The following is a 108,549-nucleotide window of genomic DNA, read 5'->3' on the forward strand; positions in this document are numbered from 1 at the left end:
GTCATCAATGCCTTGCTTTAATTGATCAATTTCTTTTTGAATGTTCTTTTTGTCGTTTTCTATTAATGTATCATTTTTTGCTTGAACCGTAAGCTCCCGCATCCGCTGGAGCTGCTCGTGAATTGCAGTCAGTCCGCCTTCTGCGGTTTGAATAAGCGACACTCCATCGAGCACATTTCTTTCTGCTTGAGACAATCCGCGAATTTGAGAACGCATTTTTTCAGAAATAGCTAATCCGGCAGCATCATCTGCTGCACCATTAATTCGCATACCAGAAGCAAGACTTTCTTGAGTCTTGGATAGTTTTGTTTGATTCTGTTGTAGATGCCGATTTGCATTCAGTGCTGGAATATTATGATTTATCTTCATGTGTCTTTACTTCTCCCTTAGCTCCCGATAAATAAGTCTATGATACTAGGCATATTATAACCTAACACTAACCATTGTCTCAACAATTTAGGATATATTTGGAAATATCATTTTAATTATTTCTAGAAAGTTTTGCATAACAATACTCTGCAAAATTATGGTTTAATTTCTTATGTCTGAATGCATGCTCAACTGGCATCTACGGGTCGAAAAATCTTCCTTATTAAACCTCATTTCTTCTAAATAACAGAACCAATGTCCGCAGCGTAAAGACTCACGATTTCAGATAAGTATACTGCTTCCAAGCAGCTGAAAAACTTCAGAAACAAAATTATGTATGCTGTCCTATTAGAGCTCAGATGAATAAAAGCAGACGCCAGCGTGTATCTAACGAACAACATGATTTATCACAAATTTGCGCTATTAAACTCCACATTCATGCCACCGTTGAATTTTCAAAATAGATGCAGATTTGTTCAGTGCTTATGGTGACGGGTATTACTCCTCTCCGTCACTAGTTTTTGTGTCCAAAAATATATTTATCCCCTTTCAAGTGACCTTCCTGACACAAACCTTCTATCATTCCATTTAACCGACAATTCATCGATTTATGTCAAATAAAATGAATTTAATCATATTAACTCATTATTTCTTTTTATAACGTATTGTATCTATCTATTACTCAATGTTACACTTTAAAAATCAAAAATTTCTTTGGGGGTGATGACCATTGTTGGGTTATCGAATCTTCTTATATCTTGCTGGGATGATTATTAACTTTCTCGGTGTCGCATTAATTGTAAAGTCAGATGTAGGAGCTGGCTTTTGGACCGCCTTTTTTGTCAGTATTACGGAACACGCGGGAATGACGGCAGGGTTTTGGTACGGTTTGTTTCAAATGATATTTATTTTCGTCAATGCTAGGCTGTTAGGTTTTCGTCCTGAATGGGCAGCTATTGTTCCCCTTGTACTAGAAGCCATTATTTTAGATTTTTGGCTAGAAGTGGTCTTTCATTCGGTCCATTTGCAAACTGCCCCGATTCTTACAAAATTCACTGTTTTTAGTTGTGGACTCCTGCTCGTAAGTCTTGGTGTGGCGATTTACATTCTGCCTCGTTTTACAAAAGCACCCGTCGATCAATTATTTTTATCGATGAGTGAAAGATTTGATTGGAGTGTGAGAAAATCACAAACAATATTAGCACTGATGGTTACAAGTTTAGCGGTACTGCTTGGCGGCCCTGTTGGCGTCGGCACGATCATTACCACATTTCTTCTAGGACCACTAATACAATTTTGGCAAGTAAAAGTGCAGCATTGGTATACCCCGCCGATCCCAGAAACGTTCATTACAACCGATCCCTCACAATAAACCATTAAAAAAGGTAAGCTTTATTCACGCAATGAATGAAAGGCTTACCTTAATCACTTTCCTTATCTCCACTTATAAAGAAAACTTAGCTTTCCGCCTTTTTGCTTATGCTTATGCCTTTAACAAACCTAATCATTAAGCAGTCCTTATATCCTAATAAAGAAATAGAATAATATTTTCAGCTGTTGACTTACTTATAGGACGTATTGCTTAATATATCTCAAAAAAACTGCCTTCCACTTCGGCAACTCCCATTTTTCTCTATGCAATTTTCCTTAATTATGATTATAACCGGCGGATTCTTTCTGTCGGAAAACGGTCCTCTGAGGTTGAAAAACCGTAGAGAATGGTAGCACGAAGAATAGGTACGTTATATTTTTATTTCCTTGTGAAGGGGGGATTCGGACATTGAAAATAGTGTAAATCCATCGTCGTCGAACGAAATAGAAGAACAGATGTCCGCACAATTTTTCATAATTCCAGGTTTAGGTGATTTGCTGGGGTAAATATGTCCTTGTGCACTCCAAATAGAAAAAGGGACCGGCCTCAAAAGTCAGTAGCTGATCGACCACTGGGACCGTTCCCCATTTTTCAAATATCCCACTCTTTTTTAGAGCCGGTAAACGTTCATGACATTTCTTACTGTTTCTTCTATCAGTCTATCCGTTTCGTTCATGGCTTCCTCTAACGTTTTTGGTTCATCTAATATACTAAAACAAGCTTGAATACCATGTTTCTCTAATTGTTCATACCCGTGAGCTAAACTGCCAGAAATACAAATAACCGGAATCCTTGTACGTTGAGCACGTTGTCCTACACCCATCGGGGCTTTTCCAAAAGTAGTTTGCTTATCGGTCTTCCCCTCTCCCGTGATGACCAAATCAGCTCGTTGCAATTCTTTTTCTATTTCAATAACTTCAAGCACAATATCAATTCCAGGTCTTAATTCTCCGTTCAAAAACGCTAGCAGTCCACCACCAAGGCCCCCTGCTGCCCCTGATCCAGGAACGTCAATGATATTTATTGACAGCTGTTCTTTTATCATATTTGCATAATGCAAGAGAGCCTTATCAAGTGTCTTTATCATATCTGGTGCCGCTCCCTTTTGAGGTCCATAAATCTCTGAAGCACCATTTGGTCCGCATAATGGATTGGTCACATCACAAGCAACCATAATCTCTGTCTGCTGAAGACGAGGGTCCAGATTATCCGTAACAATCTGGTCTAAATACAGCAGGCTTTCCCCTCCCGCAGGAAGTTCCTCTCCATTTTTATCTAAAAATTGAATGCCTAATGCAGAGGCCATACCAGCTCCTCCATCGTTTGTGGCGCTTCCGCCAATGCCTAGAATAACCTTCGTACAGCCATGATCAAGTGCTGTTTCAATGAGCTGTCCTGTTCCGTAAGTACTTGCTTGTAATGGATTTAAACGATTTTTTTCTACTAAAGGTAATCCAGAGGCTTCAGCCATTTCAATGACTGCAGTCTTGCCATCACCAAGGATTCCCCATGTCGCTTCCACCCGTTCACCTAATGGTCCTTGAACGGCTGTTTTAAAAAAGGAACCATTTGTACCCCGTACGAGAGCATCAACGGTACCTTCTCCTCCGTCGGCAAGAGGCATCACCTTCACACTTGCTTCAGGGACAGCTGCTTCGACTCCCTTTTTTATCGCAGCACCCACGTCTGGAGATGACAAGCTGCCTTTGAAAGAATCTGGAGCAAGGATAATTTGCATACTTTTCACCTTCTTTTAAGAAAAATATAATTGACTCAAATAAATCACAGCTGTCATCGTAAACATACTTAAAATGGTAGAAGATAAGACAATTTGTGAGGAAAACTCCGGCTGGTTATCATATTCTATTTCTAACAACACAACATTTAAGGCAGTCGGAACCGCACTAGAAATAATAAAAACTTGCGCCATCACACCAGACATCCCCATCACATAAACAAGCAGAAATGCGAGAACAGGCGATATAATTAACCGAATGGTATTGACACCAAGTACTTGTTTTAGATCAAACTTCCATCGAATCGTTCCCAGCTGTAACCCTAAAGTGATTAAAGCGATAGCAATAAATCCATTTACAATATAATCTAATGGAGTAACAACTGGTTCAGGAAGAGGCACGTCCAAAAGATGAAACACAACACCTAGAATCATCGCATAGATAACTGGCATGTGGGTAAGCTCCATGAACAATTGTTTTTTAGATTTCATACTTGAGTTGATCGTGATCATCCCAAATGTAAATGGCAAGGTAGTCTGAATAACAACCATAATAATCTGAATAGAAAATGCTAGATTATTATTGGGGAACACGAGCATAATCAAGGGCAAACCATAATTTCCAGTATTATAAAACATCACACTATTGATGATGGTCGGAACTTTTGCGGCTTCCGTCTTTCTAAACTTTATATATAAAAGCGTGATGACTATTAAAGAGAAATAAAGCAGAAAAAGAAAGAGAAAAATATCACTTAATACAGATAGCGAAATGTCGATACGATAGAGTTCAATAAAAACAAGAACAGGAATATAAACGGTAAATAAAAGTTTTGAAAAAATCTTTACATCAAAGTGATACTTTTTTGTAGAATCAGTCCGATCGATACGAGAATAAATAAAGGTATAATATTCGAGTATAAAATATGCAAAAAGATAACCAAAAAATCATTCCCTTTTTTATAGAAAAAAGTAAACGGCTTAACACAGTGAATTTCTGCTAAACAGTTGTACTTTCAGCAATAACGGAGGAGAAAAAGACAACTGACTAGTTACAAATCCATTTATATGCCCATGAAAAGAGAATCAAAGAAAATCTTTGATTCTCTTACACTCGTACTTCATTCACCAAATGTGCAGGTACTTCATCGTTGAGCCCTTGAAGTAAATGATCAGCAGCCATTTTTGCCATATTGAGACGAGTATGTTTACTCGCACTGCCGATATGAGGCAAGGCAACGACATTCGGCAAAGTCAAGAGCGGATGGTCCGGAGAAGCTGGTTCTGTTTTAAAGACATCTAACCCTGCAGCCCAAATTTCCCCGTTTTTTAGGGCATCATAAAGAGCATCTTCATTCACAATTCCTCCCCTTGATGTATTCACAAGAACAGCTGAGCTTTTCATCAGCGCCAATTCCGACTCATTTATCAAGTTTACTGTTTCTGGCCGGTAAGGAGTGAGGACGCAAACAAAATCCGATTCTCTTAATAATGTTTCTTTATCAGCAAAGGAAATATCTAACTCTTCTTCTGCACGCATCTTACGACTCCGGCCGTTATAAAGCACGTTCATACCAAAACCATTGGCTCTTCTTGCAACAGCTTCCCCTATTCTTCCCAGACCGATAATACCAAGAGTTGCCCCGTAAATATCCTGCCCGGTCAAAAGCATCGGAGACCATGTTTTCCACTTACCCTCTCTCAAATAGTCGGAGGACTCTATCAAGCGCCGGCTCGCTGCCATGAGAAGGGCAAACGTTAAGTCAGCGGTTGTCTCCGTGAGAATTCCCGGCGTGTTCGTCACCATGATGCCTTTTTCACTTGCCGCTTCTACATCAATGTTGTTATAGCCTACTGCCATATTGCTAATGATTTTAAGATTGTTCGCTTCACTTAATAATTCAGCGTCTATATTTTCTGTTAATAAGCAGTAAATTCCCTCGACGTCTTGTATCTCTTTTTTCAAAATGTCTCTTGGTACAGGAGTATCTTCTTTGTCCCACATTTTCACTTCACATGAAGCCTGGATTATTTCGAGGGCTTCCTCTGGTATTTTCCTTGTTATATAGACTGTTGGCTTCATACGCCTTCACACCCTTTTTTACGAAGCGTTTCATCTACCCAGCTTCGGTCAACCGTTCTATTTTCAATTTGTATCATCGTGTTTTCTTCCATCTTCTGTGTCGCTTCTACTTTTTCTACTAAATCCTCGGCTTGATCTAAAGGCACAACAACTAAGCCATCCATATCTCCGACAATAATATCACCAGGATGAACGACGACACCGCCCAGCTGTATTGGTACATTGATCTCACCTGGACCATCTTTATACGGTCCACGATGGATCACTCCTTTTGCGTACATCGGATAATTCATTTCCCGGATTTCTTTTGAATCACGAATGGCTCCATTAATAACAAAGCCTTCTACTCCATTTCCCTTCGCTATTCGTACCATAATTTCTCCCATGATTGCATTCGTTACGTCTCCACCAGCGTCTACAACAATCACATCTCCTGGAGAAGCTTCATCAATCGCTTTATGAACGAGCAAATTGTCGCCAGGTCTTGTCTTTACGGTATAAGCAGACCCTGCTAATGTCCCGTGTGTATGAATTGGGCGAATGGATGCATCTACACTGTTTAATCGATTCATATTATCGGAAATATGGGGCGTTACAAATGTCTTATATTTATCAATCAGTTCTTGTGGTGCCCGTTTTTCTAAAGGTAAAATACGAAAACCTACATTAACCATATCATGTACACTCCTTTACTTCTAAAACCGGTTTCAGAAACCGGTTTTAGAAGAGCTTAAAAAAATATATTTTTATTGATGCTGTATATACGTCACTTTTAATTCTGTATAGAAATCTTTATTTGTTCCTCCAATAGAATAAGGACCTACTCCTGAATTTTTGACACCGCCAAACGGCATATGTCCTTCACTAATCGTTCCATTGTTAATATGAATCATCCCAGAGTCTACATCTTCCATAAAACGATAGCCAAATTCCATGTTATCCGTAAATACCGATGCAGTTAGTCCATATTCGGTGTTATTGCTTACTTCAATAGCTTCATCGAGGGAAGAAACACGAATGATAATAAGAACGGGTCCGAAAATTTCTTCCTGAGCAACTTTCATATCCGGAGTGACACCTGAAATAACAGTAGGTTCAAAGTAATGTCCTTTGTCATACTCGCCGCCTGTTACGCTGCGGCCGCCGAGAAGAATATGGGCACCTTCATCTTTGGCCGTCTCCATATATTCGAGCAACGTGCTGCGGGCACCTTCATTCACAACGGGGCCAACTTTTGTTTCAGCATCCATTCCTGGGCCAACTTTATATTCTTTTACTTTTTCTACGATATGCTTTTCCAGTTCATCGGCATGTTTATCCAAAACAATGACACGGCCTATCGCTGTACAGCGCTGTCCAGCATTGCTGTAACAACCACCGACAATTTGAGTAGCTGCACTTTCTAAATCATTAAAATCAGCCACAACAGCCGGGTTATTTCCACCGAGTTCTAGTTGAACTTTCGTAAAAGTTTTCGCGGCAGTTTCGTAAATATTACGTCCGACTTGAGTGGAACCCGTAAAGGATACACCTTTGACTAATTCATGTCCGACTAGAGCATCTCCCACTTTTCGGCCTTTTCCAATCACCAGGTTGACGGTTCCTTTTGGCAGTCCTGCTTCCTCTAGTAATTCAGTGATGATAACGGAAGTGAGCGGAGTTTCCGTCGCTGGTTTTAGGACAGCGGTACAGCCGCAAACAAGGGCTGGAATGACTTTACGCAAAGGAGTTAATACTGGGAAATTCCAAGGTGTAATCGCTGCAACAACACCAATAGGAACACGTACAGCCATATTAAGTACCCCTCTTCTGTCACTAGGTAAAGTCGTCCCATCTAGACGCACCGCTTCCCCAGCGACAAATCTCATCTCACTAACACCTCTTGTCACTTCAGTCACCGCTTCTTTTAAAGGTTTTCCTTGCTCCTTACAAAGAACTTCCCCAAGACGTTCTTTGTTTTGGTCCAGCAATTCAATGAAACGATAAATGTAAGCAGCACGTTCAGACGCCGGTACTTTTCTCCATTCTGTAAAGGCTTTGTGGGCACTTTGCACTGCATGGTTCACATCTTCTTCTGTTGATAGAGGAAACTTTCCGACGATTTCATCTTCGTTAGCAGGGTTTGTTACCTCATAAACTTCTTTAGATGTACTTTCCGCCCATTCTCCATTAATGAAATTTTTATAACTTGTCGTTGTGATTGCCATATCGATGCACTCCTTTTTATATAGTAAAATGTTCCGCCTTATATGGACTTTCTAACAATTTCTTTCAAACCTTCGATAGACGGTTTTCGAGGATTAACGGTACAATTATCACTGCCAATCGATCCTTCTGCAATATAATCGAGATCGTCTTCTGTTACACCGTACTCTCGCAAACCTGCAGGAATACCTGTATCCTGATTTAACTTTTTGATGGCCTTCACTGATAGTTCAGCCGCCTCATATAATGGAAGTCCTTCTGTGTTTTCACCAAAAATTTCCGCGATTTCTTTATACTTTTCGGCATTACCAACCAGGTTATATTCCATCACTTGCGGTAGTAAAATGGCATTGGCTGTACCATGAGGAACGTTAAATTTAGCACCAAGCGGCATGCACAATGCATGGGACAAACCTAGTCGAGTAGGGTTGAAGGCAGTTGCTGCAATGGTACTTGCTAATAACATGTTATAACGTGCTTCCACATTATCCCCTTGGTGTACAGCCTGGCGAAGACTTTTTGAAATCAAGCGCATACTCTCTCTCGATAACGTTTCAGAAATCGGCTGAGTTGCTTTGTTAACAAACGATTCGAGCGCGTGCGTCAATGCATCGATCCCAGTTGAAGCTGTCATTGGTGCTGGCAGAGACAATGTAAGCATCGGATCACATAAAGCCATCGTCGGTGCAACCGTTTTTCCGCCAATTCCGAATTTCCCATTATTTTCTTTATCGGAAATTACAGTCCAAATGGTTGCTTCACTGCCTGTACCTGCTGTTGTTGGAATACAAATAGTTGGGATGCTTTCATGAGGAACTTTTTCTAAACCAGCATAGTCTGTAATATCTCCTTCATTATTCATCATCACCCCTACTGCTTTTGCGGCGTCTTGGGCACTTCCACCGCCTACACCAACAACAAGGTCTGCACCAAATTCCCTAGCTTTCTCCGATACTTTTCGTATCGTCTTTACATCAGGCTCTCTTTCAATATCCCAAAATGTATCATAGGAAATGTCTGCTTCCCGAAGCGGAGCTGTTACTTTATCTAAAATCCCAACATCCTTCACGCCGGGATCGGATATCACTAATACGTTAGAACCTTGTAATTTTTTTATCTTCTCTGGCAGCTGTTCAATAGAATGGTTGCCAAAAACAATTTCCGTTGGTAATTCATAACTGAATACTCTACTTAACAAATTCACGAAGATTCCTCCTATAACCAATCGTTATTGATAGTTTTCAATGTCTATTCCGTTTTCTTCGCCCACTGTTTTTAACGTTTTATACACCTCCTCACCCAGGCTGATTCCAGATTCAAGACGTGCTTGTTCTGTATTTCGTTCTATTTCGCCTGGTAGAAAGATTTCTTCGACTCCTTCTCCTTTTGGAGCGCTTTTAATTTCGTCAATCATTTGATCGACTCTTCCTTTGAATTGTTCCGCTGGCATAAACGTATTCACATCAACCAGCTGGAAAAAGTGCCCTACATTTTGAGGTTTATCAAAATCACCATAAATGTTATTGATATGGGGACCAAATCCAGCCCCTGTTAACACACCGCTCATCAAGTCAATCATGAGGGAAATAGCATATCCTTTAGGACCAGCAAACGGAAGAACCGACCCTTCCAACGCTTCTTTGGCATTAGTTGTCGGGCGCCCTTTGCTATCAATCGCCCAGCCTTCTGGAATGTCCTCTCCTCTTTGCTCGGCTGAAATGATTTTCCCTCGTGCCACCACACTTGTCGCCATATCAAAAATGATCGGGTTATTTTTGCCGGCTGGGACCCCAAAGGCATAAGGGTTTGTCCCAAAGTACGGTTTAAGCCCTCCCCACGGAGCCATCGTCGAAGGCGCATTGGACATCGCATAAGCGACGACATCGTGCTTAATGGCTTGTTGAATAAAGAAAGCTCCTGTGCCAAAATGAGTGGAGTTTTTCACCCCGATATAAACCGCTCCATGTTTCTTTGCTTTTTCTACCCCTATTTCAATTGCTCGTTTTCCAACAATCTGCCCCATTCCATCGTTCCCATCAATGAGGAGCGTTGCATCGCTTTCCTGCGCGATTTGAACTTCTGGATTCGGCGTAACGGCCCCTGATTTCAGGCGTTTGACATAAATCGGAAGTCTCGTTGCCCCATGAGAATCGACCCCGCGCAAGTTCGCAGAAACTAAACTGTCACCAACAATCGAAGCATTTTCCTTCGTTAAACCAACGGAATGCAACACATCGGATATAAACTGCTTTAGTTGTTCAGGCTTGATATTCATCTTCTTTGTTCACCTCTACTCCATTAAACTAGGCAAATACATCGATATTTGCGGAACATATGTGACTAATAATAAAACAAAAATCATGGCTGCCAGCAGGGGAAGAACGGCTTTTGACACTCTTCCTATCGTTATTTTGGCGATATTGCAAACGGCAAATAAACAGATCCCAACCGGCGGAGTCACTAAGCCAATAGCCAGATTAACGATCATCATAATGCCAAAGTGCGTCGGATCCATTCCTACCGATAATGCAATCGGAAGCAAGACCGGGGTTAGGATAATTAAAGCTGCAGTAAGATCAAGAAACAGCCCTGTCAGTAATAAAACAATGTTGATAATGATTAAAATAATTAACGGGTTTGTTGATACACTTTGAATCCAATCACCAATCATTAAAGGAATTTGTTCATAGGCTACAATCCAGCCAAATAACGAAGCTGTAGCCACTAAGAGCATGACTGATGCAGATCCAGTGATCGTTTCCATTAAGATCGATTTAAAATGCTTGAATTTTATTTCTTTATAAACCAACCCTCCGACTATTAAGGAATAAGCGACGGCAACTACAGCAGCCTCAGTTGCCGTAAATACACCTCCGATAATTCCTCCCAATACAATAACGGGCATAAATAATGCAAGAAAGGCACTTTTAAAGGCTTTCCAAACTTCTTTTAAAGAAGGAAGTTTTTCCTTTGGAAATTGCTCCGGATATTTCAGGGCCATCAAGTAGGTCATCCCCATTAAACTGAAGCCCACTAACACACCAGGAATAGCTCCAGCCAGAAACAATTGTCCGATAGACTCTCCAGCCATTACTCCATAAATGATAATCGGAATACTTGGAGGAATAATGATACCAATGGTCGAAGATGCTGCGGTTACTGCTGCGGCAAAACCACCGTCATAGCCTCTCGTTTTCATAGCAGGTATAAGAGCAGAACCAATCGCTACCGAATCTGCTACAGATGACCCTGAAATACCTCCAAAGAATTTACTTGCAACAATATTAACCATGGCCAAGCCGCCGCGGATAAAGCCAACCAAACAACTAGCAAAATCGATCAGCCTTCTGGCAATTCCTCCCGTATTCATTAAACTGCCAGCTAGCACAAAGAACGGTATCGCTAATAAAGGAAAGGAATTGACACCATTTCCAAATCTTTGTGCAATAACAAAGAGTGACTGATCCCCCATCACAAATACTGCTGCAATTGACGCTAAACCGATGGCAATGGCGACAGGAACACCTAATATTAAGAAAAGTGCAAAACCGCCTATTAGAACCGGAATAATCATGTGATCCCTCCTCTCATTCTGGCTGTTCGATAGATTTGGTCGATAGTTTTTTAAAAACGGTACGTAACGTATTCATTAAAATCAAAGCCATTGCAATTGGAATAGAAATATAAACCCAGCCCATCGGCAAATTTAAGGAAACAGACGGCCGGTTCATTGTCCCTTGCACAAGCTCGAGCCCGCTTAAAAAGACGATGATGGCAAAAACCATAATAATGACATCGATGAAAAGGCTCAATAGAAGCTGAGGAACTCCTTTTAACATTCGCAAAACCGAGTCAACGGCAATATGAGCTTTCTTTCTTAGACCGATTTCTGAACCGAGGAAAATAATCCAAATAAATAAAAATCTAGCAAGCTCTTCTGACCACCCTAATGAGTTGGAGAGAACAAACCGATAGAATACTTGAGCAGCTACTATCACCACCATTGTAATGACTAAGAGAATGGTGAAATATTCTACAGCTTGATTGATTGTCGTTCTTAGTTTAGCTAGCAGCTGTAACATGTCGTTCACCTCATAAGGAGGGGCTACTTGCATAGCCCCATTTTATTATTTTGTTGCTTCTAGCAATCTCTCATAAAAGTCAGGATCAAAATCTTCTTCAAATTCATCGTATACACTTTCTGTTGCCTCAATGAATGGCTCCAGTTCAGGTTCGCTGATGGTTACGCCTTCTTCTTTTAGACTTTCAATATATTCTGCCTCTTGTTCGGCACTGAGCTCTCTTTCATAGTCTTTCGCTTCATCAGCTGCTGTTTGTACTGCTTCTTGCTGCTCTTTTGACAGGTTCTGCCACTGTTGTTCACTAATTGTAAGAACCATCGGTGAATACATGTGTCCTGTTATCGATACATAATCCTGCACTTCATAAAACTTGGTTGTATAAATAAGAGATACCGGGTTTTCCTGGCCATCTACCGTTCCCTGTTCAAGACCTGTGTACAATTCCCCAAACGACATCGGTGTCGGATTTGCTCCTAATGCTTCAAAAATTGCTAACGATACAGAACTCTCTGGGGTACGAATGTCTAATCCTTCTAGATCTTCTGGTGACTCAATTTCGCCTTTTGAATTCGAAATGTGTCTGAATCCGTTTTCAAAATAACCTAATACACGGATTCCCTGTTCATCCGGAAGATTTTCAACCATCTCTTGTCCAATCTCACCGTCTAGTACCTCGTAAGCGCTTTCGCGATCTGTAAATAAGAATGGTAGATTAACAGCTTTTAACTTCGGTGCCATCGTTGTGATCGGCTCAACACCAATCATCCCCATTTCAATAGATCCCATACTCATGCCTTCTGTTAATTCATTGTCATGTCCTAATTGTCCATCTGGATACAATTCAACGGTAACTTGTCCATCTGTTTTTTCTTCTACTAACTCTTTAAACTTTTCGGAACCTTCATGATATAAAGAATTTGTTGCTGTACCATGACCCAATCTTAAAACGACTTCTTCAGCACTATCACTCTCTCCAGAATTCTCTTCATTATTATTTTCCGTGTTCTCTTGACCACCAGCTTCTTCTTGCGATTCGGAGTCCGAACAGGCAACAATAAATAATAACGCCAATAAACTGAAGATCCATAGAACGATACGTTTTTTTTGCATCATAGTCCCTCCTAGTGTAAAATAAATGTTCAATGTAATTTTTTATTGACTTGTCGTTAGAGTGTGTACGTGCAGTGGATTGCACTCTAACTCAAGTCTTTTTTTCTGCCCTTGTCTTTTTCCCCCGCCATTACAACTTTCATGAAAAAACTCCTTTGCTTTCCCGATTTTATATTTCCTTCACCCCCTTTAAAAGCAAGTAATTATTTTGGCGGTGCACAGGACTCTCTAATGATCAACTCCGGCTCTAACTGTATGATTTTTGGCTTTGGCTGTCTTTTCCGATTCATTCGTTTTACTAATAACAGCGCCGCATTCACACCCAGTTCATATGCAGGCTGTGCTACTGTGCTTAACGGCGGGTCTAATAAGGGGACCCAAGGATAATCATCATAGCCAATCACAGATATGTCTTCCGGGACATGACACCCTTCTTTTTTAGCCCCACTCAGTGCCTCTAAGTTTAAAATAGTATTGGTTGAAAAAATAGCTGTCGCAGGATCAGATAACTCCAACAGTTCCTGCGTTGCTTTAATCCCGCTGTCTTTTGTTGTGTCGCATACTTTTATAAGCTCATCGTCTACAGGAAGACCATTTTCCTGTAACGCTTGTTTGTATCCTTCTAAACGATCAATTCGCGGACTTCGGTTTTCAATAGGATACAATAGAATGCCGATTCGTTTATGCCCTTGATCAATCAAGTATTGAGTGGATCGTTTGGCACCTAAAATATTATTGACGATCACTGTATCCGCTTTCAATTCCTCTGTGAATCGATCAAGAAAGACAAAGGGATACTTCTCTTTCACTAAATGATCAAATAAGCCATTATTCTTTCCAGTTGTATTTACAATAAGACCATCTACTTGTTTATTTTTTAACGTTAGAACGTTTTCTTCTTCTTTTTCCGCTTTTTCTTCGGAACTGCTCACCATTAATGTATATCCACTTCTTGTGCATTCACTTTGTACCCCTTTTAACACTTCAGACCAAAAAGGGTTCGAAATATCAGATATAATAATTCCAATCGTTTCCGTCGATTTCTTCTTGAGGCTTTGCGCCACCGAATTAGGCGTATAATTAAGCTCCTCCATCGCGTGTAGAATCTTCGTTTTCGTGCCTTCTGCCATATATTCAAAGTTTCCATTGAGCACCCGTGAAACAGAGCTTTTCGAAACGCCCGCCTTTTTAGCTACATCATTAATGGTTGCCATATGTCCTCACCTATTTCATCTTCTTCTAAAACCGGTTTCTGAAATCGGTTTCTAAAACCGGTTTAATAGAATAATAACATAAGTCAGAAAATTATCAATAGCATTTGTTAGATTTTTTATAAAAATTTGTCGAAAATGCTTTTATAAAGAGAAACGAATAGTAAAACTGCAGCCATGAATATAAGGCTAGAGGATAGTAGAATGGAAGATAGCAGGAGCTTGTGAAGGAATTTTTAGAACACTCACATCTTCCCTTTCCTTAATCTAATATTTCTTCAACAAAATAGAACCGTTTTGTTTAAATTATTTATATAGCATGTAAAAAGACTCCAGAGTCCTCTAGAGTCTTCATATTGTTACTTATATTACCCTAGCAGCTGCTGTACGGATTGGGGCTGCTGGTTGGCTTGCGCTAGCATGGTTTGAGAGACTTGGGAGAGGATGTTTGCTCGAGTCATCTCCATCATTTCTTTAGCTATATTGGCGTCGCAAATACGAGATTCAGCATGGGTTAAATTTTCAGACATATTTTCTACTACTTGCATTGCTTTTTTCTAATCGATTTTGGGAAGCTATAAGGCTCGATCTAAAATTTGATGTTGTTTTATGGCGTCTATCTTTATCTAGAGTGGCAGCCGAGTTTATTTTATTCCTTGGGAGCGTACCAGTGTGTGTTTCTGTATCTCGTATAATTATTCCAATTTATTCTCTCATTGATCAATGTCGTTTTACATGGATTATAATAAGTATAAGTATGGTTTATAACAAGTAATTTTTGTATTAGAAATCTACTCAAATATTGATTCCACAATGTCCTTTCGAAGTTTATTTTGATAGCTTTTTGGTATTTTATGCATTATTGTATTTAGACTTTTCCAATCTACCTTCCCTAAGCCTTCAATACGATTATAAACAACTCTTTCTTCATAGTATATATCATTTATAACAATGTTGATTTTAACAGGATAAATCGGATCTTCAAATTCATCATTTAATGGTTTAATACCTAAAAGTGTAAACGACACTGATATTCACACCCCTTAATTAATAAAAAGACCCTAGCACAAAAACTAGAGCCTCAATATTGATTAATATTATTATCCAAGCAATTGTAGTACGGATTGTGGTTGTTGGTTTGCTTGTGCGAGCATAGACTGCGAAGCTTGGGAAAGAATGTTTGAACGAGTCATTTCCATCATTTCTGCAGCCATGTCAACATCACGTATACGAGATTCGGCAGCAGATAAGTTTTCAGAAGCATTGTCTAGGTTAGAGATTGTGTGCTCTAAACGGTTTTGGTAAGCACCAAGCTCAGAACGTTGAGCAGAAACAGATTCGATCGCGTCATTAATGTCTGTAATTGCGGAATCAGCTGACGCTTGAGATGAAATGTCAATACCGCCAACTTCGATTTCGTCGCCATCATCAAGTGCTGCAGTAAAGGTTGCGACAACATCCCCATCAGCATTTTCGAATACCTGACCAGCTGTTGTAGCAGTTGCAACAGTTTCACCGTTTCGGTCCAATAATACATCATCTCCTGAGTCATAGGTATATGTCCCAGCCTCTAAACCACCATTATCAACGCTACCTTCTGCTGTCACATCTCCACTACCATCAATTTCTATCGTGCCACTAGTAACAGTATCAGATTTAGAAGAAGCAAATGTTATTTCTTCAGTACCGTCATTTCCTGTATAAACCGTACCTCCATCAGTACTTTCTGCAACTTTATCACCGTTTTGATCGAGCAATTCATAAGTATCACCATCAACATGGCTTACTGTGTACTCTCCTTCTACCAAATCGTTTTGATCAGTAACAGAAGATGCAACTTCAACTGTTGCATCACCAGCCATACCTAGTTCAAACCCACGCATATCATCAACTGCAATATCTAAATTTTGACCTTCATTTGCACCAATGTGGAATGTACCTTCAAAACTTCCGTCTAATAGGTTTTGAGTGTTAAATTCGGTGTTGTCACCAATACGGCTAAGTTCCTGAGACAACTGGTCTACTTCTTTTTGAAGCTCTTCTCGGTCTACTTCAACGTTTGTATCGTTGGCAGATTGTGTAGCTAGCTCACGCATACGTTGAAGAATTGAATGCGATTCATCCAATGCACCTTCTGCAGTTTGTATCATGGAAATTCCATCTTGAGAGTTACGGCTTGCTTGATCAAGACCGTTGATCTGTGCACGCATTTTCTCGGAAATCGCTAGACCTGCTGCATCGTCGCCTGCACGGTTTATACGAAGACCTGAAGACAGCTTCTCCATTGAGTTTTGGTTTGCTTGTTGGTTAATTCCCATTTGACGATGAGTATTCATTGCCGGAATATTGTTATTAATAATCATACTTGAAAATTCCTCCTTGAATGTGTGTTTTACGTTCCGGTCCACGTCCTTGTGGGTGAAACGTTCGTATGTTTTGGGATACACTGTTATCCTGTCGGCCGCCAGGATTGTTTTATCCTTTACACTTCTAATATCGGAGGATGGAAATGATTTGTTAAGTCTTTTTTCGCATTTCTTTTGATAGATTTGTAGAATTTTCATTTTTTCTTTTTTTATTGGCTCTGGAGGAATGTTTTTGGTTCAGGCGCTTTTTTTGGTTTCGGGAATCTTGCTGTTGGTCTGTTCCTTTTTGTCATTTGTTAAAATTGTTTTCTTGCCTTATCAATCTTTTTACATATTTTTACACAACCTTTACTATTCTTTGTTTTGTTTCTGTGTATAATGATGTCGATGAGTCTTTCTTCCTTTTTTCGCGAAAAATAAAAAGGGTTCACGGGTACATTTGCTCAGTTCTTTTGTACTTTTGGGAAGAGAGGCTTTGAGGTAAGTTAATAACCTTAATGAGGGGGATTTTGTGTGAAAAATTTTGCTTATAGCGAGGATTATCTGATTTCACCTAATACGATGGCGGTTTCTCCGTTTTTTGAAGAAGGGGGACAAAGCAGAATTTATGAGCGGAACAGTGACATAATGGTGGTTGGGGAGTCGGCGATGAACATTATATCAGAAGGATGTTTGCTTGGGGGAGCTAGTTATGAAGGGCGAAAAGATGCGGTGAAATATCGAACGGACATAAAATGTAAACTGCCTGTTCCCATGAACGTATTAAAAAGAATAGGGGCGATGCCTACCCATTCCCCGCGGACCGATGAATGCCACTGGCTTTTTCCTTACCACATCAAGTTTATTAACCCTCACCCTGATACAAAATTTCACTCGGAAGTTGTATTTCTGGACGGCCAGACGCTGCGTGTTAACATTTCTCCGTATAGTTTAAAGCTGCAAAAAATGAGAGCGACGGAAGCTTTTTCTATCTTTTTTTATGAAGATGCCCGGTAAAGGTAAAGCTGATCTGTGTTCGTTTTTACAGACCAGCTTCCAGCTTTTTTCTATGAAATTTTGACCCAGCCTTCTTCAATTGCTCGTTTTATCGTGTGGGTGCGGTCGTTTGCTTTCATTTTTTTTGTCAGGTGGCTGACATGGTTGTTGACGGTAGCCACTGCGAGAAAGCATTCTTCTGCGATTTTGCGGTTGCTTTTTCCTTCGAGAATTTTTTCTAATATGCGTACTTCGGCGTCTGATAATGTACTTCTTGCTTTTTCCATATCCAATTCAAGTTGTTTTGCTGGTTCGATTGCTTCCTGTTTATGAAGGGAGCGGTATCTTTGCATTAAATGCGGCTGAAACATTGGGTCAATGTAGACGAGAAAAGATTGCGAGCGCTGAAAATGATCCAGCCATTTTTTCCGCTCGCGGTCAGCCGCTAAAATAATAGATACTTCTTTATGAATGAGCTGATCTAATAGATCCGCTTCCCCGCTTGGCAAATTGATCCCTAAGCGGAAGTAGCAATTGATGTCTTGCAGTTGCTCGACCTTGTCGTACACCGTTTCTTTATCACACTCCGCATAATAAATAGTATCTTTTTTTAAACCATCTTCAAACAGTCTGACAACCTGGGATGGTTCGGCTGCGATGACCGTTTTGCCGATTGCCTCTCCCGCTTCTTCTAATAGTCCATTTCCTTGCATATCCAAAAAAAGCGTGGGAAGTCTGTTCCCTGCATCCTTATGATGAGTGTTTGTCATTATGTATTCCTCCTGAAGTGACCTGAAAGTGTCGTTCTCGTCATAAGCGTTTTTCTCTCTTTACACTTTCACCACGCTACCCCTGTATCTCTTTTTCTCTCTACTTATCTCCATAGGGCTACCCTTTATAATTTTAGTTATCTTTCTAAATCTTACCTGTAACTGAAAAAATAGGCAAGGAACGAGAGTACCTCATGCATATGGCAGATTTCCCGTTCATTTTAATAGACTTAATTCTATAGTCCTACTTACTGAAGTTACGTCGGTCGAAGAATTTATTTATTTAGAATATTTTATATATTATTTAGGGCTTAAGTCCAAAAAATAGGCATTTTGTTTCTTTTTTAATTTTTTTTCATTTGCTGAGATAGTTTTTCTAAAATGTCCAGGCTTCCCGCTTCTGCCGCTGCATTATTTTCCTTTTGGATATCGAGATAGATTTCTTTTCGGTGAATATCAATATGTTTCGGGGCTTCGATGCCTATTTTCACTTGTTCGCCGTCTACTGCGATAATCTTCACTTCGATATCATCGCCAATTTGGATCGATTCATTGGTTTTCCGGGTTAGTACTAACATTAGCGGCCTCCCTTCTCGTTCACAGCTGTGTGGGCTTGCTGCGGGAAAAGAAAGTGTTTCGTTTGATAGTCCGTCTCGGTTAGGACAAACTGCTTGCCCTTTTTCTTGGCCGCATTCAGAACGATCGGTGCCTGCAGATTGGCGGTCGTTTTATTGAACGGCTCTTCTAGGGTTAACACGGAAAAAATCGCCACATCCTCTTCTTTTTCAATGGCCAGCTGTTCCAGTACACTGTCTGATAGTTTAACCTGGTAATCATTGAAAAAATGAAAAGGATTGGCGACCACAAATGCTAATTCCGGGGTATTAACGGACTGAAGAATGAAAAAGATGTTGTCATTGCTAAAAGGAAGCAGCACAAACGCGGTTTCTTCTTCAAAAGCTGGCAGTCCTTGCTCAAATTGATAGATTTCTTCTTGCGGTATGTCTACTTCACCAAGGTGTTTTGTTTGCAGTTTCACGGGTAGTAGGTCCCCCTTTTTCTTATGGTTATAACGTGCGGTTCACTTGTTCTCCGCTCACATGAAATTGAATACTGGGCTTTTGTTTGACGTAATGCTGAATCTCCCAGCGCGGAATATTTATTTCCGGGTCATTTTTTTGTACATTAATTTCTGTTTCTGCTCGTTCTACTTGAAACGAGAGATCGCCTGGTTCTACGTCAAACGTTACTTTGAACGCATTTTCTGGTGTAAAACCGAGTTCGGTTTGTTTTTCTATCAGCTTGCCGTTTTCTTTTGCTATCGCCGCTATCGCTTTTCCGCCTCCGCCATTGTTTTCTATTGCCTTTAGCTGTTCGCCTTCTTGTGCTTTTTTGGCCGTATATTCCGTTGCGGTTTGGTTTGCTTTTTGCGCAAATTGCTTCGTTTTCTGCAGAGGAGAAATTAAGTTCGCATCCGCAAAAGCTTCAGATTGATCAATATTCACTTTTGCCGCTTTCGTAGAAATTTCGACGGTGTCGGTGAGATTTTGGTTTATCTCGACATCTGCCGGGGGCTGGCTGATTTCGAGCGGCGGTTTTGAGGATTTCATTCCAAGTTCTGCGTTGGTCGTTGTAATTTCCACAATTGGCATGTTCATCGAGCAGCCCCCCTTTAGGCAGTTTTGTATAATTGACGTTTTTCCATTTGTTTTTATCGTAAAAAGTCCATTAATGTTGGCTGTATAATACGAGCTCCGGCCCCAAGTGCAGCGCGGTGTACATTTTCCTGGCTCATAAGGTCAATCATAACCTTTTCCATATCCGCGTCTTCATTGTCAGAAAGAATGCGTTCTGCGATGACTTCCTGGTTGCTTAAGCGGTCATCAATCATTTCAACCCGGTTTAAACGCGCTCCTATTTCTGCGCGCTCGTTGACCATGTTGTCAAGGTGAGTGTCAATCGTATCAATAAATTCCGTGAGTGCTTCTCCGTCAGAATCCGGATCTTCTAATGCTTGTTCGAGCCGTTTCATGTCACCAAAAAGCGCACTGTTAAAAACGTTTTGCGGCTTGGAGTTTACCGGAATGTTGACCCCTTTTAACAGCTCAATCTCCACGTTGCCTGTATTGGTGGATACGGCATCATTTCTTGATAGAACGATATCATTTTTTTCCAGGTCATCCTCTACTTCTTCCGTGTTGGAATGAGTAATACTGTCTATTTGACTATCCTCATTCGTTCCATCATAGGTGAGTTCCATTGTATCTCCGTTTTCATTTGCAAATACAGCTGTATTGCCATCTGTTTCGGAAAAATGATAAACGCTGCCGTCATACGCGATTTGATGATTTAACAGCTCTTGTTCGTTTAAAGTTGATAAACCGTCTGGATCAATCTGAAAGGAATCTTCATTTACTGGCTGATTGGTTGTATTCGAACCGTTAAAAATATATTTATTATTTGATTTCGTGTTCGCCATAGACACGAGGTGCTCAAACAGCTGGGACACCTCTTTAGCAATATTGGAACGCTGGCCTTCTTCATACGAATCATTCGCCGCTTGTGTAGTCAATTCGCGCACGCGCTGCAACGCCTGGGTGGACTTATCCAGTGCCTCATCGGTCGACTCCATCCAATTATAGACTTCGTTTGAATTACGCTGAAACTGCTCGACTTCGACCGTTTGCGTGCGGTAGCGCATCCCGTTCATCGCCACCACCGGATCCTCAGAAGCACGTGAAATCTTTTTACCGGTAGAAAGCTGGTCCTGCAGTTTGCCTAATTGATCATAGCCTTTACTTAAGTGGCGGAGCGAGTTGTCAGCCAGCATCGATTGGGTTACCCGCATCAATTTTCACCTTCCCTTACGATATTTTCTACCTATCTTCCGACAACACCCATGTTATTAATAATACGATCCAGCATTTCATCGATCATGGTAATGTTTCGTGCAGAGGCGTTGTACGCATGCTGAAACTGGATCATGTTCGTCATTTCTTCATCGAGGGAAACACTGCTTACTTCTTTACGGCGGTTATCCACGCTCTCACGCAAGCTATCTGTGTTTTGCATTTTCTGCTCGGCTTCAGCGGTGTCTACTGCCATTTCGCCAATGACTCCCTGGTAGTAGCTTTGCACATTGGTCGTACTCTCACCGCCAAAATCAAGGTTCGCATCTTTTACGTTAGCGAGATGCAATGCATTAGATCCATCCCCTGCAAATGCTTTAGGCCCTGTTCCATTCACAATCGGTTCATCATAAGACCAAACCGTTCCGTCTTCAGGTTCGTCCAAACCTTCTACACTGATGGTTAATCCATCCACTTCCACTGTTTCTGATCCATCTTCAAAACCCGTCCATTGTTCTGCTTCGTCTGTCCCCGCTAAAGAATATTGCCAGCCATTCTCATCAGAATATCGGACTTTCAGTTCGTTTGGTCCATCTTCCTCATACTTGCCAGAAAGCGTCGGGCCTGCCTGGTCTTCACTTCCTTCTTCTACAGTCAGCATCGATTCTGTTGGAGAGGAAGCCGCTATGTTGTCTAAGTCCTCTTCTATGTCTTCATGCACTTGAAGAGCGCTGGCATACCCTTTTTGTTCTTCCGTTCCATCGAAAGCGAAAAAAGGAATCGAACTGCCTTTTTCTCCGTTGTTTATGTCACGCAAGTTCCAGCCGCTTTCATGCACCTCATTAAATTCATCTGTAAACGTTTTGACCATATTATCGAGGTCGTCAATTAATTTTGGATAGGTTCCATTCACTGTGTCATCTTCTTCTGTTTGATAGCCAAACGATTCTACGAGTGCTTTTAATTTCCCTGGAGATTGGATGAAAGAAATGTCCGATAAATCGTCTTCTTCCACCAACTCTTCGCCATTGCCTGCCTCCCAGTCAAAGGATGCGGCAGAAATATACGTATGCTGGCCGTCCTCTTCCTCTTCTAAGCTAAGTTCTTTAAAGTCCTTGTTTTCTCCATCTACTAGGGTTGTGAGCTGATTACCTTCTTCATCCGTCATGAATACATTGACAGTGCCTTCTGCTGCATCAAGGGCGTTGCCTTTTGTTTCATTTAGCTGTACGTCAATGTTGACTAAACTTGAAAGTTCATCGAGAAGCCGGTCGCGTTCATCATACAAATCATTTGGCATTTGTTCGTTAGGTACGACACGGGCGATTTGCTGGTTTACGTCATTAATATCGCTGAGAATAGCATTCACTTGGCTTTCAGTGGTATTCAGCTCTTCGCGTACATCTTGTTTATTCGATTGCAGCGAGTCCGACACGTAATTAAATGTTTCCGCAAGTGCCATGCCGCGCTGGCGCACGACAGAGCGGGCCCCGGAATCTTCTGGGTTCACCGATAAATCCTGCAGTGCATTCCAAAACTCATCCATCGTCGTCGCAATACCTTCCTCCGATGGCTCGTTCATCAAGTCTTCTATTCTTTCGAGCGAATCGTAACGCGTTTCCCAATAACTTGCCTGTGCATTTTCGCCGCGGTATTGAATATCAAGATAGTTTTCCCGTACGCGTTGAACAAAGTCCGCTTGTACCCCGGTCCCGATTTGTCCGGGCATACGCGGAGCATTTCGCGCTGCATTCGGATACGGTTCTGTCTGAGCAAAATTCACACGCTGGCGGGTGTACCCTTCTGTATTGGCGTTTGAAATATTGTGACCGGTTGTATGTAGTGCGGCTTGCTGCGTACTCATGCCGCGCCGCGCGGTTTCTAGTCCATGAAAAGTAGAAGACATGGCTTCTCCTCCTGTTTCGTATTTTTAAGCTTTGGAATCAAAAATAGAGTATCTTTGCTGCTGGTCGTTTTCTGCGTTGTCTGGATGGGTATAATGCACGGCTTCTGGATCGGGCTGGATCATATCCATCGTCATTTGCACAAAATGAAGCGAATCTTCGACTAATGTACGGTTGAGTGCTTCTTTTTTACGCAAACTCCCCATCTCTTGCAGCAAGCTTTCCTGCAGTTTGATTAACGGTTCATGATTGCTTTCGGGCAAATGTTTTAACAGAACGCTGACGGTCCCTTCTGCTTTTGTTTCGCCTTTACTGCTTAAATACTGATGCACCGCATCCTGTCTGTCTTTTTCCGTTTTTTCGATCGTTCGTATATGTTTGCTTTCTTTTTTTAAAAGAATGGCCAGTTTTTTTGTATCGTTTGCTTTAATTAACTCTGTTTTTTCAGCAGATATTACATTTAATTCTTTATGCTGCCTAACGAGCAGGGCCATGGCTTCAAAAATCGTTTTGACGGACATAACGTTCCCCGCTTTCTTTTTCCATAGAAGATGGCTGCTCCCCGAAGAATCTCCTTCCTGATTCTTTTTGGAGCAGCCTGCTTCTACCTTTATTTTCCGGACCAAAAATCAATGAATTTTTTCGCCGCTTCTTTTGGATCAACCTGATAGGTGCCTGATTCTACTTTCTGTTTCAAAGCGTCTATTTTCTCCTGACGAGCTGTGTCGATTTCCCCTTGCTGCATTTGTTTTGCCGTGCTGGAAATCTCTACTTTATCACGCCCGTTATTAGGTGAATCCGTTTTATCTGCGCGCTGCGGTGCTGTTTGTTTGTTGTATGGATTGTTCATTGGCCCGAGAGGATTTATTTTCAAAACATTCACCTCCCCAAAATTGTCGCTTTCTTTCTATTATATCGGAAAGATAATGTTCGATTTAACTCGTACGAAGGTCTCATTTTAAACGCTCATTTAAAGAATGATAGGTTGTGTAACGTTTTCGTTCTTCTTCTTTCACACGCTCTTCTCGTTCTTTTTCCCGCTGCTCCGCTTGTATGCCGCCTTCTATGCTGCCTTTACAGCTTTTGCAAAGGCGGCCTTCACGAATGTCTTTTCCGCATGATTCACATGGATATTCTAGATTTGGAAATTGATTCAAATGAAGGCGGCCTTCTTTAATAAACCGGGTAATGTCTTCGCGCTCAACCCCGGTGCCTTCTACTACTTCCATCATAGTAGCGGAACGATTTTCTCGTTTTCGGATAAACGTATATACGGTTTGAAATTTTTCTTCAATCGCACGATGACAATTGTTGCATACCGGTCGGAGTGATTTTACAAACAACGTACCGCAGCGGGGGCAATTTTCTAAGTTCTGCATACCATGTCCCTCCCTTATCCTCTTGCTAGTGTGATAGCGCAAACGCTTTTGGCGCCGTGCTCTTTTAAACGTTTGGCCGCTTTTCGTAACGTAGTTCCTGTAGTATAAATATCGTCCAAAAGAATAAAATTTTTACTGTTTACAGAAAATTTGAAGGCAGAAGATAGTTGAAATGGATTTTCTTTCGCTAAAAGACGTTCACGGCGCGACTTTTTGCTTTGTTTTTCTTCATGGATGGTTCGTTCTAATAGAGGCAAAACGGCAGGAACGGGCGAGGATTTGCGCGTGAGAAGCTGCCATTTTTCATAGAAAGCAAGCGGCTCGTTGGTAAAATCCGCGAGAAGCTGTGATTGATTAAACCCTCGTTCTATGAGACGTTTTGAACTCAGTGGAATAGGAACAGGTATATAACCCGTGTAATGATGAAGATAAAGCTTCCGGATGTTTTCGCGAAAAATAAGAGCCAGAGCCGCATCGCCGCGGTATTTCCACTGTGCAATCATTTCTTGCATGATGTTGTTGTAACGGTAAAGCGAGCGATTATGATCCAGGATACCTTGCAAATCCGGATCGCTTTCCCATCGCTTGCAGTCCTCACAAACTTCATTCACTGGCTGCGGACGGCTGCATATAGCACAGCTCGGTCCAGCTATTGCTTTAAGCTGATTTTCACAGTTATTACACAATAACGATGGTGGAAAAAGCGGTAACAGAGTGCCCCAGCTTGGTAATTCGTTCTTTGGCTCTTGACAGAACATGCAATCCGATCCGCTGTCAGCGATGCTTGCTTTTAACATACGTATTCTCCTCTCCATTAGCTGGCGCTTTATTCATGGTTAAAATATGACGACGGGCGGCCAGCATCGCGTTGGTTTTGCCAACATGAAAAAATACGACATCTCCACCAGGCTGTTCTTTGCTTCGTCCGACCCGTCCTGCGATCTGGACGAGCGCGCTTTCTGTAAAAATATCTTCTTCCGCGCCAAACACCGCGGCTTCTGCACCAGGGACCGTCACTCCGCGCTCTAAAATTGTCGTCGTCACAAGCAGCGGACATGTGCCGTTTCGAAAAGCTGCCACTTTAGACAGCCGGTCTTCATCACCACTATGCACACCTTCTATTGAGGAATAATATTTTTTTAAAATAGTAGTAATAGTTTCTAACACGTTGACAGACGGAACAAATAAAAAAGCGGGCATTTGACTTTGGATATGTTTTTCACACCACGTTTGCACCGGCTTAGGAAGACGGCCTTTTTTGAGTCGCTTTTTCCAGGGACCGCACCACTGAAAACGCGGAACCGGCAGTGGATGACCATGATAACGACGAGGAATTTTCGTTACGGGAAGGGTGTGTTTTTGGACGCGCTTTTGCAGCGTGGTGGTTGGCGTCGCCGTGAGATAAATCGTGGCGGCATCCTTCTTTTTTGCTTTTTGAACAGCTTGAACAAGCGATGTTTCTGCCGTATACGGAAACGCATCCACTTCATCAATAATCACGGTATCAAAAGCGTCTGTAAAACGCATCGTTTGATGAGTAGTCGCAATGACAAGCTGTGCGGGAACCTGTTTTTCTTCGCTTTTGCCGTAAAGCCCAGCAATGATCGCTTCGGGTAAAACACGTCTTAGTCGAGGAAGCAGTTCTAAGACGACATCGGTGCGCGGAGTGGCAAGCAATACACGCGCGCCGCTTTGGAGCGCTGTTTCGATTCCGGGAAATAAAATCTCTGTTTTGCCCGCACCGCACACCGCCCAGACAAGCAGCTCATCTTTTTCCTTTATCGTTTGTATAATCGTCTTCGCGGCCCGTTTTTGCCCTTTTGAAAAGACGCCTTCCCAAAGAAGAGAGATGTGGGGTGAAAAAGAGGGCGGCGCTCCATTCCAGCGAAACAGGGCCGAACATGTACTGATTCTTCCCATCATGATGCAATACCTACAGTAAATGCAGCCTTTCTGGCACCGTGCACAGGAAAACAAACCAAACCGTGCTGGATCGGAGTTGTGACAACGTCGGCATTGATACCCTTTGTTAGTAGGAATCAATCCCGCGCGAACGGTAACTAACCCTGCTCGTAAAAATGGCTTCAGTTCCTCTAACGTGCATTGGGTTTCTTCTAGCAGCAGTTCTTTTCCATATAACACGTTTTGTAAGAATGGGGTATGTTCGGATGCAAGGACGGGCTGCGGCGGAGGAGGTAAGTCAGGAAGGCTGCTGATGACATCTGGGCCGTGTTGAATGACGTCCTTTTCTTCAACAGCTAGCTCCGGAAGGCATACCGGTTCGGTTTTATCCGGTAAAAGAACATGACAAAAATACATAGGCAACGCTCCTGTCTACTGTATCGTTTTAAGTTGTGGGGGAACATGCAGCTGGCCGGGACACAGGAAGGGATAAACCCGGCCTCATTTTTTAGAAGGGAATTACATTTTGCACCAGCCAATGCCAAGACTGCCTTCACCAAGATGTGTACCGATGACGGCTCCAAAATAACTGACGTCGATCTCTGCATGAGGATATTTTTCCGAAAGCTGTTTCTTTATAGCTTCCGCTTTGTCCTGGCGGTTCGCGTGTATTACCGTGGCTCTAATAGATGTTTCCTTTTTAGCATCTTCATCAAAAAGCTCGAACACTCGGTTTAATGCTTTTTTCTCCGTACGAACTTTTTCAAACGGAACGATTTGTTTGTTTTCAAAATGAAGAATGGGTTTAATTTGCAGCAAGCTTCCGACCAGAGCCTGCGCTCCAGTTAAACGGCCGCCGCGATGTAGATGGTTAAGGTTGTCCACCATAAAATACGCACGGGTGCTTTGTTTCATGTCTTCCAGCCGGTCTAAAATCGTATCCACCGTTTCTCCGTCACGTGCCATCCGGGCAGCTTCCATTACATAATACCCCTGCGGCATACAGCTGATTTCTGAATCAAAACCGTACACTTCCACACCTTCAACTTGTTCTCCAGCTGTGAGCGCGGTTTGGTAAGTGCCGCTGATACTGCTTGATAAGTGAATCGTAATAATCGCTTCATGATCTTCTGATAGCTTCTCGAAAGTCTCTACAAACTTCCCTAAAGGCGGCTGTGAAGTCGTCGGCAGTTCTTCTGTCTTTTTTAATTTATCGTAAAAATCCGCCGCCGACAGTTCTGTTTCTTCTTCATAAGCCTCATTACCAAAAACAACGCTGAGCGGTACCAGGGTAATATTTTCTTTTTCTGTTACCTCCGGGGGAAGATAAGCAGTGCTGTCTGTAACAATCGCGATTTTCGCCATAGCTGTATCCTCTCTTCTGTCTCTCTTAATAGATTTTCTCCTTTCATCATAAGTTGTCGAACAAGCTTCTGCAAGAGAATTATGAAAGAAATACAGTGAGATGCGGTGTGTATGAAATGGATTTTTGGTTATGGGCAAAGGTTGGGCAGTGAAGAGTGGTGGTGTAGCAGGTATGCACCGGTTTTGGAGTATAAGAGCCAGTTCCCTGTGTTTATGTGGATAGGAGGGGATTTTGATGGAGTTGTATTCTGATTAGATGAAGATCTAAATCATTTTTTGTTTGGAGTACATACAAAGAACGGATTTATGAGCGGCTTTTTTAAATTTTTGATGCAATTTTCACAGTTAAGATGCTTTATGCTTTTTCCCTTTTTTATGCATACATCTCTTCCTCTTTTAATGTATCCCTCTCCCTTCAGTTGGTTGCAACTCTATGAGATCCTGGACCACATGTATTCGGGAGAAAGTGCCTGCTTTTTAGCTTTTTGCTACACTTTCTTCCCCTGTTTTAACACTATGTTATACTTATGACTACTCACATATCATTATTTAAACTAATCAATCTTTAATACCACTTTTCCAATATTTTTGTTTTCTTCTATAAACTTATGTGCATCTTCTGCATCTCTCCAATTAAAAACCTGATCCACTATAGATAATAGTTGACCGTTTTCAAATTTCTTCATTGCGAAACTTTTAAATTGATTAACAAGTGATGTCTTAAACTCTAAAGTTCTCGGTCTAAGAGTGGTCCCAACGATGGATATTCTCTTTCCTATTATTTTCCCCAGCTCCACATTCGTTTTGGATCCACCAAGTGCACTAATAAGGATCCAACGTCCATCTATAGCTACTGCTTTCATATTCTGCTCCCAGTAAGAAGCACCAATGAAATCCAAGATAATATCGGCACCTTTGTTATTTGTAGTTTCTAATACTATTTTTGAAAAATCTTCATGCTTGTAGTTGATTACGATATCTGCGCCTAGTTTCTCACAATAACGTAATTTCTCATTAGATCCTGCTGTTACAATAACATTTGCTTGTTTTTCTTTCGCTAGTTGTATAGCTGCTGTTCCTACTCCGCTAGCTCCTGCATGAATTAACACATCTTCTCCTTGTTGCAAGTCTGAAATTGTAAATAAATTTAAAAAGGCAGTCAAGTATGCTTCTGGTATAGCAGAAGCTTCTTCAAACGATAAATTTTCAGGAATTTTTATCGCCATGTCACTCGGAATAGAAACTTTCGCGGCATACCCTCCGCCAGGCAAAAGCGCACAAACTCTATCCCCTTTCTTCCAGCCTTCTACTTTCTCTCCCATTCTTTCTATTGTTCCTGCAACCTCAAGTCCTAATATTGGAGAAGCTCCAGGCGGTGGTGGATACTTTCCCTCTCTTTGCATAAGATCAGCCCTGTTAATGGCTGTTGCTTTAGCATTGATTAATATATCATTTTCGCCTACAGCTGGATCTTCGTAGTCACCAATATATAAAGAATGGTCCGCTTCTTTAATTAAAATAGCTTTCATTCGTTCTCTCCTTTCTTTCATTAATCAAAAACATTTGTTAGTCCTACACTAATTTGCGGGAATAGAGCGATCAGGATTACATCTACTATTAGAATAATAATAAAAGGGAGTGCTGGTTTTATTAGTTTTTCATATTTAACATCACCTACTTTAGAAGCTATGAATAGACCTACCCCGAGCGGCGGAGTTAATAAACCAATTCCAAGGTTTACTACCATCATAATCCCAAAATGAATCGGATCCATTCCAATACTTGTGACAATAGGTAATAAAATTGGAGTGGAAATAATTAAGGCAGCGGAGGCATCCATGAAAGTTCCTAGGAATAACAAAAACACATTAATTAAAATAACGGTCACTAATGGAGATAGATTAGCTTCAGATATTGCTGTAGCTATTTCATGCGGGACTCTTTCAATTGTTAACCACATTCCAAAAAAGGATGCAGTCGCGATAATAAGTCCAAGCGCCGATGTAGTTAAAACGGTTGAGAGAAAAATCTTTTTCATTGTACCAAATGTAATTTGCTTATAAACAAACTTTCCAACAATAAAACCATATACTACCGCAATAGCGGAAGCCTCTGTTGGAGTGAAAATCCCTCCGTAAATGCCTCCTAGTATAATTACTGGCATTAACAAAGCCCAAAAAGCCTCTTTGAATGAAACCCACAAACCAGGATTCTGACTTTCCAAATCCGTTTCTACTTGTCTTAAATCATTTTTTCGGGCATACAGAAAAGAAATAAAAATTAATGATCCACCCACCAAAACGCCTGGGATAATTCCAGCTAAAAACAGATCGCCTATCGATACTCCGGCTGCAACACCATAAAGTACTAACGGAATACTAGGTGGTATGATAGCACCAATCGCCCCTCCTGCTGCCTGTAATACGGAGGAGAAATTACGGTCAAATCCTTTCTTAACCATGGCCGGTACCATGATAGAACCTATAGCAACCATAGTTGCTATTGCTGACCCTGAAATCGCAGCGAAAAACATACAAGTGATGATAGTAACGTATGCTAGTCCTCCTCTAAGACTCCCAACCATACTATTGGCAAAGTTAATCAGTTTTTCTGATATTCCCCCGTGCTGCATTAGTTTGCCCGCTAAGATAAAAAATGGGGCAGCAAGCAGAGGAAAGGAATTTAAAGATGAGAACAGCGTTTGAGGCAAACGGATCAACGGAACATCTGAACCAATAACGGCTACTATTACAGTAGAAAGCCCTATAGCTATTGCAACAGGAACATTAATCAAAAAGAGAATTATTAAGATAATTAATAATAAAATGCTCATGATCAGTTCTCCTCTAATGGATTTTTTTCGTTTTCTAAAGAAATTTCTTTATCTACAAATGCTTTTATATTTAAATCTATTAAATTTATAATCATTAAGAAAGCAGCTAATGGCATAATTAAGTAAACGTAGCCCATTGGTAAATTGAGAGCAGGGGAAGTCTGACTCATAGATCCTAAACTTGTCTTAAAACCTTGTACTGATAATACAATTAAAAAAACAATGCTAAGAATGGTGATCAAAGACTGTGCTAGTTTTTTATATTTTCTTGGTAAACGGTCGAATAATATTTCTATCGTAATGTGAGAGCCATGTTGAAACCCAATTCCAGCCCCTACAAAAATGATAAAAAACATTAAAAACCTAGCTAATTCATCTGTCCATGAAAAAGAAGACCCTATCAAAGCCCGAGAAATCACTTGAATAAACACTATGATAACCATAATGGCTAAAGCTAGTATGGTTACAGCCTCTGTACTTCGATTGATCGTTTTCACAATAGATTTCCACATGTTCTTCCTCCTATAAAGTGAGATGAAAAGAAGTAAGAGAATTAATCTCTTACTTCTCTATATTATTGCTATTATTCAGCATTTTCTACCATTTCAATAATATCTTCAAATTCTGTATATTCATCATAAATAGGCTGTACCGCTTCTCTAAATGATTCAAGGTCTATTTCTTCTTCTGGAATAATAGTAACTCCTGCCTCTTCCGTTGTTTCTTTATACTCTTCATTTTTTTCTACTGAAATTTCTCTTTCCATAGACTCGTATTTTTCTGAAAGTTCCATTATTATATCTTGGATCTCTGTATCGAGCTCATCAAAAAGGTCTTTATTCATGACAAAAATAGAATTTCCCATTACAATTGGAATTTCGTTAAAATATTTTAATTGTTCATACAAATTAATGTCTGCATAGGACATGTATGGACCTTCGTAAGCTTCAATGACTCCTTGTTGGGCAGAAGTGTACACTTCTGGGAATGGAACAGGAGTTGGATCTGCCCCTAAAGCATTGTAGGTATCGATCGTTAAATCATTTTCTTGTGTTCTTATTTGCAGCCCGTCTAAATCATCGGGGGAAGTAATCTCGCGATCGACAGTGCTAATGTTTTTCATTCCATATTCCCAAAAACCAAGATTCTTGAATCCTTCTTCTTCTAATCGTTCTGTTAATGCATCTCCGGCTTCCCCATCATAAGCTGCATAAGCATGCTCACGATCTCTAAAAATAAATGGCATTTCTAACACTTGTAATTCCGGCACGAAATTAGTAGCAGGCGCCACAGCAGTTATTGCCATATCTAAAGAGCCCGATTGTACCTGTTCTAACATGGACCTTTCATCACCTAATTGATTAGATTCAAATACATCTAACGTAACTTGTCCATCGGTCTTTTCCTCAAGTTCTTCAGCAAACTGTCGTGCGGCTATATCATAAGATGTATCTTGTGCAGCAGGATGGCCTACTTGTAATGTGACCGCTTCCCCTGTACTATCATTTCCATTTGCTTCTTCACTAGAGTTACTTTCTTCAGACGAATCATCTCCACACCCTGTTGCTATAAAGAGAAATGCAGCTAATGAAATGACACTTTTCCATTTAAAATGTTTCATTTTGACGCCCCCTTTGGTCTTTTTTAAAATTTTTATAATAAAATTGATTAAACACAACGTCCGCCATCTACTTCAATATCAATCCCTGTGATCATAGAAGCCTCGTTAGAAACTAAGAATAAGGCAGTTTCAGCAATATCTCCAGGATCTGCAATTTTTCCTAGCGGAATGTTTTTAATAAATTCTTTACGCTGAGTAGGTGTTAGCATTTTTGTATCGGTAGCGGATGGGTTCACACAGTTGACGCGAATACCATAAGAAGCTAATTCTAAGGAGATTGTTTTCGAAAAAGCTATTAATCCGCCTTTTGAAGCGTTGTAAATACTCAACCCATCCCGTGGCCTTATCGCCCCTGTAGAGCCTGTAAAAAGGATAACCCCGTCTCTGGCTTTTTTCATAATTGGAACTATAGCTTTCGTACAAAGAAACGATCCTTTTAGATTAACATTAATGATATTATCAAAGAGAGCAGTATCCATTTCTTCTATATTAGTATGTTCCATCCCAATTCCAGCATTATTATGAAGAATATCAATTTTTTCAAAGTCTTTCGTAACTTGTACAACCAGCTTTTCAACTTCATTTTCTTTTGTGATATCTACCGGATAAAACTTTGCTGTCTGAGGATTTTTTTCGTTCAATAACTTAACTACTTCCTGTCCTTCGCTATTAGGAAGGTCTACTATCATTACTTTGGCTCCTTCTCGGTTGTAGGTTTCTGCCAGAGCCCTTCCTATCCCTGAAGCTCCTCCTGTTACAATGGCAACTTTATTTTTTAGTTTCACGATCTCACCACCATCATAGTAAATACTGCTATTTTAGCTAAATCCAACAAATCCTCCAGTTACTTCAATGACAGCCCCGGTTACGTAATCGGATAAATTAGTGGTCAAAAATTCTATAACGCCTGCGCATTCTTCTGGTTTCCCTAACCGTCCTAAAGCAATTGGTTCAATTAAGTTATTATCCACTTTATTTTCCATTAATTCTAAACTTCTTCCTGTAGCGATACGACCTACGGCCATACAATTAGCATTGATATTATAAGGTCCTAACTCTTGAGCAAGATATTTAGTATACGTCATTATGGCTCCTTTAGCCGTTCCATAATGAGCATAAGTTCCCTCAGCAAAGGGAAAAAGAGCTGCGATAGAAGAAATTGTAACGATTTTTCCACAGCGTCTTTTTTTCATCATAGGAGCAACAGCATTAACAGAATAAATAGTCCCATTCAAGTTTCTATTCATAACTTCATTATATTGGTCTACATTTAAATTCGAGGCTTGGTTTTCGTTCATCTTTCCTGCTCCCCCGCCAGCATTAGCCACAAGAATATCAACATTACCTAATTCATCGTGAATAGTAGAGACCGCTTCTTCAACATTTGTCTGTATGCCTATATCGGTTTGCACCCCTGCTGCTTTTGTTCCTTTACTTTCTAGCTCTTTGACTACCGTGTCTTCTTTCAGTAAAGAGGCCTCTCCTTGGTACTTTTTATAAGAATGGAGATCAATATCAATAATTCCTATTTTTGCTCCTAAATCAGCTAAGTGGTGAGCATAAACTCTACCTAATCCCCTTGCTCCACCTGTAATTATAGCGGTTTTCCCTGATAACGCTCCCATAATAACCCCTCTTCACTAAGAAAATTCTAACCCTCCCACGGTGAAGAACGATTACTTCTTCAAATAACTAGGAACCGTATTAGGAAGTTTGTAAATATCTTTATCAATAAATTGCCTGATTGTTTCCATAGGATCCCGAGCTTCTCTGGTGGCAGGAGATTGAGCAACAAATTGATTTGGTGGATATACCTCATCAGTATAGATTTTCTTGTATATTTCATTTCTCAGTAATGTTGGGAAGTTACGGCTTGGATCAACTCGTCTTCTTCTTAATTCTTCCAAGTTAATAACAGAACTGATAATTGCTTCCCCAGGACTATCAGCATAGGCTGTTACGACGCCATTATAGTTAACAATCATTGATTTCCCAGGCGCAAACGTTTTAGGTCTTAACGCGCCGTTGAGCCCTCCCCACGAGGCACCTACTACATAGCTAACGTTTTCCCAAGCTCTCATTTTATTCATAGATTGCCAAATTTCCATCGGCTGGGTCATTGAAGGTTCGGTTAACAATGGATGGAGGATAACTTCAGCTCCCTGCATACCAAGCGCTCTTGCTGTCTCTGGAAAATGCCCATCCATGCAAGTAATAGTACCTATCTTTCCTATTTCTGTGTCCGTAACCGGGAAGAAACTGGAAAGGTCATCTCCATACATTTCCACGTATTTATCGTAAACATCATGAGGACTCACAGCTAATTCATAATGAGTAGCTACTGTAAGTTTTCGATATTTGTGAACAACATCCCCATTTGGGCCAATAACAAAATGCGTATTAAAGAAATACCCATCGTCAATCCAATCTTCATCTCTCTCCAGGATACATCCTGCGATGTAAACCTTATGCTCTTTAGCTTTGTTTGCTAGTAAGGTCATTTCTTCCCCTTTGAAATCTACCAATACTTCGTTTATATAATGCTCATATGGCCAGTGGCCTTCGTGACCTTGTATGAAAAATTCAGGGAACGAAATTAATTTGATAGGCGCCCAGTTATTTTCAAATCCCTCTTTCGCACTAGGTTGTACTTGAGGAGCTGCATCAATTAGCTCCAGACACCTTTTTAAATTGTCCATAATATCTGAACGTTTTTTAACAATTTTCACCTCTGGTTGTATAGCTACTGCAGTATAAATATCATATGCCATACTATCCCTTCCTTTCCGATTATAGAAATTCATTTTCGATAAATGTTACAATTTTTATATTAAACGCTTTCATTTTTAGTGTCAATAATTTTTTAAAAATTTGAATTCTTATTGCTTTTTATATTTTTATCTAGTATTTTAAATTTGACTTTATGTGTGAAATGCTATATTAATAGAGCATATATCTTACTAATGAGAGCGAGGGGAATTAAATGAGTGCAAAAGAATCAGGTTCTTTGATAGCTCAAAGAACCCTGCAAGTCTTATTGATTCTACAAGAAAATCAACCATTGTCTCTTTCACAAATTGCTGAAGAAATAAATATTAGTCGAACAGCAGCGTATCGAATTGTTTCGACACTTACAGATATGAAATTTTTAGTGAAGGACAATGATACAAAAAAATACAAATTAGGATCAATGATTCTTAGCTTAGCCAACAGTATCGATTTAAACATAAGAAGTACCGCTCTTCCGTTCATGGAAAAATTATCAAAAGATACCCAAGAATCGGTGTATTTAAGTATGTCTCTTGATTCAAGTCATTACATTTTCATTGAGGGAAAAGAAAGTCCCCTTCCTTTAAGATGGTCAGCCCAGATCGGTGAATCTCTCCCAACAGATGCTGGTTCAGTAGGAAAAGCGCACCTTTCTTTTAGTAAACCTGCCGTAATCGAGGAAATTGTAAACGAACTCAAATTAAGGCCATATACTTCTAATACAATTACTGATAGAGAAGCCCTTTTAGCGGAATTGCAAGAGATAAGAAAAAAGGAAATAGCAATTAGCAAAGGTGAACGATTTGAGGGAGTAATTGGCATTTCAGCTCCCATCTTTGAAAATACAAAAACTGACACTGCTTTTGTATTGAGTATGTTTATACCTGATAACAGGATAAAGGATGAAGATATACCAAGTTACGCTAATAAACTATTAGAAACTACTCGAGCTATTTCTGCCAATTTACAAATGTAACCATCTAAAAATACTTATAGATGGTTAAAGAAGTTTCTGAATCAATGTAGACAAAACATCTATAACAGGAGAATAAGATATACACACTCAGAAAGGACATGTTGATTGAATATCGCTTAGTTTGTTAATCTACTTGTCTTTGTCACTTTATTTACTTCAACGATGCATTTGGAATAAATAACATTAAGTTCCCTTCAGCCGTGTACATATTTTGAGAACTTTGCCGCATTCATCTACATTATGATCAAGAATGGAAGTATCTGTTCAATTCAAAGATCAAATTTGGTAATGAAAAATGCTTGCAACTCAAGAAATGTCGAACCTTTTTCACCAGCATTTTATACATTACAAAAATGTCAATTGCAGATAAAACCTTCAAAAAAACAGGAGCCGGGTTCCCCTCCGACTCCTTACTTGTATCTCCAGTATTTGATTTTCTTCATTGCTTTTTTCTTTTACCTTTAACCCATCGAAGAAAGTAACCATTTTTCTACAGTAATCTATTACTTGGAAAAAATAATTACCAAAATAAGAAAAGCGCAAGCACCTTGCTCACGAGCGACAAGTCCTGGAGGGTCGGCATATGGAAAGCTGATATTTGCTTTCCATTGACGAACCGAAGGAAGCTCGAGCGAGTAGGCGCTGAAGCTAGACATGTAAAACGCCAACTATTTATAATTTCTTACCTTTTTAAAGAAAACTTGACTAGCGCCACGCCTTTAGGTGAAGGCAATTGCCTAAATGTACTTCCTAAAAAATTTTGACGACATCGATAATTCATCCATGTTAAAATATTATACTTTCCTATGCATAAAAAAGCGGCCGCCATTGAGTTTGGCGTGCCGCTTTTTGTTACCTTACTTTGACCCAGCCTTTTTTAATGGATTCTACGACGGCTTGGGTTCGGTCGTTGACATTCATTTTTTGCAATATGTTGCTTACATGGTTTTTAACGGTTTTTTCACTGATATATAACGTTTCGCCAATCATGCGGTTGCTGTAGCCGTCAGTCATCAGCTGGAGCACTTCGCATTCGCGCCGGGTCAGAATATGGAGAGGCTTCCGATATTCGACTTCTTTAAATCCAATTTCGGCTGCATCTTCTCCTCCTTCATCACCAGAGGCAAGGCGGCGGTATTCGTTAATTAAGTTATGCGTCACTTTTGGATGAATGTACGCTCCGCCTCGTCCGACCACTTTTACTGCTTCAATTAAAGCGTCGGCATCCATCTCTTTTAGCAGATAACCGGATGCTCCGGTTTTCAGTACGTGTGTGACGTATGATTCATCATCGTGAATAGACAGGATTAACACTTTGGTTTCTGGGAATGTTTCAATTAAGTTTCGGGTTGCTTCTACGCCATTTGTGCCTGGCATATTAATATCCATGAGAACCACATCAGGGTCATTTTCTTCTACAAGCTTAATGGCTTCATCTCCGTCATCGCCTTCTGCAACTACTTCAAAGTTGGGTTCCATATCTAAAATACGTTTAACCCCTTCTCTGAAAAGCTGATGATCATCTATGAGGATTAGTCTAATGTTATTATCTATTGATTCCTGCATGCTTCCCACCCTTTCGAATACATTGAACTGCATATTGTTATAATCAATCATTTGTGTTGTTTCCGCTTTTGTAAAGTGTGTTTTTTATAAAATTAACGGCTATTCCCTGTTTTTCCACAAACCAAACAATTGTAAGCCCCTTTTTTATTTTTCATCAGATTTTTATAGCGAAATTTACATTTTCGCTCCCTCTGCCGGAACTTGTATCATGACGACTGTTCCTTTATTCAGAGCGGAATCAATCGTCAGCTCCCCTTTTAAGGCATTAATTCGTTCTCTCATGCCCATCAGTCCAAATGACTTTTCCTTGCTGGTTTTGGCTGTGTCAAAACCTTTACCGTCATCCTTTATGACGATAACAACGCGTGTAGGTTTCAACTCAACTTTCACCTGGACTTCATGAGGGTCTGCATGTTTGTACGCATTTTGGACGGCTTCCTGTACCAGTCGAAAAAGTCCTACCTCTAAATTGGGCGAGAGCCGGAGTTCCCGTCCCATATGAGTGAAGCGGATGTTTAATCCGGTATGCTCTTCGACGTTTTTCAAGTACTTGTTTAATGTAGGAATGAGTCCTAGATCATCAAGAGCCATTGGACGGAGGTCGTAAATGATACGCCTTACTTCGGCTAAACTTGAGCGGATCAAAACACGTAAGTCACGGATTTCCTCTACGGCAGCATCCATTCCTTTTTCATTTCGTACTCGTTCTACCAGCTCAGAGCGAAGAAGTACATTGGCAAGCATCTGAGCGGGACCATCGTGAATTTCCCGGGCCACGCGTTTTCTTTCTTCTTCTTGCACTTCAATAATTTTTAAACCAAATTGCTGTTTTTCTTTGGCATCCTCAACCATTTCACCGACTTCTTTTAAATCTCCGGCTAAAAAGTTATATACAACAGAAACTTGACTGACGAGCGTTTCTGCTCTATCAATGGTTCCTTCTAATTGAATAAGACGCCGTTCGACTTGATCCCGCCGTTCGCGAAGCTGTTTTTCTTCCTGCTGCAATATCGCAAGCTCCACTTGCAGTTCATTTGCCTGTTCATAGGCCTTCTTTACTTCTTCGTTGCTAAAACTTTTAAAATGTCGGCTAACTTGGGCAAGGCGGTTTCTTGCAAAACGAGCGTGCATATCTGTTTTCTCAGATTTATCAATAACAGCGGCAACTTTCTCCCGTATTTCTTTTAGTTCCTGCTTAAGTGATTCATATTCTTCCCGGGAGTTTTCGCTGATTTCAAAGATTTGTTCTTTGCTGTATTCTACTGTATTCAGCATTTTGTCGATGATTTCATCAAGTGTCGGCTTCATTGACAAAAAAGTCACCACGCTTTGTCGTTCATTGGTTTGACAGACAGCAACGATCCGTTATGATTATTTTAGCACATTCTTAATGACCCACACCGCAGAACCAATAAAAAATCAAGAAATTACATAGTTATGTGCTATTATGTCATTCGCAAGCCGTCTCTTATAGAATACCATGACTTTCTGTTTTCAAGTTTTACAATATTATTATAGTATAATTACACCGTAAGGAGGAGTTATTCTGTCATGCTTGCATCATACTATACTGTTAAAACCAGTGAAACAAACGAAATTGTCATAAATAAGTCCCGATTTATTGCACATGTCAAACGTGTTACAAATGAAGCAGAGGCACAAGAATTTATCCAATCGATAAAAAAAGAACATTGGAATGCCACACATAACTGTTCTGCTTATATTATTGGCGAAAAAGATGAAATACAAAAAGCAAATGATGACGGAGAACCAAGCGGAACGGCTGGAGTCCCAATGCTTGAAGTGTTAAAAAAACGACACCTTAAAGACACTTGTGTAGTTGTTACACGTTACTTTGGCGGTATAAAACTTGGAGCCGGCGGGCTGATTAGAGCCTATGGATCTGCGGTAACAGAAGGTATTAATGCTGCAGGCGTCGTCGAAAGAACACTCATGAAAGTCATGGCAATCCGTGTTGACTACACGTGGCTGGGAAAAGTAGAAAACGAACTCAGGCAGTCCTCTTATATAATGAAAAATATTGAATATGAAGATAATGTTTCACTTTTTGCTTATGTTCCTGTTGAATCGGTCCAGCCCTTTCATGATTGGATAACGAACATAACGAACGGCCAGGGTCAGATTGAGGAACAAGAAGAAACTTATCTTGAAAGAGAACTGCCTCTTTAAGCATGGTATAATATTCCTGTAGTTATATACTTTAATTAGTGTTTCGACTTTTCTTTTCGTAATCCTTTTTTTTTATTAATTTCTTCTTTTTTTCTGTAATATTTCCGAGGAAATAAAACTTTTCCCGGTGAATTTGTCTATACGTGTAACGAAAAATAATTATTAAACGTCTCATTAGTAAGCGTCATATGCCAGTCTGTCTTTTTTAAATTGTCATTTACGAACACGTGTATTTTATGTAAAATAATTTAGTACAAAAAAGCAGGAAAACTGAAAACAAGGAGAAATTTTTTATGGGGAAAGAAGTACCTAATACAAGGCTGCGGCGTCATAGACGGAGAAAACGACGTTTGTTAAAAACATTTATGCTGATCGGCCTTGTTTCGTTTTTAATACTAGGAGGCGGTCTTGGCTACTTTGCCTGGAAGCTTAGTGATGTAGCCGCTGACACCCAGGAGACCCTTGACCGCGGTGAAAAATCAGAGAAAAGAGAAGCAGCGGTTGACCCTAAACAGGACAACATTTCTGTTTTGTTCCTCGGAGTGGATGATAGAAGCGGTGAATTGAAAGGGCGAACCGATGCAATGGTTTTGGCCACGTTTAACAAAGACGAAGAATCGGTTAAAATGACCAGCATTCCACGTGACTCGCTTGTAACTATCCCGCAGCACGGGGAAGATAAAATTACTCATGCTCATGCTTTTGGAGGAACGGACCTGGCCATTCAGACTGTCGAAGAATTATTAGATATTCCTGTCGATTACTATGTAAAATTAAATTTTGATGCTTTTATTGAAATTATTAACGCTTTAGATGGTGTAGAAGTGGACGTACCTTTTTCGTTTACAGAGCAAGATAGCGAAGGCAATCATGATGCCATTTCTATTCAAGAAGGAAGACAGCTTCTTGACGGAGAAGAAGCATTAGCTTATGCAAGAATGAGAAAACAAGATCCTCGCGGGGACCTTGGCCGCGGTGAGCGTCAACAAGAAATTATTGCAGCGTTAATTCGTCGAAGCGCTTCTATTTCTTCTATTCGAAATTATGACGACGTACTCACCAGCCTTGAAAAGCATATGAAAATGAATTTTTCGTTTGGCAATTTGATCTCTTTACATCGCTATGCTGATTCCATCAGTGACATTGAACGCCTTCAATTACAAGGGCAAGATCTCAATTTAGAAGCAGGATATTATTATCAGCTAAACGAACAATCGACACAAGAAATTTCCCAGGAATTAAAAGCTCATTTAGAAATCGACGTTCCTGAAAATCAAGATAATTTCCAATCAAATGAAGAAGAAAGTTCAAACCAGCAAGCCCAATCAAATGAATGGTAAATCAACAGCCTGCTCCTTAATGAAGGGCAGGCTTTTTTTAATGCAGAAAACTTTACCAATGTTATTTTTGACGAAAGGGCTAGCGTTTAAATGTGAACTGGCTTGCACAGGAGGTGTTGACTTTTTGCGTTGCGACAGGACGTCGCGGTTTTAGCAAAAGTTCCTCTTTATCGTGTGCGCCTGAGCGGTTGGGCGCTGGAGCGTAAAACGCCAATATTTATCATTTCTTACCTTTTAAATAAAGACACGTTCGGCTAAGTTTAATGAACTTCTACTTAATACACGCCCTGTGTGCAACGTAGAAATCACAACATTCGGTGGAAATACGTCCTTTGACAACACTGAATTGACTTGGAAAAGAGGTGCTGACCAGAACAGGCGTTAGTATTTCCTCCGTCCGAGAACAGAAAAAGCGCAACCCTTAACCAGGATTGCGCATGTCATTTGAAATAGACAGAGGTTGTTTTCATTCTAGATACTTCTCCAACATTTCAGATGGCTCACATATTGAATCCAAAAATTATTGATAGTCAACCCATACAGCGCCGTTGTCAGCAGAGCGTACACAGTTTTCGACCCATCTTACTCCTTCTACACCGGCTTCAATTCCTGGATACCACAAATGGCTGGATTCTCCGCCATAATCGGCAGCGTCCATTGCTGCGGCAAAACGAGTATACAAATTGGACCAGGCTTCAAATAATCCTTCCGGATGGCCGCCGCCAATACGGTCATCAGCCAATGCTTCTGGATAAAGATAATCCATACCGCGCTCTAAAATCTGTACTGGTTTCCCTTGTATCTCATAACGAAGCTGATTCGGCTGTTCATCCCACCATTCAATACTAGCCTTCGATCCGATCACACGGATTTTCTGTCCGTGCATGGAACCAGCGTTTACTGCACAAGACCATACCGTCCCCACTGCACCGTTATCGTATTCCATAATCGTATATGCGTTGTCTTCCAAAGGTGCCCGGCTTTTGACAAAGCTTTGGCGTGTGCACATTAGTTTTTCTATTTTCATGTCTGGCAGCATAACCTCTGATAAATAAAGAGGATGTGTTCCTAAATCACCTAATACATAACTCGGGCCAACAATTTTTGGATCGACCCGCCATTTCGTACTTGCATTTTGTTCCTCAACTGCTTCAGAATGAAATCCATGCGCAAACTGCATGTTAACGATGCGAATGTCACCTAAATCCGTGTTTGCAATCATCTGCCGTGCCTGTTCAATCGCCTGATGGCCTGAATACCCGTATGTAACGCCAACAACACGGTTTTTGTCTTTTGCAAGCATCTCTAATTCTTTCGCTTCTTCTGTCGTAAAACAGAGCGGTTTTTCACAGACAACGTGTAAATCAGCATGTAAGGCTGCTTTACATATCTCATAATGTGTGCCATTTGGCGTAGCAATGGAAACAGCTTGGATACCGTCTTCCCGCTTTGCCTCTTCTTCAAATAATTTTTTATAATCAGGGTAGCACCGTTCTGGTTCAACGTGCAAATGAATACCAAAATCCTTGCCGCGTTCTGGATCAATATCAAATGCCCCAGCAACCAATTGGAAATTATGATCCCGCAAAGCGGCGGAACGGTGAATATAACCGATCTGGCTGCCGCGTCCACCGCCTACCATCGCCCAGCGGATTGGTTTCTCTATGTTCTTTTCCCCATTAATCATATCGTTCTCCTCCTTTTAATACCCTACACTCTTTAAGTAAGCAACACTCTGACTGACATCTTGCAAGCTAGTATCAGCGTTTCTAGGGTCCCGCTCTTGTTCTATCGTAATATAGCCGTGATAGTTGATTTCCTTTAGCAGCTGGTGTATGGAATCATAGTCAATAATTCCTTGACCAATTGGGCACATGACCCCTTTTCCACAAGCATCGAAAAAGCGGATATGCTCCTCCATCACTTCTTCATACATCTTTTCATCAATATCTTTAAAATGAATATAGTCGACTCGATCGGCATAGTCTCGAAGCCACTGAACGGGATCCATTTTTGAGTAATATAAGTGTCCGGTATCAAGACATAGCCCCGCTGTTTCATAGGGGATGTCTTCTAACAGTTTTTTAATTTCATCTTCAAACTCTATATAACTTCCTGCATGGGGATGAATGACAGGACGAACGCCATATGTCCAGGCTTTCTTAGAAATCGCTCGGATGTGATCCATCATCTTATTCCATTCCTTAGTTGACAGGCGTTTAGCTGTATCTGGATGTCCTGCTTTGTAATCTCTTTCATCATGTCCCCAATCTATAATTACTAGATAAGGTGTAGGGAAATTCTGCCCTTCTTCCTGCGGTACGGAAGGAAGTTTGGTAATGAGAGAACAGATATCGTCCACCTGTTTAAGTAAATTTTCAAGATTAGATTCAGACACCAAATCATCAAAAATTGTTCCCGCGATGATAGTTAAATTATTTTTTGAAAGTTCTTCCTGCACACGGTTAATGTCCATCGGAATATAGCCATACGGCCCCAGTTCAATACCTTTATAGCCCGCTTGAGAAGCTTCTTTTAGCACCTGCTCCCATGGTGGAAGATATGGATTTGTCGGGTCATCTACTCCCCAGCAGCAGGGAGCGCCTGAAATTTTTATACTCATCTGCATCACCTCTATCTATATAATGAAAGCATGACTTTTTAGATTTGACATTATAAAATTATTGCAGCGCTTCCAATGTCTAAAGAATACAAGACATAACTTGTTATTGTATTTATCTGAAACTGCCTTCTTTTTTATAAATAAAGGACATAAAATCTGAGCTAATATTTAGAAAAACTAACTTGCCGCCAAGTCTTAATGTGGCGGTAATATAAAAAAAAGCTAGAAAACGCACAAGACGTTATCCAGCTCACCTTCACTATGTTTTATCTTTTTGAAGATTACCGGCTAATTTCGCCTTCTTGCTAAGTTTTCTATATTGGCCTGGTGTTATATTTGTTTCTTCTGAGAAAACCCGTGTGAAATGATGGACAGATGAAAAACAGTAAAGATCCGATATGTCTTTGATTGAAAGGCTTGTTTCTCGCAATTTTAGAGCCGCAGCCCTTACTCTTTCTTGACGTAAAAAAGCTGTATACGTGATTTTCAAATGACTGCGGAACAAACGAGAGAGATGCCGTTTCGATACATGTAAGTATTGGGCCACATCTTCTAAAGAAAGAGACATCGTCAAGTTATCTTTAATAAACAATTGGGCTCGGTTGATCAAAAACGGACTGCTTGAATCGTCATTATGTATCTTTTCGCTTTCATCTAGCCCACAAAATAACGTTTGAAGCGAGATCAATAATGAGTGGCCTAGAGAACACAATAACGCTGAAGAATAGGAGCGGCCTGCATGTTCCATTAATACATTCCATAATTGTGCAGTCGGCGAAGCCTCCGCATCATAAATGAGTATTTTTTGTGTGTTCGCTAATTGTTTAAACAGATGAATGCCTTCTTTCGTCGAAGAAGATTGATTCACTTCGAAACCAACCCAGAAAAGAGAAAGGTTTTCCCCATTGTGAATTCTGTGAAGCTTTCCAGGACGTGAACAAAGAAAAGTCCCTTTTTTCAATTCATAATTCTGTTCATCCTCATAGTAAAGCCCAGTACCGCTGTTCACGTAACAAAATTCAAAGAATGAATGTTTATGTAAGGGGTTATCTTGATGGTTTGGCTGCGCACCCCAAAAATAGATACGAAAAGAAACATTTTCTCCAGGCAGGTTGATACAGCGTTTTTGTAAATGGCGGACAGATGCGGCCATGTTCACAGTAATCCCCCCCTTCCTATGTTCGTTCTTAGATAAACAGATCATGGAAGATAGATTAGTTCTAAACTATTGATTTTCAACCTTGTCATTATTTCTTAATATTTTTAAACGCTTCAAGCAGTAATGATAATCCTAAAACGATTACAGAGAAAAATCCTATTAAAGCCAATATAGAAAAAATAAAAGCAAAGCCCTCGAAAAGAGGAGAGTTTAGTGGAATAAACTGAGGCATAACAAGAAAAGAAACACCTATTAAAAAACCTATCAACAAATTTACAGTTCTCTCCATTTTTAAGACACTCCATATTTATCTCTTATTTTAGATTGCGCCCTATTACATATCTCTGAGAATTTGCTTTGCTATAGGTTCATCTTCTATTTTTACTGAAAGCTTGGTTACATTGCGCGTCGAATACGATAAGTCACCAGGACCACCAATATCTTTTTGAAACCAAATATTATTTTCTCTTAACGTTTGTTCAACCTTAAATGCTTCACCTGGATATATTGTATGAATAATAACCACAGTTCTTTTTATCCTTAATATCTTTTTAATCCAGTTAAACAAACATAAAACCTTCCTTTATTCCAAAATCAAAATAACGTAATTATACAAGCTGTCCCTATAACAAGAATAAGTATACCAAGCCGACACTGTTAATTAAATCCACCATTATCCCCGTTAGCTGCTTTATTACATGTAGCAGTTATATTACCAGCTGGATTTTTCTTCATTCCACTTGTCTCATTCTTTCTCTTCACTCACTTTAATAGCGATGTATAAATTGCCGCACCCGCTTCCTCTTAACTCCTAATTATTCTTCATTTCACTCATTTCATGTTCCAATTGAACCATTCGGGCTTCTACATCCTCTACCTTTTTCTTGTTAGGACGTATCCGATTTTTCATGAATGCAATGAGGGCTAAAAACAACACAACATAGAACATGAAACCCGTAACAATTACTTCACTACGGTCACTCCTCATGCTTTTTTCTGTTAAAACGCCATTTTTTTCCCTAAATTGCCCTTAATGAATGTTCTTTAAAAAATCGCAAAACCTTTTCTTAAATGTACTCATTCACTGGACATCTAACTACTACTTTCCCCTTTTAATCTCATCAACAATCACACTTAATTGATCGCTGATACGTACTAATATGCCAGCTGATACCCCAATTAAAGCACCTAGTGGACCATAAGATACAAAACCTATAACGCCGCCAATTATTACCCAAACAAGTAATATTATATTCACAAAGCACCTCCGTACAGAAAGTTCGTCTTCATTTCATCTATTATTCATTCACATATTGGACTTGATAAGAATCCATGTTAACATTCAAGTCTTTTGGAACACGCAAATAAATCAGGGTACTTCCGAGGACAAGGGATGAATTTTCAAATACATTTATTTTTTCCGAACCCTGATTAAACGGAAATTCTTCCTTAAAAGCCGAGTATTCCAGACGATCCTCTTCTGGGTTTCTAATAATAAGAGCTGTTTCTGTTTGTTGAATGGAAGGATTACGTGCTGGTTCTGCCATTTTCCCCTCGATACTCGAAGGAGTTTGATAATAATCCGCTTCGATGACCTGATCATTTTCCTCTTTTCTTTCCATAAGTATATCTGTCCCGTTCACGCTATTATCAGGGGTTTCTATCGAAAGTTGACTCTCTTCGTATTCAAATGTCCATTGTTTTTTTCTGTAATCCTTGTTTATATCCTCGTCCTTTCCTTCACGTGCTGCTGCCTGCAGCTTTTGGGCTTCCTGTTCTGCGATTTCAGCACTTATTTCTTCATCCGTTCCATTATCTTCTCCTGCGATAAGAAAAAACAAAGCACTTGAAAAAAGCAAAACAGCTGCATACCCGCCAAAAAGCCATAAATCTCCTTTTCCATTCAGCGGTCTTTTTTTAACAAGAACCGTAGCAAGAACTAAAACGAAAACAACCGGAAAAAACATGAGGAACATACTCATTTTTTAACCTCCAACTGATTGGACAGAAACATAGCTGCAGCAAAAATAATGCATGCGGATCCTATCATTTTACTGAAAAAGAGAAAAGTCGAAGCTTCCTCAAAAAAGAATCTATAGAACACCTGCAAAATCGTGCCCTCACCAGCCCCTTGGACAATTAAAAGACCCATTAATGCAGCAGGCAGAATAAACGCGAACCATCTATACCATTGCGCCATCATTCCAGCTAAATAACCGAACGAGCTAATAAAGAAAATAATTAAAACAGCGGTCGCCATGCCTCGCGCAAAGGTCAGAGGATCCGCAGCCGCACCGGTACCAAGAATTTCGTCTGCCAAGATGTAATACACCAGTACTTTCAATAAAAATCCAGAAAAAACAGCGGTTATGCCGCCTGCTATGCTGGCCGTAAATAGAAACGCAACCGATGAAAGATTACTGCTTATTCTGTTTGTAACAAAATGAAAGCCATCCTCTCTATAAGCTGTCGTCGTCAAAAGCAGGGCACAAATAAACCCCCAAATCGATGTGAAGACAATCACCATATCTGCTGAATAATACGTTATGTTTATGTTCATTCCGTACGCTGACGTTCCCCTGGATGCCGTTCCGGAAAAAGATAACAAAATGCCAAGCAGCTGTATTATAACGAGTGAGCTGAACACACTAACATAAGCTTTCATTTTAAATAAATACTGCTGCCATATTATTTTTGCAGCATTATTCCCTGTTAAATACATCATCAATGCTCCCTTTCTCCTCAGAGGTCATATATATGCACGCATCGTTTGCAGAAACAGGTGAAATACGAATACCTGAGAGTTTCATTTTTTCTTTTTCATTCCCAGTGAAGTTATTCTCCAACGCAAGAAATACCTCTTCTTGACCTATTTTTCTCGTATGTAATATGTCTCGATTTATAACCCATGGATAAACGATGTCTATTTTTCCAGTCAGCCCGACCAGTCGTTCTTTCAAGTTATCCATTGGCAGGTGAAGGTATTTTTCACCTTCTTTTATGAGCAGTACCTCTTCTAATATGTCTTCGGCTTCCTCTAGATAATGGGTGGATAGAATAATCGTCCGCGGATAAGTAATAGTATCTTTTAATAACGCTCTGTAAAAGTCTTTGCGGACAGATGCATCCATACCTGTCGTCGGTTCATCAAATATAGTAAGTGGACACCTGGCAGCTAAGCCTACAATCATGTTAAATGTACTTTTCTTCCCCTTAGAAAGATTTGTATGCGATTGTTTAGCATCCAAATCAAAATAGGCAATCAAACGATGCGCTAGTTCTTTATCCCAGTTTTCATAAAAGCGTTCCCCTTGCTGTAAAATATCGATTAAGGTAAAACTAGAAGGAAAATTCATTTGATCGTCTATAAAAATGGTGTTAGCAGAAACAACAAGATTATTAAACGGACGCTTCGAAAATACGTTGACCTCACCCGAAGATTCTTTTAAAAAACCTGCCAGTATCTTCAACAATGTCGTTTTCCCTGCTCCGTTTCTTCCGATAAGGCCGACGACTTTATTTTCTTCAATAGAAAACGAAAGAGGATGAATCGCTTTTTTCCGCTTATATTTTTTCGTTACACCCCGGCACTCAATCACATTCATTTCGATTTCCCCTTGCTGTTAAGATTTGAAATAAAGAGAAAAATTTGAGCTGTATAATGTTCAAAAAGACTTATCTCACCTGAATGAATTTCAAATGATTAAATTTCCTCGTTATCATTCGATTTTCGCTTCAGGCGAACGCTTTCCGCTGCAATCGATTTAATATTCGTTTTTGATAATTGAAATAGCACGTATGAAATGGATTCACCTTATAATTTATTTTACGGAGTTACATTTATTTGGTTTCAGATCGTTTAAAGGAACAATAAACCAGAAAGGAATGGTGCAGTTTGTCTTCTCTGAAAAATAAAATCTTAAATAATTTTGGGGTAACGGAAGAAAATTGGAAAAGGTGCGATAAAAGTATCTTGCTGCGTTTTTATAGGTTCTTAAAGATAAGGACGGAACAGAGCCGCACTGGGGCAATTTAAGTATGTAAAAAAGGAAGTGTTGAAAACGTCTTTGTTCAAAGGTAAGAAAGTATAGATTTTTGGCGTTTTACATGTCTAGCGCAAGCGCCTACTAGCTCGGGATTCCTTCGGTTCGTCAATGGAAAGCAAAGATCAGCTTTCCATGTGCCGCCCCTCCAGGACTTGTCGCTCGTGAGCAAGGCGCTTGTACTTTTCTTATGTAAAAGTCAACACGTTGCAGCGGCAGCATTTAGACTTCCTATTTAAAACAGCTCCCCTATGAAAGGAGAGCTGTTTTTATTAAGGCCGTTTTGGCGTATTTGAAAATTTATTTACAAGCTTTAACATCGGGCGGTAACTATGGCTAACCAATCCGATGCGTTCTGCCATCAACTCAATTCCAATTAGGAGCATCATCATAATAACAAGAGATACCCACAAAGTGGAAATGGTGAAAATAACCGCAGATAAACCGAAAAATGCACTTAAAGCGTATATTATCAAAACGGTTTGACGATGAGAATAACCAAGACGCAGCAGACAATGGTGCAAGTGTGACTTATCAGGTGCTGCGAGCGGCTGTTTGTTTACGACACGGCGGATAATCGCAAAAAAAGTGTCGGAAATAGGAACCGCAAGAATAATGACCGGTACAACGAGAGAAAATATGGTTACATTTTTAAAACCTAGCAGGGATATAACCCCGATCATAAACCCTAAAAACAGGGCGCCGGTGTCTCCCATAAATATTTTTGCCGGGTTAAAGTTGTGCACTAAAAATCCTAACGTTCCACCTAAGAGTGCAATTCCAAGAGCAACAATAAAAATGTCTCCTTGGATAATGGCAAGCACAGAAATCGTTGCCAAAACAATCGAAGAAACACCAGCTGCAAGACCGTCTAAACCATCGATAAGGTTGATGGCATTAGTAATTCCAATAATCCATAACAAGGTGATCGGTATGCTGAACCAGCCAAGCTCCAGCCTTCCATCAAACGGAAGGTTTATAAACTGAATCTGCACGCCCCCTGCTACTACAATTACGGCTGCAGCAATCTGGCCGAGAAGCTTCCATTTTGCTGATAACTCGGTAAGATCATCGAGAAAACCTGTCAAAATGATAATGGTCCCCGCCACCAGAATGTATGGCATATACGCATTTTCCGGCTGTAAAATCAACAGCCCGGCCAAAAAAGCAGCGTATACAGAAAGTCCTCCTATTCTGGCCATAGCACCTTTATGCACTTTTCGATGATTTGGCTGATCTGTTGCTCCAATTTTAAATGCTAATTTTTTTACGAGTGGAGTTAAAAACAATGATATTAAAAAACATGAAATAAGTGCTAATGCGGTCGTCATTTTGACCCTCCTTCATTACCGTTGCCTAAACTTTGATCTTTTATAATAATTTTTTTGCATTTTTTTATGGTTTTAAAAAAATAAGTCGATTTGGCTTACAAATTGTCTATGAATCTAGTCGAATTTTCCATATTGATTTTATCCACTTCCGAATTATATCATAAAATGTTCCAACTCGGAGTTATTCACACAAATTTACAAAGATTTTTCAATTCTTTTCACTCTGATTCGTTAGACGATACTTTGCTGGGAAACGTCACAATTAATCTACATATATTTATGAAAATTTATCCTTCCTATACCATTATTTAGTGGTTATGTATCTTTTATACAACCAATAGAGGTGGTATAATGCACTAGAAATAACATTCTATTAATCTTTCATATTCCCTTTCCTATTGTAAAAACAAACACTAATTTTTTCGAAAAAAGGAGGTACGTATATTATGAAAAAATGGTTTTTCGCCGGAGCAGCAAGCTCCATTATTGCACTTGGTCTCGTTGTAAAAACACCAGCTGTTGCTCAATCAGAACCTGTTCTTGCCAGCGTCGATTGGGTGATCTCTCAAATTGAACCGTTAGAAGACCGTATTGCAGACCTTGAAGACCGCATCGACGAGCTTGAAGGTGAAGTTGAAGACCTAAAAAATGAACAGGAAATGGACTAAGTTCCACCCTATACATAGAAGAAAGGATTAATAATAATGTATAAAAAAATGATCGGAGCTCTTCTTTCTGTTCCTCTGCTCGCTTGGAGTACTGGCGGGGCTGATGCAGCAGAGCCACAAGAATTGTACAACGAGCCGATGACGATCAAACTCGTTCCATCTTCTAATTTTAATGTGAATATTCACGGTTCTTATGAATTAATTGACTTAGAGGATGGCGAATCTGTGGAGATCGATAATGACATGCAATTTCGTTACGGAACTGAAAAGGTTACCATTAAACTATCCGATGATGTAAGCGAAACCTCTTCAGAAGGGTATGTACTGCAGGAGGACGGGCCTTCTAGCAGCAATTATGTTTCGATTTCTTCGGTAGAACGGGCTGGGACTTCCTTTCAGGAAACGAATTACCGAGGCTCGTTTATTATAGAACCGGAAGAAAAACGGGATCCGAGCGGAGCAGATGATGCAGAAGAACAAAACAAAGACAATGATGATGAAGAGAAAACAGTTGACCGGCTGCAGCTTTATAACGTACTTGACTTAGAAGATTATTTAAAAGGTGTCGTACCTCATGAAATGTCGGCTTCTTGGCCTAGTGAAGCATTAAAAGCACAAGCTGTTGCTGCTAGAAATTACGGAAAAGTAAATATGGATGCCAATGATTTTCTTTATGACACCGTGACTCATCAGGTTTATCACGGTCTTTCTGGAGAAGCAAGCGCTAGTAATGCTGCCATTAGAGACACTGAAGGTTTGTACGCTGTACATAACGGCTCGTTAATCTACGCTTATTTTCATGCCAGCTCCGGCGGTTATACGGACAACAGCGAAAACGTATGGAGCAGTAAAGTTCCATATATTAGAGCAGTCGATGACCCTTATGACAATCACAGTGCAAACTCTAATACAAACTGGACAGTTGATTTATCAAGAGAAGATGCTGACGAGGCGATTTTTCCAAGCAGCAATTGGGAACTTACCAAGCTAGAAATCATTGAAAAAAGTGATGCTGGCCGTGTGCAAAAAATGAGAGCAACTGGCAGCAACAGAGAGACAGGAGAAGAACAAGTCAAAACTTTGCCAGAGGACTCCTCTCCAGATTCCCTGCGCTGGTCGCTTGGTACTACGCTGAAAAGTACAATGTTCGATGTTAGTGAAGAAGAAAGCAGCGGTGTAAAAGTAAAAACAGCAGATGGAACAGAAGAATCCTATGACAGTGCCATAGGAATGGAAATGCGTCTAGGCGACGGTACGGATGAAGTTGTTTCTTATGAAAATCTAGCTGTCCGTACATCTAACGGGGTGGAATATGTAGGAACCGCTCCTTCTTCTTATACAATAGAAGGAAAAGGATACGGACACGGTCTTGGCATGAGTCAGTGGGGTGCGTATAAAATGGCTCAAGACGGACACAGTTTCCGAGAAATTTTGAAGCATTATTATACAGATATTGATATCGTTGAGAGATAGATTCATAGATAAAGAGCTGGCGCGTATTTATTACGTGTTCAGCTCTTTTTTGTTCGTATTCTGTCCTTTCGTATTTACAGATAACGTTGTCGATTTCACCAGCAGGTCATATGTTTTTGGGTCTGACCCCACATATTTTTTCAGCAGGTGGTGTACTGCTTTATTGAGTTATACACATGTTTATATTTTTTGTTTTACTTTCCTGGAGTTATGCACAACGATGGGTTTGATCTTATGTTGGAATAATTAGGAGCTGGCTGCGTTTATGCACAAATTTTTCCAAGTTATGCACATGGTTTCTTTGTTATATGTTCTGCTTTCTCGGATTTATGCACATTTTTCTTTTTTATGGGCCACCAGCAGCTATGGCCTGGGGGTCTGACCCTCCATACTTATGGGAGTACTGTGGAAGGTTCGTGGCTCTCTTCTTGTTTTTTCCACCGTTTTCTATGACTTATGCACATCCTTCCCTTTTTTATGCGCCACTTTCCAAGACTTACGCATCGTTTTTCTCTTTTTATGCACAAAGACCCTACTTCCAGTATAGGGTCTGGCCCTTCATACATATAGGAAGCACACTAGCAATGGATGTACTCTCTGCTTATATTCCAACCACTTTCTACACTTATGCGCATTCTTCCCCTTTTTCATATGCCACTTCCAAAGTTGTGCAAATACCTAACGGCTAAAAAACCGCCCTTTTGCTAGGACGGTTTTCCCTTTACTCTTTAAAATAATCATCCATTGTTCTAGACATAAACAGCGAGAATTGAGCGCGGGTTGTCGTTTCGTTTGGTCGGAATGCTTCGCCTGCTTCCGATGTAATTTGTTGGTCAGCTATGATGTTGATTTGTTCAAAGTTCGGATAATTTTCATCTATATCTGTGAAACTATGTACGTCTTGGGCGTCTGGCAGGTCATATGCACTTACTAATAGTGCTGCCATTTGCGAACGTTTTAAGCCTTCTCCTGGCATCATCTGGCCGTCGTTTCCTTTCATAATTCCGTGGTACTCCAATGCGGCCAGCTGGTCATAGGCATGGTTTTCTTTGCTTACATCTTCTGCTTGCATTTCATAATCGTCCGGTGCATCTAAATCCAGGGCGGATGTTAGCATTTTGGCTGTTTGGGCACGGGTGATGGTCTCGGATGGACGAAAGTAGCCGTCACTAAATCCGCTTATAATTCCTTCAGATGCTAAAAACTGTATTTCTTCAAAAGCATGAAAATCTCCTGCGACATCTGGGAAAATAGGTTCATCACTAAATGATGGCTCTCCTCCAAGCGACTGTAAATCTTTTTCTAAATCATCTAAGCGCTGTTCGGTGTCGTCTATGTCACCTTCTACTTCTGCTGCTTGTTCTTCCGTCCAATCTGCACTTGCTGCTTCCTCTGACTGATCAGCTTCTGCTTCGGAACATCCGGCAAGAATTACTGCTCCAAGCAGGCTTGCCCCAAGCAGCAAACCTTTCATACGAAAATACATGTCTCCCCGTCCCCTTTCATAATAAATGTATTATCACTTACGGCCAATGCCGTGATAAATAATGCCTTCTGCTTTCAAGCTTTCTTTATCAAGCGCGTTTCTTCCGTCCACTACGACCGGTTGTTTTAATGAGTCTTTCCATTGTTTTGGTGTTAAGGACTTGCATTCGTCCCATTCTGTTACTAAAAAAGCAGCGTCTGCTCCATTGATAGCGGTCAGTGCACTGTCTACGTATTCGACCTCGTCTGGCAGCATTTGTTTTGCATTTTCTTTTGCGACCGGATCAAACGCACGGACAGTTGCTCCTTGTTTGATTAAATCTTGAATAATTTTTACCGAAGGAGCTTCACGCATGTCGTCTGTTTTTGGTTTAAATGAGAGACCTAATACAGCAATAGTTCTTCCGCTGATATCTCCATCAAAAATACGGTCTAAATGCTCTACCATTCTCCGGCTTTGTATTTCGTTCACATCATTTACAGCCTGTAATATATTAGGCTGATATCCTTTCTCTTCGGCTAAGTATTTTAATGCTTTCACGTCTTTTGGAAAACAGGATCCGCCATAGCCGATACCCGCATGCAGAAATTTTGGTCCGATTCGGTGATCAAGGCCCATGCCTTTTGCGACGGCATGAACATCGGCTTCGTATAGATCGCAAATGTTGGCTATTTCATTAATAAATGAAATTTTTGTTGCTAAAAAAGCATTGGATGCGTATTTAATCATTTCTGAACTGCGCGAATCGGTCAGCACAATATTTTCTGTAAGCGGAAGATGCAGCTCTTTTAACATGCTGGCTGCTTTTTCTGAAGACGTACCTATTACAACGCGGTCTGGATGAAACGTATCATGCACCGCGGAGCCTTCACGTAAAAATTCGGGTACAGAACTAACATTAATATTAACTTCCGGTTTTTTCCGCCGTACTATTTTTTCTACTTCCTCCGCTGTTCCAACGGGTACGGTCGATTTATTTACAATCACTTTAAACGTGCCATCCAATGCTTCTCCAATTTCCTCCGCCACTGCGTACACGTAGGATAAGTTCGCTGCGCCTGTTTCTGTTTCCGGTGTTCCGACAGCAATTACTATGATATCTGCTTCTTTCACTGCTTGCGTGAGATTCGTCGTGAAAACGAGCCTTCCTGCGTCTTTATTTTTTCGTACCAGCTCTTCTAATCCTGGTTCGTATATTGGAATTTCGTTTCTGTTCAGTTGATCCACTTTTTCTTCCAGCTTGTCCACACAAATAACATGATTGCCAAGCTCTGCAAAACAAGTACCAGATACAAGTCCAACATATCCGGTCCCCACAACGGCTAAATTCATCTCTTCACAACCTTCTCTTTCACTTTTTCCGTAATATCTTCTATTTCCTGAAATCTAAGTACTTTCATTAATATGATAAGTACTATCGCTGCTGCCGCTGCCCCTGCTAAAAGGGAGATGTAAGAGCCGCCAGCTGTCATAATAGACTTCCAGCCAAATAACACTGCTCCAAATAGTATAAGGAGAGTAAGAAGTTTCCCTGCGTCTTTTCCCCAGTGGACATCGGGTGCCTTCTGCAATTTTAACATAAATTGGGTGCCTATAAGGAGAAGACCAAAGTTGAAAATGGAAGCAATCGATGTTCCCCAGGCTACACCAGCTGCACCGTAGGAATCTATCAAGAGAAAATTGATGCCGACATTAATGCCTAACACCGACACTAAACTCACAACGACCGGGAATATCGATCGTTCATATGCGTAAAAAAACCGGGTAACATATAAATTGGCTGAATGAAAAAACATGCCAATAACAAGGATCTGCAGTAATGGTGCCGCCATATTTGTCGATTGCTCGGTAAAACTTCCGTATTGAAAAATGACACGAATAATTTCTTCTGCGTACAAAATAACAAATATGGCAACAGGTAAAATAGTCAGCCCCATCATCCGCAATCCTTTAAAATAAAGCGTACTGATTCCGGCCTCCTCTTTTGCAGCTACTTTTCTTGAAAGGAGCGGATAAATAACCGTAGTGACCGCCATCATTAATACACTCTGCGGAAGCTGCACAATTTTTGATGTATAGTTTAAGGCTGCAATATAGCCGTCTTCAAGCCATGAAGCAAACATGCGATGAATAAGAAAATACAGCTGCAAGGTTGCCCCGCCAAGGAGGATCGGGCCTGCCATTTTTATCGTCCGCCACGTTTCTGGACTTTTATCAAGACGAAAACGAAACGTGAAGAACTTTTCACGGCGGATCAAATAAATAAGAAACACACACATAAGCGCTGCACTTATTAACGCTCCCCATGCATGTGAAAACGCGCCAATCCATGGATAGAAGACAACAGCAATGCCAAGAAAGGAACCATTTAATAACAGTGTTCCCGCTGCAGCCCACGAAAAACGATTATTCACATTCAAAATGCCAGTAAACCACATAGATAGAATTAAAAAGAACGTCGCAGGCGCCATGACGCGGAACAAATCCGTCGTTAACTGAAACGTTTCTGCTTTCATTCCAGAAAACAACAAGGCAATGACTTGTTCTGAGAAAAGCACAAGGCCGCCGCTGAACAAAATTAATAGAAGAGAAAGCCAGCCAAATATCCGCTCGAGATACTGTTTTTGATCAAGGGGATCGTCTATTTTTGTGTATACCGATATAAATGCTGTCGTAATGGCGCCCCCGACGACAACATAGAAAAGATTTGGCAGCGTATAGGCTGCTACTACACTGTCAGCAGCCTCTTCTGTACCGAATTGATAACCGATAACAACCTCACGGAAAAATCCGATCAACCGTGAGAGTAGATTAATGACAGCTACGGCCCCGATCACTTGTAATAATTTTTTTCCTTTCATTAGAAACACGTTCCTTTCGGAGGACAAGCCCCCGCCCCCTACACTTGGTCGATAAAGTCTTCAAGCATGTGAAGAATTTTTTCTTTTCTGCTTTGAAACGGGATTGGTTCAAATGTTTCCGCTTGTTTCAGGGCCTGTTTTACCTCTGCTGGACTTTCTGTACCGATAATATGACCGGCTGAATCGAATTGCTCTACTATTTCTAGCTGATGATCGTCATTATGCTCTCCATGCTCTGCCAGCCTTGGAACCGCAATGACAGGTTTTCCTTTTTTGACTCCCGTAATAATCGATCCTGTACCGCCATGAGAAATAATCACCCGTGCTTTATCAAACGTTTGGTCCATTTCTTCAAAGCTCATAAAAGGCACCAAGTTCAATGTTTCCGATTCATATTTCGTGTGGCCGTTTTGTACGAGGACGTCTTCTGTAATGGTTCCATCTTTAACGAGATGCTCGATTTCATCTAATAAGCGCGTGAAAGGAAGTTCGTGTGTTCCTAATACTACAAAGATCAATAGATGGACCCCCCATGTACTGCTTTCGGGTAATGTTTTAGCATCGTTTCCCATTGCACAATAAATAAATCGGCAATCGGATAAACTAGCTTACCTGAGAGTGTTGGTGACGATGTTTTAGCAAAACTTTCAATAAAAACAACTTTTTTACGGAAAAACTTCGCAATATAACACATCGGTACCGCCGTATGGACCCCGGTGGTGACTACTACATCCGGCCGCTCTTTCAAAAATATGCCGAGTGATTTTAAGCAGTTAAATGAAAATTTTAAAAGATAGCTGATCGGATAATTGCGAGCTCCATACACAAGAAATGACATCGGATGCTTGTTTTTCATGGCAGCAGTTACTTCTGTTTTTTCTGTCACTAAGTAATAATCATATTTTTCAAACAGAGGCTTAAGCTGCATTAATTGCGTTAAATGGCCGCCAACTGATGAAATAAACAACACTTTTTTACGTTTTTTGCTCATGTTATTCACCCTGCCTCTGTTGTGCATTCTGATAGATGCTTATAACGTTTGCTGTAATATTGTCCGCATCATTTACTTCAGCTTGCTGTTTGCCGTTATGCACGAGTTTTTTTCTATAGCTCTTGTCTTGAAGCACTTGCTGTATGGATTCTGCAAGCGAACGAGGATTTTGCGGCTGTGCCACCGCTCCGACGTCATCAGCCAACAAGTGCGTCAAACCGCCTGTATCTGTTCCAGCTACCGGTGTTTCACAAGCCATGGCTTCCACTGCTACTAATCCAAAGCCTTCCATATGCGAAGGCAGCACAAACACATCGGCCGCGCTCATCCAGTCTGCCACTTCGGTTTGGGCTTTTGAACCGTGAAATTTGACGTATTCTGTCAGGTTTAAAGCTTGAATCCGCTGCTTCAGCTTTTCAAAATATTCTTCTTGTTTCGGCTGTCCAACCACATGCAGGACTGCTTCCGGCATATTTTCCCGCAAAAGAGCAAGTGCTTCGATTAAGTCGCCAATGCCTTTTTCTTCAATTATGTTCCCAACATAAAGAAGATGTTTTTGATCAAAAGAAAGCTTCAGCATTTCCCGCATTTCCTCTTTAGGACGCGGATAAAACACGGTACGGTCGACTCCCATACTAAAAACCGAGACCTTCTCTTCTGGCACGTGAAAATGGTGAAGCACCTGCTCCTCTAAATCACGCCCGACGACAATCACATGCGCAGCGTCACGTAAAATGCGTTCTGTCTGCTTTTGAAAAAATGGTCCTTTTTTTGCCATCTTATTAAGATCGCCGCCATGACAGGTAACCACATATGGGATACCGTAACGACGGTGGAACCATCGTGCTATCATACCGGATGGAAATGCATAATGAGCGTGGACTATGTCATATGATTTTCCGCCAACAGCAAGACGCTTTGCTGCTCCTAGCAGCCATGAACTATATTTTTTCAAAACATTTCTTTTACCCATTTTTGGATTGTTTATTGCTGCAACGTCTACTTCATTTCCTTGTTTGGACAACGCTTCTACTTGATTTTTTACAAAGATGCCAAACGTCGGGGCAGCATGTGAAGGATACATATTGCTAATAACTAAAATTCGCATCTTATTATTCCTCCGTGTGTGTACGTTTGAACCAATTCACTGCAATACCAAGGAAAAGCCAGAAAAATAATGCAATCTGATGATTTTCCCAAGCTGTCGACAAGAGCCCCATGAAAAACCAGGCAACACTAAATGTAATGATGAAAAGACCGAGCCAGCGTTGCTTCAAGTCTTCAGAGACTGCCATTTTACCGCATGTTTTCAAAACCGCTGCGATGATCAATGCGAGCAAAATAATCCCGATTACTCCGTATTCGACCAGGACATACAATGCGTTATTATCGACGGTTGTCATCGTCGTTGGCAGGTCTTCGTGCATAAACTGATGAAACTTCGAATCAAAAAAGAAGGCCGCGTTGCTGCCAAACATTCCAGGTCCCACCCCAAAAACAGGGCTGAATGTAAACACAAGCAGTCCGCTTAACACAATTAAGTAGCGATAGTTTTTCGATAAATCAAGTGTATATAAGTTACGCTGGGCAAACCCTTCGAAAAAAGTAAGGGCTAGTCCGTACCCTGCTGCAAAAACAACAAGCAGTCCAACCGCGGCAAACAGCATGATCCGAAATGCTTTGTTTTTTCTAAAAATCAATCCTATTAACCCAAAGCAGGCGATTAAAGCAAGAAATGCCTGACGGGAAAATGTCAATCCAATACCAGCCAATAAGACAAATCCGATTAATCCGTAAATCATTAATTGTTTTTTACTAAGCTGCTGGTGGAATACAAAGATATACATCGCAAGCAGAAGCAGAATAGCAACTAAATATCCCCCGAGCGTGTTACTCGAATCCATTAGCCCAAACGCTCTAATTTCTTCGCCAATAGAGATGCTGCGGCGCTCTTCCGTGTTTCTAAGCGGCAGCGGAATGCCCAGGATAATTTGAAATATCCCAATCACCGCCTGCATAATGCCGAGCCCAAGAATGATATGAAAAAGCCGTTTCACCCAGCGTTCTGGTATATCCATCGCCAGCAAAATGAAAAACAGGATTAAAAACTGAAATAAAGCACGCACCCCGAATACACCTTGCGCAAACGGTACATTATTAACAAACAAACTAAATAGCACAAAACCAAAAAAGATAAGCAGACTTTTGTTTAAAGGATTTTTCATTTTTTCTATTACATGTTTCCGCCCTATGTCAGGATGAAAAAGAACAACAGCTGCCATTAAAAACAAAAGCCCTTCGCTGGCGTATCCTAGTAAACTCGGCACGATAGGCAGCCAGTTGTTCCAAATGCGTGTAAAAAGTAATTCAAATGAAGTCCAAACTACCAATAGAACCGTTCCCATTAATAGAAATTGATTTGCTCTCTCTACTGGCAGATACCGATTAAACATACGTTGTCACACCATTCGTTTCTATATTTTTTAGGGACACAGCTGTTCTTACAGCCGTTTTGGCTCTCACCTCTTACCATAATAGTGACAGCCTTTCATTTAAGTATCTAAAACTTATTCTTTCTGATGTTATCCATTAAAACCCTAGCAGTTTCATGCCTTCTGCTGCTTTTTGTTTCAGCTTGCTTGAAACGGCTGTTGTGTTTTCCTGTAACTCCAGCCATTTGTGTTCTGCCTGTTCAAAAGCATGGAAGATGCCGTGTTCTTTATCCTGCAGCTTGTCTATCGGGACAGAATACGGCTCTTTTTCTATTTCACTCATGAAGTCTTTTACTTTTTTATGGTATTCCACGCCGATAACGGGGGTTTGAGCATTCACTGATAAAATGAGCGAATGCAGGCGCGTACCTATAATCAAATCCTGTGTAGAGGCTGTATTCACTATATCCTCCGGCGGCAGATTATCTTCTATGATACGGCAATGTTTCTGCTGGTGCATTTTCGCTGCAATATCTTTTGTCACCTGCACATCTTCTGGATATTTTGTCGAAAAAAAGGTCACTTCGACCCCTTTTTCGGTAATAAGACGATCAAGAGAAGCAGCCATCCCGTTCAAATATCCTTCGTATTTTTCTATATTAGGCGTCGGCCAATACTGCTGGCTGAAATAAGGAACAGCAGTTACCCCTACCTTCTGAATGGAGCTTGTCCGCTGATGCGGCTCTTTAACCGGAACGGAAAAAGCTGGATCATAAATAACTTCCACACTCTTTTGGACGCCAATTTCTTTTAAAAGTTGCTTTGATTTTTCATCACGCACCGCTACCGAAGAAGCGGCTTGAAGCAGCCTTTTAATAAAAAATTTGCCTGTAGTTGTGGTGATCGGTCCTGCCCCTACGCCATGGACGGCGACGCGGCAGCCGCTGAGCTTCCCGGTTAAACCAAGCACACTGTATAAAGGAGCATCGCGCTTATACATATCCATTAACAAACCGCCCCCGCCAATGATAAGCAGATCGAGCTGTTTCATGATTTTCCGGCTTTCTTTTACCGTTTTCACACCTGATTTCAATACGCTTCCTTCTTTATACAACAAGGGAAAAGAAGCGATCCCGTATCTTGCTTTTGTGTTTGATGGATCATTACTAAACACAACGATATCTTCTTTTTCAACTTGACCAGTACTTGTTAATTGATGAAGCAATCCAGAAAGAATCGCTTCATCTCCATTGTTGTTATGGCCGTAGTTTCCTATAATTCCAACCTTCATAAGTGTACGTACCTAACCTTTTCTTTTAATTTATGTATAGAAAAATAAGCCTTTTATTCACGCAAGACAATGCTGCGTGCCTCATTGGTTAAGACACGCAGCATACGTATATTACCATCTTCTCTATTATACACCCCCGCAGCCAGCTAGACTAGTTTCGATTTCTTGTCAAAAGAGATGAAAGGGACATTTGGAGGAGAATGTGAGAATAGTACGATTTTCAAACATTTAACGGGGGAGGTTATTGGGATATGTAAACCGCATTCTATATTTTGATTCACTATTTTTTGCACTTCTATAGTGCTTCTCTTGCTTTATTCAGTTCTTCTCCTCTTCTTTTCGGCGCTTCCTCTTTCTTGTTCCGCTCTTCTTCCCCTCCTTTCAGCGCTTCCTCTTCCTGGTTCAGCTCTTCTCCCCTTCCTTTCGGCGCTTCCTCTTCCTGGTTCAGCTCTCCCCCTCTTTTCAGCGCTTCCTCTTTCTTATTCTGCTCTTCTCCCCCTCTTTTCAGCGCTTCCTCTTCCTTGTTCAGCTCTTCCCCTCTTTTCAGCGCTTCCTCTTTCTTATTCAGCCCTTCTCCCCTTCCTTTCGGCGCTTCCTCTTCCTGGTTCAGCTCTTCCCCTCTTTTCAGCGCTTCCTCTTCCTGGTTCAGCTCTTCTCCCCTTTTTTTCAGCGCTTCCTCTTCCTTGTTCAGCTCTTCTTCCCCTCCTTTCAGCGCTTCCTCTTCCTTGTTCAGCTCTTCTCCCCTTCCTTCCAGCGCTTCCTCTTTCTTATTCAGCTCTTCTTCCCCTCCTTTCAGCGCTTCCTCTTTCTTATTCTGCTCTTCTCCCCTTCCTTCCAGCGCTTCCTCTTTCTTATTCTGCTCTTCTTCCCCTCCTTTCAGCACTTCCTCTTCCTGGTTCAGCTCTTCTCCCCTTCCTTCCAGCGCTTCCTCTTTCTTATTCTGCTCTTCTTCCCCTCCTTTCAGCGCTTCCTCTGCTAGTTCCACTTTTCTCCTTTTCTTGTTCTGCTGCTAACGTTCGATTTGGATCAAAAAAGAACCGCCCCTGACTTTTAGGACGGTTCCTCGTCTTACCTATCGCGGTGTATAGTAGTTTTGCGTGTAATATGGCTGTTTTCTTGATTCATCAAAAGCTACCCCGACACCTAAACGTTCATAGTTGCCAAGCAGGGAATCACGGTGGCTTTTAGAATTCATCCAGCCTTCGTGGGCAAAAATCGGGCTGACCTGTCCGTATGCGATGTTTTCAGCAGCATTGTAAAAGGTAATGCCATCCTCTAACATTCGATCAAACGGATCTTCTCCATCCGGATTGGTGTGTTCAAAGAAATGATTTCTTGCCATATTTGCGCTGTGAGCTCGTGCGGTAGCTGCTGCTGTGTCATCCCATTCTAAAATGCTTCTGCCGTAGCGCTTTCTCTGCGCGTTGGCTAAATGAAAGACTTGGCGTTCATAGCTTTCCTTTAAGTTCTTTGTTGGTTCTGCATAATATTGGCTGAACTCTTCTTCTACTTCACTGCTGACGAGAAGTACAGCTGTTATCCGCTTATCTCTATGTTTGTCATAGAAAAAAGTAGTATAGCGGCCGTCTGTTTTATACGTACCAGATTCTTCGGTCTCTGTACTATAGTTTGAACCGCCTTTTTGGATATATTGAAGCGGATCTCCATATGCATCCAGCACATCTTTTTGACGATTATCTAAACGCAGACCATTTTCGTCTCTCCATGTATCTTGATTGGAGTAAATTGCTACAACTTCGTCATTTTCCACGCCATATTGAACGTAATTATCATAACCATCGTGGTGAATTTTCCATTTAAAACCATAACGGCTTTCTTCTACAGCTTCCGCTTCTCCTAAAGTGCTCTCAAGCTTCTCTCTGGAATCTCCAACGGTGATCCCGTTAAAATGCCAAGCTTTCTCCTCGCTGTCCACATCAGAAGGCGGCAAGTTCACTTCTTCTACTCGAAACTCTTCTTCCATTGTGCGGGCAAGAAAAACAGCAAATTGAGCTCTTGTCGTTTTTTCCCCTGGTCCAAAACTCCCATCCGAATGACCACTCGTAATCCTATTTGCTGCCAGTCTTTGAATCGAAGAAGCCGCCCAGTAATCCTCTGAGATATCCGAAAAAGAAACATCTTCCTTTGTATTTAAATGAAATGCCTGGGAAAGAACAACAGCCATTTGAGCCCGGCTTAACGTTTCATTCGGACGGAAATTCCCATTGCTTCCATTCATGATTCCTTTTTCAGCCACTGCTGTTATGGCCGGATAAAAAGAATCATCTTTTTTAACGTCGTTAAATTCATTGTCTTGCAGGTTATCTGCTTCTAAATCCAATGCTTTTGAAATCATTTGTGCTGTTTGCGCGCGGCTTACGTCTTCTTTAGGCCGAAAAGTATTATCCTTATACCCTCCTGCTACACCTTGGTCAGCAATAAATTCAATTTCTTCGGCGGCCCAATACGAGCTCTCTACATCTTCAAAAGAGGCCTCTGCTTCAAGCGATAATGGAAAAGCAATTATTAATAAAAGCAGAAAAAAAAGTAGAGCTAATTTTTTCAACATCCATTCGCCCCCTGTCCAGTGTCTGTGGAAGAAAAACCTAGTAATCTATTCCTTTTTTTGCCTAGATTAAAACAGCTTCTTTATATATTTTACCATTTCCCGCTCCAAAATAGAGAGCAATCTTTTAATATTATCCATAATTAAGAAAAAAATCCCACTTGAAGGTTTACATGCTGCTTCAAGTGGGAATACGTTTCATAGATTACCAATCATAATAATCTTTAATACCATTATAGACTGCTTTTGCTGCTTTGTCATTGTAACCTGCTTTTTTCATGCGGTTGGCATCTTTTGAGTTAGTGAGAAAACCTAATTCAATCAACGTGCTAGGCATGGTTGTATTTTTAATAACATAAAAGCCTGCGTTTGCTACACGGCGGTAGCTCATGCCTGTGTCACGGACAAGCCGGTCCTGGATAGCTTCTGCTAGTTCACGGCTTTCTTTTGCTTTGCTTGAGCTGTTGTAAAAGGTTTCAGCTCCTTCTGCTGCAGCACTGGCAGCATTTGCGTGAATGCTGACAAAGGAATCAGCGTTTGCTCGTTCCGCGATGTTCACTCGTCCGCTCAGTGAAATAAACGTGTCATTGCGGCGTGTCATGACCACATCTACGCCGTCATCTTCTAACAAATCTTCCACTTTAAGAGCGACAGAGAGCACAACATTTTTTTCTACTAAGCCATTGGCTTGAGCTCCGGGATCGCTTCCTCCGTGCCCTGCATCAATCACAATCGTTTTATCGGCAGTATTGTCGTTCAAATAACCGCTGTGAGTATAGGCCCAATCCCCATTAAATTTAATGAGAACCCAATCACCGCTTGTTTCTTCATAAATGTTAACAACGTCTCCTTGACTTAAGCTTCCTACACTGTCATAGCTCGCGCTTGGCCCAGATCGGACCATTAACGTGGAGGCGGTAACTTTTGCTTCTGCAATAGGTTGTGCTGGTTTGCTGCTATCATCCGAACCTATACCATCCGCTTCGTCTATGTAATTTTGATGCACATACCCTTTTGCATCATTTACATAGATTTCAAGCCAGCTGCCTTCAATACCGTAAACGTCTACTTTTGTTCCATCACGTAATGTTTCGATCACACCATGGTTCGTACCTGGTCCTTTTCTGACGTTTAACGGCGTGCTTGCGTCTACAATTCCTTCAAACAGAACTTCCTTATCAGAAGGTTTCACTTCGGTTTTGTCTTCATCCTCGTTTTCATCATTCTCTTCAGAAAGACGAAGATTGTCATTCATTGCTCTAGCTAAAAATACGGCAAATTCAGCGCGCGTTGCTGGCTGGTTTGGTTTATAATTTCCTTTATCTTCTATAATATTGTTATCTACGAGAGTTGCTATATAACCATTAGCCCAAAAACTATTAGATATATCATCGTAATTTAAACTGCTGTCATTGTTCTGCGATTCTTGTCCAAAAAAGGCTCGCGCCACCACTGCGGCTACTTGAGCTTTTTCAATGCTGTCGTTTGGACTGAATTTTCCATTATTCCCCTGGAAAATCCCCATTTCTGCTGCCCGCTCAATGCGAGTGTATGCCCAAAAGTCTCGATTTACATCTGAAAAAGAAGCGGCAGATCGATTTAGACCACTTGCCCCAAGAGCGTTTGTCATCATTACAGATGCCTGTGCACGTGTTAGAGGTTCGGTTGTTCTAAACTTTCCTGTATCATCGCCAGTAGCAACTTTTTCATCCGCCAAATACATAATTTCGTCCAACGCCCAATGATTACTGCCTACATCAGAATACCTGTCACTTGCTTTCGCTTTTTCTAAACCGAGCGTCGGAAAGATGGAAAGCAGAAGAGACAGGGCAAGCAGCACATATGAAATTTTCTTAAACAAAGACATGTTCCTCCTCTTTGATGTTGATCCCCTTCTCTGCTCTCTCAGGGTGTTGTCTTTTGGAAAGTGAAATAATTTGGAAATATGTCTGACAGCTTTTTTCTTATGTCTTTTTTCATAGAAAATGCAGACAGATTTCACCAATCTTTTCCTTCTGCTCATAAGAATAGCATGGAAGGGAAAGATAAACTAGATTTATGTATAAAATTATCAAAAATAGTAAAATAATAATGATTTATGTTAAAACTGTGTTACAAAACATAGAGACGAGTACTTCTGTATTTTACAAATCCGGCTGGTATTTCTTTTCTTTTCATTTTCGTTTAAAATAGAGAAGCTATTGTTTTTAAGAAGAGTTTAAAGAACAGGTGATAGAATGATAAAAAAACAAACTGCAGCAGGGCTTCTTTCCTTTTTATTGATTTCTTCGGGTTGTTCCACGTACGGAATGAACCGCCACCTTGCAGAAGAAGAAGCGATAGATACCGATAAATATGCTTATCAAGATGAAAATTTTACTTACAATGAAGAAACACTGCAGGAACTTGCTGATCGTTTTCGGCTTGAAGACCTTTCTACAAGCAACATAAACAGCATTATGGAAGATGAAATAAAACGCGGTAATTATAATGAAATCATTATTTATTTACGTGAACTACAGGCGGAGGAAGAAGAGGAAGCTGCTCCCTTTTCACGCCGGTACACAGAGGCGTTAGAAGCCCATGTTCAGCGTTCCAATGAACCTTCCCAGGCTTTAGTAGAAGATGTTGTTGCCATGATGGAACAGCAGTACCAGCTTGACCCGGAAAGTGAAGAAAATACAATCGATTATGCCAAGCTTCTAATAGACTCTGACTATGATATCGAAAAAGGAGCGGAGCTGCTGTTCGATTTGGAAGAAAAGAAAGAAAATAACGGAGAACAGCCAGGGCGGGATTTGTTGTTAGCCTTAGCCCAAGCTTATTTTGCTGTTGGAGATTATAATAATAGTTTAAATCGTTACGATACCCTTACAGCGCTTGATGCGGAAGATCCCACTCATTTTTATCGAATGAGCGAAGTGTATGCAGCAATGGACAACACAGAGGGTGAAAAAGATGCGCTTACAGAAGCATTTGAACCGACGTCCGACTTTTTAAACCGTTACGGAGATGAAAGCTATAATCTTTACAAAGACTACTTAAATGCTTCAATGGAAGAATAAGCTCAAAAAATCCAAACATTTGTTTAACGTCTCATCTGATTCTACTTACTGACTGCATAATAAAGCGGCCTGCCATAACCGGCGGCCGCTTTTTATACATTGTTTTACTCTTCCATCATCATCGCACGTTGCAGAAACAAAGCAAATTGAGAACGTGTTACATCTTCCCCGGGACGATATGGATCCTGATTGGTTAAACCACTCTGATACAATGTATTGATCGCATTATAATTCCAAAAATCTAAAGGCACATCTTCAAATTCATGGGCTTTTGGATTAGCTGGGAGCTTGGCTTCAAAAGCAGCAGTCAGCACAGAAGCCATTTGTGCTCTTGTCATGTTTTCATTCGGACGGATGTTTTCGCCGCTTCCTGTCATAAAGCCATAGTATTCAACGGTTTTCATCGCCTTATATCCTAAATCATCCTTATTCATATCTGCTGCTTTCAACTCATAATCCTCAGGAGCTTCAAGACCAAGTGCTTTAGACAGCATCGAAGCAGCGTGTCTTCTATAAATAGGTTCATTTGGCCGGAACGTTCCATCAGGATACCCGCTGATTATATCTCGAATCTCTAAAAATCCCACAGCTTCTGTAAGCTCTTGTCTGCGAATATCAGAAAATGCAGTCACCGTTCCTTCACGGACATAAGTGCTTGCCATATAACCGTTTATATCAGCATAGTAAAGTGGATAAAAGCCAAAATGATTGGCAATGTTATTATCATGTTCAAGCGGCCCTTCTACAGTAAGAGGTGTATACAATGCCACATCCCCTACTTGCCGTGAAGAAACAGCCGGCTCTTCCCGGAAACTAATGGCAGAAACATCTTCACTGTAACTGTAAACATTGTCCCCTTCTTCAAACATTTGCAGAGAGCGAGTGGTTTGTTCGGTTGTTATGTTCAATTGATCCTCCGAAAATCTCATCCTATTTCCATCATCACTGTATTGAGCCTCAAATTCCGGCAAGTCAAAATCTGTCTCTAATAAATTGTTATCTGCCAACGATTCATACAGATCATCTTGGTATGTATGGTCATTTTCCTCTGGGTCGTTGCGGCGGTCTAATCCATTGTACGCTAGAACGGCAAAATACCAATTTTCAAGGATTTCTCTGTCGCCATCATTTACTTGAGGAATAATATTGCCAGACCATTCGAATTTTTCATTAAGGAGGTCTGCACCGATTTCAATGTTATATGCCGTGTCTTTTTCAAGCCTTTCTCGATCAACCTGTCGATCTTCTAGGTCGTCCTCATTCAACGTTACCTGCATCATGCCAATACCGCCGTCCTCATTTTCGTTTCGAATCGTATTTCCTTCGTCGTCAAATTGGCGCATGGCGGTTTCCTCAAACGCTATTGCTTTTAAAATTTCCGGCGGGATATCATGCTCTAAAGCCGTTTCTGTTAATAAATCTTTCTTTTCTTTATACGATAACTCTTCTACCTCTGGTGTCTCTACGGCATCATCGGCAGACAACGCCGACGTACTAATTAATAATGCCGCTGCTCCTGCGATCGCTGGAGCTGCCAGCCATTTTTTCATTCTTTTGTCCCCCTTCTATGAAACTACTAATATTATAGCTGATAATCCAGTCTCTTCCAATCGTCATTTCGGAAAATAGTCTATGGAGTAATGAAATATCTGAGGAATTAATGATATACTGTAAAAAGTGTATTGATAGAATGACCGATATAATAAGGAGAGAACAACATGATTGGTTCACTGAAAAAAATAATCGGAGATGAACAGCAGCGCCGATTGAAAAAATATAATAAAGTCGTAGAGCGGATTAATAAGCTTGAACCGGAAATAGAGAAGTTGTCTGATGAAGATTTACAAAAGAAAACCGAAGAATTTAAAGAACGGATTCAAAATGGAGAAAGCGTCCAAAAATTAAGAGAAGAAGCTTTTGCCATCGTTCGGGAAGCTTCCCGCCGCGTGATCGGTCTTCGGCATTATGACGTTCAGCTTCTTGGCGGTTTAACATTAAACGACGGAGATATTGCCGAAATGGCAACAGGGGAAGGTAAGACATTAGTTGCATCCCTTCCGAGCTACCTGCGCGCATTAGAAGGAAAAGGCGTCCACGTTATTACGGTAAATGAATACTTAGCCCGCCGTGACCGTGAACTTATTGGACAAGTACACGAATTTCTCGGACTAAGCGTTGGATTGAATGTTCCCCGGCTCGCCAAAGAAGAGAAGAAGAAAGCTTACCAAGCAGATATTACATACGGTGTCGGAAACGAATTCGGTTTTGATTACTTAAAAGACAATATGGTATACAACTCCTTTGAGAAAGTGCAGCGCCCATACAACTTTACAATCATTGATGAAATTGACAGCGTCCTTGTGGATGAAGCAAAAACACCGCTTATTATTGCCGGAAAAACGCAGGTGAATCCAAGTCTTTATCAAATCTGTGCGAAAATGGCACGCAGCTTTGATGCAGAGAAAGACTACTTGTATGACCCTATTTCAAAGTCTGTTAGTTTTACAGATGCGGGCATTACAAAAGTCGAAAGAGCATTTGGCATTGATAACCTGTATGACTTAGAACACCATACTCTGTACCATTTTGTACTACAAGCTCTTCGTGCACGTGTAATGTTTAAACGCGATGTGGATTACATTGTAAAAGAAGGAGAAATTAAATTAGTTGATATGTTTACGGGACGTATTATGGATGGGCGCAGTTTCAGTGACGGCCTCCACCAAGCCTTAGAAGCTAAAGAAGGCCTTGAAATTACAGAAGAAAACAAGACGCAGGCCCAAATCACTGTCCAAAACTACTTTAGAATGTATCCAACGATATGCGGCATGACTGGAACAGCGAAAACAGAAGAACAAGAATTCAGAAACTTGTACGGGATGGATGTCATTCAAATTCCAACAAATAAACCACGCATTCGAGAAGATAAAGAGGACATCATCTTTGCAACGGCAGAAGAAAAATACCGTGCTGTCGCAAGGGAAGTGGAAAACCGTTATCAAAAAGGGCAGCCTGTTTTAATTGGAACGTCTTCTATCATTCAGTCCGAAACGATGGCACGCTACTTGGATGAACAAAAAGTCCCCTATGAATTGTTAAACGCAAAAAGTGTAGAAAAAGAAGTACAATTAATATCTCTTGCTGGTCAAAAAGGACAGATAACAATCGCCACAAATATGGCTGGACGAGGTACAGATATCATGCTTGGAGAAGGCGTGGCAGAAGTGGGAGGCTTGTTTGTGCTTGGCACCGAACGCCACGAAAACCGCCGGATTGATAACCAGTTAAAGGGACGTTCCGGCCGTCAGGGAGACCCCGGAGAAACGCAAATGTTTCTTTCCCTCGAAGATGATATGCTGCTTCCTTTCGGGGAAGAAGATATTGAAAAATTACAAGAAAACTTAAAAACAGATAAAGCCGGGAAAGTCTTAAATGAAGACGCGCACCGTGTTGTAAACCTTGCCCAAGAAATGTGCGAAAATGCGAATGCATCCTTTCGTGAATATACACTGAAACTTGATGACATCGCAAACGAACAACGCAATGTCATTTATACGCTGCGTGATAAAGTGCTTGAAAAAGAAGATCCGCTCAGCACATGGGTTGTTATGGTTCAATCCAGTACGAAAAAGCTTGTGGAAAGCTATTGCGGCGATGAATACCTGCCCGATGACTGGGATATTGAAGAACTGCAAAGCCGGTTAAATCATATTGTTTTGAATCCTAAAATACATCTTCCCAAAAATGTAGAAGACCGCCGTGATATCTTGGAAATCGTTGAAGAAAAAACAGAAGAATACTTAAAAAAAGTGGAAGCCTTTCGTGAAAAAAGCGGTGTACAAACCCAGGCCCGCAAAGTACTTTTAACAACGATTGACCGCCACTGGCTAAGCCATCTTGAAGAAATGACACGATTAAAAGAAGGAATTGGGCTGCGAAGCTATCAGCAAGAAGATCCTATGCGCGTCTTTACGCGGGAAGGGTATGAACTGTTTACGAGAATGTACGATATGATTGAACAAGACGCTTCCGTTCATTTATCTAAATTAATACGACCATTAGTGCAACCAGAAGAGGTGAAATAATAATGCTCCCATTTTTTCGTAAAAAAGGAAACGGCAAACCAAAAATGGAAGGAAATGAAACGACCGTTTCTTCTGAAGAACTGTTAAATGAAACAAGCGAAACAGACGACAGCGAGCAACAAGTAGAGACAGACTTGTCGATTCATCCTGAATGGACAATCTCCAAAGAAGACCAATATTCCTTTCAGTTTTTGAACATGGAATGCCCGCCGTTAAAACCGAATCAAATTTCGCTTTCGGGCATCAGCCTTCAGGAAGAAAAAGACGGGCAATATCAAGTTACTGCATTTATTCGCAACAGCTTAAATAAAACGATTAAACTTCACGAAACAACGTTAGTGCTGCTTGATAGTACAGACAAAGTACTTGGACGAAAAAAGATGGACTTGTCCGAGGCAGGAGAAATTCCAAGTAAAAGCAGCCGCCCTTGGAAATTTTCTTTTGCAGATACCGATTTATTTACAACCGAACTACCGAATGAGGGATGGAAACTGGCCTTTCAGCTTAAACCATCCTCCCGCAAACACAGTCTTTCTCTTGAAAACAGCTGGGAACAATCCCTGGCGGAAAAAGACAAAGTGAAACTGCAGGAAATGGTAGATAACTTGACTCCTCCCAAACCTGGAGAAGTAAACTTTATGGGGTTAAAAGCCCTTCGAAAAGAAAACGGAGACCTCCACGTTACGATGCTCATCCGTAACGGCAGCAGTAAAAATATTAATCTGGAACAAATTCCTCTGCAAGTAGAAGATGCAAGCGGCGAAACCATTGCTAAAGGCGGGTTCACACTCGATAAATTTGAAGTAAAAGCAAACACGAGCAAACCATGGACCTTTATTTTCCCGCAAGAGCTTGTAAGTGACGAAGAAATTGACTTGAGCAGCTGGAAGGCGTACCCGGTTCAAAAAAATAAAAACCATTAAAAACAAAAGAACAAATCCCTGAAAATAGAAAAGCAAAAAAGTAACCCCTTCCGTCTTATGCAGGCAGAAGGGGTTTTATATGAATAGGAGAAACCGTGATATAGGGGTGTGCACTTTTGTATTTATGAGTAAAGCTATTTTTGATTTGATCATATTTTTGTCTTTTATGAACCGTTTTCGAAAATGTTTGTTCCCAATATGCTTCAGATGTATTCTCGGCCCCACAATGAAGTAAAAAAGCTCCTGACGATATGGCCAGGAGCAATTCATTATTTTTTATAAATCTTCTAACGCTCGTTTCATAAATGTCGCGAATTGCGCTCGTGTAACAGCTTCTCCGGGACGGAAACTGCCATCACTGCCGCGGCCTATGTCATGCGCAGCCAGTGCCTCTATTTCTTCATACGCCCAGTAATCTGAATCAACATCATTAAATGTGTTTGCAGGCTCGCTCTTTAGATCAAAAGCCCGGGCGAGAATTACAGCCATCTGAGCACGAGTCAGATCTCCGTTCGGACGGAAGGAATCACCATCCCCGCGCATTAAATCTTCATCTGCTACCGTTGCTATAACAGAATAAGCGTGAAAATCTTGATCTACATCTGTAAATCCAGGATCCGGACGATCATTCCGGTCAAAATCGAATGATCTAGAAAGCATGCTTGCTGCTTGAGAACGTTTCAATTTCATGCCGGGACGGTATGTTCCATCTTCATAACCGCTCACAATCTCACGTTCTGCAAGGTATTCAATTTCACTTGCTGCCCAGTAATCATGGCTGACGTCGCTAAACATAGCCGGTGCAGTAACTTGAACGGGTATTTCTTTTTCATTTCCAGCCAATTTTGCAGTAATGGTGCCGGAACCTTTTTCACTGCTAGCTGTAAATCGGCCATTGCTGTTAATGGTACCTATATCACCGCTTACTTCCCATTCTATCCGTGAGGAGTCAAATAACAACTTTTCTCCGTTAGATAGTTCCGGACTTGCTGACAATGATACGGTTTCTCCCGTGCCAATATTTACTTGAGAATGCGATAGATTCCAAGACTCAAACGTATCGGTTACTTTTACAGACGTTGACCCTACTTGACTTCCATTAAAATTCGCTTGAATACGTCCTTCTCCTGCCTCTTCTGCTGTAAAAGTGGTACCGCTCATGGAGCCTGTATTATTGCTGACATCCCAGCTGATTTCACTTTCATTTACGTCTACAGGATTATAATATTTATCCATGCCATAGGAATAATACATATCTATCTCATGGCCGACAAGCAATGTGCCGCTTTCTCTAGAGAGAATAAGACGTGATAAGTCAGAAGTTGGCGCCGTACTTACTGCCTGAAGAGTAGAAGATACCGAACGTTCGCTTCCTGCAGAAAGATTGTTCATAACACTTGCAAACTCATCTCCATGATTTCTTGCTACTAATGTAGTTGAACCGCCGCCATCAAAATTCAACGCTCGATCTGCACCTAAGCTTTTCATATAGTTTGCCAGTTCACCGATGTCTGCCCGATCTAAAGTGACCATATACGCTTTATCGCCGGAAGCATCCACACCTACTGCTGTGCGGGCCGTTTTTGACGTATAGCGCCAGCTGTTTGGATCCATTGTAATATCTACTTCACCATTGCGAACGAGTTGAGGGCCGCTCCCTAGAATAAAGGAAGCGTCTTTCCAGCGATCATTAATAGATGCCCCGACTGTAATAGAGTCGCCTGCTTTTACATCTTTTAATTGATCATACTTCCCCCCGTTAGCAGAAAGGACAAATCCATCAGACGGTATACGTGTATTCCCATTTTCACTGTAATCACGCACTTCTGAAACGGTTCCACTGATTTCATCGCCGAACGAGAAGTTTCCAGGACTCCCTGAAGCGTTTTCCACCACAATTTCTATTCCATATGCATTGGTGCCTGTCCGATTATTTATGTAAGAAGGAGTAAACAATACCGCTTCATTTTCGCGGCGGGTGTTATTAATATTATTTACACTCACCGATTTTCCGTTCACTTCGGCTAGAACCCTGGCATCATATTCCCCAATGGAAACTTTACCATTGCTTCTTTCTCCAAACACAATCGGTTCACTCCGGTAGTGCTGTCTGCCATCCGAAATTTGTCCGAAACTAATAATCTCGTTATCTTTAGTGATAATACTAAAAGGCAGCTGACTAGAGCCTGCGCCCATATCAAAAAAAGAAGCATTGATCGCGCCTACTACTCTATTACCTTCTGTAGAAGCGTTCCTTGCCTGTTGTGATGTCGTTTGCAGCTGATTAAGCGGGTCAGGCACCCCGATATCAAGTTTACTATGTTCATCTGTTAAATCGACAGTTAACACACTTGCTCCAGCACTCGAATCACTATTATATGACACTCCCGGCCCCACTTGAAACGACGCAGCTCCGGCGCCTTGAGCTGCCGTAAAAAACAGCGTCATTGAAAGCGCAGCAGTAACCCCGCGTTTCATTACATTCTTTACATTCATTTTTCTAAATCCTCTCCCAATATGTAAAATCTTATGAAACTATGAAATAAACACTAATAGTAGAATATTCCAACTGTCGGATTCTGTCAATTCGATCAGAATAATTGGGAAAAAAGATACAGGTACCTAAGAAAAGCGCAAGCGCCCTGGTCAGCCGCGACAGGTTCTGGAGCTTTCGCGCAGGGTCGTCTGTGACCCGGAGTCGAAAGGGAAGACATAAGACGTTCAGCTTATTTTAATGAACTTCTACTAAAATCGCACACGTCCTGTGTGCAACGTAGAAGTCACCACATCGTGTGGAAGTACGTCCTGTGACAACGCTGAACTGGCTTGCACAGGAGGTGTTGACTTTTGCGTTGCGACAGGACGTCGCGGTTTTAGCAAAAGTTCCTCTTTATCGTGTGCGCCTGAGCGGCTGGGCGCTGAAGCTAGACATCAAAAACGCCAACTATTTATAATTTCTTCTCTGTTAAAAAAAGAAACGCTAGAAATGAAAAATGATAGTTGTTTCAGAGATTATCTCGCTTGGTTAGGCGCTTTGTTTCTCTGATTCAGCGCTTTGGGCCACTGCTTCGGCTCTTATCCTTCCTTGTTTTCAGCACTCTCTTCCTCTTTCGGCGCTTCTCCTTCCCCTTTTCAGCTCTTCCTTCCTTGTTTTCAGCACTTCTTCCTCTTTCGGCGCTTCTTGTTTCAGCTTCAGCTCTTTCTTTCTCTCTTTCAGCGCTTCTCCTCCCCCTTTTCAGCTCTTCCTTCCTTGTTTTCAGCACTCTCTTCCTCTTTCGGCGCTTCTTGTTTCAGCTTCAGCTCTTTCTTTCTCTCTTTCGGCGCTTCTCCTCCCCCTTTTCAGCTCTTCCTTCCTTATTTTCAGCACTTCTTCCTCTTTCGGCGCTTCTTGTTTCAGCTTCAGCTCTTCGCTTCTCCTCCCTCTTTTCAGCTCTTCCTTCCTTATTTTCAGCACTTCTTCCTCTTTCGGCGCCTCGCTTCGGCTTCAGCTCTTTCTTTCAATCTTTCAGCGCTTCGGTCCCTGGTTCCAGCTCTTCTCCTCTTGCATTCAGCTCTTCATGCCGCTTTTTCAGATCTTCCTTTATTGACCCAAAAAAAGTCAGAAAGCTGGGCTTCCTGACTTTTTCTTGTTCTGTTTTCCTTATTGTATAACTTCGAAACTGTCGATGTGAACGCGGTGATTCACCGCATCCTCATGGAGGTTTCCGCTCACTGTAATTGTTAAGGTGTGCGTGCCATCCTCTAATCCTTCGACGCTGTATAATTCTTTGTTAAAAATAGCTTCTTCTGCGTAAGTATCTACTTCCATTTTTTCTCCATCTACTTCGATTTCTGCGATTCCTTGAGTGACTCCTTCATAACCAAACCAGCGGATGCCTGTACCTTTAAAAGTAATTTCTATTTTATCTCCAGCTATGTCGCTAAATGCAGCTGTTCCTTCATGGTGTTCTTCATTCGTGCTTTCCTGCCAGCTTCCTTCATACTGTGCAGCGGGATGATCCTCATTATAGACACGAGCTTCATCCGCTGGATCTATTACTTTTACTCTCGCCATAGCGGTTACTTCGTTATTATCATTGTGAATGGTCAGCAGTCCTTCCCCAGCTCCTTCAGCGGTGAATTGTTCCCCGTCCGTCTCACCTAAGTCTGGGTTGCTGATGGAAGCATAAGCCCCTTCCACATTTGTTTCTTCAGACCAATTGATGGTTTCACCAGATTCTATAGTGATGTTTTCTTTTTGGACAGAAGAACCTGCGACTTGGATGGTGCCAATTGCTTCTCCGTCATTACTGGCAAGTTCGATTTCCGCATATCCGTCTGCCGATATAACCAACCTGCCGTCTTCATCAACAGCGGCAGCATCTGAATCACTCGACGAAAGTTTAGCCGGCTTTTTGTCCACTCTAATTTCAAGTGGAACCCCTGTTAAATAAGTGCCTTCCCATTGCCCGTTCTCTAGCGGTACTTCTTCTCCATAGATTTCTACATTATGCTCTCCATCAATGTTAAATGTAAGATCAGCGTATCCATCTAATTGTAGATAATCCATTAAATGAGCGTACATGTAGTCATCACGTACTTGACCAAATTGTCTCATCACTTCAACATTTTCGTGCCATTTTTCCATGCTTTCTGGTTCGTCCCAGCGGTCAATGTTTTTCTCCATTTCAGGTTCATACATTGCTTCAAACTCTGAGAGCTTCTCTGTTACAATCTTATCGTCAAAATGAGTGTTCAAATAATGAGCAAACTTGCCGGCAAACTGAGCCCGAAACTCTTCATTTTTAAGCAGCGTGCGTAAAAGAAACGTTGCCCAATCAGGGTTAGGCCAGCTGTCATTTCCTTCTTCTGTGGCAAAATGTAGTGTGTGGTGAGCTGCCGTTTCACTCACACCAGCCAAATCAAAACCAAAATCCAGATCAAACACCGTCCAGCGCCATTTGCCATTTGGCTTTTCCCGCCAGTAACGGTTATTATTTGCCGGCCAGTCCGTGTTCCTTACGTAAATCTCAGCGATATTATAATCAATAAAGTTATTAATATCCATTTGTTCTTTGACCTGTGCATACACTTGTGGATCGGTTATATCATTATGCTCCATGTATGAAAGCATTTTTTGATAGTGGCGGTTGTCGCCTTCTCTGACATTGGCGTTATTTTCTAGATATTCAAGATCCTCTTCTAAGACGCCTAATTTATATTCAAAATAATGTTTGTCAATGCGTTCTCTTAGATTATAAATTCCCCAATACTCTCCATTCAAGTACAAGTTAGAAGGTCTAAATGCTTGTTTTTCTACATCAAATCCAGTAATAAGCTCTTGCAAAAAGGCATCCCGAAAGACCGTGTCATCCCAGTCATTACCTGAATTGCGGAGAAGAAGCCGATTATATTCACTATCATCCTCGCTTTCAAAAATAGGATAACTGAATGTATTTTCACTATCATAATCAGAGCGGCCGTATAAACGGAATGATTTTTTTGGATAGTAGCGGCTTGTATTGCCGTGAAGCCTCACGCCCGCCTGCTGGTGTATCATATTCGTGCCGTCCGGCTTGTACATTTCTACGCTTACTTCTCGTTCCCATTGGTCGCCGCTCTGGGCATAATTCGCCGTTTCTTCCGGATTCTCAGCATCCTCATCGTAATTTACACCTTCTGTATAGATGCCGTTCGCTTCTCCGAAAAAATCATCTGGGTTTCCTGCGATAGATACAACCGGAAATGTACTCTCTTCTCCAATAATGTACGTATTAGAAACCATTTCTCCTGCGTTTCCATATTGATCAAAAAACTTCGCTTTCACGACCGTTGTTTCATCCACCTCTATCGGGTCCGTGTATGATTCGGATTCTTCATTTGGCTCACTGCCATCTGTTGTATAACGTATTGTCCCTGGTTCTTCTTCCATCAGCTGCTCTAGTTCAACTGTTTGAGGAGAACTATAAAAACCTCCCTCTTGATTGAAAACAAGTGCAAGCTCCGGTTTATCAATATCCATGTTGTCAACTTGTTCAAACAGTGGAATGAAATCTTTCATATTGACACCTGGATTCCCTTCTACGTATAGTCTCTCTGTTAGATGAGGGAGCTCAAACACCGGTGAAAAGTCTTGAATGGCGTTATGCCGTAAATTAATATCTTCCAATTTATTCAAATGAGATAATACAGATATATCCTCAATATGATTATTACGTACATTTAATTTCCGCAATTCCACCATATTTTCTAAGGGTTCTATTGACGTAATGCTGTTGCCTCTCACATTTAAGTCCTGTAAAGTCGTCATGTGGGCAATGGCTTCTACATCCTTAATACCAGTTTCTCTCAAATCAAGGCTTCGCATTCTTTCCATTTTTTCGAGAACTGCTACATCTTCCACGTGATTTCCTCGAAGGTTAAGGTCTTCTAAGTATATTAATTCCTCCAGCGGATCAATATCTTCGATCCGATTTCCTTCTAAATTTAAATCCCTCACGGTAATTAGTTTTTCTATTCCTTCTAAGGATTCAATCCCGCTGTAACTTAGATCAATCGAATCGACTTCTTGTAAATCTTCTTGTCTAACCGGCCCTTCAGGCTGGTCTAACGCTTCCCGGACCGCCGTCTCTAAATTTTCATCTGCAAAATGCACAGTGCTGTCGTCAGCTATGATAAATGCAATAAAACCGATGACCACAGCGATCGGGATCAGCAGCAATGCTGCTCCTTTTGAATGTTTACGGTTCAAAATGTGGTCCCTCTCTTTCCTTTTCTAAATTGCGTATATCAATCATTAAAAATCTTGGCTTGTCGCAAAAGTCGTAGTTTTGCTTATACTTTAATCCTTTTAATAAAGTTAAACTCTCCAATAGTATTCAAGAGCGAGGCGCTGCCTTCTACCATGAAAAAGCATTTAGCTCGAAAATTGTATAATCTCGTTTAATATTGGTTAACTAATTTGACTGTGTTTCTAAAATGTTTGTTTTCATACAAAAATCTCGGCTTACCGGTATGTAAAGGATGCTGCCTAAAATTCCGTATCCAGCGGCAACGGCGGCATTAGTATGTCCTGTACGTTGAATGCCAAAGTTTTGCTTCCTGTTTGCCAATAAAATTCTTTTTACCTTCTTTACAATGGAACAAACTATATTATAGCAGACTACATCATCTTCAAACAGAGTCGTTTCTGCAATGCAAAGACACTTCATTATGCACTTCCTAAAAATTTAAAAATGTGCATCATGTACCATGTCACTATTGATTTTTACATGATATAATTTTAATATTGTAAAGCTTTTGTTAATGTTTGATTAATTATGTAAATAGTATTACCGATATAAACGCTGTAAAGGTTTACTAAAAGGATGGTGAAGGAAGATGCTTTCAAATGAAATTTTTCAAAGGTATGAATTAAAGTATCTTATCCCATTTGAAAAATACCAGGAAATTGCAAAAGAACTCACGGCAAATGATAAAATGCGCTACGACAAATTCGGTGATGGCTTTGGCTGTTACAATATCGTAAGCCTTTATTTTGATTCGGATGATAAGAAAATTTATTATGAAACCCGCAATAAATTAAGGTTCCGCCAGAAGCTTCGTCTCCGTGTTTATGATGATGCCACCATAAACAGCCCTTCCTTTTTGGAAATTAAACAAAAGTTTAACAAGGTGGTTAATAAGCGCAGAACCAAAATAAAATTAGCAGACGCCTATGAATATTTGAAATATGGTAATCAACAAGGTGATTTACGAGATTATGAACCTTCTAACCCGCAGATTATGAACGAAGTAGAATCGTTTCGCAGCTTGTACGGTTTAAAGCCGCGAGTTGTAGTAAGCTATGACCGTCAGGCTTTTCACGGTGTAGAAGATTCTGATCTGCGCGTAACCTTTGATTATAATTTGATGGCACGGGATAATAACCTTCACATTGAGGACGGTCCGGAAGGCACTAATTTTGTTAATCCTAACTTAGTCGTTATGGAAGTCAAAGTTTCACAAAGTGTTCCTTTTTGGTTATCAAGAATGCTAAGTGAATTTGAATGTCCGCGGCGCAGTGTCTCTAAATTCTGTACTAGTATTGATCTTATGGAAGAAATGCAGCAGTCCCGCGAGCAATCTGTAAATGAAAACCTTACGTCTTTAATTGTATAAAAACGGCTTGCTGCCAAAAAGAATATTGCAAGAAACGCTTTCAAAACCTATAATGTAAAATGGATTAAAAATTCTTGTATCAGGTCAAGCTCCTGCTTTATACAAAAACTCAGTTTGCAAATGTCTTATACGTACATGGCTGCATAAAGATTACAAAACTTTGATATACTTTCTGAACAGTATCAAAAACGGGGTTGTTTCAAAAGCTGAAGCGGAGGGAAAGCGCTGGTCTTTCCTGCCAGTCGGCTTCTTTTGAAACAGCCTCCTCCTTTTGTGTAACGAATGAACCAATATAACAATATTTCACGGACTTTTTAGAGGAGAATTCTCATGAATCAATTTATGAATGAAATTCGCGATTTTTCAGATTTAACCACCAGAGCAGTAGTTTTAGAAGGCCTTGCTGCTATTGGGCTTAGTTTTATACTTAGTTTGATCATTACCTTTTTGTATAAAAAAACACATAAAAGCGGCCGCTACTCTCAATCCTTTGTGCATACGATTATCATTATGTCTGTTGTTGTCGCGATTATTATGATCGTTATCGGCAATAACATCGCCGTTGCTTTCGGTTTAGTTGGTGCCTTTTCTATTATACGCTTTAGAAGTGCGATGAGTGATCCAAAGGATATTGCGTTTATCTTTTTTGGTATGGCAGCCGGTATTTCCTGCGGACTTGGCTTTTATGCACTGGCGGTTATGTTTACCATTGTTTTATCGATCTTAATTTATGTTTTGTTTGTATTCGACTACGGCGGAATCAAAGGGTCGTACAAATCTTTAAAAATAACGATTCCAGAGAACATGCATTATGAAAACGTTTTTGATGATATTTTTGAAGAATACTTAGAATATCACCAACTGAACATGGTAGAAACGACGAACCTCGGTACCATGTATCAACTCACTTACTTGATTGCCAAAAAAGAAGGAATTAGCGACAAAGATTTAATGGATGCTATCCGCGAAAGAAACTCTAATCTTAAAGTTGCCGTTGGTATGGTAAACTAATAAGAACAGCGCAAGCGCGTTGCTCACGAGCGACAAGTCCTGGAGAGTCGGTATATGGAAAGCTGATCTTTGCTTTCCATTGACGAACCGAAGGAATCTCGATCGAGTAGGCGCTTGCGCTAGACATGTAAAACGCCAACTATTTATCATTTCTTACCTTTTGAAAAAGAACCGTCCGAAAACGGTTCTTTTTTATATAAGAGCGACTCCTCATTCCATCGCGTTTTAGGCAGCTGTTTCCGATTATTCTATGATTGGGAAAAGCATTCTGATATAGCTTGTCACATAATAAAACGCCTAATTCGCCATCATGTACAATCAATGCCTTCGTTGTGCTTATACTGTTTACAAATAACATCTTTAATATATAGAAAAAAAGCCTGATTTTTTGGGCCGTCCCCCAAATCAGGCTTTTTCTATTACTTCCTTGTATGTGCTTCTAAGGATTCTTTCAAATAAGCTTCTAGCGGTTCTTTTAAATCGTCACGGTGAAGGGCAAAGTCAAGGGTCGCTTTAATAAAACCAAACTTATCACCCACATCATAGCGGACACCGCCGAATTGATAAGCCAGCACAGCTTGCTTTTGATTTAATTCTTTAATCGCATCTGTTAATTGAATTTCGTTGCCTGAGCCTGGCGGAAGCTGTTGTAAAATCTCAAAGATTTCTGGGCGCAGCACATAACGGCCCATAATCGCATAGTTAGAAGGGGCTTCCTCTAGCGGAGGTTTTTCTTTTAAATCCTCAAGATGCAAAACACCCTCCTCTATTTGTTGTCCTTTTGGCTCTACAATACCGTACTTGGAAACATCTTCATCCGGCACCTGCTGCACTCCTACCACAGAAGAGTGATACCGCTCAAACGTTTCAATCAGCTGCCTTAAGCATGGTTTTTCTGATTTTACAATATCGTCTCCGAGCAGTACCGCAAACGGTTCATTTCCGACAAAGCTGCTTGCACATGCAATCGCATGTCCTAATCCTTTTGGTTCTTTCTGCCGGATATAATGGATGTTTGCCATATTTGAAATAGCTTGTACTTCTTCGAGCTGTGACCATTTTTTCTTTTTTGATAATGTTTCTTCTAATTCATATGACTTGTCAAAATGGTCTTCGATCGCACGCTTACCGCGCCCGCTGACGATAATAATATCCTCAATACCAGATTCAATTGCTTCCTCGACAATATATTGAATGGTCGGCTTATCTACAATGGGAAGCATTTCCTTCGGCTGAGCCTTTGTTGCTGGTAAAAATCTTGTTCCAAGTCCTGCTGCTGGTATAATTGCTTTTTTTACTTTCACAAAGATTCACTCCCCGTTTTACTCTTCCTGTTCGTCCCACAACATAAATATATCACTGGGACGAGGATTGATTTCTATTTCTCCAAGCTGCTGAACTTCTTCTGTTTGATCTGCCTGTTTTAAAGCGTTAAATATTTCATCTGCTGAAAGCGGGGCTCCGAGTGCTTCTGCAGCCTTAGAAGCCAGTTCAAAATTAGCCTCGGTTGTCCGTGCTATGACATATTCCCTGCGCTCTCCTTGATAAGCCTGGAATAAGTGATAGTATTCAGGATCTGCGGTAGCAAAACTGCTGTTATCACGAGCATACAAGGTTACTCCTGCTTCATTATACAACGAACGAACTTTTTCTGTATAACCATTTGAACCTTCTGGTGTCAAATCTAGTAACATTTCAGCCTGCCATTTCGTGAATTGGCTGTCATGCAGGCGTTTGAAGAACACTGCTGCCTGGGCACGAGTTAATTTGCCATTAACGTCATAGCGTTCGGTTTGTGTACTTCCGTCTTGTCGGCCTGTCGTCAAATCTTCTTCAAACATCCATGCTACGGACTTCTCTAAGCCTGGTTCCTGGCCTTGAGAATGAGCAAGCGCCTGACTGATAATACCGCGGGTCACTTCTCTGTTTTTAACCGAATCATTACGTAAACCAGGCATTCTTAACGAAGAATGAGAGAGCGCTTGATAGGATGGCTGAGACCAATGACTATTTTCTCCTCCGCTAGTCTCAAGGTTGAAGTACCGCTGAAGGATGGTCACAAACTGAGCCTCTGTCATTTCATCTCCCGGCCCGAAGCTGCCATCTTTATAACCAGTCATCAGTCCGGATTCATCTGCCCAGGTTATTTCTTCATAGGCCCAGTACCTTTCATTGACATCTGGAAAACCAGCGGATTGAGCACTTGCTTTACCAGGCTCGAACGTCCCTATATGAAGGTTCGCTTCTTCACTTATGTACAAGAAAGAACTTACGGTCATAGCTGCGATTACCATTTTACAAAATGATGGTACAATACTGCGGCTGTTAGTATGCGTGGTGCTGTTAGATCTTCGGTTTAAGATCGTTTCCCCACCTCCTAAAAGCTATAATCCTTTTTCATTATATCGTTTCTAGCATTGTGCTTGCTACCTTCACAGAAAAAAAGTCGAACAATGTTTTGAACCTTCCCAATCATGGACAAGTAACTGAGACAAATCCTATCATATCTTATGAAACATAGTCTTTCATGAGGTTTTCAAATTATGGGATTTTTGGTAGGGTCTGGCCCCTCATGAAATTGTAAAAAAAAAGTAGTGATTTTATCCTAGTTATCTGGTATATTTAGGTTACTCCATTCCGAAAGGAGGACCGTTAACGTTTTACTGCCTAATCTTTTGTAAGCTACCCCCCCTAAGCTTACAGCCCCCTCTTATTAACTTTACTTCCCATCGTATCATGGGTCTTCTCATTGTTTTATTTATCATCCTAAAGGTGGTGTTTAAAGCATGCCTCGTCAAGAACGGATCTGGTTCCCAGGACTTACGTACCGCATAGAAGCTAAGGGAATTAGAAATTCTCAGCTTTTCTATGATGAAAAAGATTATTCCCACTACCTCTATCTATTAACAAAAATAAAAGCAGATTGCGATTTTGACCTGCATGCTTATTGTCTTCTCCCTAACAAAATTGATTTATTAATAGAGACATTTCAAACAAATTTGTCTACCCTAATGCATCGGCTGCAAACAAATTATGCCATGTACTTTAACCGGAGGCATCAGTTACGCGGCCATGTGTTTCAAGGAAGGTACCTGTCCGAACCGATCAAGGATGAAACGCATTTTTTTGAAAGTTCACAGTATATTCACCTTATCCCCCTCCGTGAAAATAAAGTGAACAATCTATTACACTACCGATGGAGCAGCGCTAGAGATTACCTTTCTCCTCAACCTGAAGAAGAACCTTTGCACCCCCTGCTGACACTAGATCGAACGCTGCGGCTTTTTCCTTCTCCAAAACACCAGCATTTTGAAGAATTTCTATTCCATTTTATGAGGGAAGAAATCCTGTAGAGACAGAGAGGAGCTTTCTATGTTTAACCAGGTCACGATTGTAGGCCGTTTTACTCGCGACCCTGAAGTAACCTATACCAAAGACGGTACAGCTGTCTGCAACTTCACGTTAGCGGTGCAGCGATCGTTTCGTAATATGCAAGGCGATTTTGATGCTGATTTCGTTCCGGTTACCGTTTGGAGAAAACAAGCAGAAAACACAGCCCTTTACTGTCATAAAGGCGCTCTTGTTGGAGTGAACGGCAGAATCCATACGAGAATGTATGAAAATAAAGATCAAAAACGTATTCAGGTTGTAGAAGTGAATGCCGATCAAGTTCGCTTCCTTAAACTAAATTCTAATCAGCAGACCCCTTCCGCTTCACCTGAAGCGACTACAGACGATAAAAACAGGCGGGATGTTGTTCAAACTCCGCTTGCCCCCACAGAAAACGTTCCCGTAATGAATGTAAAAGAGACGAACACCCCTCAGTAAACAGAAATATCATAACAATTTCTGCCTTCAGAAACAGGTGTCTTCTATTATCCTCGTTTCATCTCTCCTACATCCTCTCTCACTGTAAAGCCTCTGGTCAACCTGTTGCCAGAGGCTTATTTATATAGAAAAAGGTACATGAAAGGCTTTTCTGCATGAGTGGTGAAACACCTTACTGGACAAACGTTCTTTGGCAGCAGGATTCTTAGAGCATAAGGGGGAGCGAAAACATAAAAACCTCCCCAAGCAAAAGCTAAGGGAGGCATTTTCACATTACGATGTTTAGTTGCTGAAGTTTACAAATTTTAGGTATTCATCCAGCATTTTAGCCATCTGAGCACGGGTGGTACCTGTTTTTGGATCAAAGACAGTGCCGTCTTCACGGCCGCTGATAATTCCCGCTTTAACTAAACGTTCTACATCTTCTTTCGCCCAATCACCAATGCGTGCTTTGTCTTCAAAAAACGCGATCGATTTCTGTTCGTCTAGATTCTCTTCATCAAACCCTGTGATGTCTAATGCTCGAGAAAGCATCGCTGCTGCCTGCTGACGGGTCACAGACTCGTTTGGATCAAATGTGTTATCTTGACGTCCTTGAATAATTCCTTGTTCTATTGCTGCTTGAATTTCATCAGTAAACCAGTCGTCAGCATTCACATCCGTAAACTCACCGTCATATTCCCCTTCAGCCGAAAGACCAAGAGCACGAGTAAGCAATGCAGCAAACTGAGCCCTGCGCATTTCTTCTCCAGGTGCAACTGTATTATCATCTCGTCCTTGGAAAATAAAGCGGGAGCCGAGTTTATCAAAATAATGTTTCGCCCAGTAGTCAGCAGGGACATCGTCAAATTCCACATTATTTTCTACTATGACGTACTTGCTGAAAGATTGAGATTTGAAGGATGCTTTATTTTCGTGAACAATAGTTGGTGCAGCAGTAAAACCGCTTCCTTGTTCATCTAAACGAAGTACAACAGCATGTGTCTCATCCAGATCCTCATCCCCGGTAATGCTGCGTTCTACGTGACGGTTAAAACGAGTTAAAGGAACTTTGCGATTATCAGAATGAACGTTAGCATTAAATTCCACTATGGAAGATTTTGTGTTAAGGTTATTGGTCTTAATGACCTCATTATCATCAGAAGATGTATTAATTGAAATACTTACTTCTACATCTTCCTCATCCGCTAACTCTAGCTCAGAACGCAGACGCTCATCATTTAGTTCTTCAGCTGAAAGACGAACTGATCCTTCCTCAGACTGTACTTCGATTTCAGCATGTGGATTTTTCCCACGTATCACATCAAGGACTTGAGGGGACAAACGTAATTCACCACGCTCTGCTGCTTGTTTTTCAACTTTAAATCTCATGAGCTCCACATTTTCTGTATTCTCCAGTTCTGCAGCAAGCTTGTCCGCATCTACTCGGCGGATAATATGTGTTACACCATCTGCATCTGTAGACTGCTCATCATCGTATAACCCATCACTTGGAACAGTCGTGTTGTCTTCTTGATCTTCCTCCTGGTCGTTTTGGTTATCATCCGCTGGAGTATCAGAGTCCCCTTCCTCTTCTTGAGAGTCAGAGTTTGCCTCAACATCTAGTATGGTTCGTGCTACTTCAATTTCTGCATCACTCTCAGACAAACGATCTAATGTAGCTGCAATCTCATAAACTCCTTCAGAACTTGCAGTAAATTCAATTTCACCTTGGTCCCCTTTGGAATAAATGTTTGTTTTATTGCCGCGTTCATCAATTAAGTACCAGTTAAAAGACTTTGCTGCATTCACAGAAAATCCGCCGGCATTCACTCGAAATTCTGGTTGAACGGTCTCTCCTTCTTTTATCGATTCTATATTACTAATCTCGAATTCTCTATTTTGAACAGCCGTAGAGACTAGCTCTGATCTAGCTTTGGCATCTTCATCAATTTCAGCATTTATATCGCCTAATAATTCAATAAATCCTGTTATTCCTACACCCAGTCCATCATTTAACTGACCGTCAAGTTCGTGAAGATCCCCTTGACTGATTGCTTCATTTACAATGCCTTCTACCGCTTCATCATAAGATTTACTAGCAAAACTTATTAAATTGCTTTTGTTATTTACTACTTTTTCTATTTCTCTGAATAAATCAATAAAATCTTCAATAACTTCTTCGCTTCCGAAAATTTCTTCGAAGTTCTGTTTTTGTTCTCCTTCTCTGAAATCATGTAAAGCCTCTTCTAAATCACCAGCTTCACTATAACCTGTGAAAGTGGTGTTCGTAATGCTTGAAATAATTCCTCTATATGCTTCTTCTTTCGTGCTGTCCCCTTTTATTTCTTCAGGATAATGCCAATTAATGTTTGAATTTTCGCCTACTTGAGCGTGCACTAAATTTTGGGCATTTGCTCCATCATAAAAATGATTATAAAATTTCTCTGCCATTTCAGCAGTATCATTTTCTGATACCGCTGCATGTACAGCAGGAATGCTTGCAAAAGAAGCCCCTGAGGCGAATGGCCCTGCAGCAATTACTGTTGCCAGCACAATTTTTACGGCTTGATTACTGTATGGAAACTTAGTCATGTATGCTCCTCATTTCTTTAAAGTTGAATTTTTCTATGATCTACTAAACGCATCTAAAGGTGTACTTCATTTATGGGGCAAAACTTTCAAGATCAGATCGAGTGGCTGCTTTTTTTTCTTCATATGCATTTTTTATTTGTGCAGCTTCAGATGAAGCATGACCGTTTTGTTTTAATTCTTGTTGAAGTTGTTCATATTTTTCATAAAACGCACTGTCTGCTTGGCTTTCAAGGCTTTGAGCTTTGGATATGTATTTGCTTTCATCAACCTCTCCTTCATTCATATACTCTTCATACGCTTGCTGCACGAGGTTGTTAATTTCATTTTCATAATTTCTTTCTAGCGAGCGAAATTCCGTATCATAATCATTCAGAATAGCGTCGGCACTGCGGTCGTTTCCTTCTGCATCTGTGCTTGTCCCTCGATCTGTTGTTTCTGAAGAGTTTGAATTAGATCCAGCATTGCCGCTGCTATTGCTCGTTTGATTTCCAGGTGAATCATTATCTTCAGATGCTGAAGATGACGTAGTATTTTTTTCTTCCGACGAAGACGACGATTCTTCTTTAGAAGGATTATCATTTAACGACTCATCTTTATCTTCGTCTCTTAAAGAAGCTGCCTCATCAGAGCTTTTGTTCTTTGCTTGTTCGCTTCCTGATTTTTCTTCCTCGTTTTTTTGCTGTGCATCTTTTTCATTGCCATTTCGTTCGACGTGCTCAGTCTGTGATTGTTCTACTTTTTCGTTAAAAGTAATTGTCCCTACTACAGCAAGGATAACGATTAATGCTGCTCCAATGCCTATCCATTTCTTCATATAAACAAAGCCCCTTTGATGTAAAAATTATGTCAGTGTTATACATAGTTTCGTAGGTTCATAAATGGAAAACAATATTAGAAAAACTCGGTTTGCCGCAAATGGTAAAAGAAAACCTCCTTAAAAGGGGAAAGAACTTCTACTAAAAACGCACATATCAACGCACAAAATGTGCTAATGCCGCCAATGCGATAGTGAAAAATAAGACATTATGAAAAGCTGTTTAATGCAATGAGTTCACGGACATATTTCATGCGGCTGCTCTCTTTTGCTGACTCGTACTCCCATTCGTACTCCCACGCGTATGAGACATCAAAACCGTTTTCTTTTAATTTCTCTTTTAACTCTTCTATTTGCTTTTCAAATAATGCATCCAGCCGTTCTTCTAAACGATCGGCCTTCAGCCGGTATGTATCGACTACATCATAATAGTCCGAGTTTTCAGCCCCTAAGTTGCTATGATACGTATCTTTTGCTTCCGAAAGGTATGCTTCCATTTCTTCTTGGTGTTTTGATATTATCTGATGTAATTGGGTTTCAAAGGGTGCGGTTACGTCATGCAAAGAAGTCTTTTCTTGTTTATTTGTTTTTTCTTGTGGTGACGTCTTTTCTTTTGTTTGGTTGTCTTTTGGCTCTTTGGACTCAAGGTGCGTATTTTCTGTGTTTTCTACGGCGGAAACAGCTGGCTGTTGCCATTCGTGATCTGTTTGGTTTTGCCAGTTTAGCCATCCAGCACCAACCACAATAAATGTTGTAACAACCACTGCTGCAGCAAGCCAATGGCTCGTCATTTGATTCAATCCTTTCCCTCACCTGCTCTATTTATATATCGGAACACTGCTTTCTTCTTTAAAGAGCCACCTGTTGTTTTCTTTTTGTTAAGCCTGGTGCCCCAAAATAATATAAAAAGAATGCCGCACAGTCCTCCGGTCATATCTAACACCACGTCCTGCCACAATCCGGTTCGATCCGGGTGGTAAAAGTGCCGGATTTCATCAATAACCGCAAAGACGGCAACTAGTGCGAAAGCAACGGTCAGTTTCCAGCATTTCGTCCATCTGTAAGGTTTCAGGGCCACATATCCTAAAACTGCCATCCCAAAATAAATGACAAAGTGGGTTCCTTTTCGAATAAAAAATTCAATAAAACCTGCCGTTCCTTTTTCTTCAATACTTACCGTTCCTGATGAGTATGTAAAGGAAATCATACCAGCTATTTGCTCTACCCAATGTAAGGGAAAGAGCCTAATATATCCGCGTAGGTCTTGTTGTTCATAGGGCATAGAAGAAGCAGCAGCAATCCCTGCCATTAATAAAAGCAACGGAAGCATATAAAGTATCTTTTTTGGAGCGGTCAATGTAATCTCTCCTGAAATTTAGAAACTTGGCTTCCGGACAAGTCGAGTAAAAAATTGGTCTTTTTTTTCGATATTCCCTTATGCGTACAAGTAAACTAGATACGGAAGCTTAGTAAGAAAAGCGCAAGCGACCTGGTCAGCCGCGACAGGTTCTGGAGCTTTCGCGCAGGGTCGCCTGCGGCCCGGAGTCGAAAGGGAAGACATCAGACGTTCAGCTCATTTTAATGAACTTCTACTAAGATCGCACACGTCGACACATAGGATGTGCTAATGTCGCCAATGCCACAGGACGTGGCGTTTTTGGCGACGGGTGTGCAACGTAGAAGTCACCACATCGTGTGGAAGGACGTCCTGTGACAACGCTGAACGGGCTTGCTCAGGAGGTGTTGACTTTTGCGTTGCGACAGGACGTCGCGGTTTTAGCAAAAGTTCCTCTCTATCGTGTGCGCCTGAGCGGCTGGGCGCTGAAGCTAGACATCAAAAACGCCAAACATTTATAATTTCTTACCTTTTAAAAAACGAATATATAAAAGACCAGCTTTCGTTTGCTGGTCTTTTACATCTATATTCTATTTTATAAAAATTACTGCTTTTTTCCAAGTGATTCATTTACTTTTCAAATCATTGCATTAAACTAAAACCATCCATGTAATGGACACCGTGATAGCCATTACCATCAAACTGACAGGAATCCCGATTTTCATAAAATCAATAAACCGATAGCCCCCTTGTCCATAAACAAACAAATTGGTCTGATAGCCGATCGGAGTAATAAAACTGGCTGAGGCGGCAATAGCTACGATAACAGCAAGCGGTGTGATCTGAATACCCAAAATCGCTGCCGTTTCTATAGCTACCGGAAGCATGATAATAGCAGCTGCGTTATTCGTAATAACTTCGGTCAATATATTGGTTAACACGTAGAGCAGTATAAACATTCCAATCAACCCAAATGGCGCCATCCATTGCAGCATCATTTCTGCTAAATAAGTGGCTGCCCCCGTTTTCAACATAGCTTCCCCAATTCCAAAAGCTGCTGATATGACAATCAGCACTTGAAAAGGGATATAATTTTTTATTTCCCGAACCGGTAAAATGTTTAATACCAATAACAGCATAACTGTCACAGCAGCTGCTGTAAAAATAGAAATGATCTGAGCGGCTGCCAGCACGATCATGATGCCGAAAAGGATAATTGGCAGAATCCTTTTCCACACCGGAAAAGGTTGAAAGGGATTGCTGCTTTTATTGGTTCGTAAAATTGTGAATTCATTTCGTGTACTCGTTCTATTTTCAAAGTCAGGCCCTGCAAGCAGCAACAGTGTATCACCAGGTTTAATAGTGATTTCTTCCATCCTCTGTACGTGCTGGTCATCGTAGCGGTGAACTCCGACAATCGCTGCGTCAAATTGCTGAGGAAATAACGTATCTTTCATTTTTTTAAATAACAGAGAAGAATAATGTGTCACCACAACTTCTAAAAGCTGACTCTCTCCTTGTCGCAGACCATCAAGCTGATACGCTGCACCTGTGTCTAATTGCAGTCCATCCCGTCCCTCTAAATAAGCAATGTCGTTTAAACTGCCGATCAACAGCAAACAATCATGGGCTTTAAGTTTAAAAGACGGAGAATAATTCTCTAACACTTTTCCTTTTCGCACAATTCCAAGCAGCTCCACCCCATTTTTTTGATGCAGGCCTGCTTGTTTAATGGTTTTTCCCGCAAACTCCCCGTTCGGCTCTACTACCATTTCTGCTGAAAAGCGCTTTTGGTTTTTATCTGTATTAAAATATGGCATGGTAGGCACTCGATTTGGAAGCATTTTTAGACCAATGCCAATCATGAACACAATTAAAAACAACGTAATGGGCACGCCGATAATCGCTAGTTGAAAAAAAGAAAAGCCTTCAAACCCTCGTTCAATCAGCATGCCGTGGACAACCAAATTAGTAGACGTCCCAATCAGCGTCATCGTGCCGCCGGCAATCGTTGCAAACGAAATCGGCAGTAAAAATTTAGATGGTGCAACGTCATGTTTTTCACACCATTGGCGAACGTACGGAGTGAATGCCGCCACAATCGGCGTATTGTTCAACACACCTGAAAAAAGGGAAGAAGGCACCATAATACGAAGCAAGGATTGTCTTGGACTATGGCCGTTGTTTAAAACATTTTCCACAAACCTTTCCACTAATCCGCTTTTTTGTACCGCTCCAGCAACAATACATAGCAATCCAATCGTAAGCATCCCCTGATTGTAAAATCCTTGCACCGCTTCTGCGGGGGTAAGAATTCCTGTTAAAAGGAGTACAAAAAGCGCAGTAAGCAAAATAACTTCAGGGCGTGCTGCTTCTTTTATTAAAGCTCCCATCATCGCTAGAATAACGATACCGGTTACTGCCATCTCCCACGTCATCACCATCACCCCGCTTTCACGTCCTTGTATACTATATATATGTAATTAAACAAAGTAATTTGATAGGTTTTATAAACTTTAATATTATATTATACCTTTCTTATCGGAATTGTAAATATTAATCACTCATAAAAATAAAATTACTTTAAATTTTTTCAGCTTCCACCGCATATAATCATGCAGCAGTTTATTTTCAATAACTGTCTTTGTAGATTTTCAGGCTCTTTGATACACTATCAATTAATTACAATAAAAAAATTCGACGAATTTAGCAGGAATGAAATGAAAAATATAGAAGATACTGATAAACAGCTGCAACTATGCCTGTTGTACACACCAAGAAATCTGACACATGGGCCACTTAAAAAGGAGGTGGATCAAATGGCTTTTGTTATTACCTCACCTTGTATTGAGGAAAAAGCCGGGGACTGTGTAGAAGTTTGCCCGGTCGATTGCATTGAAGAAGGGGAAGATCAATTTTATATCGACCCTGACGTATGCATTGATTGCGGCGCTTGTATTGTCGTCTGCCCGGTTGAGGCTATTGTAGAAGATACAGAACTCACGCCTGAAACGGAGCCATTTTTAGAGAAGGCTAAAGAGTTTTACGGCACGAGTTAACAGAAAGAGCCTGGATTCTCTCCAGGCTCTTTTTTCATTAGGTAAGAAAGTATAAATTTTGGCGTTTTTGATGTCTAGCTTCAGCGCCCAGCCGCTCAGGCGCACACGATGTGGGTCAGTTCAGTGTTGTCACAGGACGTGACGGTTTTAGCTGAACGTCTTATGTCTTCCCTTTCGATTCCGGGCCGCAGGCGACCCTGCGCGAAAGCTCCAGAACCTGTCGCGGCTGCCCAGGGCGCTTGCGCTTTTCTTATTCATACATAAGTTCCCTTGCTACCTATTCATTCAAACAAACCTTACCGTTCATTTGGATTTCATCAATAAATCAAGTAACCTTTTTCATCTGTTGAACGACAGAGAGTAAAATGAACGAAAATAGAATAATCGAACCTACCCAGTAATAAGCTATTAAGTAGTTTCCTGTTTCAACGGCCAAATAAATACTCGTAGGTATGGTTTGAGTTACTCCATAAATACTTCCAGCAAACATTAATGTCGCCCCAAATTCCCCAAGAGCACGAGCAAATCCAAGCATGAACCCAGAAGCTATGGACCGCCATGAAAGAGGAAATGTAACATATATAAATACTTTAAATTCGGAAGCTCCCATTTGTCTTGCGGCATCTTCTAAATCACTATCTACACTTTCAAAACCATTGACTAACGTTTGGTAAACAAGAGGGAAAGCAACTACAGTCGCCGCAATTACTGCTGCTATGTATGAGAAAACAAGCGGCTGGCCAAAAAACCATTCAAACCATGATCCAATAAAACTGTTGCGCCCAAACAAGACAAGCAGCCCAAACCCTACCACCGTCGGCGGCAGGACTAAAGGCAGCATGAGAAACGTTTCAAGAAATACTTTCCCGCGAATCTGTCTTTTTTTAAGAAACCATGCCATCGCCATTGCAAGACAAAATCCCAAAAGACTTGCTACAATAACTACGCGTAAAGAAACCCAAATTGGTGTCCAAAATTCTGTTCCCATGTTTATGGATGCCTTTCAAAACCATAGGATTCAAAAATGCTTAATGGCTCATCTGTTTGCAGCCATTCATAAAAATCATGAGCTTCTTTATTATTTTGAGCAGTCTTTAACAATCCGACTGGATAAGAAATGGGGTCATGGGTTTCTTCAGGAGCAGAAGCAATCATTTCAACTTTGTCTGAAGTCATCGCATCCGTTTTATACACAATACCAGCATCCACGTTACCTGTTTCTACATATGTAAGAACCTTCCGTACATCAGAACCATAGACAATATTATTCTCTATTTCTTTCCAAATCCCTAGTTCTTCGAGAGATTGACGAGCATATTGACCAGCTGGTACGATTTCAGGCCTTCCAATAGCAACGCCTTGTAAATTATCTTGAAGCAACCCATCCCAATCACTCACCAAATCAGCTGCTTCAGGATTCGATATAAATATTAACTCGTTTAACAATAGACTTGTTGATTCTGATGTCTCCCCTTTACTTTCTAATTTTTCCATATCCGATTGGGAAGCCGACAAAAATATATCAGCAGGTGCGCCTTGACTGATTTGCTGCCTTAGCTGACCTGATGATCCATAAGTAATCGAAAGTTCCAAGTCATTTTTTTCTTCATAAATGGCTTGTACTTCATTTAAAGCATCAGTTAAACTCGCAGCAGCCATTATATATATTTTTGTTTTATCTTGAGCTTCTTCTTCATTCATTTCTTCAGGAGTACACGCCCCAATAATAAAAAACAGGCCAATTAAGAAAAAAGAACGTATAAATAAGCGGTTCATTTATAATTTCTCCTAAACAGACAAAACTTTCTGTCGTGATGTTGAATAATACCTAGATTACTCCCTGAAACGTATTATACTCCATAAAAGAAAAGACAGCCATAAAATCATTTTAAAAAATCGCCTGTTTTATTCGTCTACACTTTTTATTCAAACTTATGCGGCCTGTTTTATTTGGTTAATCAACATACAATAGTCACGGTTTATCGGTGAACAATAAGTGTACAGCTATCCTGTAAGTGAAATAATTCCTGCTCCTACAAAAATAAGAGCAGCACATCCTATTAAATGGAGCGTGATACTTTCGTCTTGCTTCAAAAATATTCTCGATAATAGAACGGTTAAAATGGGTTCTATCGCTAATATGGCACCAACATAGGCTACATTTATTTTTTGTACAGCGATAAAGAAACTTAGTAAAGCAAAACTCGTGGACAAACCGCCTAAAATATAAAATTTATTTCGAATGTTAACATTCGTTTTCAAAATTTCTGTTATATTTCTTTTTTTCCAATAAGCAATAATAAAAGCACTGACAAAACCAACAACTGCTCCAATAAATGCCCCAGCAAAAGGGTTATCATAAAAAATAATAGCCTGCTTTCTAACTGCCTGTCCAATCCCAAATCCTAAAGCAGAACCTAGCGTAATAATATAGCCAATTTTATTGGCTCTTGTGTTTTCTTGTGTAAAAAAAATAAATCCTTGATAAATCAGTCCCATGAATATAAAAGCTATCCCTAACCACGGCAAACCAGTAATCGATTCATTTAACACTACTACGGCAAAAAATATAGTAAAAACAGGGGAGGAGTTTTTAATGCCGGCAGCTCTTGATGAACCAATACTTCGAATCCCAATAAAAAACATAGACCTGCCTAAAAAAGCGGTTAACACACCAGCCAGCGTAAACAGTAATACACCTGGAATAGTAGGAGCTGCCGTTTTATGTCCGCTAAGATAAACAAAAAACCAAATCATTCCTAAAACAATAATGTTAATAACTAAAGTAGTGATAATCCCATTGTCGTTTTTAGTAAGGTTCATCCCTTTTTTCATAAAAATGGCACTTAACGTATAAAAAACAGCCGATAAGAAAGCCCATAAAAATCCCATATATGCTTAAATTCCTTTGTTTTGAAGTAGCTGTTCATAATCCTCCCAAGAATCTATGTCAAACAATATTCCAGAGTCATTCCCATCGATCATTTCATAATATTGTGCAATTTGAATGACTCTCTTTCCTCCTTCATCCCCGCTAAGACTATAGAAATGGTCAAAAAGATCATGTGAAAAGAAAACAGGATGTCCTTTTTTAAGACGGTAAGAAGGTTGAATAACAATAGAATCAGTGGAAGAAGAAAGCAATTGTACTGCTCTGTTATATACTTTTGTCATTGTTTTTGTTTGAATCAACGGTTGATCTGCTAAAAAAACCATAATGCCATCAGCTTCCTGTATTTCTGGCACCACACATTTCAGTGCGCTGCTCTGCCCATGTTGAAACTGTTTGTTATATTTCCATCTAAAGCGAGGATCCGCTATTTTCACGTTTTCTTTTATATGTTCTTGCTGATGGCCTACTACTGCGATTACCTCATCAAAAGGGGGCTGTAAAACGTTTTTAATACAATGACTTAATAGAGTGCCCTCTTTATAAGGCAGCAATTGCTTCGCTGTTTTCATTCTTCTTGACATTCCAGAAGCTAATATAACAGCTTTTATTTTTTTATCCCCCAATGTGTTATCCCCCTCTCTTAGGTAGGCTGCGGCTCATGAATCGTACCCGCTTTATCCTTAAGAAATTGAGGCTGGCTTTTATTTTTTACTGCCATTAACTCTGCTGTAATACTCAGAGCTACTTGCTCTGCAGTTTCTGAACCAATGTCTAAACCTACTGGAGAGAACATTACATGACGAATCGATTCAAGGTCAGAAGAAGGAAGCTGTAAAATATCTTCTATGATTTGTTTCGTTCTTCTCTTCGGACCTAAAAATCCTAAATATTTCACTTGATGCTCACGATATAGATTAAAGGCGGCCGCATCTTGGTGAATGTTATGTGACATAAATAATACGTAATCATTCGGCCGGGGGATTATTGTTTCTTCGTAATTCTCTTGCCGCGAATGAATAAAGGATTCTGCTTTTGGAAACCTAGAATGGGTTAGTAAATGCTTTCTTTGATCTACTACGACAACCTTAAATCCAGACTGACTAGCAAATTCAACCAATGGAATCGCGTCATGACCTGCCCCAAAAATAACAAGACGGGGGCTTGGACTGATTACTTCATGAAACTGACGTGTTCTATTACGTATGTTTCTTTTGTTTTCGCTTTCAAAAGTGAAGTCTCGTGATAACTCTACTTCTCCGTTTCTGAAAAAAAGATCAAAGGTCAACTCTTTTGAAAAAGTGTGCGTCACATGGATCGGTTGATTATCTTCTAATGATGCTTCAACCTTTGTCACCCATTCTTTTCCCGTATCATTCATTAGTGATTCAATTAAAACAAAAACACTGCCATTACACCCTAGTCCTAGGCCCCAAACATCAGCATCTTGTAAGTCATATAAATGTAATTGAGGCGTCCCTGTATCAATCACTTGTTGTGCTAACTCATTTACATCTGCATCAAAACATCCTCCGCCTATCATGCCAAACGACTTTCCATCATCCGCTATAACCATGCGAGCTCCAGGTCTTCGGTAAGCCGATCCTTTAATGCCAACTACAGTAGCTAGAGCTAGACGGTGTCCATCTTTTTGCCAGTCTGTAATTGTTTTCAGAATTTGTGGAATGTCGCTCATCATCCTTCCCCCCTTATTCTAAAACTCGTTCTTTTTGATGAAGTTTATCGATTTCTTCCATTTTATTATCCAGCCAAGAAGGCAGCACCTTCCCACTTGTAATTTCTGCTATTCTCTTTTCTTCCCGCTTTTGTAAGTGCTCCACTTTTTGTATCACGTGAGACAGATTTTCCTTTTTCACTGCCACTACGCCGTCACCATCACCGACAACAATGTCTCCAGGCCGTACCGTGACGTCACCACAGCTCACTTCTCCATTTACAAATCCCGGTCCGTTTTTTTCGACACTAACTGGAACAGATCCACAGCAAAAAATGGGAAAATCCCTTTCCTTATTGGCTTCTATGTCACGAATCAATCCATCTACAACGAGGCCGCCAAGTTTTAATGCTGCTGCAGATTGAGTCATCAGTTCTCCCCATATAGCTTTTGTGTTATTTCCATTCGTGCTGACGACGAGAACGTCGCCTGGCTTTGCTATTTTCAAAGCTACATAGAGCATCAAATTATCACCCAATGGCAAATCAACTGTAATAGCAGGGCCTAAAACCTTACATTGCTGTTGTATAGGTTTTATTCTCGGATGCATTGTTCCTGTTCTTCCTTGCGCATCTGTTACTTGTGCCGCTTCCGCATTTTCTAAATATTTGATTTGTTCTACATGGCTGCGATCAAAATCTTTATTGTATCCATAACCCAGTGCTCCTACCATCATCCTCGCTCCTTAGAAAAACCCGCTTGGTTGTCTTTTAGAAAGCCGCGTGTTTAGTAACAGCGGCATTTGTACATTCTGTACGTGACATACCGTAGTTTTTCTTATACTATTTATTATTAAATGTTAAAGTTTCCATAACTGAATGAATTTCATCATTCATTTCTATATCATTATAAAAGAACGTTGTATAAAATTCCCTCATTATCGTTCGATTTTCGCTTCAGGCGGACGCTTTCCGCTACAATCGGTATAATGTTCGTTTTTGATAATCAAAATAGCACTTATGAAATTGATTCAACTATTTGAAAAGATGTTTCCATTTTTGAAGTGTTTTTTCTTGAAGCTCTTTACTCGCTTCTGCCACCTCCGGAAATTCATCTAAGTAATCATAAGGACGGCAGGCATCAATAATAGCTCGCGAACTAAATGGTGCTTTGTAACGGTAAGTAATATTCATTGGATCATTTTTCGATCCCATTGCTCTTTTTATAATATCAATATCAATCTCAGGATCGGTTCTTGTAGAGACAGCCCACATAACTTCATCTAAATTGGAAGGATCAATATCCTCATCCACCACAATCGAATAGCGTCCGAGATAGGAACCTACGCCGCATTGACTAAGGACATGACCTGCTTGCCTGGAATGGCCGGCATACCTTTGGTTTATGGATATAACTGTAAACATTCGGCCCCCGCCTATTTCATGAGCCCATACCCCTTCTACATCAGGAACGCCTGCGGCTTCCACAGCGTCAAATAGTAATGCTGAGCGCATAACCGCTTTGGAATAAGAATAATCATTAGGCGGTTTTGCAGGAGGACTGCCCATTATAATAGGATTGTTACGGTAATATACTTTTTTCACTTCCACAACCGGAGCAGGTGATGCTTTTGCCGGGTAATATCCGTGGAATTCGCCAAACGGTCCTTCTGTTTGTGTTTCCCCTGGATGTATCCACCCTTCTAACACAATTTCAGCGCTGCTTGGCACTGGTAAACCAGTCAATTCCCCTTTTACAACAGAAACCGGCTCTTTTAAAATAGAACCAATGTAGTTGTATTCACACATTCCAAATGGTACTTCTATGCCGGAAATTAAATAATGCAGCGGATCTGCACCAATTACGACAGCGATTGGAAAAGGCTTACCTTCTTTCATATACTTTTCATATTGAATATGGCCATGTTTTCCTGGAACCATATCTAAACCTACCCGGTTTTTGTCATGTATCATAACGCGGTACGTACCTACATTTATCCAATCCGTGTCAAGATCTTTCGTGACAACTGAACATCCTGTCCCTATATATCTTCCGCCATCCTTTTCATGCCATAGCGGAGACGGAAAAGTAAATAAATCTACTTCTTCATCTTCTTGGATATTTTCAAAAACAGGCCCGGATTCCACATAGACAGGGTCATAGTCAGGGGCAGCTTTTTTCCATTCGTTTGGCCTGCCTCTTAACTCATTGACAAGTCCTCGATGGGATGAATCTCCTTCTAACCTTAAGATCGATGCTAATCTTGCCGGGCTGCTCGTGCTGCAGGTCAAAACCCGGTACCCCTTTGGATACCCGGGAATTTGATCAAAAAGTAAAGCAGAGTTAGTGTCTTTTTTTACATTTAATTCACTTATGGCACCAATTTCTAAATTCCAGTCTGCTCCTTCAACTTCGGTTAACTCCTCTTGTTCCTTTATTGTTTGAAGCCATTTTCTTAAATCTAAAGAATGGCCGAAATTGTTATCTTCCACGTTCTCACCTACTTTTTATCTTTCATTCATTCGTTCAGCTATGCATTTAAACCTGCTTTTTCTTGTTGGAGCAGCTTAGAAGCTTCATTAATGGCTTCAATAATTTGTCCGTAGCTTGCACATCTGCATATATTTCCGGCCATATAATCCTTTATTTCCTCGACAGAAGGATTTGCGTTCTCTTCAAGCAGCTTCTTTGCCATCAAAATCATACCCGGTGTGCAATAACCGCACTGAAATGCCTTATTGTTGAGAAATGCTTCTTGCACAGGATGTAATCCTTCTTCTGTTTCCATTCCTTCAATAGTCAGAATCTCTTCTCCATCAATGGATGAAGCAAAGTGCAGACAGCCGCTGACCGGCACTCCTGAAACGATAATCGTACATACGCCACAAAGCCCTAAACCGCACGTTTCTTTTGCACCCCCTAATCCAAAGTCATTTCTTAATAGATCAAGGAGTGTCTCATGAGGAGCAACTTCTGCAGAAACACTTTTGCCATTTAATATAAAATTTACTTGTTTTTTCATTATTTTTCACCCTTTATTTCTACAGTAGAACCTACAAGGCTGCTTTCTTGTTCTTTTTCTGATTCTTTAATTGCCCGTAATACCCTCTCTGGAGTGAATGGCATATCTTTTATTCGGACACCAAGAGCGTTATATAATGCATTAGCTATTGCTGGCTGAACGCCAAACGAAGCCGTTTCTCCCACTCCTTTTGCTCCAAATGGACCTTCTGGATGGGGTTCTTCTACAATTATCGTATCTGAGTGATCTGGTAAATCTTTAAAACTAGGAACTTTATAATCAGACATACTAGAATTAATCATTTGACCGTGGTCATATTTACATTCTTCAAATAATGCCTGACCAATTTGCATCACAGCTGCCCCGTATAATTGCTGGTGAACATTAAACGGATTAATCGCTTTACCTACATCACCAACGGAAACCATGTTTACGATATCAATTTTTCCAGTATCTATATCTACTTCAATTTCTACTCCCGTTCCTCCTGGGAACCAGAAAATTGCAATATCTTTTGACTGGCCTGTTTCTGGGTCCGGGCTCTCATAATGACTTTCAAACACATATTTTCCAATAATGCTTCCTGCTGGCATTTTATATATGCCTTTAATAATATCTTTTATGGTAATCGATTTTGCCGGATCATCTATGACATACACTTGTTCGTCTTGCAGTGTCAATGCATCGCTATTCACTTGAAAGTGTTCTGAAGCAAACTCAAATAATTGATTTTTTACATCTTCTGCTGCTTTTTGAATAGCATTACCCATATAAAAGGTGGAACGACTGGCTGCTGTAATCGTGTCATAAGGGGTGACGTCTGTATCAGGATGAACGACTCGCACTTTTTCCCGCGGAAGCCCAAGTTCTTCTGCGGCAATTTGACCTAATATCGTGTCAGAACCTTGCCCCATATCCACGGTGCTCGAATAAACAGATACACTTCCATCTGCAAACATCGTGACAATCGCCCCTGAAATCGACGGTGTCAACACCGCTTTCAATCCTATCGCCATTCCTTTTGCCCGAATCTTCCGGCCCTCTTGTGTTACTGATCCATTTGTTCTGTTGGTGTGATAATCTTTCCATTCTAAGCTTGTATCTAATTTATCCAACACCTTATCCAAACCGACAGAATGAATAATTTGTCCGGTAGCATGTTCTTTTCCTTCTGTTAACACTTGAGCTTTTCTAAACTCTAATGGATCCCAACCCATTTTACTTGCAATGATATCCATTTGAGATTCATATGCCCACACCAGCTGTGGAACCCCAAAACCTCTAAATGCGCCAGCTGGAGCATTATTTGTATATACACAATAAGAATCAATGTGTACATTTGGAATGTCATAAGGACCTGCTGCCGTAAAACCGGACTTCTGGGTAATACGAGGACCAATATCTGCATAAGATCCCGTATCCCAGACAACGTTACATTTTCTTGCTACGATTTTTCCGTCATTTGTCACGCCTGTTTTCATCGTGAATACGGTCGCATGTTTTGTTAATGTTAGAAAAACCTCTTCCATCGTAAGAGCCAATTTAACGGGCTGTTTTACAATTAAAGCTAAAACAGCAGTTAATGCTTCAATTTTTACATATAGTTTTGTTCCAAAACCGCCGCCTAAATATGGAACTTTAACCCTTACCTTATTTTCAGGGTATTTTAAAACATGGGCTACTTCACTTCTGACAAAAGAAGGACTTTGGTTTGCCGTCCACAAATTCATTCTTTCTTCGGAGTCTATTTGTGCAATCGCCACATGCTGTTCCATTGGCAGATGTACGGCTGCCGGTGTAGTGAACGTATCTTCAAATATATGGTCCGCTTCCTCAAATCCCTTATCGATATCTCCATGTCTTAGTTTATAATGCAAACAAACATTACTGCCGCTTTGTGGCAATAGAGATTTTAAATCAGCAAAACTTCCTGCCGGCCTGACTTTGTCATGAACAATCGGCGCATCTTCTTTCATAGAATCCAAAACATCAAAGACAGGCTCCATTTCTTCATACTCTACATCAATATAGTTTACAGCCTCTGCTGCAATTTCTACTGACTCAGCGATGACAGCGGCAACTGGGTCACCGACATATCTTACTTTATCCATAGCAAGAACAGGCTGATCTCTAAACGCCGGTCCATAATAATAGTTAATATCAAAATCTTTTAAATCTTCTCCCGTCACAACTTTAACTACTCCAGGTATTTCTTCTGCATCTGATTTGTCTATGCTTTTAATTATTCCATGCGGCACAGTACTGCGTAAAATTTTAACATGAAGCATTCCAGGTACGGTCATATTCATAACATAATCGGTTTGACCTGTAACTTTAGATTTAGATTCCACTCTTGAAATTGATTGCCCCAATGCCAAGTTACCCATCTCCTTTTTTACTCTTTTGCTAATTGTTCCAGTGCTTTTCTCACATGCACTTTCACCATTTCTTTTTTATACCAGACCGACCCTCTTAAGTCCTCTAGCGGTTCAGCCACTTCAAATGCCTTTTCTGCCGCTTTTTGAATGGTCGTTTTGTCAAGTTGATTGCCATCTATGATATGCTGCACGTCAAATAACTGAGTTGGAATGTCTGTGGCGGCACTAATGACAATTCGAGAATCGCCAGCAATGCCATCTGTTTTTTTCAGAAATGCAGCCACTCCAACAGTTGGCCAGTCATCATTAGACAGTGTCGTATATTTTATATAGGTTCCGACTATCCCTTCCGCTTGCTTCGGAATCATAATTTCCGTTAAGATTTCATCTGGTTCAATAGCTGTTTCGTAATAGCCCTTAAAAAATTCTTTCAAATCAAGCCATCTATCTCCTTTTGCACTTTCAATTTTTACCTCTGCCCCCATTGCCATGAGAATAGGCGGCATATCCAGATGGGCATCACCGTGAGATAGATTTCCTCCAATACTTGCTACATAACGAATTCGCGGATTAGCGACGTGAGTCAATGCCTCACTAAGAACAGGGGCTTTCTCTTTTATAAGAGCGTCCACTTCTAAATCTCTTAACGTCGTCATACTTCCTATTCTTACGTTGCCTGCTTTGTCTGATGTAATATACCGTAATTCTGATTGCAGTTTTTTTAAGCTCACTATTTTATTAGGATCAAACATACCTTGTTTCATAATTAAAGATAAAGCTGTACCGCCGCTTACTACCCTGATTTCAGGATCTCCAGATGATAAAATATCCTTTACTTCACTTAATTTCTCCGGTTCCAGCCAAAGCGTATCTCCCACTTTCCATCCTCCTCACGTTATCTATTAACTTTTTCTGTTTCTAATTCATTTCTAATATTATCTGCAAACTCTGCCCCCATTTCAGTTGCTTTGGAGCGAAACGCTGATTGGCCAAGAGAACCTAATTTACCTGCTAAACTCATATCCATGTAGTATTGGACTTTTGTCGTATTTTCGTCTACTTCGATCAGATCTAATTTAGCTTTCACTTTTAATTTGCCAACAAGTGAAAAAGGTTTCCCGACAATTTCAGAATTCAACTGGTGCGGAGCATCCATATCCGTAATTTGTACATTTAAATTAAATTTCAACTTCATAAAGGCAATCTGCACTTTTGCAACAGCTTGATATACACCATCTTCCACTTCGTTTACCTCTTCACATCCAGGTAAACAACCGGCCAATTGCTTTGTATCCATTAAGAAATCCCATACATCTTCTTTTTTTGCTCTTACTTCAAATTGATCTTCAATAATCATAGAATAATCCTCCTAAAATGTATTTTCCGTTAAATGAAATGTATCTTCATCTTTGTCATCATTTAAAAGAGCGACGGCTCTTGTTAAACCTGCTGTTCCATTTCTAATCTTTAATGGAAGTCCGATATAAAAGAACTTTTTCCCCGCAACATCTTCTAAATTCCCTAAATTTTCCGTATTTAATATTTGATTTTCCACACACACAGTGTGAGCGGCTTTCCATTCTTCGCCTTTGTGGGGGCTGACATCAATACTTACTGCATCGATTCCTATGTTTTTTGCGCCTTGATCTACTAACCATTGTGCAGCTTCTCTACTAAGCCCTGGGTTTTTCTGGTTATAAACTGGCTTTGGAAAATGGCGTTGGTATGTCCCCGTATATAAAAGAACAACTCCATTATTCGGCACTTTTAATTCAGCTTTTTCACAGGCCGCAACCACATCTTCCTTCGTAATAAAATCTGAATCTTCTACGTGGGTAACGTCTAAGCAAATGCCAGGTCCTAAGAATCGTTCTAGTTCCAATTCTTCGATAGATCGTGCTTCTGGGTCAGGATCGTTATGAATAAACGAATCCGTATGTGTTCCTGCATGTTCAGAAAGTAAAATGGTGTTTACAGCAAAGGAGCGTTTCCCGCCCCCTAGATCTTTTTGCTCTACCATCGGAAAAACGACGGTAGGCTGGTGTCCAGGATAGACGGGCTGTCCTTTAAATATTTCTTGGGAAAGGTCTACTATTTTCATAGTTGTCATCTCCTTTTCTATTTTTTCTTTCATCTTATGTTCATCGTTTTCTTTACTCTAATTCGAAAGAGTCTTGTAATTCTTCCACCATAGAATGGGACTCTTGAATCGCTTCGCCGAATTCCTCCGCATTTCTCTTATCAATGATAAAGCCTGAATCTTCAGCTGTTTTTTGGAAAGATTCTTCTTCGGAAGCTTCTTCAAATGCGTCTTCTAACACTGTGATAATCTCATCTGGTGTTTCTGGAGGTGCAAAGAAACCATAAATAATCTCAAAGGTAGCGTTTTCAAATCCGGATTCGGCGAGAGTCGGTGCATCTGGATAAAGCTCAGAACGTTCTTCTCCCAAATAACCAAGAATGCGCATTTCCCCTTCATTTACCATAGACTCCGCACCTGCTTCACTAATTAAGCCAAAATCAACGTGACCACCTGCAACCTGGGTAGAAGCACCTGCATCTCCTTCAAATGGTACATATTCATGATCGATACCGCTTTCTTGCAGTAAAATACTTGCTAATGTTGAATTGGTAGCTGCTCCTGTACCGGCAACTTTCAAAGATTCATTTTTAGAAGCTTCTACTAAATCATCCAATGTTTCAAATTGTGAATCAGTTGGAACGGCAATCGTCGTAGAGTTTTTCCCAAATAAACCATAAATAGGTTCAAAATCAAGGACTTTAAAATCATCTCCTTTTACTACTTCCCCAATCGACATAGAAGGCATTGGGCTGGTAAGTATCGTATAACCATCCGGCTCTTCTCCATATACTTGTGATCTTGCAATACTTCCGCCTGCACCATCTTCATTTCGTACAACTACGGATGCTCCTAATTTATCTTGTAATTCTCTAGAAATGGAACGTGCAACTAAGTCATTACTTCCGCCTGCGGCATTAGGTACAATGATTTCTACTTCATGTTCTGGATAATTTCCATCGGCTGCAGCTGCCTGCTCTTCGTTATTTCCTTCACTGTCTGTACTTGATTCCTCATTTTGATCCGAAGAATCATTCCCACCGCATGCTGTAAAAATAAGTACTCCTAACAATAAAACAATTCCTAATAAAATATTCCTGGCCTTCATCTAAATCTGCTCCTTCCTTTTTACCCAAACCCAACTCTTCATTCTAGGTTATTAATTATAATAAGATTTTCTTCACTCACTTTAATATTTAGCAATTTCACCTCCATATTCTTTAAACTTTTTCTTTTTGTGAAACTTAGTTTCTTTTTTTATTATAATACAACGCTTACATTATTTTCAACTGTAATTTTTCAAAAATAAAATTATTTTGACTAATAATACAGAAACTTACTAACGATGCATAAATATTGTTAACATATTCCGTCTATACTTCTTTCTGTTTTAGAACCAAAAAAGTTAAACTTGAATATAAAGTGGCTCTGTCCATTTGATAAAATTCTACAAGTTGCTCCTAAAGCAACGATGACATAGTGATTGTCATAGGACTGTACGTCCTTCTAACTTCTCACCCATTGGTAAGAAGGCTTCCATCACAATAAGTGTTTTAGCCAGCGACTGATCTGAAGTACTTTTCTTGCTCTACCTGTTTCTAATTGAATTAATACATGCAGACAATAATCGATAAGTGCTGTGGAGACCTGGTTTTTCACAGCTGGTTCACTTAGTCAATAAAAGTTATTGATCTTCTCATGTTGCTTTAGCCATTTGAAAAACAGCTAAATTTCCCACTTGACCGGTAGCAACTGATATCAAAGTGTTTTGTAACGAAGCGCAGTACCTTTCCATCATCAACTTCTACTTTCAACAACACGGAAGACATTTTCTGTGTGCTTTTGCAGGATGCCCATCCATACCATTTATTCGGGAGAATATTGTTTTCTTCTCTCACGTCAAAGGACGATTTCTCCTGTCACTGTCGTTGAATCAGTGATGTTCAACGGCATGGATGTCTTTATGACTGTGTAGAACGTTTTGATCTTCTGGAGTTGAAGTTAATCAATTTACTCCTATAACAAGGAATTATTAAGAAAGGAATTATTAAGAAGGGAAAGGACTTAACTTACAATAAAATAGGAGAAATAGAAGAAAGTCGGTTTTCATAATAAGATTAAGAGGAAAACCGACAATTTTATTTATGATATTTTTAGTAACATAATTTAAAAAACTGAACGGAAGACAGTTAAAGTTAATGGGGTAACGGCAATTGCTGGTCTAAAGTAGCAATATACTTCTTACATATACTAACGATTTCTTGTATTCTATCCTTAGGCATTCTTACTGTGGGAACAGTAATAACAATCGTCGCAATTAGACTATTATCATTTGAGTAGATTGGAACGGCAACCCCTATCACACCTTGGTTAAATTCTTCATTGGACACTGCGTAGCCTAGATCTCTTATATTTTGTAACTCATCTAATAATTCATCAATATTCGTGATCGTATTTTCTGTATACTTTTTCATTTCTTGATTACTAATTAAGCTGATGATTTCACTCTTCGGTAAACTAGACAACCATAACTTACCTGCAGCAGTAGAGTTTAATGGAGCTTGCTTCCCTAACATATCAGCCACTTTTAATTGCTTATTACCCTCAATTTTATGCACAAAATATACGTTACGATTTTGCACTACTGCTAATTGAACTAATTCTTGGACTTCTTGTGAAATTTTTTTCAAAGCAGGAGAAAATACACCATCTATCCCAAGTGTATTAAAATGCTTCAAGGATAAGCCAATAAAATCAAGTGATAATCTATAAAATCTAGTTTCGTCATCTTGTTCAACATAATTATTATTTGTAAGTGTTTTTAATATTCTAGAGACAATACTCTTCGAAAGACCTGTTTCTTCAACTAGCTTTGAAACACTTAATCCATTCACTTTTCCCACTAATGCTTTAATAATTATAAAAGTGCGTTCAACTGCAGCTAATGAACTATACTCTGACATTTTGATACCTCCTCAAACTATAAACTTAATTTTTTAAATGCCCATATATTAAGCTTTTTACTCCCTCCTGCTATACAGCTGTTATACTCTTCCCAAAAAGACACGTCTGAACTACATCTGATTTTTTTCATTTCATTATAAGCATGGAAACTTTTTAATGTAAACTCTTCTACAAACAGTCCGGGCTGATCGACTCCTTCATAAATAGAAACATCTTCAGCTCCTAAAGTATTTAAGTTGTACTCTAATTTATTTAGCAGTTTAAGGAATTCATTTCTTTTGGCTTCTTCAATCTTAAATTCTGTTAATACAGTAATATAACTCACTTGAATTATTCAGTCCTTTCATGCGATGTTCTTTTTTATAGAATAATATAATCCTGCACACATTACTATCATACAAGATCACTCTTCCCTAGCATTAGTTTCAACATACTATTTTTTGTTACCATTGTCACCTCTTTTAAAGTTGCAGGCAGAGAAGTTCCATTTTTTCACAAAACCCCCCTGCCTATTCTTAACTATTCATTATTCTTTTCCTCATAGTACCATTTGGTATCTTTGTTGATCCATTCAGGGCCTACTCGTTCGTTTATTTGCTCTTCTCCCGTTTTGAAGTAGTCGCCTTTCACGGCACGCTGAGCCATTTCGTCATTGAACTCATCCCAATCTCCCATTGAAAAACCGTGCCAAGGCCATTCCGGACGGATCGATGGTAGTTCAAGTTCTTCCCACAGTTCTTTTGCCCGTTCCATATACTCTTTTTTCGGTAAAGACAACGGCGGCAAGTTTTCCTTTTTCGTTGCATTCAT

Annotated in this window: 106 protein-coding genes (1 of these 106 cut by a window edge); 17 read left to right on the forward strand and 89 right to left on the reverse strand. The window is 40.5% G+C overall.

Translation table 11 applies throughout. The annotated features are described in order from the left end of the window. Window positions 1–369, reverse strand: the start of a protein-coding gene (locus FZF09_RS22795) for a flagellin N-terminal helical domain-containing protein (protein ID WP_304503064.1). 1,125 nt of this gene lie to the left of the window's left edge; the window shows 369 of its 1,494 coding nt (coding positions 1–369); the start codon lies at window positions 367–369; its stop codon lies off the left edge, out of view. 730 nt (window positions 370–1,099) lie between these two features. Between FZF09_RS22795 and FZF09_RS11835 the strand changes: the two genes are divergently transcribed. Continuing rightward, the gene (locus FZF09_RS11835) at window positions 1,100–1,741 is read left to right on the forward strand and encodes a YczE/YyaS/YitT family protein (RefSeq protein ID WP_158736799.1); all 642 of its coding nucleotides are present in this window, start codon (window positions 1,100–1,102) and stop codon (window positions 1,739–1,741) included. A gap of 610 nt (window positions 1,742–2,351) precedes the next feature. Here FZF09_RS11835 and FZF09_RS11840 read toward each other — a convergent pair. The 14 genes from FZF09_RS11840 to FZF09_RS11905 form a co-directional block, all read right to left on the reverse strand. Next, window positions 2,352–3,479 (reverse strand): glycerate kinase, encoded by a 1,128-nt coding sequence (locus FZF09_RS11840; RefSeq protein ID WP_158736800.1) that lies wholly within the window; start codon window positions 3,477–3,479, stop codon window positions 2,352–2,354. A gap of 15 nt (window positions 3,480–3,494) precedes the next feature. Then, a complete protein-coding gene (locus FZF09_RS11845) occupies window positions 3,495–4,397 on the reverse strand; it encodes an AEC family transporter (RefSeq protein ID WP_370514457.1) in 903 nt (300 codons plus the stop codon). A gap of 187 nt (window positions 4,398–4,584) precedes the next feature. Further along, a complete protein-coding gene (locus FZF09_RS11850; RefSeq protein ID WP_158736802.1) occupies window positions 4,585–5,559 on the reverse strand; it encodes a 2-hydroxyacid dehydrogenase in 975 nt (324 codons plus the stop codon). Then, on the reverse strand, window positions 5,556–6,233 hold the full coding sequence (locus FZF09_RS11855) for an RraA family protein (protein WP_158736803.1): 678 nt from the start codon (window positions 6,231–6,233) through the stop codon (window positions 5,556–5,558). The genes FZF09_RS11850 and FZF09_RS11855 overlap by 4 nt, the downstream gene beginning before the upstream one ends. A gap of 72 nt (window positions 6,234–6,305) precedes the next feature. After that, the gene (locus tag FZF09_RS11860) at window positions 6,306–7,766 is read right to left on the reverse strand and encodes an aldehyde dehydrogenase family protein (protein WP_158736804.1); all 1,461 of its coding nucleotides are present in this window, start codon (window positions 7,764–7,766) and stop codon (window positions 6,306–6,308) included. Window positions 7,767–7,804: 38 nt separating this feature from the next. Continuing rightward, complete coding sequence (locus FZF09_RS11865) at window positions 7,805–8,968, reverse strand: iron-containing alcohol dehydrogenase (protein WP_158736805.1); 1,164 nt, start codon at window positions 8,966–8,968, stop codon at window positions 7,805–7,807. 24 nt (window positions 8,969–8,992) lie between these two features. Further along, window positions 8,993–10,039 (reverse strand): Ldh family oxidoreductase, encoded by a 1,047-nt coding sequence (locus FZF09_RS11870; RefSeq protein WP_158736806.1) that lies wholly within the window; start codon window positions 10,037–10,039, stop codon window positions 8,993–8,995. 15 nt (window positions 10,040–10,054) lie between these two features. Further along, the gene (locus FZF09_RS11875; protein WP_158736807.1) at window positions 10,055–11,338 is read right to left on the reverse strand and encodes a TRAP transporter large permease; all 1,284 of its coding nucleotides are present in this window, start codon (window positions 11,336–11,338) and stop codon (window positions 10,055–10,057) included. A gap of 13 nt (window positions 11,339–11,351) precedes the next feature. Further along, window positions 11,352–11,846, reverse strand: coding sequence for a TRAP transporter small permease (locus FZF09_RS11880; protein WP_158736808.1), 495 nt, complete (start codon window positions 11,844–11,846; stop codon window positions 11,352–11,354). Window positions 11,847–11,891: 45 nt separating this feature from the next. Further along, the gene (locus FZF09_RS11885; protein WP_233269480.1) at window positions 11,892–12,959 is read right to left on the reverse strand and encodes a TRAP transporter substrate-binding protein; all 1,068 of its coding nucleotides are present in this window, start codon (window positions 12,957–12,959) and stop codon (window positions 11,892–11,894) included. Between the two features lie 200 nt (window positions 12,960–13,159). Next, window positions 13,160–14,170: a LacI family DNA-binding transcriptional regulator gene (locus tag FZF09_RS11890; protein WP_158736809.1), complete on the reverse strand. Its 1,011-nt coding sequence runs from the start codon at window positions 14,168–14,170 to the stop codon at window positions 13,160–13,162. A 365-nt stretch (window positions 14,171–14,535) separates the two neighbouring features. Then, window positions 14,536–14,715 carry a flagellin gene (locus FZF09_RS11895; protein ID WP_370514455.1) on the reverse strand — a complete coding sequence of 60 codons (180 nt, stop codon included), beginning with the start codon at window positions 14,713–14,715 and terminating at the stop codon, window positions 14,536–14,538. Between the two features lie 243 nt (window positions 14,716–14,958). Then, complete coding sequence (locus FZF09_RS11900) at window positions 14,959–15,195, reverse strand: hypothetical protein (protein ID WP_158736810.1); 237 nt, start codon at window positions 15,193–15,195, stop codon at window positions 14,959–14,961. Between the two features lie 72 nt (window positions 15,196–15,267). After that, window positions 15,268–16,530, reverse strand: a complete 1,263-nt coding sequence (locus FZF09_RS11905) for a flagellin N-terminal helical domain-containing protein (protein WP_158736811.1) — start codon at window positions 16,528–16,530, stop codon at window positions 15,268–15,270. A 516-nt stretch (window positions 16,531–17,046) separates the two neighbouring features. On the opposite strand from FZF09_RS11905, the gene FZF09_RS11910 reads away from it, so the two are divergent. After that, entirely contained in the window at window positions 17,047–17,529 is a 483-nt protein-coding gene (locus FZF09_RS11910; protein ID WP_158736812.1) for a competence protein ComK, read from the forward strand. Window positions 17,530–17,579: 50 nt separating this feature from the next. On the opposite strand, the gene FZF09_RS11915 is transcribed toward FZF09_RS11910, so the two are convergent. The 19 genes from FZF09_RS11915 to FZF09_RS12005 form a co-directional block, all read right to left on the reverse strand. Then, window positions 17,580–18,278 carry a response regulator transcription factor gene (locus FZF09_RS11915; protein ID WP_158736813.1) on the reverse strand — a complete coding sequence of 233 codons (699 nt, stop codon included), beginning with the start codon at window positions 18,276–18,278 and terminating at the stop codon, window positions 17,580–17,582. A 344-nt stretch (window positions 18,279–18,622) separates the two neighbouring features. Beyond that, window positions 18,623–18,856, reverse strand: a complete 234-nt coding sequence (gene csrA, locus FZF09_RS11920) for a carbon storage regulator CsrA (RefSeq protein WP_158736814.1) — start codon at window positions 18,854–18,856, stop codon at window positions 18,623–18,625. Further along, window positions 18,856–19,317 carry a flagellar assembly protein FliW gene (gene fliW, locus FZF09_RS11925; protein WP_158736815.1) on the reverse strand — a complete coding sequence of 154 codons (462 nt, stop codon included), beginning with the start codon at window positions 19,315–19,317 and terminating at the stop codon, window positions 18,856–18,858. Before fliW ends, csrA begins: the two co-directional genes overlap by 1 nt. A 28-nt stretch (window positions 19,318–19,345) precedes the next feature. Then, window positions 19,346–19,936 (reverse strand): DUF6470 family protein, encoded by a 591-nt coding sequence (locus tag FZF09_RS11930; protein WP_158736816.1) that lies wholly within the window; start codon window positions 19,934–19,936, stop codon window positions 19,346–19,348. A gap of 53 nt (window positions 19,937–19,989) precedes the next feature. After that, a complete protein-coding gene (flgL, locus tag FZF09_RS11935) occupies window positions 19,990–21,126 on the reverse strand; it encodes a flagellar hook-associated protein FlgL (protein WP_158736817.1) in 1,137 nt (378 codons plus the stop codon). Between the two features lie 32 nt (window positions 21,127–21,158). Then, window positions 21,159–23,033 carry a flagellar hook-associated protein FlgK gene (flgK, locus tag FZF09_RS11940; RefSeq protein ID WP_158736818.1) on the reverse strand — a complete coding sequence of 625 codons (1,875 nt, stop codon included), beginning with the start codon at window positions 23,031–23,033 and terminating at the stop codon, window positions 21,159–21,161. Window positions 23,034–23,057: 24 nt separating this feature from the next. Then, entirely contained in the window at window positions 23,058–23,552 is a 495-nt protein-coding gene (locus FZF09_RS11945; RefSeq protein WP_158736819.1) for a flagellar protein FlgN, read from the reverse strand. Window positions 23,553–23,641: 89 nt separating this feature from the next. Continuing rightward, window positions 23,642–23,905 (reverse strand): flagellar biosynthesis anti-sigma factor FlgM, encoded by a 264-nt coding sequence (flgM, locus tag FZF09_RS11950; protein ID WP_199256783.1) that lies wholly within the window; start codon window positions 23,903–23,905, stop codon window positions 23,642–23,644. A 79-nt stretch (window positions 23,906–23,984) separates the two neighbouring features. Beyond that, on the reverse strand, window positions 23,985–24,410 hold the full coding sequence (locus FZF09_RS11955; RefSeq protein ID WP_158736820.1) for a TIGR03826 family flagellar region protein: 426 nt from the start codon (window positions 24,408–24,410) through the stop codon (window positions 23,985–23,987). Between the two features lie 14 nt (window positions 24,411–24,424). Then, entirely contained in the window at window positions 24,425–25,207 is a 783-nt protein-coding gene (locus FZF09_RS11960; protein WP_233269481.1) for a ComF family protein, read from the reverse strand. Then, window positions 25,185–26,729, reverse strand: coding sequence for an ATP-dependent helicase ComFA (locus tag FZF09_RS11965; RefSeq protein ID WP_158736822.1), 1,545 nt, complete (start codon window positions 26,727–26,729; stop codon window positions 25,185–25,187). Before FZF09_RS11965 ends, FZF09_RS11960 begins: the two co-directional genes overlap by 23 nt. A gap of 102 nt (window positions 26,730–26,831) precedes the next feature. Beyond that, a complete protein-coding gene (locus FZF09_RS11970; RefSeq protein ID WP_158736824.1) occupies window positions 26,832–27,677 on the reverse strand; it encodes a DegV family protein in 846 nt (281 codons plus the stop codon). Between the two features lie 554 nt (window positions 27,678–28,231). Continuing rightward, window positions 28,232–29,206: an NAD(P)H-quinone oxidoreductase gene (locus FZF09_RS11975; RefSeq protein ID WP_158736825.1), complete on the reverse strand. Its 975-nt coding sequence runs from the start codon at window positions 29,204–29,206 to the stop codon at window positions 28,232–28,234. Between the two features lie 20 nt (window positions 29,207–29,226). Beyond that, window positions 29,227–30,510, reverse strand: a complete 1,284-nt coding sequence (locus FZF09_RS11980; protein WP_158736826.1) for a TRAP transporter large permease — start codon at window positions 30,508–30,510, stop codon at window positions 29,227–29,229. 2 nt (window positions 30,511–30,512) lie between these two features. Next, window positions 30,513–31,022 carry a TRAP transporter small permease gene (locus tag FZF09_RS11985; RefSeq protein WP_158736827.1) on the reverse strand — a complete coding sequence of 170 codons (510 nt, stop codon included), beginning with the start codon at window positions 31,020–31,022 and terminating at the stop codon, window positions 30,513–30,515. A gap of 71 nt (window positions 31,023–31,093) precedes the next feature. After that, window positions 31,094–32,131, reverse strand: a complete 1,038-nt coding sequence (locus FZF09_RS11990) for a TRAP transporter substrate-binding protein (protein WP_158736829.1) — start codon at window positions 32,129–32,131, stop codon at window positions 31,094–31,096. A gap of 47 nt (window positions 32,132–32,178) precedes the next feature. After that, window positions 32,179–32,916 carry an SDR family NAD(P)-dependent oxidoreductase gene (locus FZF09_RS11995; RefSeq protein ID WP_158736830.1) on the reverse strand — a complete coding sequence of 246 codons (738 nt, stop codon included), beginning with the start codon at window positions 32,914–32,916 and terminating at the stop codon, window positions 32,179–32,181. A gap of 33 nt (window positions 32,917–32,949) precedes the next feature. Beyond that, window positions 32,950–33,756 carry an SDR family NAD(P)-dependent oxidoreductase gene (locus tag FZF09_RS12000; protein WP_199256784.1) on the reverse strand — a complete coding sequence of 269 codons (807 nt, stop codon included), beginning with the start codon at window positions 33,754–33,756 and terminating at the stop codon, window positions 32,950–32,952. 51 nt (window positions 33,757–33,807) lie between these two features. Further along, window positions 33,808–34,902 (reverse strand): nitrilase-related carbon-nitrogen hydrolase, encoded by a 1,095-nt coding sequence (locus FZF09_RS12005; protein WP_158736831.1) that lies wholly within the window; start codon window positions 34,900–34,902, stop codon window positions 33,808–33,810. A 212-nt stretch (window positions 34,903–35,114) separates the two neighbouring features. On the opposite strand from FZF09_RS12005, the gene FZF09_RS12010 reads away from it, so the two are divergent. After that, entirely contained in the window at window positions 35,115–35,876 is a 762-nt protein-coding gene (locus FZF09_RS12010) for an IclR family transcriptional regulator (RefSeq protein ID WP_158736832.1), read from the forward strand. Between the two features lie 503 nt (window positions 35,877–36,379). Here FZF09_RS12010 and FZF09_RS12015 read toward each other — a convergent pair. The 3 genes from FZF09_RS12015 to FZF09_RS12025 form a co-directional block, all read right to left on the reverse strand. After that, window positions 36,380–36,532, reverse strand: a complete 153-nt coding sequence (locus FZF09_RS12015) for a hypothetical protein (RefSeq protein ID WP_158736833.1) — start codon at window positions 36,530–36,532, stop codon at window positions 36,380–36,382. Between the two features lie 196 nt (window positions 36,533–36,728). Continuing rightward, a complete protein-coding gene (locus FZF09_RS12020; protein ID WP_158736834.1) occupies window positions 36,729–37,442 on the reverse strand; it encodes a response regulator in 714 nt (237 codons plus the stop codon). A gap of 174 nt (window positions 37,443–37,616) precedes the next feature. Continuing rightward, on the reverse strand, window positions 37,617–38,750 hold the full coding sequence (locus tag FZF09_RS12025) for a sensor histidine kinase (RefSeq protein WP_158736836.1): 1,134 nt from the start codon (window positions 38,748–38,750) through the stop codon (window positions 37,617–37,619). A 243-nt stretch (window positions 38,751–38,993) separates the two neighbouring features. Here FZF09_RS12025 and FZF09_RS12030 point away from each other — a divergent pair, with 243 nt between their 5' ends. Beyond that, window positions 38,994–39,632 carry a YigZ family protein gene (locus FZF09_RS12030; protein WP_158736837.1) on the forward strand — a complete coding sequence of 213 codons (639 nt, stop codon included), beginning with the start codon at window positions 38,994–38,996 and terminating at the stop codon, window positions 39,630–39,632. A gap of 293 nt (window positions 39,633–39,925) precedes the next feature. Beyond that, the gene (locus tag FZF09_RS12035; RefSeq protein WP_158736838.1) at window positions 39,926–40,972 is read left to right on the forward strand and encodes an LCP family protein; all 1,047 of its coding nucleotides are present in this window, start codon (window positions 39,926–39,928) and stop codon (window positions 40,970–40,972) included. Window positions 40,973–41,492: 520 nt separating this feature from the next. Here FZF09_RS12035 and FZF09_RS12040 read toward each other — a convergent pair. The 11 genes from FZF09_RS12040 to FZF09_RS12090 all read right to left on the reverse strand — a co-directional run bounded on the left by FZF09_RS12040 (window position 41,493) and on the right by FZF09_RS12090 (window position 50,128). Further along, complete coding sequence (locus tag FZF09_RS12040; protein WP_158736839.1) at window positions 41,493–42,659, reverse strand: Gfo/Idh/MocA family protein; 1,167 nt, start codon at window positions 42,657–42,659, stop codon at window positions 41,493–41,495. Window positions 42,660–42,674: 15 nt separating this feature from the next. Continuing rightward, on the reverse strand, window positions 42,675–43,595 hold the full coding sequence (locus FZF09_RS12045) for a sugar phosphate isomerase/epimerase family protein (protein WP_158736840.1): 921 nt from the start codon (window positions 43,593–43,595) through the stop codon (window positions 42,675–42,677). Window positions 43,596–43,854: 259 nt separating this feature from the next. After that, window positions 43,855–44,748: an AraC family transcriptional regulator gene (locus tag FZF09_RS12050; RefSeq protein WP_233269487.1), complete on the reverse strand. Its 894-nt coding sequence runs from the start codon at window positions 44,746–44,748 to the stop codon at window positions 43,855–43,857. A gap of 94 nt (window positions 44,749–44,842) precedes the next feature. Beyond that, window positions 44,843–45,043 carry a hypothetical protein gene (locus FZF09_RS12055; protein ID WP_158736842.1) on the reverse strand — a complete coding sequence of 67 codons (201 nt, stop codon included), beginning with the start codon at window positions 45,041–45,043 and terminating at the stop codon, window positions 44,843–44,845. Between the two features lie 45 nt (window positions 45,044–45,088). Next, entirely contained in the window at window positions 45,089–45,322 is a 234-nt protein-coding gene (locus tag FZF09_RS12060) for a hypothetical protein (RefSeq protein WP_158736843.1), read from the reverse strand. A gap of 243 nt (window positions 45,323–45,565) precedes the next feature. Beyond that, window positions 45,566–45,742 carry a hypothetical protein gene (locus FZF09_RS12065; RefSeq protein WP_158736845.1) on the reverse strand — a complete coding sequence of 59 codons (177 nt, stop codon included), beginning with the start codon at window positions 45,740–45,742 and terminating at the stop codon, window positions 45,566–45,568. 111 nt (window positions 45,743–45,853) lie between these two features. After that, complete coding sequence (locus FZF09_RS12070) at window positions 45,854–46,012, reverse strand: hypothetical protein (RefSeq protein ID WP_158736846.1); 159 nt, start codon at window positions 46,010–46,012, stop codon at window positions 45,854–45,856. A 40-nt stretch (window positions 46,013–46,052) separates the two neighbouring features. Further along, entirely contained in the window at window positions 46,053–46,736 is a 684-nt protein-coding gene (locus FZF09_RS12075; RefSeq protein WP_158736847.1) for a hypothetical protein, read from the reverse strand. Further along, window positions 46,733–47,482 (reverse strand): hypothetical protein, encoded by a 750-nt coding sequence (locus FZF09_RS12080; RefSeq protein ID WP_158736848.1) that lies wholly within the window; start codon window positions 47,480–47,482, stop codon window positions 46,733–46,735. Before FZF09_RS12080 ends, FZF09_RS12075 begins: the two co-directional genes overlap by 4 nt. After that, on the reverse strand, window positions 47,457–48,359 hold the full coding sequence (locus FZF09_RS12085; RefSeq protein WP_158736849.1) for an ABC transporter ATP-binding protein: 903 nt from the start codon (window positions 48,357–48,359) through the stop codon (window positions 47,457–47,459). The genes FZF09_RS12080 and FZF09_RS12085 overlap by 26 nt, the downstream gene beginning before the upstream one ends. 710 nt (window positions 48,360–49,069) lie before the next feature. Further along, window positions 49,070–50,128, reverse strand: a complete 1,059-nt coding sequence (locus FZF09_RS12090; RefSeq protein ID WP_158736850.1) for a glycosyltransferase family 4 protein — start codon at window positions 50,126–50,128, stop codon at window positions 49,070–49,072. A gap of 446 nt (window positions 50,129–50,574) precedes the next feature. Between FZF09_RS12090 and FZF09_RS12095 the strand changes: the two genes are divergently transcribed. Continuing rightward, window positions 50,575–50,796, forward strand: a complete 222-nt coding sequence (locus tag FZF09_RS12095) for a hypothetical protein (RefSeq protein WP_233269482.1) — start codon at window positions 50,575–50,577, stop codon at window positions 50,794–50,796. Window positions 50,797–50,832: 36 nt separating this feature from the next. Further along, on the forward strand, window positions 50,833–52,269 hold the full coding sequence (locus FZF09_RS12100; protein WP_158736851.1) for a SpoIID/LytB domain-containing protein: 1,437 nt from the start codon (window positions 50,833–50,835) through the stop codon (window positions 52,267–52,269). Between the two features lie 721 nt (window positions 52,270–52,990). Here FZF09_RS12100 and FZF09_RS12105 read toward each other — a convergent pair. From FZF09_RS12105 to FZF09_RS12155, 11 genes are all read right to left on the reverse strand, one after another. After that, window positions 52,991–53,755 carry an S-layer homology domain-containing protein gene (locus tag FZF09_RS12105; RefSeq protein ID WP_158736852.1) on the reverse strand — a complete coding sequence of 255 codons (765 nt, stop codon included), beginning with the start codon at window positions 53,753–53,755 and terminating at the stop codon, window positions 52,991–52,993. 33 nt (window positions 53,756–53,788) lie between these two features. Further along, window positions 53,789–55,087, reverse strand: coding sequence for a UDP-glucose dehydrogenase family protein (locus FZF09_RS12110; RefSeq protein ID WP_158736853.1), 1,299 nt, complete (start codon window positions 55,085–55,087; stop codon window positions 53,789–53,791). Continuing rightward, on the reverse strand, window positions 55,084–56,616 hold the full coding sequence (gene murJ, locus FZF09_RS12115; RefSeq protein ID WP_158736854.1) for a murein biosynthesis integral membrane protein MurJ: 1,533 nt from the start codon (window positions 56,614–56,616) through the stop codon (window positions 55,084–55,086). The genes FZF09_RS12110 and murJ overlap by 4 nt, the downstream gene beginning before the upstream one ends. Window positions 56,617–56,654: 38 nt before the next feature. Continuing rightward, complete coding sequence (pssE, locus tag FZF09_RS12120) at window positions 56,655–57,134, reverse strand: PssE/Cps14G family polysaccharide biosynthesis glycosyltransferase (protein WP_158736855.1); 480 nt, start codon at window positions 57,132–57,134, stop codon at window positions 56,655–56,657. After that, a complete protein-coding gene (pssD, locus tag FZF09_RS12125) occupies window positions 57,131–57,607 on the reverse strand; it encodes a PssD/Cps14F family polysaccharide biosynthesis glycosyltransferase (RefSeq protein ID WP_158736856.1) in 477 nt (158 codons plus the stop codon). The genes pssE and pssD overlap by 4 nt, the downstream gene beginning before the upstream one ends. 1 nt (window position 57,608) lies before the next feature. After that, window positions 57,609–58,715, reverse strand: a complete 1,107-nt coding sequence (locus tag FZF09_RS12130; protein WP_158736857.1) for a glycosyltransferase family 4 protein — start codon at window positions 58,713–58,715, stop codon at window positions 57,609–57,611. Window positions 58,716–58,719: 4 nt separating this feature from the next. After that, complete coding sequence (locus FZF09_RS12135; RefSeq protein ID WP_158736858.1) at window positions 58,720–60,060, reverse strand: O-antigen ligase family protein; 1,341 nt, start codon at window positions 60,058–60,060, stop codon at window positions 58,720–58,722. Window positions 60,061–60,196: 136 nt separating this feature from the next. Then, on the reverse strand, window positions 60,197–61,330 hold the full coding sequence (locus tag FZF09_RS12140; RefSeq protein WP_158736859.1) for a polysaccharide pyruvyl transferase family protein: 1,134 nt from the start codon (window positions 61,328–61,330) through the stop codon (window positions 60,197–60,199). 295 nt (window positions 61,331–61,625) lie between these two features. After that, window positions 61,626–62,315 (reverse strand): hypothetical protein, encoded by a 690-nt coding sequence (locus FZF09_RS12145; protein WP_158736860.1) that lies wholly within the window; start codon window positions 62,313–62,315, stop codon window positions 61,626–61,628. An 87-nt stretch (window positions 62,316–62,402) separates the two neighbouring features. Beyond that, the gene (locus tag FZF09_RS12150) at window positions 62,403–63,899 is read right to left on the reverse strand and encodes an S-layer homology domain-containing protein (protein WP_158736861.1); all 1,497 of its coding nucleotides are present in this window, start codon (window positions 63,897–63,899) and stop codon (window positions 62,403–62,405) included. 202 nt (window positions 63,900–64,101) lie between these two features. Next, window positions 64,102–65,757: an N-acetylmuramoyl-L-alanine amidase gene (locus tag FZF09_RS12155; RefSeq protein WP_158736862.1), complete on the reverse strand. Its 1,656-nt coding sequence runs from the start codon at window positions 65,755–65,757 to the stop codon at window positions 64,102–64,104. A 376-nt stretch (window positions 65,758–66,133) separates the two neighbouring features. Between FZF09_RS12155 and FZF09_RS12160 the strand changes: the two genes are divergently transcribed. Then, window positions 66,134–66,961 (forward strand): tetratricopeptide repeat protein, encoded by an 828-nt coding sequence (locus FZF09_RS12160; protein ID WP_158736863.1) that lies wholly within the window; start codon window positions 66,134–66,136, stop codon window positions 66,959–66,961. A gap of 104 nt (window positions 66,962–67,065) precedes the next feature. Here FZF09_RS12160 and FZF09_RS12165 read toward each other — a convergent pair whose 3' ends face one another. Further along, window positions 67,066–68,511, reverse strand: coding sequence for an S-layer homology domain-containing protein (locus FZF09_RS12165; protein ID WP_158736864.1), 1,446 nt, complete (start codon window positions 68,509–68,511; stop codon window positions 67,066–67,068). Window positions 68,512–68,679: 168 nt separating this feature from the next. On the opposite strand from FZF09_RS12165, the gene secA2 reads away from it, so the two are divergent. Together secA2 and FZF09_RS12175 are read left to right on the forward strand one after the other, a co-directional pair. Further along, a complete protein-coding gene (gene secA2, locus FZF09_RS12170; protein WP_158736865.1) occupies window positions 68,680–71,046 on the forward strand; it encodes an accessory Sec system translocase SecA2 in 2,367 nt (788 codons plus the stop codon). Window positions 71,047–71,048: 2 nt separating this feature from the next. Beyond that, on the forward strand, window positions 71,049–71,969 hold the full coding sequence (locus FZF09_RS12175; RefSeq protein ID WP_158736866.1) for an accessory Sec system S-layer assembly protein: 921 nt from the start codon (window positions 71,049–71,051) through the stop codon (window positions 71,967–71,969). A 276-nt stretch (window positions 71,970–72,245) separates the two neighbouring features. Here the strand turns inward: FZF09_RS12175 and FZF09_RS12180 are convergent, their stop codons facing one another. Then, the gene (locus FZF09_RS12180) at window positions 72,246–74,465 is read right to left on the reverse strand and encodes an S-layer homology domain-containing protein (RefSeq protein ID WP_158736867.1); all 2,220 of its coding nucleotides are present in this window, start codon (window positions 74,463–74,465) and stop codon (window positions 72,246–72,248) included. A 296-nt stretch (window positions 74,466–74,761) separates the two neighbouring features. Here FZF09_RS12180 and FZF09_RS12185 point away from each other — a divergent pair, with 296 nt between their 5' ends. Continuing rightward, complete coding sequence (locus FZF09_RS12185) at window positions 74,762–74,923, forward strand: hypothetical protein (RefSeq protein WP_158736868.1); 162 nt, start codon at window positions 74,762–74,764, stop codon at window positions 74,921–74,923. 93 nt (window positions 74,924–75,016) lie between these two features. Here FZF09_RS12185 and FZF09_RS12190 read toward each other — a convergent pair whose 3' ends face one another. The 4 genes from FZF09_RS12190 to FZF09_RS12205 form a co-directional block, all read right to left on the reverse strand. After that, window positions 75,017–75,232 carry a hypothetical protein gene (locus FZF09_RS12190; protein WP_158736869.1) on the reverse strand — a complete coding sequence of 72 codons (216 nt, stop codon included), beginning with the start codon at window positions 75,230–75,232 and terminating at the stop codon, window positions 75,017–75,019. Continuing rightward, on the reverse strand, window positions 75,226–75,423 hold the full coding sequence (locus tag FZF09_RS12195) for a hypothetical protein (protein WP_158736870.1): 198 nt from the start codon (window positions 75,421–75,423) through the stop codon (window positions 75,226–75,228). Before FZF09_RS12195 ends, FZF09_RS12190 begins: the two co-directional genes overlap by 7 nt. A 186-nt stretch (window positions 75,424–75,609) precedes the next feature. Then, window positions 75,610–78,699 (reverse strand): CotH kinase family protein, encoded by a 3,090-nt coding sequence (locus tag FZF09_RS12200; protein WP_158736871.1) that lies wholly within the window; start codon window positions 78,697–78,699, stop codon window positions 75,610–75,612. A gap of 205 nt (window positions 78,700–78,904) precedes the next feature. Continuing rightward, window positions 78,905–79,159, reverse strand: a complete 255-nt coding sequence (locus tag FZF09_RS12205; RefSeq protein WP_158736872.1) for a hypothetical protein — start codon at window positions 79,157–79,159, stop codon at window positions 78,905–78,907. 169 nt (window positions 79,160–79,328) lie between these two features. Between FZF09_RS12205 and FZF09_RS12210 the strand changes: the two genes are divergently transcribed. Both FZF09_RS12210 and FZF09_RS12215 read left to right on the forward strand, forming a co-directional pair. Further along, window positions 79,329–80,108, forward strand: a complete 780-nt coding sequence (locus tag FZF09_RS12210) for a polyphosphate polymerase domain-containing protein (RefSeq protein WP_158736873.1) — start codon at window positions 79,329–79,331, stop codon at window positions 80,106–80,108. A gap of 330 nt (window positions 80,109–80,438) precedes the next feature. Beyond that, on the forward strand, window positions 80,439–81,119 hold the full coding sequence (locus FZF09_RS12215; RefSeq protein WP_091580781.1) for a DUF4956 domain-containing protein: 681 nt from the start codon (window positions 80,439–80,441) through the stop codon (window positions 81,117–81,119). On the opposite strand, the gene FZF09_RS12220 is transcribed toward FZF09_RS12215, so the two are convergent. The 3 genes from FZF09_RS12220 to FZF09_RS12230 form a co-directional block, all read right to left on the reverse strand. After that, window positions 81,091–81,246, reverse strand: a complete 156-nt coding sequence (locus FZF09_RS12220) for a hypothetical protein (RefSeq protein ID WP_158736874.1) — start codon at window positions 81,244–81,246, stop codon at window positions 81,091–81,093. The genes FZF09_RS12215 and FZF09_RS12220 overlap by 29 nt on opposite strands. A 292-nt stretch (window positions 81,247–81,538) precedes the next feature. Beyond that, entirely contained in the window at window positions 81,539–82,423 is an 885-nt protein-coding gene (galU, locus tag FZF09_RS12225) for a UTP--glucose-1-phosphate uridylyltransferase GalU (protein WP_158736875.1), read from the reverse strand. A gap of 18 nt (window positions 82,424–82,441) precedes the next feature. After that, on the reverse strand, window positions 82,442–83,398 hold the full coding sequence (locus tag FZF09_RS12230; RefSeq protein WP_158736876.1) for an S-layer homology domain-containing protein: 957 nt from the start codon (window positions 83,396–83,398) through the stop codon (window positions 82,442–82,444). A gap of 507 nt (window positions 83,399–83,905) precedes the next feature. Between FZF09_RS12230 and FZF09_RS12235 the strand changes: the two genes are divergently transcribed. Beyond that, window positions 83,906–84,472 (forward strand): transposase, encoded by a 567-nt coding sequence (locus tag FZF09_RS12235; RefSeq protein ID WP_158736877.1) that lies wholly within the window; start codon window positions 83,906–83,908, stop codon window positions 84,470–84,472. A 19-nt stretch (window positions 84,473–84,491) separates the two neighbouring features. Then, the gene (locus FZF09_RS12240) at window positions 84,492–84,947 is read left to right on the forward strand and encodes a single-stranded DNA-binding protein (protein ID WP_158736878.1); all 456 of its coding nucleotides are present in this window, start codon (window positions 84,492–84,494) and stop codon (window positions 84,945–84,947) included. Window positions 84,948–85,229: 282 nt separating this feature from the next. Here the strand turns inward: FZF09_RS12240 and FZF09_RS12245 are convergent, their stop codons facing one another. From FZF09_RS12245 to FZF09_RS12260, 4 genes are all read right to left on the reverse strand, one after another. Then, window positions 85,230–87,521: an S-layer homology domain-containing protein gene (locus FZF09_RS12245; protein ID WP_158736879.1), complete on the reverse strand. Its 2,292-nt coding sequence runs from the start codon at window positions 87,519–87,521 to the stop codon at window positions 85,230–85,232. Window positions 87,522–87,591: 70 nt separating this feature from the next. Beyond that, window positions 87,592–88,335 carry a hypothetical protein gene (locus tag FZF09_RS12250; RefSeq protein ID WP_158736880.1) on the reverse strand — a complete coding sequence of 248 codons (744 nt, stop codon included), beginning with the start codon at window positions 88,333–88,335 and terminating at the stop codon, window positions 87,592–87,594. A 209-nt stretch (window positions 88,336–88,544) separates the two neighbouring features. Further along, window positions 88,545–89,126 carry a hypothetical protein gene (locus FZF09_RS12255; protein ID WP_233269483.1) on the reverse strand — a complete coding sequence of 194 codons (582 nt, stop codon included), beginning with the start codon at window positions 89,124–89,126 and terminating at the stop codon, window positions 88,545–88,547. Window positions 89,127–89,131: 5 nt separating this feature from the next. Beyond that, complete coding sequence (locus FZF09_RS12260; RefSeq protein ID WP_158736882.1) at window positions 89,132–89,692, reverse strand: VanZ family protein; 561 nt, start codon at window positions 89,690–89,692, stop codon at window positions 89,132–89,134. A gap of 353 nt (window positions 89,693–90,045) precedes the next feature. On the opposite strand from FZF09_RS12260, the gene FZF09_RS12265 reads away from it, so the two are divergent. Continuing rightward, window positions 90,046–90,192: a hypothetical protein gene (locus FZF09_RS12265; protein ID WP_158736883.1), complete on the forward strand. Its 147-nt coding sequence runs from the start codon at window positions 90,046–90,048 to the stop codon at window positions 90,190–90,192. Window positions 90,193–90,321: 129 nt separating this feature from the next. Here FZF09_RS12265 and FZF09_RS12270 read toward each other — a convergent pair whose 3' ends face one another. Further along, window positions 90,322–92,109 (reverse strand): SLC13 family permease, encoded by a 1,788-nt coding sequence (locus FZF09_RS12270; protein ID WP_158736884.1) that lies wholly within the window; start codon window positions 92,107–92,109, stop codon window positions 90,322–90,324. 381 nt (window positions 92,110–92,490) lie between these two features. On the opposite strand from FZF09_RS12270, the gene FZF09_RS12275 reads away from it, so the two are divergent. Further along, window positions 92,491–92,730, forward strand: a complete 240-nt coding sequence (locus FZF09_RS12275; RefSeq protein ID WP_091584028.1) for a DUF362 domain-containing protein — start codon at window positions 92,491–92,493, stop codon at window positions 92,728–92,730. Between the two features lie 325 nt (window positions 92,731–93,055). Here FZF09_RS12275 and modB read toward each other — a convergent pair whose 3' ends face one another. The 16 genes from modB to FZF09_RS12355 all read right to left on the reverse strand — a co-directional run. Continuing rightward, on the reverse strand, window positions 93,056–93,718 hold the full coding sequence (gene modB, locus FZF09_RS12280) for a molybdate ABC transporter permease subunit (RefSeq protein ID WP_158736885.1): 663 nt from the start codon (window positions 93,716–93,718) through the stop codon (window positions 93,056–93,058). A 2-nt stretch (window positions 93,719–93,720) separates the two neighbouring features. Then, a complete protein-coding gene (modA, locus tag FZF09_RS12285) occupies window positions 93,721–94,506 on the reverse strand; it encodes a molybdate ABC transporter substrate-binding protein (RefSeq protein ID WP_158736886.1) in 786 nt (261 codons plus the stop codon). A gap of 228 nt (window positions 94,507–94,734) precedes the next feature. After that, on the reverse strand, window positions 94,735–95,622 hold the full coding sequence (locus FZF09_RS12290; protein WP_158736887.1) for a DMT family transporter: 888 nt from the start codon (window positions 95,620–95,622) through the stop codon (window positions 94,735–94,737). 6 nt (window positions 95,623–95,628) lie between these two features. Beyond that, window positions 95,629–96,246 (reverse strand): nucleotidyltransferase family protein, encoded by a 618-nt coding sequence (locus FZF09_RS12295; RefSeq protein WP_158736888.1) that lies wholly within the window; start codon window positions 96,244–96,246, stop codon window positions 95,629–95,631. Between the two features lie 17 nt (window positions 96,247–96,263). Then, window positions 96,264–97,319, reverse strand: coding sequence for an XdhC family protein (locus tag FZF09_RS12300; RefSeq protein WP_158736889.1), 1,056 nt, complete (start codon window positions 97,317–97,319; stop codon window positions 96,264–96,266). 10 nt (window positions 97,320–97,329) lie between these two features. Then, a complete protein-coding gene (locus FZF09_RS12305; RefSeq protein ID WP_158736890.1) occupies window positions 97,330–98,031 on the reverse strand; it encodes an RraA family protein in 702 nt (233 codons plus the stop codon). Window positions 98,032–98,329: 298 nt separating this feature from the next. After that, complete coding sequence (locus tag FZF09_RS12310) at window positions 98,330–99,787, reverse strand: UbiD family decarboxylase (RefSeq protein WP_158736891.1); 1,458 nt, start codon at window positions 99,785–99,787, stop codon at window positions 98,330–98,332. Between the two features lie 38 nt (window positions 99,788–99,825). Next, on the reverse strand, window positions 99,826–100,317 hold the full coding sequence (locus FZF09_RS12315) for a (2Fe-2S)-binding protein (protein ID WP_199256785.1): 492 nt from the start codon (window positions 100,315–100,317) through the stop codon (window positions 99,826–99,828). Continuing rightward, the gene (locus FZF09_RS12320; RefSeq protein WP_199256786.1) at window positions 100,317–102,695 is read right to left on the reverse strand and encodes a xanthine dehydrogenase family protein molybdopterin-binding subunit; all 2,379 of its coding nucleotides are present in this window, start codon (window positions 102,693–102,695) and stop codon (window positions 100,317–100,319) included. Before FZF09_RS12320 ends, FZF09_RS12315 begins: the two co-directional genes overlap by 1 nt. 17 nt (window positions 102,696–102,712) lie before the next feature. Continuing rightward, a complete protein-coding gene (locus FZF09_RS12325) occupies window positions 102,713–103,573 on the reverse strand; it encodes an FAD binding domain-containing protein (RefSeq protein ID WP_158736893.1) in 861 nt (286 codons plus the stop codon). A gap of 17 nt (window positions 103,574–103,590) precedes the next feature. Further along, complete coding sequence (locus FZF09_RS12330; protein WP_158736894.1) at window positions 103,591–104,052, reverse strand: SRPBCC family protein; 462 nt, start codon at window positions 104,050–104,052, stop codon at window positions 103,591–103,593. Between the two features lie 12 nt (window positions 104,053–104,064). Further along, window positions 104,065–104,796, reverse strand: a complete 732-nt coding sequence (locus FZF09_RS12335; protein WP_158736895.1) for a cyclase family protein — start codon at window positions 104,794–104,796, stop codon at window positions 104,065–104,067. Between the two features lie 52 nt (window positions 104,797–104,848). Next, complete coding sequence (locus tag FZF09_RS12340) at window positions 104,849–105,883, reverse strand: Bug family tripartite tricarboxylate transporter substrate binding protein (protein ID WP_158736896.1); 1,035 nt, start codon at window positions 105,881–105,883, stop codon at window positions 104,849–104,851. Between the two features lie 1,087 nt (window positions 105,884–106,970). Then, the gene (locus FZF09_RS12345) at window positions 106,971–107,738 is read right to left on the reverse strand and encodes an IclR family transcriptional regulator (RefSeq protein WP_158736897.1); all 768 of its coding nucleotides are present in this window, start codon (window positions 107,736–107,738) and stop codon (window positions 106,971–106,973) included. Window positions 107,739–107,755: 17 nt separating this feature from the next. After that, the gene (locus tag FZF09_RS12350; RefSeq protein WP_158736898.1) at window positions 107,756–108,064 is read right to left on the reverse strand and encodes an MFS transporter; all 309 of its coding nucleotides are present in this window, start codon (window positions 108,062–108,064) and stop codon (window positions 107,756–107,758) included. A 194-nt stretch (window positions 108,065–108,258) separates the two neighbouring features. Next, on the reverse strand, window positions 108,259–108,549 hold a 291-nt coding region (locus FZF09_RS12355; RefSeq protein WP_233269484.1), incomplete at its 5' end, for a hypothetical protein.

Origin of the sequence: Alteribacillus sp. YIM 98480, from assembly GCF_009765375.1 — a bacterium.
GTDB lineage: Bacteria > Bacillota > Bacilli > Bacillales > Marinococcaceae > Alteribacillus.

Excerpts from the sequence above, each read along its gene's own strand:
- FZF09_RS11840 (WP_158736800.1), bottom strand. The coding sequence starts at position 3,479 with ATGCAAATTATCCTTGCTCCAGATTCTTTCAAAGGCAGCTTGTCATCT.
- FZF09_RS11850 (WP_158736802.1), bottom strand. The coding sequence starts at position 5,559 with ATGAAGCCAACAGTCTATATAACAAGGAAAATACCAGAGGAAGCCCTC.
- FZF09_RS11855 (WP_158736803.1), bottom strand. The coding sequence starts at position 6,233 with ATGGTTAATGTAGGTTTTCGTATTTTACCTTTAGAAAAACGGGCACCA.
- FZF09_RS11860 (WP_158736804.1), bottom strand. The coding sequence starts at position 7,766 with ATGGCAATCACAACGACAAGTTATAAAAATTTCATTAATGGAGAATGG.
- FZF09_RS11870 (WP_158736806.1), bottom strand. The coding sequence starts at position 10,039 with ATGAATATCAAGCCTGAACAACTAAAGCAGTTTATATCCGATGTGTTG.
- FZF09_RS11875 (WP_158736807.1), bottom strand. The coding sequence starts at position 11,338 with ATGATTATTCCGGTTCTAATAGGCGGTTTTGCACTTTTCTTAATATTA.
- FZF09_RS11880 (WP_158736808.1), bottom strand. The coding sequence starts at position 11,846 with ATGTTACAGCTGCTAGCTAAACTAAGAACGACAATCAATCAAGCTGTA.
- FZF09_RS11885 (WP_233269480.1), bottom strand. The coding sequence starts at position 12,959 with ATGATGCAAAAAAAACGTATCGTTCTATGGATCTTCAGTTTATTGGCG.
- FZF09_RS11890 (WP_158736809.1), bottom strand. The coding sequence starts at position 14,170 with ATGGCAACCATTAATGATGTAGCTAAAAAGGCGGGCGTTTCGAAAAGC.
- FZF09_RS11895 (WP_370514455.1), bottom strand. The coding sequence starts at position 14,715 with ATGCAAGTAGTAGAAAATATGTCTGAAAATTTAACCCATGCTGAATCT.
- FZF09_RS11905 (WP_158736811.1), bottom strand. The coding sequence starts at position 16,530 with ATGATTATTAATAACAATATTCCGGCAATGAATACTCATCGTCAAATG.
- FZF09_RS11915 (WP_158736813.1), bottom strand. The coding sequence starts at position 18,278 with ATGACAAACACTCATCATAAGGATGCAGGGAACAGACTTCCCACGCTT.
- csrA (WP_158736814.1), bottom strand. The coding sequence starts at position 18,856 with ATGTTAGTACTAACCCGGAAAACCAATGAATCGATCCAAATTGGCGAT.
- FZF09_RS11930 (WP_158736816.1), bottom strand. The coding sequence starts at position 19,936 with ATGAACATGCCAATTGTGGAAATTACAACGACCAACGCAGAACTTGGA.
- flgL (WP_158736817.1), bottom strand. The coding sequence starts at position 21,126 with ATGCGGGTAACCCAATCGATGCTGGCTGACAACTCGCTCCGCCACTTA.
- flgK (WP_158736818.1), bottom strand. The coding sequence starts at position 23,033 with ATGTCTTCTACTTTTCATGGACTAGAAACCGCGCGGCGCGGCATGAGT.
- FZF09_RS11945 (WP_158736819.1), bottom strand. The coding sequence starts at position 23,552 with ATGTCCGTCAAAACGATTTTTGAAGCCATGGCCCTGCTCGTTAGGCAG.
- FZF09_RS11955 (WP_158736820.1), bottom strand. The coding sequence starts at position 24,410 with ATGCAGAACTTAGAAAATTGCCCCCGCTGCGGTACGTTGTTTGTAAAA.
- FZF09_RS11960 (WP_233269481.1), bottom strand. The coding sequence starts at position 25,207 with ATGTTAAAAGCAAGCATCGCTGACAGCGGATCGGATTGCATGTTCTGT.
- FZF09_RS11965 (WP_158736822.1), bottom strand. The coding sequence starts at position 26,729 with ATGTATTTTTGTCATGTTCTTTTACCGGATAAAACCGAACCGGTATGC.
- FZF09_RS11970 (WP_158736824.1), bottom strand. The coding sequence starts at position 27,677 with ATGGCGAAAATCGCGATTGTTACAGACAGCACTGCTTATCTTCCCCCG.
- FZF09_RS11975 (WP_158736825.1), bottom strand. The coding sequence starts at position 29,206 with ATGAAAGCTATTTTAATTAAAGAAGCGGACCATTCTTTATATATTGGT.
- FZF09_RS11980 (WP_158736826.1), bottom strand. The coding sequence starts at position 30,510 with ATGAGCATTTTATTATTAATTATCTTAATAATTCTCTTTTTGATTAAT.
- FZF09_RS11985 (WP_158736827.1), bottom strand. The coding sequence starts at position 31,022 with ATGTGGAAATCTATTGTGAAAACGATCAATCGAAGTACAGAGGCTGTA.
- FZF09_RS11990 (WP_158736829.1), bottom strand. The coding sequence starts at position 32,131 with ATGAAACATTTTAAATGGAAAAGTGTCATTTCATTAGCTGCATTTCTC.
- FZF09_RS12000 (WP_199256784.1), bottom strand. The coding sequence starts at position 33,756 with ATGGGAGCGTTATCAGGGAAAACCGCTATAATTACAGGTGGAGCAAGG.
- FZF09_RS12005 (WP_158736831.1), bottom strand. The coding sequence starts at position 34,902 with ATGGCATATGATATTTATACTGCAGTAGCTATACAACCAGAGGTGAAA.
- FZF09_RS12010 (WP_158736832.1), top strand. The coding sequence starts at position 35,115 with ATGAGTGCAAAAGAATCAGGTTCTTTGATAGCTCAAAGAACCCTGCAA.
- FZF09_RS12015 (WP_158736833.1), bottom strand. The coding sequence starts at position 36,532 with ATGTCTAGCTTCAGCGCCTACTCGCTCGAGCTTCCTTCGGTTCGTCAA.
- FZF09_RS12020 (WP_158736834.1), bottom strand. The coding sequence starts at position 37,442 with ATGCAGGAATCAATAGATAATAACATTAGACTAATCCTCATAGATGAT.
- FZF09_RS12025 (WP_158736836.1), bottom strand. The coding sequence starts at position 38,750 with ATGAAGCCGACACTTGATGAAATCATCGACAAAATGCTGAATACAGTA.
- FZF09_RS12030 (WP_158736837.1), top strand. The coding sequence starts at position 38,994 with ATGCTTGCATCATACTATACTGTTAAAACCAGTGAAACAAACGAAATT.
- FZF09_RS12035 (WP_158736838.1), top strand. The coding sequence starts at position 39,926 with ATGGGGAAAGAAGTACCTAATACAAGGCTGCGGCGTCATAGACGGAGA.
- FZF09_RS12040 (WP_158736839.1), bottom strand. The coding sequence starts at position 42,659 with ATGATTAATGGGGAAAAGAACATAGAGAAACCAATCCGCTGGGCGATG.
- FZF09_RS12045 (WP_158736840.1), bottom strand. The coding sequence starts at position 43,595 with ATGAGTATAAAAATTTCAGGCGCTCCCTGCTGCTGGGGAGTAGATGAC.
- FZF09_RS12050 (WP_233269487.1), bottom strand. The coding sequence starts at position 44,748 with ATGGCCGCATCTGTCCGCCATTTACAAAAACGCTGTATCAACCTGCCT.
- FZF09_RS12055 (WP_158736842.1), bottom strand. The coding sequence starts at position 45,043 with ATGGAGAGAACTGTAAATTTGTTGATAGGTTTTTTAATAGGTGTTTCT.
- FZF09_RS12065 (WP_158736845.1), bottom strand. The coding sequence starts at position 45,742 with ATGAGGAGTGACCGTAGTGAAGTAATTGTTACGGGTTTCATGTTCTAT.
- FZF09_RS12075 (WP_158736847.1), bottom strand. The coding sequence starts at position 46,736 with ATGAGTATGTTCCTCATGTTTTTTCCGGTTGTTTTCGTTTTAGTTCTT.
- FZF09_RS12085 (WP_158736849.1), bottom strand. The coding sequence starts at position 48,359 with ATGAATGTGATTGAGTGCCGGGGTGTAACGAAAAAATATAAGCGGAAA.
- FZF09_RS12090 (WP_158736850.1), bottom strand. The coding sequence starts at position 50,128 with ATGACGACCGCATTAGCACTTATTTCATGTTTTTTAATATCATTGTTT.
- FZF09_RS12095 (WP_233269482.1), top strand. The coding sequence starts at position 50,575 with ATGAAAAAATGGTTTTTCGCCGGAGCAGCAAGCTCCATTATTGCACTT.
- FZF09_RS12100 (WP_158736851.1), top strand. The coding sequence starts at position 50,833 with ATGTATAAAAAAATGATCGGAGCTCTTCTTTCTGTTCCTCTGCTCGCT.
- FZF09_RS12105 (WP_158736852.1), bottom strand. The coding sequence starts at position 53,755 with ATGTATTTTCGTATGAAAGGTTTGCTGCTTGGGGCAAGCCTGCTTGGA.
- FZF09_RS12110 (WP_158736853.1), bottom strand. The coding sequence starts at position 55,087 with ATGAATTTAGCCGTTGTGGGGACCGGATATGTTGGACTTGTATCTGGT.
- murJ (WP_158736854.1), bottom strand. The coding sequence starts at position 56,616 with ATGAAAGGAAAAAAATTATTACAAGTGATCGGGGCCGTAGCTGTCATT.
- pssD (WP_158736856.1), bottom strand. The coding sequence starts at position 57,607 with ATGAGCAAAAAACGTAAAAAAGTGTTGTTTATTTCATCAGTTGGCGGC.
- FZF09_RS12130 (WP_158736857.1), bottom strand. The coding sequence starts at position 58,715 with ATGCGAATTTTAGTTATTAGCAATATGTATCCTTCACATGCTGCCCCG.
- FZF09_RS12135 (WP_158736858.1), bottom strand. The coding sequence starts at position 60,060 with ATGTTTAATCGGTATCTGCCAGTAGAGAGAGCAAATCAATTTCTATTA.
- FZF09_RS12140 (WP_158736859.1), bottom strand. The coding sequence starts at position 61,330 with ATGAAGGTTGGAATTATAGGAAACTACGGCCATAACAACAATGGAGAT.
- FZF09_RS12150 (WP_158736861.1), bottom strand. The coding sequence starts at position 63,899 with ATGTTGAAAAAATTAGCTCTACTTTTTTTTCTGCTTTTATTAATAATT.
- FZF09_RS12160 (WP_158736863.1), top strand. The coding sequence starts at position 66,134 with ATGATAAAAAAACAAACTGCAGCAGGGCTTCTTTCCTTTTTATTGATT.
- FZF09_RS12165 (WP_158736864.1), bottom strand. The coding sequence starts at position 68,511 with ATGAAAAAATGGCTGGCAGCTCCAGCGATCGCAGGAGCAGCGGCATTA.
- secA2 (WP_158736865.1), top strand. The coding sequence starts at position 68,680 with ATGATTGGTTCACTGAAAAAAATAATCGGAGATGAACAGCAGCGCCGA.
- FZF09_RS12175 (WP_158736866.1), top strand. The coding sequence starts at position 71,049 with ATGCTCCCATTTTTTCGTAAAAAAGGAAACGGCAAACCAAAAATGGAA.
- FZF09_RS12180 (WP_158736867.1), bottom strand. The coding sequence starts at position 74,465 with ATGAATGTAAAGAATGTAATGAAACGCGGGGTTACTGCTGCGCTTTCA.
- FZF09_RS12205 (WP_158736872.1), bottom strand. The coding sequence starts at position 79,159 with ATGAAGTGTCTTTGCATTGCAGAAACGACTCTGTTTGAAGATGATGTA.
- FZF09_RS12210 (WP_158736873.1), top strand. The coding sequence starts at position 79,329 with ATGCTTTCAAATGAAATTTTTCAAAGGTATGAATTAAAGTATCTTATC.
- FZF09_RS12215 (WP_091580781.1), top strand. The coding sequence starts at position 80,439 with ATGAATCAATTTATGAATGAAATTCGCGATTTTTCAGATTTAACCACC.
- FZF09_RS12220 (WP_158736874.1), bottom strand. The coding sequence starts at position 81,246 with ATGTCTAGCGCAAGCGCCTACTCGATCGAGATTCCTTCGGTTCGTCAA.
- FZF09_RS12230 (WP_158736876.1), bottom strand. The coding sequence starts at position 83,398 with ATGACCGTAAGTTCTTTCTTGTACATAAGTGAAGAAGCGAACCTTCAT.
- FZF09_RS12235 (WP_158736877.1), top strand. The coding sequence starts at position 83,906 with ATGCCTCGTCAAGAACGGATCTGGTTCCCAGGACTTACGTACCGCATA.
- FZF09_RS12240 (WP_158736878.1), top strand. The coding sequence starts at position 84,492 with ATGTTTAACCAGGTCACGATTGTAGGCCGTTTTACTCGCGACCCTGAA.
- FZF09_RS12245 (WP_158736879.1), bottom strand. The coding sequence starts at position 87,521 with ATGACTAAGTTTCCATACAGTAATCAAGCCGTAAAAATTGTGCTGGCA.
- FZF09_RS12250 (WP_158736880.1), bottom strand. The coding sequence starts at position 88,335 with ATGAAGAAATGGATAGGCATTGGAGCAGCATTAATCGTTATCCTTGCT.
- FZF09_RS12255 (WP_233269483.1), bottom strand. The coding sequence starts at position 89,126 with ATGACGAGCCATTGGCTTGCTGCAGCAGTGGTTGTTACAACATTTATT.
- FZF09_RS12270 (WP_158736884.1), bottom strand. The coding sequence starts at position 92,109 with ATGACGTGGGAGATGGCAGTAACCGGTATCGTTATTCTAGCGATGATG.
- FZF09_RS12275 (WP_091584028.1), top strand. The coding sequence starts at position 92,491 with ATGGCTTTTGTTATTACCTCACCTTGTATTGAGGAAAAAGCCGGGGAC.
- modB (WP_158736885.1), bottom strand. The coding sequence starts at position 93,718 with ATGGGAACAGAATTTTGGACACCAATTTGGGTTTCTTTACGCGTAGTT.
- modA (WP_158736886.1), bottom strand. The coding sequence starts at position 94,506 with ATGAACCGCTTATTTATACGTTCTTTTTTCTTAATTGGCCTGTTTTTT.
- FZF09_RS12290 (WP_158736887.1), bottom strand. The coding sequence starts at position 95,622 with ATGGGATTTTTATGGGCTTTCTTATCGGCTGTTTTTTATACGTTAAGT.
- FZF09_RS12300 (WP_158736889.1), bottom strand. The coding sequence starts at position 97,319 with ATGATGAGCGACATTCCACAAATTCTGAAAACAATTACAGACTGGCAA.
- FZF09_RS12305 (WP_158736890.1), bottom strand. The coding sequence starts at position 98,031 with ATGATGGTAGGAGCACTGGGTTATGGATACAATAAAGATTTTGATCGC.
- FZF09_RS12315 (WP_199256785.1), bottom strand. The coding sequence starts at position 100,317 with ATGAAAAAACAAGTAAATTTTATATTAAATGGCAAAAGTGTTTCTGCA.
- FZF09_RS12330 (WP_158736894.1), bottom strand. The coding sequence starts at position 104,052 with ATGATTATTGAAGATCAATTTGAAGTAAGAGCAAAAAAAGAAGATGTA.
- FZF09_RS12335 (WP_158736895.1), bottom strand. The coding sequence starts at position 104,796 with ATGAAAATAGTAGACCTTTCCCAAGAAATATTTAAAGGACAGCCCGTC.
- FZF09_RS12340 (WP_158736896.1), bottom strand. The coding sequence starts at position 105,883 with ATGAAGGCCAGGAATATTTTATTAGGAATTGTTTTATTGTTAGGAGTA.
- FZF09_RS12345 (WP_158736897.1), bottom strand. The coding sequence starts at position 107,738 with ATGTCAGAGTATAGTTCATTAGCTGCAGTTGAACGCACTTTTATAATT.